General features: G+C 57.5%; 107 protein-coding genes, 2 tRNA genes and 3 pseudogenes (2 of these 112 cut by a window edge). 59 read left to right on the forward strand and 53 right to left on the reverse strand.

The genetic code is table 11. The features are described 5' to 3' along the window. A protein-coding gene (locus RSK20926_RS12215; RefSeq protein WP_037254950.1) for a multidrug effflux MFS transporter crosses the window boundary here: on the reverse strand, positions 1-538 show its 5' end (the start). Its footprint begins 665 nt before the window's first position; only the first 538 of its 1,203 coding nucleotides appear in the window; the start codon lies at positions 536-538; its stop codon lies beyond the left edge, outside the window. A 202-nt stretch (positions 539-740) separates the two neighbouring features. Between RSK20926_RS12215 and RSK20926_RS12220 the strand changes: the two genes are divergently transcribed. The 4 genes from RSK20926_RS12220 (at position 741) to RSK20926_RS12235 (ending at position 4,240) form a co-directional block, all read left to right on the forward strand. Further along, positions 741-1,049: a hypothetical protein gene (locus RSK20926_RS12220; RefSeq protein ID WP_008207107.1), complete on the forward strand. Its 309-nt coding sequence runs from the start codon at positions 741-743 to the stop codon at positions 1,047-1,049. Between the two features lie 62 nt (positions 1,050-1,111). Beyond that, complete coding sequence (locus RSK20926_RS12225; protein ID WP_008207108.1) at positions 1,112-2,968, forward strand: ABC-F family ATP-binding cassette domain-containing protein; 1,857 nt, start codon at positions 1,112-1,114, stop codon at positions 2,966-2,968. Beyond that, a complete protein-coding gene (locus tag RSK20926_RS12230) occupies positions 2,968-3,588 on the forward strand; it encodes a MarC family protein (protein ID WP_008207109.1) in 621 nt (206 codons plus the stop codon). The genes RSK20926_RS12225 and RSK20926_RS12230 overlap by 1 nt, the downstream gene beginning before the upstream one ends. A 67-nt stretch (positions 3,589-3,655) precedes the next feature. Next, positions 3,656-4,240 carry a retropepsin-like aspartic protease family protein gene (locus RSK20926_RS12235; RefSeq protein WP_037254953.1) on the forward strand — a complete coding sequence of 195 codons (585 nt, stop codon included), beginning with the start codon at positions 3,656-3,658 and terminating at the stop codon, positions 4,238-4,240. 124 nt (positions 4,241-4,364) lie between these two features. On the opposite strand, the gene RSK20926_RS12240 is transcribed toward RSK20926_RS12235, so the two are convergent. The 3 genes from RSK20926_RS12240 to RSK20926_RS12250 form a co-directional block, all read right to left on the reverse strand. Continuing rightward, positions 4,365-5,348 carry a PilZ domain-containing protein gene (locus tag RSK20926_RS12240; protein WP_008207113.1) on the reverse strand — a complete coding sequence of 328 codons (984 nt, stop codon included), beginning with the start codon at positions 5,346-5,348 and terminating at the stop codon, positions 4,365-4,367. Positions 5,349-6,028: 680 nt separating this feature from the next. Then, positions 6,029-6,487: a DNA polymerase III subunit chi gene (locus RSK20926_RS12245; RefSeq protein ID WP_008207115.1), complete on the reverse strand. Its 459-nt coding sequence runs from the start codon at positions 6,485-6,487 to the stop codon at positions 6,029-6,031. Between the two features lie 6 nt (positions 6,488-6,493). Then, positions 6,494-7,969, reverse strand: a complete 1,476-nt coding sequence (locus RSK20926_RS12250; RefSeq protein ID WP_008207117.1) for a leucyl aminopeptidase — start codon at positions 7,967-7,969, stop codon at positions 6,494-6,496. Between the two features lie 213 nt (positions 7,970-8,182). Here RSK20926_RS12250 and lptF point away from each other — a divergent pair, with 213 nt between their 5' ends. The 6 genes from lptF to rsmA all read left to right on the forward strand — a co-directional run bounded on the left by lptF (position 8,183) and on the right by rsmA (position 15,749). Beyond that, a complete protein-coding gene (gene lptF, locus RSK20926_RS12255; protein ID WP_008207119.1) occupies positions 8,183-9,313 on the forward strand; it encodes an LPS export ABC transporter permease LptF in 1,131 nt (376 codons plus the stop codon). Beyond that, complete coding sequence (lptG, locus tag RSK20926_RS12260) at positions 9,310-10,413, forward strand: LPS export ABC transporter permease LptG (RefSeq protein ID WP_008207120.1); 1,104 nt, start codon at positions 9,310-9,312, stop codon at positions 10,411-10,413. Before lptF ends, lptG begins: the two co-directional genes overlap by 4 nt. Before the next feature lies 1 nt (position 10,414). Further along, a complete protein-coding gene (locus RSK20926_RS12265; RefSeq protein WP_008207121.1) occupies positions 10,415-12,577 on the forward strand; it encodes an LPS-assembly protein LptD in 2,163 nt (720 codons plus the stop codon). Continuing rightward, complete coding sequence (locus RSK20926_RS12270) at positions 12,562-13,842, forward strand: peptidylprolyl isomerase (RefSeq protein ID WP_008207122.1); 1,281 nt, start codon at positions 12,562-12,564, stop codon at positions 13,840-13,842. Before RSK20926_RS12265 ends, RSK20926_RS12270 begins: the two co-directional genes overlap by 16 nt. After that, the gene (pdxA, locus tag RSK20926_RS12275) at positions 13,839-14,813 is read left to right on the forward strand and encodes a 4-hydroxythreonine-4-phosphate dehydrogenase PdxA (protein ID WP_008207123.1); all 975 of its coding nucleotides are present in this window, start codon (positions 13,839-13,841) and stop codon (positions 14,811-14,813) included. The genes RSK20926_RS12270 and pdxA overlap by 4 nt, the downstream gene beginning before the upstream one ends. 90 nt (positions 14,814-14,903) lie before the next feature. Next, a complete protein-coding gene (gene rsmA, locus RSK20926_RS12280) occupies positions 14,904-15,749 on the forward strand; it encodes a 16S rRNA (adenine(1518)-N(6)/adenine(1519)-N(6))-dimethyltransferase RsmA (protein WP_037254957.1) in 846 nt (281 codons plus the stop codon). Between the two features lie 63 nt (positions 15,750-15,812). Here rsmA and RSK20926_RS12285 read toward each other — a convergent pair whose 3' ends face one another. The 4 genes from RSK20926_RS12285 to prfA form a co-directional block, all read right to left on the reverse strand. Continuing rightward, positions 15,813-16,484: an MBL fold metallo-hydrolase gene (locus tag RSK20926_RS12285; RefSeq protein WP_232281891.1), complete on the reverse strand. Its 672-nt coding sequence runs from the start codon at positions 16,482-16,484 to the stop codon at positions 15,813-15,815. A 337-nt stretch (positions 16,485-16,821) separates the two neighbouring features. Beyond that, positions 16,822-17,586 carry a DUF4167 domain-containing protein gene (locus RSK20926_RS12290; RefSeq protein WP_037254959.1) on the reverse strand — a complete coding sequence of 255 codons (765 nt, stop codon included), beginning with the start codon at positions 17,584-17,586 and terminating at the stop codon, positions 16,822-16,824. 229 nt (positions 17,587-17,815) lie between these two features. Next, positions 17,816-18,679 (reverse strand): peptide chain release factor N(5)-glutamine methyltransferase, encoded by an 864-nt coding sequence (prmC, locus tag RSK20926_RS12295; protein WP_008207127.1) that lies wholly within the window; start codon positions 18,677-18,679, stop codon positions 17,816-17,818. Next, complete coding sequence (gene prfA, locus RSK20926_RS12300; RefSeq protein ID WP_008207128.1) at positions 18,676-19,731, reverse strand: peptide chain release factor 1; 1,056 nt, start codon at positions 19,729-19,731, stop codon at positions 18,676-18,678. The genes prmC and prfA overlap by 4 nt, the downstream gene beginning before the upstream one ends. A 72-nt stretch (positions 19,732-19,803) precedes the next feature. Here prfA and RSK20926_RS12305 point away from each other — a divergent pair, with 72 nt between their 5' ends. Continuing rightward, positions 19,804-20,091: a hypothetical protein gene (locus RSK20926_RS12305; RefSeq protein WP_008207129.1), complete on the forward strand. Its 288-nt coding sequence runs from the start codon at positions 19,804-19,806 to the stop codon at positions 20,089-20,091. A gap of 114 nt (positions 20,092-20,205) precedes the next feature. Here the strand turns inward: RSK20926_RS12305 and RSK20926_RS12310 are convergent, their stop codons facing one another. The 4 genes from RSK20926_RS12310 to RSK20926_RS12325 all read right to left on the reverse strand — a co-directional run bounded on the left by RSK20926_RS12310 (position 20,206) and on the right by RSK20926_RS12325 (position 24,703). Further along, positions 20,206-20,640, reverse strand: a complete 435-nt coding sequence (locus RSK20926_RS12310) for a DUF1499 domain-containing protein (protein WP_008207130.1) — start codon at positions 20,638-20,640, stop codon at positions 20,206-20,208. A 71-nt stretch (positions 20,641-20,711) separates the two neighbouring features. Continuing rightward, complete coding sequence (gene speB, locus RSK20926_RS12315) at positions 20,712-21,659, reverse strand: agmatinase (RefSeq protein ID WP_008207131.1); 948 nt, start codon at positions 21,657-21,659, stop codon at positions 20,712-20,714. 367 nt (positions 21,660-22,026) lie between these two features. Continuing rightward, positions 22,027-23,121 (reverse strand): zinc-dependent metalloprotease family protein, encoded by a 1,095-nt coding sequence (locus RSK20926_RS12320; RefSeq protein WP_037254962.1) that lies wholly within the window; start codon positions 23,119-23,121, stop codon positions 22,027-22,029. Between the two features lie 406 nt (positions 23,122-23,527). After that, the gene (locus tag RSK20926_RS12325; protein ID WP_037254964.1) at positions 23,528-24,703 is read right to left on the reverse strand and encodes a M20 aminoacylase family protein; all 1,176 of its coding nucleotides are present in this window, start codon (positions 24,701-24,703) and stop codon (positions 23,528-23,530) included. A gap of 64 nt (positions 24,704-24,767) precedes the next feature. Here RSK20926_RS12325 and mazG point away from each other — a divergent pair, with 64 nt between their 5' ends. The 4 genes from mazG (at position 24,768) to RSK20926_RS12345 (ending at position 27,657) form a co-directional block, all read left to right on the forward strand. Next, positions 24,768-25,625 (forward strand): nucleoside triphosphate pyrophosphohydrolase, encoded by an 858-nt coding sequence (gene mazG, locus RSK20926_RS12330; RefSeq protein WP_008207135.1) that lies wholly within the window; start codon positions 24,768-24,770, stop codon positions 25,623-25,625. Positions 25,626-25,739: 114 nt separating this feature from the next. After that, a complete protein-coding gene (locus RSK20926_RS12335; RefSeq protein WP_008207139.1) occupies positions 25,740-26,681 on the forward strand; it encodes a nucleoside hydrolase in 942 nt (313 codons plus the stop codon). Further along, a complete protein-coding gene (locus RSK20926_RS12340) occupies positions 26,678-27,211 on the forward strand; it encodes a GrpB family protein (protein WP_008207141.1) in 534 nt (177 codons plus the stop codon). The genes RSK20926_RS12335 and RSK20926_RS12340 overlap by 4 nt, the downstream gene beginning before the upstream one ends. Next, positions 27,208-27,657 carry a GNAT family N-acetyltransferase gene (locus RSK20926_RS12345; protein WP_008207142.1) on the forward strand — a complete coding sequence of 150 codons (450 nt, stop codon included), beginning with the start codon at positions 27,208-27,210 and terminating at the stop codon, positions 27,655-27,657. Before RSK20926_RS12340 ends, RSK20926_RS12345 begins: the two co-directional genes overlap by 4 nt. A gap of 13 nt (positions 27,658-27,670) precedes the next feature. Here RSK20926_RS12345 and RSK20926_RS12350 read toward each other — a convergent pair whose 3' ends face one another. From RSK20926_RS12350 to RSK20926_RS12375, 6 genes are all read right to left on the reverse strand, one after another. Then, the gene (locus RSK20926_RS12350) at positions 27,671-28,126 is read right to left on the reverse strand and encodes a GNAT family N-acetyltransferase (protein WP_008207143.1); all 456 of its coding nucleotides are present in this window, start codon (positions 28,124-28,126) and stop codon (positions 27,671-27,673) included. A gap of 90 nt (positions 28,127-28,216) precedes the next feature. After that, positions 28,217-28,669: an MEKHLA domain-containing protein gene (locus RSK20926_RS12355; protein ID WP_037255038.1), complete on the reverse strand. Its 453-nt coding sequence runs from the start codon at positions 28,667-28,669 to the stop codon at positions 28,217-28,219. Then, entirely contained in the window at positions 28,666-29,172 is a 507-nt protein-coding gene (locus RSK20926_RS12360; RefSeq protein ID WP_157133111.1) for a DUF2971 domain-containing protein, read from the reverse strand. The genes RSK20926_RS12355 and RSK20926_RS12360 overlap by 4 nt, the downstream gene beginning before the upstream one ends. A 245-nt stretch (positions 29,173-29,417) precedes the next feature. Continuing rightward, positions 29,418-30,692, reverse strand: a complete 1,275-nt coding sequence (gene eno / locus RSK20926_RS12365; RefSeq protein WP_008207146.1) for a phosphopyruvate hydratase — start codon at positions 30,690-30,692, stop codon at positions 29,418-29,420. Between the two features lie 180 nt (positions 30,693-30,872). Then, positions 30,873-31,796 (reverse strand): DMT family transporter, encoded by a 924-nt coding sequence (locus RSK20926_RS12370; RefSeq protein ID WP_008207147.1) that lies wholly within the window; start codon positions 31,794-31,796, stop codon positions 30,873-30,875. Between the two features lie 264 nt (positions 31,797-32,060). After that, on the reverse strand, positions 32,061-32,468 hold the full coding sequence (locus RSK20926_RS12375; RefSeq protein WP_037255040.1) for a Fur family transcriptional regulator: 408 nt from the start codon (positions 32,466-32,468) through the stop codon (positions 32,061-32,063). A gap of 362 nt (positions 32,469-32,830) precedes the next feature. On the opposite strand from RSK20926_RS12375, the gene RSK20926_RS12380 reads away from it, so the two are divergent. Further along, complete coding sequence (locus RSK20926_RS12380; protein ID WP_037255042.1) at positions 32,831-34,162, forward strand: DEAD/DEAH box helicase; 1,332 nt, start codon at positions 32,831-32,833, stop codon at positions 34,160-34,162. A gap of 191 nt (positions 34,163-34,353) precedes the next feature. Here RSK20926_RS12380 and RSK20926_RS12385 read toward each other — a convergent pair whose 3' ends face one another. Further along, complete coding sequence (locus RSK20926_RS12385; protein WP_037254968.1) at positions 34,354-34,824, reverse strand: DUF4279 domain-containing protein; 471 nt, start codon at positions 34,822-34,824, stop codon at positions 34,354-34,356. Positions 34,825-34,880: 56 nt separating this feature from the next. Beyond that, the gene (locus RSK20926_RS12390) at positions 34,881-36,299 is read right to left on the reverse strand and encodes a protein adenylyltransferase SelO (protein WP_008207153.1); all 1,419 of its coding nucleotides are present in this window, start codon (positions 36,297-36,299) and stop codon (positions 34,881-34,883) included. A 54-nt stretch (positions 36,300-36,353) separates the two neighbouring features. On the opposite strand from RSK20926_RS12390, the gene RSK20926_RS12395 reads away from it, so the two are divergent. Continuing rightward, positions 36,354-36,773, forward strand: coding sequence for a cupin domain-containing protein (locus RSK20926_RS12395; RefSeq protein ID WP_037255044.1), 420 nt, complete (start codon positions 36,354-36,356; stop codon positions 36,771-36,773). A 694-nt stretch (positions 36,774-37,467) separates the two neighbouring features. On the opposite strand, the gene RSK20926_RS12405 is transcribed toward RSK20926_RS12395, so the two are convergent. Both RSK20926_RS12405 and RSK20926_RS12410 read right to left on the reverse strand, forming a co-directional pair. Further along, a complete protein-coding gene (locus RSK20926_RS12405) occupies positions 37,468-37,935 on the reverse strand; it encodes an NUDIX hydrolase (protein ID WP_008207157.1) in 468 nt (155 codons plus the stop codon). Beyond that, positions 37,925-39,049 (reverse strand): anhydro-N-acetylmuramic acid kinase, encoded by a 1,125-nt coding sequence (locus RSK20926_RS12410; protein WP_008207159.1) that lies wholly within the window; start codon positions 39,047-39,049, stop codon positions 37,925-37,927. Before RSK20926_RS12410 ends, RSK20926_RS12405 begins: the two co-directional genes overlap by 11 nt. Positions 39,050-39,252: 203 nt before the next feature. Between RSK20926_RS12410 and tyrS the strand changes: the two genes are divergently transcribed. After that, positions 39,253-40,509 carry a tyrosine--tRNA ligase gene (gene tyrS, locus RSK20926_RS12415; protein WP_008207161.1) on the forward strand — a complete coding sequence of 419 codons (1,257 nt, stop codon included), beginning with the start codon at positions 39,253-39,255 and terminating at the stop codon, positions 40,507-40,509. A 185-nt stretch (positions 40,510-40,694) separates the two neighbouring features. On the opposite strand, the gene RSK20926_RS23025 is transcribed toward tyrS, so the two are convergent. Beyond that, positions 40,695-40,844, reverse strand: coding sequence for a hypothetical protein (locus RSK20926_RS23025; RefSeq protein ID WP_008207163.1), 150 nt, complete (start codon positions 40,842-40,844; stop codon positions 40,695-40,697). A gap of 45 nt (positions 40,845-40,889) precedes the next feature. Between RSK20926_RS23025 and RSK20926_RS12420 the strand changes: the two genes are divergently transcribed. Together RSK20926_RS12420 and RSK20926_RS12425 are read left to right on the forward strand one after the other, a co-directional pair. Beyond that, the gene (locus tag RSK20926_RS12420) at positions 40,890-41,819 is read left to right on the forward strand and encodes a GNAT family N-acetyltransferase (protein ID WP_008207164.1); all 930 of its coding nucleotides are present in this window, start codon (positions 40,890-40,892) and stop codon (positions 41,817-41,819) included. A gap of 95 nt (positions 41,820-41,914) precedes the next feature. After that, positions 41,915-42,670: an SDR family NAD(P)-dependent oxidoreductase gene (locus tag RSK20926_RS12425; RefSeq protein ID WP_008207166.1), complete on the forward strand. Its 756-nt coding sequence runs from the start codon at positions 41,915-41,917 to the stop codon at positions 42,668-42,670. A gap of 267 nt (positions 42,671-42,937) precedes the next feature. Here the strand turns inward: RSK20926_RS12425 and RSK20926_RS12430 are convergent, their stop codons facing one another. After that, on the reverse strand, positions 42,938-43,294 hold the full coding sequence (locus RSK20926_RS12430) for a winged helix-turn-helix transcriptional regulator (protein ID WP_037254971.1): 357 nt from the start codon (positions 43,292-43,294) through the stop codon (positions 42,938-42,940). 95 nt (positions 43,295-43,389) lie between these two features. Here RSK20926_RS12430 and RSK20926_RS12435 point away from each other — a divergent pair, with 95 nt between their 5' ends. Beyond that, positions 43,390-43,677, forward strand: a complete 288-nt coding sequence (locus RSK20926_RS12435; RefSeq protein ID WP_008207171.1) for a putative quinol monooxygenase — start codon at positions 43,390-43,392, stop codon at positions 43,675-43,677. A 220-nt stretch (positions 43,678-43,897) separates the two neighbouring features. On the opposite strand, the gene RSK20926_RS12440 is transcribed toward RSK20926_RS12435, so the two are convergent. The 3 genes from RSK20926_RS12440 to RSK20926_RS12450 all read right to left on the reverse strand — a co-directional run bounded on the left by RSK20926_RS12440 (position 43,898) and on the right by RSK20926_RS12450 (position 47,228). Beyond that, positions 43,898-45,715, reverse strand: coding sequence for an ABC-F family ATP-binding cassette domain-containing protein (locus RSK20926_RS12440; protein WP_008207173.1), 1,818 nt, complete (start codon positions 45,713-45,715; stop codon positions 43,898-43,900). An 82-nt stretch (positions 45,716-45,797) separates the two neighbouring features. Continuing rightward, positions 45,798-46,607 (reverse strand): GNAT family N-acetyltransferase, encoded by an 810-nt coding sequence (locus RSK20926_RS12445; protein WP_232281892.1) that lies wholly within the window; start codon positions 46,605-46,607, stop codon positions 45,798-45,800. 150 nt (positions 46,608-46,757) lie between these two features. Then, positions 46,758-47,228: an outer membrane protein assembly factor BamE gene (locus RSK20926_RS12450; RefSeq protein WP_037255047.1), complete on the reverse strand. Its 471-nt coding sequence runs from the start codon at positions 47,226-47,228 to the stop codon at positions 46,758-46,760. A gap of 100 nt (positions 47,229-47,328) precedes the next feature. Here RSK20926_RS12450 and RSK20926_RS12455 point away from each other — a divergent pair, with 100 nt between their 5' ends. From RSK20926_RS12455 to RSK20926_RS12490, 8 genes are all read left to right on the forward strand, one after another. Next, positions 47,329-47,871, forward strand: coding sequence for a YceD family protein (locus tag RSK20926_RS12455; protein ID WP_008207178.1), 543 nt, complete (start codon positions 47,329-47,331; stop codon positions 47,869-47,871). Between the two features lie 245 nt (positions 47,872-48,116). Next, the gene (gene rpmF, locus RSK20926_RS12460) at positions 48,117-48,323 is read left to right on the forward strand and encodes a 50S ribosomal protein L32 (RefSeq protein ID WP_008207179.1); all 207 of its coding nucleotides are present in this window, start codon (positions 48,117-48,119) and stop codon (positions 48,321-48,323) included. 40 nt (positions 48,324-48,363) lie between these two features. Beyond that, complete coding sequence (gene plsX, locus RSK20926_RS12465) at positions 48,364-49,470, forward strand: phosphate acyltransferase PlsX (RefSeq protein WP_008207181.1); 1,107 nt, start codon at positions 48,364-48,366, stop codon at positions 49,468-49,470. Positions 49,471-49,491: 21 nt separating this feature from the next. After that, positions 49,492-50,463: a beta-ketoacyl-ACP synthase III gene (locus tag RSK20926_RS12470; protein WP_037254973.1), complete on the forward strand. Its 972-nt coding sequence runs from the start codon at positions 49,492-49,494 to the stop codon at positions 50,461-50,463. A 92-nt stretch (positions 50,464-50,555) separates the two neighbouring features. Beyond that, positions 50,556-50,858: an integration host factor subunit alpha gene (gene ihfA, locus RSK20926_RS12475; RefSeq protein ID WP_008207184.1), complete on the forward strand. Its 303-nt coding sequence runs from the start codon at positions 50,556-50,558 to the stop codon at positions 50,856-50,858. Positions 50,859-50,935: 77 nt separating this feature from the next. After that, positions 50,936-53,623: a MerR family transcriptional regulator gene (locus tag RSK20926_RS23180; protein WP_008207185.1), complete on the forward strand. Its 2,688-nt coding sequence runs from the start codon at positions 50,936-50,938 to the stop codon at positions 53,621-53,623. 77 nt (positions 53,624-53,700) lie between these two features. Beyond that, positions 53,701-53,777 (forward strand) — tRNA-Pro (locus tag RSK20926_RS12485). Positions 53,778-53,981: 204 nt separating this feature from the next. Next, entirely contained in the window at positions 53,982-55,061 is a 1,080-nt protein-coding gene (locus RSK20926_RS12490; RefSeq protein ID WP_008207186.1) for a 2'-deoxycytidine 5'-triphosphate deaminase, read from the forward strand. A gap of 39 nt (positions 55,062-55,100) precedes the next feature. Here RSK20926_RS12490 and RSK20926_RS12495 read toward each other — a convergent pair whose 3' ends face one another. Further along, the gene (locus tag RSK20926_RS12495) at positions 55,101-55,583 is read right to left on the reverse strand and encodes an Lrp/AsnC family transcriptional regulator (protein ID WP_008207187.1); all 483 of its coding nucleotides are present in this window, start codon (positions 55,581-55,583) and stop codon (positions 55,101-55,103) included. A gap of 128 nt (positions 55,584-55,711) precedes the next feature. Between RSK20926_RS12495 and RSK20926_RS12500 the strand changes: the two genes are divergently transcribed. Continuing rightward, positions 55,712-56,962 (forward strand): MFS transporter, encoded by a 1,251-nt coding sequence (locus RSK20926_RS12500; RefSeq protein WP_008207189.1) that lies wholly within the window; start codon positions 55,712-55,714, stop codon positions 56,960-56,962. Here the strand turns inward: RSK20926_RS12500 and RSK20926_RS12505 are convergent. The 8 genes from RSK20926_RS12505 to RSK20926_RS12540 all read right to left on the reverse strand — a co-directional run bounded on the left by RSK20926_RS12505 (position 56,925) and on the right by RSK20926_RS12540 (position 64,201). Further along, positions 56,925-57,143: a hypothetical protein gene (locus tag RSK20926_RS12505; RefSeq protein ID WP_037254976.1), complete on the reverse strand. Its 219-nt coding sequence runs from the start codon at positions 57,141-57,143 to the stop codon at positions 56,925-56,927. The genes RSK20926_RS12500 and RSK20926_RS12505 overlap by 38 nt on opposite strands. Positions 57,144-57,294: 151 nt before the next feature. Then, positions 57,295-57,981, reverse strand: coding sequence for an SMC-Scp complex subunit ScpB (gene scpB, locus RSK20926_RS12510; RefSeq protein WP_008207192.1), 687 nt, complete (start codon positions 57,979-57,981; stop codon positions 57,295-57,297). Continuing rightward, a complete protein-coding gene (locus RSK20926_RS12515; protein WP_008207193.1) occupies positions 57,981-58,778 on the reverse strand; it encodes a segregation and condensation protein A in 798 nt (265 codons plus the stop codon). Before RSK20926_RS12515 ends, scpB begins: the two co-directional genes overlap by 1 nt. Beyond that, entirely contained in the window at positions 58,771-59,793 is a 1,023-nt protein-coding gene (gene nagZ / locus RSK20926_RS12520) for a beta-N-acetylhexosaminidase (RefSeq protein ID WP_008207194.1), read from the reverse strand. The genes RSK20926_RS12515 and nagZ overlap by 8 nt, the downstream gene beginning before the upstream one ends. A gap of 118 nt (positions 59,794-59,911) precedes the next feature. After that, a complete protein-coding gene (locus tag RSK20926_RS23185) occupies positions 59,912-61,573 on the reverse strand; it encodes an SPOR domain-containing protein (protein ID WP_008207195.1) in 1,662 nt (553 codons plus the stop codon). A 99-nt stretch (positions 61,574-61,672) separates the two neighbouring features. Continuing rightward, positions 61,673-63,418: an arginine--tRNA ligase gene (gene argS, locus RSK20926_RS12530; RefSeq protein WP_008207196.1), complete on the reverse strand. Its 1,746-nt coding sequence runs from the start codon at positions 63,416-63,418 to the stop codon at positions 61,673-61,675. A gap of 166 nt (positions 63,419-63,584) precedes the next feature. After that, entirely contained in the window at positions 63,585-63,896 is a 312-nt protein-coding gene (locus RSK20926_RS12535) for a YciI family protein (protein ID WP_232281893.1), read from the reverse strand. A gap of 5 nt (positions 63,897-63,901) precedes the next feature. Next, entirely contained in the window at positions 63,902-64,201 is a 300-nt protein-coding gene (locus RSK20926_RS12540) for a hypothetical protein (RefSeq protein WP_008207198.1), read from the reverse strand. 139 nt (positions 64,202-64,340) lie between these two features. Here RSK20926_RS12540 and RSK20926_RS22115 point away from each other — a divergent pair, with 139 nt between their 5' ends. Next, positions 64,341-64,991, forward strand: a complete 651-nt coding sequence (locus RSK20926_RS22115) for an ion channel (RefSeq protein ID WP_008207199.1) — start codon at positions 64,341-64,343, stop codon at positions 64,989-64,991. A gap of 326 nt (positions 64,992-65,317) precedes the next feature. On the opposite strand, the gene RSK20926_RS12550 is transcribed toward RSK20926_RS22115, so the two are convergent. After that, complete coding sequence (locus tag RSK20926_RS12550) at positions 65,318-66,478, reverse strand: deoxyguanosinetriphosphate triphosphohydrolase (RefSeq protein ID WP_037255055.1); 1,161 nt, start codon at positions 66,476-66,478, stop codon at positions 65,318-65,320. An 89-nt stretch (positions 66,479-66,567) separates the two neighbouring features. Here RSK20926_RS12550 and RSK20926_RS12555 point away from each other — a divergent pair, with 89 nt between their 5' ends. Next, on the forward strand, positions 66,568-66,891 hold the full coding sequence (locus tag RSK20926_RS12555) for a HesB/IscA family protein (protein ID WP_008207202.1): 324 nt from the start codon (positions 66,568-66,570) through the stop codon (positions 66,889-66,891). 80 nt (positions 66,892-66,971) lie between these two features. Here the strand turns inward: RSK20926_RS12555 and RSK20926_RS12560 are convergent, their stop codons facing one another. The 3 genes from RSK20926_RS12560 to RSK20926_RS12570 all read right to left on the reverse strand — a co-directional run bounded on the left by RSK20926_RS12560 (position 66,972) and on the right by RSK20926_RS12570 (position 69,635). Next, on the reverse strand, positions 66,972-68,036 hold the full coding sequence (locus RSK20926_RS12560; protein WP_008207204.1) for a DMT family transporter: 1,065 nt from the start codon (positions 68,034-68,036) through the stop codon (positions 66,972-66,974). Further along, positions 68,033-69,148, reverse strand: a complete 1,116-nt coding sequence (locus RSK20926_RS12565; protein ID WP_008207206.1) for a DUF6902 family protein — start codon at positions 69,146-69,148, stop codon at positions 68,033-68,035. Before RSK20926_RS12565 ends, RSK20926_RS12560 begins: the two co-directional genes overlap by 4 nt. 121 nt (positions 69,149-69,269) lie before the next feature. Next, positions 69,270-69,635, reverse strand: a complete 366-nt coding sequence (locus RSK20926_RS12570) for a DUF6749 family protein (RefSeq protein WP_037255059.1) — start codon at positions 69,633-69,635, stop codon at positions 69,270-69,272. A 368-nt stretch (positions 69,636-70,003) separates the two neighbouring features. Here RSK20926_RS12570 and xth point away from each other — a divergent pair, with 368 nt between their 5' ends. Further along, positions 70,004-70,810, forward strand: a complete 807-nt coding sequence (gene xth, locus RSK20926_RS12575; RefSeq protein WP_008207210.1) for an exodeoxyribonuclease III — start codon at positions 70,004-70,006, stop codon at positions 70,808-70,810. Positions 70,811-70,958: 148 nt separating this feature from the next. On the opposite strand, the gene RSK20926_RS12580 is transcribed toward xth, so the two are convergent. Both RSK20926_RS12580 and dksA read right to left on the reverse strand, forming a co-directional pair. Continuing rightward, positions 70,959-72,179, reverse strand: a complete 1,221-nt coding sequence (locus tag RSK20926_RS12580; RefSeq protein WP_008207214.1) for an FAD-dependent monooxygenase — start codon at positions 72,177-72,179, stop codon at positions 70,959-70,961. A 96-nt stretch (positions 72,180-72,275) separates the two neighbouring features. Beyond that, entirely contained in the window at positions 72,276-72,698 is a 423-nt protein-coding gene (gene dksA / locus RSK20926_RS12585; RefSeq protein ID WP_037255064.1) for an RNA polymerase-binding protein DksA, read from the reverse strand. Positions 72,699-73,164: 466 nt separating this feature from the next. Between dksA and RSK20926_RS12590 the strand changes: the two genes are divergently transcribed. The 4 genes from RSK20926_RS12590 (at position 73,165) to RSK20926_RS12605 (ending at position 77,084) form a co-directional block, all read left to right on the forward strand. Continuing rightward, entirely contained in the window at positions 73,165-74,004 is an 840-nt protein-coding gene (locus tag RSK20926_RS12590) for an AAA family ATPase (RefSeq protein ID WP_008207218.1), read from the forward strand. Positions 74,005-74,266: 262 nt separating this feature from the next. Then, the gene (locus RSK20926_RS12595; protein ID WP_008207220.1) at positions 74,267-75,649 is read left to right on the forward strand and encodes a DUF2927 domain-containing protein; all 1,383 of its coding nucleotides are present in this window, start codon (positions 74,267-74,269) and stop codon (positions 75,647-75,649) included. 41 nt (positions 75,650-75,690) lie between these two features. After that, positions 75,691-75,870: a hypothetical protein gene (locus RSK20926_RS12600; RefSeq protein WP_008207221.1), complete on the forward strand. Its 180-nt coding sequence runs from the start codon at positions 75,691-75,693 to the stop codon at positions 75,868-75,870. A gap of 29 nt (positions 75,871-75,899) precedes the next feature. Beyond that, positions 75,900-77,084, forward strand: coding sequence for a vWA domain-containing protein (locus RSK20926_RS12605; RefSeq protein WP_008207222.1), 1,185 nt, complete (start codon positions 75,900-75,902; stop codon positions 77,082-77,084). Between the two features lie 84 nt (positions 77,085-77,168). Here RSK20926_RS12605 and RSK20926_RS12610 read toward each other — a convergent pair whose 3' ends face one another. Both RSK20926_RS12610 and RSK20926_RS12615 read right to left on the reverse strand, forming a co-directional pair. Further along, positions 77,169-78,542 (reverse strand): MATE family efflux transporter, encoded by a 1,374-nt coding sequence (locus RSK20926_RS12610; RefSeq protein ID WP_037255066.1) that lies wholly within the window; start codon positions 78,540-78,542, stop codon positions 77,169-77,171. A gap of 173 nt (positions 78,543-78,715) precedes the next feature. Beyond that, on the reverse strand, positions 78,716-79,351 hold the full coding sequence (locus tag RSK20926_RS12615; RefSeq protein ID WP_008207224.1) for a TetR family transcriptional regulator: 636 nt from the start codon (positions 79,349-79,351) through the stop codon (positions 78,716-78,718). Positions 79,352-79,519: 168 nt separating this feature from the next. Here RSK20926_RS12615 and RSK20926_RS12620 point away from each other — a divergent pair, with 168 nt between their 5' ends. Beyond that, positions 79,520-80,893: an aminotransferase gene (locus RSK20926_RS12620; protein ID WP_008207225.1), complete on the forward strand. Its 1,374-nt coding sequence runs from the start codon at positions 79,520-79,522 to the stop codon at positions 80,891-80,893. A gap of 3 nt (positions 80,894-80,896) precedes the next feature. On the opposite strand, the gene RSK20926_RS12625 is transcribed toward RSK20926_RS12620, so the two are convergent. Beyond that, entirely contained in the window at positions 80,897-81,568 is a 672-nt protein-coding gene (locus tag RSK20926_RS12625) for a TetR family transcriptional regulator C-terminal domain-containing protein (protein WP_008207226.1), read from the reverse strand. Between the two features lie 252 nt (positions 81,569-81,820). On the opposite strand from RSK20926_RS12625, the gene RSK20926_RS12630 reads away from it, so the two are divergent. The 7 genes from RSK20926_RS12630 to RSK20926_RS12660 all read left to right on the forward strand — a co-directional run bounded on the left by RSK20926_RS12630 (position 81,821) and on the right by RSK20926_RS12660 (position 90,679). Next, positions 81,821-82,684, forward strand: a complete 864-nt coding sequence (locus RSK20926_RS12630) for an ABC transporter permease (RefSeq protein WP_008207228.1) — start codon at positions 81,821-81,823, stop codon at positions 82,682-82,684. After that, positions 82,681-83,487 (forward strand): ABC transporter permease, encoded by an 807-nt coding sequence (locus RSK20926_RS12635; RefSeq protein WP_008207229.1) that lies wholly within the window; start codon positions 82,681-82,683, stop codon positions 83,485-83,487. Before RSK20926_RS12630 ends, RSK20926_RS12635 begins: the two co-directional genes overlap by 4 nt. 24 nt (positions 83,488-83,511) lie before the next feature. After that, a complete protein-coding gene (locus tag RSK20926_RS12640; RefSeq protein ID WP_008207231.1) occupies positions 83,512-84,612 on the forward strand; it encodes an ABC transporter ATP-binding protein in 1,101 nt (366 codons plus the stop codon). A gap of 19 nt (positions 84,613-84,631) precedes the next feature. Beyond that, positions 84,632-85,690: an extracellular solute-binding protein gene (locus RSK20926_RS12645; RefSeq protein ID WP_008207233.1), complete on the forward strand. Its 1,059-nt coding sequence runs from the start codon at positions 84,632-84,634 to the stop codon at positions 85,688-85,690. A gap of 77 nt (positions 85,691-85,767) precedes the next feature. Next, on the forward strand, positions 85,768-87,843 hold the full coding sequence (locus RSK20926_RS12650; RefSeq protein WP_008207235.1) for an oxidoreductase: 2,076 nt from the start codon (positions 85,768-85,770) through the stop codon (positions 87,841-87,843). Beyond that, positions 87,843-89,042, forward strand: a complete 1,200-nt coding sequence (locus RSK20926_RS12655; RefSeq protein ID WP_037254980.1) for an aromatic ring-hydroxylating oxygenase subunit alpha — start codon at positions 87,843-87,845, stop codon at positions 89,040-89,042. The genes RSK20926_RS12650 and RSK20926_RS12655 overlap by 1 nt, the downstream gene beginning before the upstream one ends. Before the next feature lie 56 nt (positions 89,043-89,098). Continuing rightward, positions 89,099-90,679: a trimethylamine methyltransferase family protein gene (locus RSK20926_RS12660; RefSeq protein ID WP_008207239.1), complete on the forward strand. Its 1,581-nt coding sequence runs from the start codon at positions 89,099-89,101 to the stop codon at positions 90,677-90,679. Positions 90,680-90,844: 165 nt separating this feature from the next. Here RSK20926_RS12660 and RSK20926_RS22120 read toward each other — a convergent pair whose 3' ends face one another. Beyond that, positions 90,845-93,166 carry a putative bifunctional diguanylate cyclase/phosphodiesterase gene (locus tag RSK20926_RS22120; RefSeq protein ID WP_008207241.1) on the reverse strand — a complete coding sequence of 774 codons (2,322 nt, stop codon included), beginning with the start codon at positions 93,164-93,166 and terminating at the stop codon, positions 90,845-90,847. A 206-nt stretch (positions 93,167-93,372) separates the two neighbouring features. Between RSK20926_RS22120 and RSK20926_RS22515 the strand changes: the two are divergent. Continuing rightward, positions 93,373-93,925, forward strand: a pseudogene (locus RSK20926_RS22515) (transposase); the annotation flags it as partial. 46 nt (positions 93,926-93,971) lie between these two features. Next, positions 93,972-94,350 (forward strand): annotated as a pseudogene (locus RSK20926_RS22520) (hypothetical protein); the annotation flags it as partial. A 159-nt stretch (positions 94,351-94,509) separates the two neighbouring features. On the opposite strand, the gene RSK20926_RS12675 reads toward RSK20926_RS22520, so the two are convergent. From RSK20926_RS12675 to RSK20926_RS12685, 3 genes are read right to left on the reverse strand one after another with little or no spacing between them, the layout of a single operon-like run. After that, positions 94,510-94,938 (reverse strand): hypothetical protein, encoded by a 429-nt coding sequence (locus RSK20926_RS12675; protein ID WP_008207245.1) that lies wholly within the window; start codon positions 94,936-94,938, stop codon positions 94,510-94,512. A 57-nt stretch (positions 94,939-94,995) separates the two neighbouring features. Further along, the gene (locus RSK20926_RS12680; RefSeq protein ID WP_008207248.1) at positions 94,996-96,192 is read right to left on the reverse strand and encodes a hypothetical protein; all 1,197 of its coding nucleotides are present in this window, start codon (positions 96,190-96,192) and stop codon (positions 94,996-94,998) included. Then, positions 96,192-96,455 carry a spike base protein, RCAP_Rcc01079 family gene (locus tag RSK20926_RS12685; protein ID WP_008207250.1) on the reverse strand — a complete coding sequence of 88 codons (264 nt, stop codon included), beginning with the start codon at positions 96,453-96,455 and terminating at the stop codon, positions 96,192-96,194. The genes RSK20926_RS12680 and RSK20926_RS12685 overlap by 1 nt, the downstream gene beginning before the upstream one ends. A 1,908-nt stretch (positions 96,456-98,363) precedes the next feature. Between RSK20926_RS12685 and RSK20926_RS12700 the strand changes: the two genes are divergently transcribed. Both RSK20926_RS12700 and RSK20926_RS12710 read left to right on the forward strand, forming a co-directional pair. Further along, positions 98,364-99,740, forward strand: coding sequence for a methyl-accepting chemotaxis protein (locus tag RSK20926_RS12700; protein ID WP_008207254.1), 1,377 nt, complete (start codon positions 98,364-98,366; stop codon positions 99,738-99,740). A gap of 600 nt (positions 99,741-100,340) precedes the next feature. Continuing rightward, a complete protein-coding gene (locus tag RSK20926_RS12710; protein WP_008207257.1) occupies positions 100,341-100,577 on the forward strand; it encodes a hypothetical protein in 237 nt (78 codons plus the stop codon). Between the two features lie 31 nt (positions 100,578-100,608). Here RSK20926_RS12710 and RSK20926_RS12715 read toward each other — a convergent pair. Next, a protein-coding gene (locus tag RSK20926_RS12715; RefSeq protein ID WP_085979710.1) for an IS3-like element ISRosp5 family transposase occupies positions 100,609-101,735 on the reverse strand; the annotation gives its coding sequence in 2 pieces (ribosomal slippage) (positions 100,609-101,471 and positions 101,471-101,735; 1,128 coding nt in all). Positions 101,736-101,796: 61 nt separating this feature from the next. Here RSK20926_RS12715 and RSK20926_RS12725 point away from each other — a divergent pair. Then, a pseudogene (locus RSK20926_RS12725) lies at positions 101,797-102,066 on the forward strand (transposase); the annotation flags it as partial. A 50-nt stretch (positions 102,067-102,116) separates the two neighbouring features. Next, on the forward strand, positions 102,117-102,383 hold the full coding sequence (locus tag RSK20926_RS12730; RefSeq protein ID WP_269724402.1) for a tyrosine-type recombinase/integrase: 267 nt from the start codon (positions 102,117-102,119) through the stop codon (positions 102,381-102,383). A gap of 93 nt (positions 102,384-102,476) precedes the next feature. Here RSK20926_RS12730 and RSK20926_RS12735 read toward each other — a convergent pair. Further along, positions 102,477-102,561: transfer RNA gene (locus tag RSK20926_RS12735), tRNA-Leu, on the reverse strand. Between the two features lie 214 nt (positions 102,562-102,775). Between RSK20926_RS12735 and RSK20926_RS12740 the strand changes: the two genes are divergently transcribed. After that, entirely contained in the window at positions 102,776-103,315 is a 540-nt protein-coding gene (locus RSK20926_RS12740; RefSeq protein WP_157133114.1) for a Hint domain-containing protein, read from the forward strand. A gap of 6 nt (positions 103,316-103,321) precedes the next feature. On the opposite strand, the gene RSK20926_RS12745 is transcribed toward RSK20926_RS12740, so the two are convergent. Continuing rightward, positions 103,322-104,980 carry a bifunctional ADP-dependent NAD(P)H-hydrate dehydratase/NAD(P)H-hydrate epimerase gene (locus RSK20926_RS12745; protein WP_037254984.1) on the reverse strand — a complete coding sequence of 553 codons (1,659 nt, stop codon included), beginning with the start codon at positions 104,978-104,980 and terminating at the stop codon, positions 103,322-103,324. Positions 104,981-105,164: 184 nt separating this feature from the next. Here RSK20926_RS12745 and RSK20926_RS12750 point away from each other — a divergent pair, with 184 nt between their 5' ends. Continuing rightward, positions 105,165-105,503, forward strand: coding sequence for a P-II family nitrogen regulator (locus RSK20926_RS12750; protein WP_008207263.1), 339 nt, complete (start codon positions 105,165-105,167; stop codon positions 105,501-105,503). Between the two features lie 37 nt (positions 105,504-105,540). Continuing rightward, positions 105,541-106,947, forward strand: coding sequence for a type I glutamate--ammonia ligase (gene glnA, locus RSK20926_RS12755; protein ID WP_008207264.1), 1,407 nt, complete (start codon positions 105,541-105,543; stop codon positions 106,945-106,947). Positions 106,948-107,064: 117 nt separating this feature from the next. Here glnA and RSK20926_RS12760 read toward each other — a convergent pair whose 3' ends face one another. Beyond that, positions 107,065-107,955, reverse strand: a complete 891-nt coding sequence (locus RSK20926_RS12760; protein ID WP_008207265.1) for a LysR substrate-binding domain-containing protein — start codon at positions 107,953-107,955, stop codon at positions 107,065-107,067. Positions 107,956-108,050: 95 nt separating this feature from the next. Here RSK20926_RS12760 and RSK20926_RS12765 point away from each other — a divergent pair, with 95 nt between their 5' ends. The 5 genes from RSK20926_RS12765 to RSK20926_RS12785 all read left to right on the forward strand — a co-directional run. After that, positions 108,051-108,755 carry an SDR family oxidoreductase gene (locus RSK20926_RS12765; RefSeq protein WP_008207266.1) on the forward strand — a complete coding sequence of 235 codons (705 nt, stop codon included), beginning with the start codon at positions 108,051-108,053 and terminating at the stop codon, positions 108,753-108,755. Positions 108,756-109,006: 251 nt separating this feature from the next. Further along, a complete protein-coding gene (locus tag RSK20926_RS12770) occupies positions 109,007-109,363 on the forward strand; it encodes a RidA family protein (RefSeq protein ID WP_037254986.1) in 357 nt (118 codons plus the stop codon). 67 nt (positions 109,364-109,430) lie between these two features. Further along, positions 109,431-109,793, forward strand: a complete 363-nt coding sequence (locus RSK20926_RS12775) for a RidA family protein (protein WP_008207268.1) — start codon at positions 109,431-109,433, stop codon at positions 109,791-109,793. Between the two features lie 116 nt (positions 109,794-109,909). Further along, positions 109,910-111,172 (forward strand): Hsp70 family protein, encoded by a 1,263-nt coding sequence (locus tag RSK20926_RS12780; protein WP_008207269.1) that lies wholly within the window; start codon positions 109,910-109,912, stop codon positions 111,170-111,172. 106 nt (positions 111,173-111,278) lie between these two features. Then, a protein-coding gene (locus tag RSK20926_RS12785) for a lytic murein transglycosylase (RefSeq protein WP_008207270.1) crosses the window boundary here: on the forward strand, positions 111,279-111,545 show its 5' end (the start). It continues 534 nt past the right edge of the window; only the first 267 of its 801 coding nucleotides appear in the window; it begins with the start codon at positions 111,279-111,281; the stop codon falls past the right edge of the window.

Here is a 111,545-nt window from a genome sequence, read left to right on the forward strand (position 1 = left end):
CCCAGCAAAGGCCCAGCAGACCAAAACCCAAAAGTGCATAAAGCACAAAACCCGAACGCCAGCCAAAGGCCATATCCAGCGCCCCGCCCAGCATCGGCCCCAGCATCGGTGCCAAGGCCATAGCCATGGTGACATAGCCCAGTTTGCTCGCCGCCTCTTTGGTGGAATACATATCCCGGATCGCAGCGCGCGAAACTACCTGCCCCGCAACCACCATGCCCTGCAAGAGGCGGAACCCCAAAAACACCCAAAAGTCCTGCGCCAAAACGCATCCTACGGAGGCAACGCCGAAAAGCGCCAAAGAAGCCAACATTACAGGGCGGCGGCCAAACCGGTCCGACAGGGGCCCCATGATCAGCTGCAGCAAGGCTGATAATGCCAGATAACCACCCAGGGCCAAGTTCACCTGGGCATAGCTCACCTCAAAGTCTGCTGCGATGCGCGCCAATGAGGGCAGGAACATATTCAGCGACAGAACCGCAAGCGCCGTCACAAAGATCAGCGACAGCATATGTGGGGGCGTTTGCGCAGACTGCATCGGAAAAAACCTGAAACAAGAGGGTAGCCGGGAATTGCTAGCACCCCCCTTGATGCAATGCCAGTGGCGCAAAGGACCTCCGCTGCGTCTCACCCCAAAGCCAGCTCACTTGACGCGGGTCAATTCTGGGGGGCTTGCGGTATCTGACTATTTTTATCAGATAAGTGACATCACCTGTGAAACCAAAGATATGGACCAATAGATGTCATTCCCGAACACCCTTTTTGCCTGTGCCCTCGGGCTCGCAACCCTGTCCTCTGCTTCGCCCCTGCTGGCCAGCGAAACGGTACAGGGTACGCCACTGCCCCTTACCTATGAACAGTTTGAAGCAGCAGTTCCCCATATCGACCTGGAGACCTGCCCCGCAGCACTGCCCCAGACCGAGAGTTTCTGCCGTGCCTCCATTCATCACGAGGAAATTCATGTCTTTGCCTTTTCGCTCGAGGGTGAGAGCCCAATGATTGGCTTTGCCTCTTATTCTGCGGAAGGGCTAGAGCCGCTATTGAATTGAAAGCCGCTTTTCTGAGCGTAAGATGATTGACAAGGCCCGGGGACTGCGACAGTGCTCGGGCCATGCTACGTATTCAGGATATCACCTATTCGGTTGAAGGCCGCCCTCTGTTTGAAGAGGCAGGCGCCACCATCCCCACTGGCCACAAGGTTGGCCTGGTGGGACGCAACGGCACCGGCAAGACAACGCTCTTCCGCCTTATCCGGGGAGAATTGGCCCTGGAAACCGGTGAGATCAGCCTGCCCTCGCGTGCCAAGATCGGCGGCATCGCGCAGGAGGCCCCGGCTTCGGATGTCTCGCTGCTGGATACCGTGCTGGCCGCGGATACGGAACGCGCCGCCCTGATGGCAGAGGCCGATAGCACAACGGACCCTTCCCGCATCGCTGAGGTGCAGACCCGCCTGGCCGATATTGATGCATGGTCAGCTGAATCCCGCGCAGCCTCGATCCTGAAGGGGCTTGGCTTTGACGAAGAAGCACAGCAGCGTCCCTGCGCCGACTTTTCCGGCGGCTGGCGCATGCGCGTTGCTCTGGCAGCGGTGCTGTTTTCGGAACCAGATCTTCTGTTGCTTGACGAACCGACCAACTACCTGGACCTCGAAGGCGCGCTTTGGCTGGAGGCCTATCTGGTCAAGTATCCGCATACGGTGATCATCATCAGCCACGACCGCGAGCTGTTGAACCGCTCGGTCACCGGAATCCTGCATCTGGAAGATCGCCAGCTGACATACTATGGCGGCAACTATGATCAATTCGCCCGCCAACGTGCAGCCAACCGGGCCAATCAAGCGGCTCAGGCCAAGAAGCAGGATGCACGCCGCGCCCATCTGCAAGCCTTTGTGGATCGCTTCAAGGCCAAGGCCAGCAAGGCAAAGCAGGCTCAGAGCCGGGTGAAAATGCTGGAAAAGATGGAGACCATCCGCGCGCCCGAAGATGCGGCGCGCACGGTTTTCACCTTCCCCACCCCCGAAGAACTCTCCCCGCCGATCATTGCCACCGAAGGCAGCAAGGTCGGTTATGGCGACAAGGTCATTCTGAGCAAGCTGAACCTGCGCATCGATCAGGATGATCGTATAGCCCTCTTGGGAAAGAACGGCGAAGGCAAGTCAACGCTTTCCAAGATGCTCTCGGACCGGCTGGAGCCTATGGCGGGCAAGTTGAGCCGCTCTAGCAAGCTGCGCATCGGCTTCTTTGCCCAGCATCAGGTGGATGAGCTTTACATCGACGAAACACCACTGCAGCATCTGGTGCGCGAACGCCCCACCGAGGGGCAACCGCGCCTGCGCGCGCGTCTGGCCGGATTTGGCCTTGGCGCAGATCAGGCAGATACCGAAGTCAGGCGCCTCTCTGGTGGGCAAAAAGCCCGGCTGTCGCTCCTGCTCGCCACATTGGATGCGCCACATCTTTTGATCCTCGACGAGCCGACCAACCACCTGGACATCGAAAGCCGTGAGGCCCTGGTTGAAGCACTTACCGCCTATACTGGTGCGGTGATCCTGGTCAGCCACGACATGCACCTTCTATCTCTGGTGGCGGATCGCCTGTGGCTGGTCTCAAAAGGTACGGTTGAACCCTATGAGGGGGATCTGGCCTCTTATCGCGCTTTGCTGCTGGAAAAGGACAAACCGGCCCCAAAGCAAAAGGCCAAGGAAAAGCCCAAACCCAAGCGCCCCTCTCGCGATGCCATTCTGGCCCTGCGCAAGGAAGCCCGAAAATCCGAAGATCGCGTCAACAAATTGACTGCGATGAAGGATAAGCTGGATGTGAAGCTTGCGGATCCCGAACTCTATGAGGCAGAAAAGAAGGATGAGGCGCGGGTTTGGCAAAGCAAACACGCCGAGGTCATCGAAGCACTTGACCGGGCCGAGGCCCTCTGGATGCGCGCCCTTGAAAAACTGGAACAGGCAGAAGCGCTTTGATGGATACGGCTTTTCTGATCACCTCATTTGTCACGCTGTTTGTGATCATCGACCCGATCGGGCTGACGCCGATCTTTCTGGCCCTGACTCAAGGCGCCAGCGCGCGCGAGAGGCGCTCCATCGCCTTTCGCGCAGCCTTTACCGCGATGTTCCTGCTGGCGCTTTTTACGCTCTTTGGGGAAGCGGTTCTGGGATTTGCCGGAATCTCCATGGCCGCCTTCAGAGTTGCCGGCGGCATCCTTTTGTTCCTGACCGCCCTGGATATGCTGTTTGAACGGCGCACCAAGCGACGCGAAAACCAGGGCGAAGAGGCCATCGAAGCGGATGATCCGTCGATTTTTCCAATGTCGATCCCGCTGATCGCAGGCCCTGGTTCCATTGCAACCGTAATCCTGCTGGCCGGGCAAAAACCTGGGCTGGAAGGCTTTGCGCTGGTCATGTGTGTTGTTTTCGCCGTGCTGGTCATCATGCTCTTGATGTTTATGGCCTCTGGCGTTCTGGAACGGGCGCTTGGCAAAACCGGGATCAATGTTGTGACCCGGCTCTTGGGCATGTTGCTCGCGGCCCTCTCCGTTCAATTTGTCCTGGATGGCCTGCGCGATTTTGGCTTTGCGACCTAAGCCACTGGTCAAGGCCATGCGCCGTGCTTAGGTAGCAGTTAAGATAGCGACAAAGGATCTGCGGGAAATGCTAAGCTTGGACGACTACGGGCATTTGCTTTACCTCGTACTCTTGCTGCTTGCGGTAGGATCCTGGGTCTTCGTGGAAATGCGCCAATCCCTGGGAACGGTGCTGCGTCAGCTGGCGCTCTGGGGCTTTATCTTCCTTGCGGCCATTGCCGCCTTTGGCATGTGGGGGGATATCCGGCAAAGCCTGATCCCGCGGCAAGAGGTCCTCGCGGAAACCGGCCAGATCACTGTGCCCCGCTCTCCGGATGGGCATTACTATCTCACGCTTTTGGTCGATGAGGTTCCCATCCAGTTCCTGGTGGACACCGGCGCCAGTCAGGTGGTGCTAAACGATGAGGATGCCCGCCGGATTGGTATCAACCCCGATGAACTGGCCTTTCACGGGCGCGCCTATACTGCCAACGGCGAGGTCCGCACCGCATCGGTAAAAGTGGATGAGATCAGTATCGGTGGTTTTACAGACCGCAACCTCTGGGTTTGGGTCAACGAGGGAGAGCTGGACAAATCCCTCTTGGGAATGAGTTACTTGCAGCGTTGGTCCAGCATAGAGATCAGTTCGCAAGCCTTGATTTTGACCCGCTAATTCACCTGGGAGCAACCCGAGTGTCAGCGCCCTGAAGGCAAATCTCTGGGGCAAAGATCGGCTAGCCCCACGCAACACGCTTTTCTCTAGTCGGAACGCACCTTCGCTGTGGGAGGTTTGACCGTCAAACTGGCGAGGTCAGTTGTTTGAGACTATCCATAGGCATCAGGTTTTCAAACTCGACACCAAAGTAGTTGCCGTTCTTCCAGAGCACCGTACCTAGGATAGACCAGCCATCATAGGTAATCGTATGGGTAGGAAAGACCAGTTTCTTGTCTGGAAAGGTCACTTCAATTTCTTCACCCACATTGCAGACCACTTCCGACTTCACCTTGGCGCCAATCTGGCTGACATCCACAATCTGGGCATCAAAGGGATCTCTCTCTTCGTCGTCTTGATAGAGAACAATACAGTCTGCGTTGCAAAGATAGCGCTTCTTCTTGCGAGAATTAATCTTGCTGATCCGGTCATAGATAATAAAGGCAATGACCCCGAGGATCAGAACAGAGATCGCTCCAACACTTGCCACTTCGGTAGAAACCAGATGCTCGACGCCTGTATGATTGCTGCCTGCGGTGCCGCGCACTCGTTGGCTTTTTCCCAGGCACGGGGTTGCAACCAGTTCTTCTCGATAGGTGTTGAGCTTTTCACGCAGGCGCAGTTTGCGAGCGGTCTCAGCAGCCTTGAATTGCCCACCGAGTTTGCGAATTTTCAAAAGCGTCTGCTGCTTTGCATAGAAGCTGGCGGTTGGCGTACTTAGAATGTTCATGCCGTTTTCATTCAACTGCATCCGCAGCTGCACGATCGGCGTTTCCCGCAGGAATTTTTCCAGTTTCTTTTGTGCTCTTGGGTTGGCACCCGTTTCGACATTATCAAGGAACAACTCGCTGAGGTGCACCAATGTCGCGAGCTCATCAAAAACGGCGCAGTTCATTTCCCGTGCCGCAAGTGGGGTACTGCCAAGCACCAAGAACACGAAAGCCGCAAGGACACTTAATCCCCAGTGCCAAACCGTCGCAAGGAAAGGCAATCCCTCCTGCAGCGCATCGCAGCGATGGGTTTTACCCCTTACGTTTTTAGCTGAAGACCGTTCATTGCGTTCGCGCATGTCTTCAAATCCTGCCTAGGCGAAACCAGGTAAAAGCCCGGAGCGGAAAGCCAGGCCAACCAAGGTATCATTTAACAAAACAAGCACTCGCACCAAAAAATCCTTGTACACAGGAGCCAGCTCAGCCCCAAACAACAGTGCCGCCTTTAAGACGAACTTGGCCTATCCAGACGGGAGGGAAGCTATCCCTCGGGCTATTATTGATCAAACTGGATAAACAAAGCCTTACGGTCATGCTGTTTCGTGCATTGTCCTTACATCTATGATGAGAAGCGCAAGTAAAGGCTGCATCCTGCAATATATTTATAAAATCGAAAAACAAGCACCAAACAACTAACCAAACAGACTAAAACGAACGCCCACTTTTCATTTTTCAAAAATACCCTTACAATCAAACGGGGAACTGGCCACCGTTTCCATGACTACTCTCATACGAGAAGTTTAGATTTATCGCGACCTGGTTTGCCGAACCGGTCGACGAAATCAGCAACAAACGTAAGTTGATTCCCAAAAATTCAGAGCAACTGGAACAGCCTAGTCCACAAGCACCACCCAAGAAGCAGCCACCGATCGCGGCACGCTATAGGCAGCCCTTCGCGGCGGTGTCTTGCCCAACATCCTCTCCAAATGGACCTCTCCCTGTCAGTCGCTTGGCAACAGGCTTGGCAACAGGATTGATACTAGGCCTCTGCTTTTTTCTCCCAACGCCCGCTTTCTTCTGACCAATACTGCGCTTTGCACCCGGCCCCGGTAAGTGCTTTCCACTGCTCACGCGCGCGCTGTACGGCCTGCATGTCGTTGCCATCAAAGAGAATGCAGACCCTTTCCAGCGCCTGCACCTCTTCTGCCTCCACCCCGGCTCCATCCACGCTCATCAGGCATTTGGGATCATTTGCGGCTTGGGCAGTGGCAGTCAGCAGGATGGGTTGCAATGCATCATGGGGGCCGCCAGCCAGACCATGGGCAAGAAAGCTGTCATCGCTTCCCAACCATAGGGCATCATCCAGCCAGGTCATGCGGTCGGGATCTTGTCCGCGAACCGCAATTGCCCAGCCAGCGCCGCGCGCCTTCTCCAAAAGCACCATCAGGGTTTCCGGCATTGGCTTGCGCGTCAGATGATAGAAATAGGCAGCCCCCATATAGGCTTACTCCGTCTCGTATTTGATAGCGACCAAACGGTTCAACGCCATGACCCCCCAGCCGGTTGCGCCCTTGGGCGCATAGGAGGTCGCAGATTTCACCGAGGCCACACCGGCGATATCCAGGTGAATCCAAGGCATGTCATCCTTGACAAAACGCTGAAGGAACTGGGCTGCGGTGATAGAACCGGCGGGACGGCCGCCGACGTTTTTCATATCCGCAATGCGCGACTTCAGCTGATCATCATAGGCCTTGCCCAGTGGCATCCTCCAGGCGCCTTCATCTTCCAGGCGCGCCGCTTTGAGGAAGGCATTGCAGATCTCATCGTCATTGGAGAACACGCCCGCATTCTCATGACCCAGGCCAATGATGACCGCACCGGTCAAGGTCGCCAGATCGATCACCGCGCTCGGATTAAAGCGCTCCTGCGCGTACCAGATCACGTCACAAAGAACCAAACGCCCCTCAGCATCGGTATTGATGATCTCAACCGTGTCGCCCTTCATGGATTTCACCACGTCTCCTGGACGGGTGGCATTGCCAGAGGGCATGTTTTCAACCAGGCCGACCAAACCCACAACATTGGCTTTTGCCTTGCGCAGGGCCAGGGCTTTCATGGTTCCGGTGACGACACCGGCGCCGCCCATGTCCATTGTCATGTCTTCCATGCCGCCAGCAGGTTTGAGCGAGATACCACCGGTATCAAACACAACGCCCTTACCAACCAAGGCCAGCGGAGCCGCACCCTCTGCGCCGCCATTCCATTTCATGATCGCAACCTTGGAAGGGCTGTCGGATCCCTGGCCCACACTCAGCAGCGTGCGCATTCCCAGTTTCTCCAACTCTTCCTCTTCCAGCACCTCAACTTCCAGGCCGATCTCGCGCATGCCTTCAATACGGTTCGCGAATTCGCTGGTGGTCAGCACATTGGCGGGCTCATTGACCAGATCCCGCGTCATGTGAACCCCCTCAGCCACAGCCGCCAATGGCGCATAGGCCTCGGCTATTTCCTCAGGTGCCTTATGGGCAACGGTGACCGCAACTTCTGGTTTGGCCTCATCTAGGGATTTATGCGCTTCAAATGTATAGCTGCGCAGGGCAATCCCCTGTGCCAGCTCCGCCGCCTTATGCATGGAGCCAGCCATGATGGTCAGGGGCTTGCCTGCAGATGCGGCCGCCAGTTTTGCGCCGGCCTGACGCGCCTCAACAGGGGTGAGTTTACGCGACAAGACCAGAATATGCAGCGAATCGGCGGCCAAACCTGCGGGCCAGGCCATGGAAATGACCTGACCACTTTTGGCTTTCTTGAAGCTTTCGGAGTCAATCAAGCGCGCGATCGCGCCCTTGGTCAGGCGATTGGCGGTGCGCGCGGCCTGATCCATCACCCCTTCTGGTGTCACCAAAACGGCTACATGGTCCGACATCCCAGAGAGGTCCTTTGGATCATATTCGCTAAATTCGACTGCGGGCACACTGCTCATCTCAAATCAACTCCTGTTGCGTGCAATTCTTGTCTTTGACTTCAACAGGTAGCCTGCCCTCCCGGCAATAGCCAGCCCCGCAACAGGGGGAGAATTCGCAAAGCCCCGCTCATCAATGGCATGTGCTGCCCGAGGCCGCAGTTTGCAGTTTTCCCCGCCGCACAAATCCTCTAAGGTCCCGGAAACAATAACGACAGGATCTGGGGGGATTTGGTGTCGCGCTACGACAGATATGTCCTGTCGCAATATCTGCTGTTCTTCGGCTTCTTTGCGCTTATTCTTGTGGCTGTCTTCTGGGTCAACCGGGCAGTGGTGCTGTTTGACCGGCTAATCGGTGACGGGCAATCGGCACTGGTTTTCGTGGAGTTCACCGCTCTGACCCTGCCCAACCTGATCCGGATGGTGCTGCCGGTTGCCGTCTTTGCTTCATCAGTTTGGGTCACAAACCGCCTGCAGAGCGAGAGCGAGCTGACAGTCCTGCGCGCGACCGGGACTAGCCCCTGGCAGATGGCCCGCCCTGCTTTGGTGTTTGGCCTTGTCGCAGCTCTTATGATGTCCGCGCTTACCCACGTGCTGCTGCCAGCCTCGATCAGTCAGCTTGAAATTCGTGAGCGCGAAGTCTCACGCAATGTCACCGCGCGCCTGTTGACCGAGGGGAATTTCCTGCACCCCGCCAAGGGGATCACCTTTTACATTCGCAAGATCGAGAGTGACGGAACGCTAAAGGACGTTTTCCTCTCTGATCGCCGCGATCCCAATAGCAGTGTGACCTATACCGGATCAGAAGCCTTTTTGGTCCGTGATGGCGAAAAAACCCATCTCATCATGGTCAATGGTATGGCGCAACGCTTCACCAAAGATACACGGCGCCTCTCAACCACCAATTTCTCTGATTTCTCCTATGACATCAGTGCGCTGGCCCGCAAATCCGCTGACCGATCCAGGAATATTCGTGCAATCCCCAGCCTAGAGATTCTGACCGCCCGAGAACAGATCACCAATACCGATGGCTATAGTGCCGGGGCGCTGGCGGAGGAGCTGCACCTGCGCTTTGCCCGCGCATTGGTCTGCGTCACGGTTGCCCTAATTGGTTTCTCCGCTCTGATGCTTGGAACCTTTTCCAGATTTGGCGTCTGGCGGCAGGCGCTTCTGGCCTTTTTGCTGCTCATTCTGGTGGAGGGGCTACGCGGTGTAGTCTCTGAACCCGTCCTCAAAGACCCGACCCTCTGGCCGCTGATCTACCTGCCTGCGGTTACCGGCCTGATCATCGCCGCTGGCTTTTTGCAGCTTGCAGCTCGCCCCACCCGGATCAAGAAAATGCCTCAACCGGGAGCCGCAACATGAAGCTGGATCTCTATTATGCGCGGCGGTTTGCGCAGTGGTTCTTGGTGATTACCGGCGTTTTGATGACATTGGTGGTTCTGATCGACCTGAGCGAGCAAATCCGCCGGTTTGATGCTTTTGATCTGAGTGCGGGCCAAATCCTGGGACTTACACTGCTCAACGCGCCTGCGGCGATGAATGAATTCCTGCCCTTGATTATGATCCTGACAACGATTGTGCTTTTTGTTGGCCTCGCGCGCAGTAGTGAGCTGGTGGTCACCCGCGCAATTGGGCGCTCTGGCATTCGCGCACTTGCGGCACCCGTCCTCGTAGCGGCTTTGATTGGGGTTTTGGCGGTTAGCACCCTCAACCCGATCGTTGCGGCAACGACGAACCGTTACAAAAGCCTGTCAGACAGCTACCGCACCGGTGGCCCCTCGGTCCTTTCTCTCACCGGAGAAGGGCTCTGGTTGCGACAGGGCAGCCCCAGCGGTCAATCCGTTGTCCATGCTGCCGGATATGGTGGCGGGCGTGAGGAGATCATTCTTTATGACGTCACCATCCTGACCTATGGCAAGGATTCAGGCCCTCGCACCCGGACCCAAGCGCGGAGTGCTCGACTTGAAGGCTCGGACTGGGTTTTGCAGGATGCCAAGGTCTGGCCTCTGTCTGCCTGGACCAACCCAGAGATTTCTGCAGGCGAGCATCAAGAACTGCGGATCCCCACAACCCTGACCCAGGACCGGATCCGTGACCGGTTGGATGCCTCTGACGGGATTTCGATCTATGATCTGCCACAGACAATCCGCGAGCTGGCAGAGGCGGGCTTTGCCACCAAAAAGCATGAAGTCTGGTATCAGGTTGAACTTGCCCGCCCGTTCTTTTTGATTGCTATGGTTCTCGTCGGGGCAGCCTTCACCATGCGCCACACAAGGTTTGGTGGAACCGGCATGGCGGTGCTGACGGCAGTCCTTTTGGGGTTTGGCCTCTACTTTATCCGGAATTTTGCCCAGATCCTGGGGGAGAATGGCGAAATTCCAGTTGCACTTGCCGCTTGGGCGCCGCCTGTGGCATCAATTTTGCTGACCCTCGGTCTGCTCTTACACGCGGAGGACGGTTAATATGCGCCGTGCCCTTTTGCTTTCCGTGGTCCTGCCCTGGATAGTTTTCTCTGGCCCTGTTCCGGCCCAGACACAGCCACCAGCAAGCGAAACCACCAAGCCAGCAGCCCTGGTCGCTGATCAGGTCTTTATCACCTCAGACCGTCGCCTGATTGCCAAAGGCAATGTGGAGGCTTTTCAGGCAGATATTCGCCTGCGTGCAAAGAGCATAACCTTTGATCAAACCGATGGCGCCCTTCAAATCGAAGGACCGATCCGCATTGATCAGGGCGGCGAAATCACGATTTTGGCTGATGCCGCCGAGATGGATCGTAGCCTACGCGATGGGATCTTGATGGGCGCGCGCATGGTGTTCCAGCAGCAGTTGCAGCTTTCATCTTTGCAGATGAGCCGCACCGCCGGGCGCTATACACAGCTTTATAAGACCTCGGTTACCTCCTGCCATGTCTGCGAGGACGGTCGCCCCCCTCTCTGGCAAATTCGAGCCGAGCGCGTCATTCATGACCAATTGGAACAACAACTCTATTTCGAACATGCGCAGCTGCGCGTTCTGGATGTGCCTGTGTTCTATTTCCCGGCGGTTCGTCTGCCGGATCCGACCCTGGAACGGAGCAGCGGCTTTCTGGTTCCCTCGACGCGCACGACCTCCAACCTTGGGACTGGCGCAAAGATCCCTTATTTCTTCACGCTTGGCCCTCACAAGGACCTGACGCTTTCGCCCTATTTGTCGCCAAAGACCCGAACCTTGGATTGGCGCTATCGCCAGGCCTTTCACCGTGGCAATATCGAATTGAATGGTGCTTATACCCGTGATGATCTACAGCCAGGCGAAGGGCGAGGCTATATCTTCGCAGAGGGCAACTTCCATCTGCGAAGCGGCTACCGTTTTGAATTTGATCTTAAAACTGTTTCCGATGATGGCTATATTGCGGATTACGGCTTGCCTGACAAAGATCGATTGCGCTCAGAGATCTCTCTAACCAAAGCAGAACGAGCAAGCCTGATAAGAGCGCGCTTGATCAATTTCAAAACCCTGCGTGACAGCGAGGATCAGGAGCTTATCCCCTCCTCCATCATTGATATTTTCTACCAACGCCGTTTCTTCCCAAACCAGATTGGTGGCGAAGCGCGTACGACTTTCGAGCTCTTGGGACTTAATCGCAGTTCCGACATTCAAGGCAATCTTACCAATGCAAATGGGCGAGATCAGGCCCGGTTCACCGCCGATTTTGATTGGCGCAGAAACTGGATTTTTGCCGGCGGCACGGAGCTGAAATGGGAAATCGGTGCAGCTGCCGATGGGTTCATTACCTATGATGATGCCTTTTTCTCGGAATATGCCACACGCGTTACACCACGCAGCGCCTTGACTCTGCGGCGACCTATGACCCGAAGAGAGGCATCTGGCGCAACCCAGCATCTTGAGCCAATTCTTCAGCTTGGCTGGAGCAATTCCTCCGGCGACACAACCGCCAGCGAGGAAAGCGATTTTGTCGAGTTCGACCAGGGCAATTTGCTGTCGCTCTCTCGTTTCCCTGCCTCGGATGCACGTGAAGACGGGGTTGCCCTGGCCTATGGATTCAATTGGGCACGCTTTGCCCCCAGCGGCTGGCAAGCGGCGGCCAGCATCGGCCAAGTTATACGTCAGGACGCTGATACACGCTTTACCAAAAGCTCTGGCCTGAGCGACACAGCGTCTGACCTGCTGTTGGCGGGCCAGATCAAGTTCAACAACGAGCTGGCCCTCTCGGCTCGTGGGCTGCTCAATGATTCAATCAACTTTTCAAAAGCCGAAGTGAGAGGCGATTGGAAACGCGATGACCTTTCCTTGACCGGCAGCTATCTCTGGTTGGGCAGCGATCCCGCAGAAGGTCGCAGTAGCGAAACCTCTGAGGTCTGGGTTGATGGCTCTTATGAGATCTCCCCCAGTTGGAAAGCCAGCGCCAATCTGCGCTATGATATTTCCGATGCCCGCGCCACACGAGCAGGCCTGGGCCTCGCCTATAGCAATGAATGCGTTACGGTCGACCTTTCGGTCAACCGCCGCTATACCTCAACAACAAGTGTTGATCCCTCGACAGATTTTGGATTTACCATCTCTCTGAACGGGTTCTCCGTAAACAACGGCAGCAAACAGTACAGGCGATCATGCAGAAATTCCTGACCACAGTCTCCTCCGCGTCTCTGATCCGGCATGCAATGCACAAATTTTCCGTATCGGCTCGGCTCCTAGGCGCTGCCTTTGCTCTGACCTTCGGGCTTGGGTTTGCGCCATCACTTGAAGCCCAAAGCCTTTTTGCACCTGCAATTACTGTAGATAGTGCTGTCATTACCAATTATGAGCTCGACCAACGTGAGCGGTTCATGGCCCTGTTGCGGACCCCTGGGGATATCGCTGAAAAAGCGCGGGAAGAATTGATCGATGATCGGCTGAAGCTTGCCATACTTGACGAGTTTGGCATTGAAGTCGACGACGAAGAAATCAAACAGGGCATGACGGAGCTTGCCGGGCGGGCAAATCTCTCTCTGGAAGAGTTCCTGGGAGTGCTGAGGCAAAATGGCATCGCCCCCGAGACCGTGCGTGACTTGACCAGGGTTGGCATCAGTTGGCGCAACTTCCTGGGCGCTCGCTATTTGTCTCAGGCACGTCCGACTGAAGAAGAAATCGACCGTGCCATGGGCCAAGCGGGCTCTGGCGGGGTTCAGGTTCTGCTGTCAGAGTTGATCGTTCCGATCAATGAGCAAAATGCCAGCCAAGTTGAGCAGTTCATTCAACAAGTCGGCAAGCTGAAAAGCTATGACGCCTTCTCCTCTGCTGCGACTCAATACTCTGCTGCGGACAGCCGCAACAACGGCGGCCGCCTGCCTTGGATGAATCTCACGAAACTCCCTCCGCAGCTTCAAGCAGTTGTTTTGGAACTCGATCTTGGTGAAATCACCGAACCCGTGCCGTTGCAGGGGGCCGTTGCCCTGTTCCAGATGCGCGGGTTGCGGGAAATTGTTGGCGGTACCCAGCGCTATGCCGCCATCGAATATGCAGCCTATTACATCCCTGGTGGGCGCAGCCCAGAGGCCCTGGCCGAGGGGCAGAAGATCATCAACCAGGTTGATACCTGTGATGATTTTTACGGCATCGCCCAGGGTCAGGACCCTTCTGTGCTGGACCGCCAGAGCCTGGTACCTGGGGAGATTCCGCGCGATATCGGTATCGAACTGGCTAAACTGGACCCCAATGAGACCTCTCTGACCTTGACCCGAAATGAGGGCCAAACCCTGATGCTGCTCATGCTCTGTGGCCGCACAGCGGAGCTCGGTGAGGGTCAGTCCCGTGAGACAGTGGCAAATGCGTTGACCCAACAGCGGATCAACTCCTACTCGCAAAGCCTGCTCAATCAGCTGCGCGCCGATGCGCGGATTGTTGAAAAATGACAGGTCCCAAAGCGCCTATCGCGCTGAGCTGCGGCGAACCTGCTGGCATCGGGCCAGAGATCGCCGCTCTGGCCTGGATGGAACTGCGGCAGGATTGCCCCTTTGTCTGGATCGGTGATCCGCGCCACCTGCCCGCCGGTGTGCCCATCACAGAGATCTCAGACCCTTCCCAGGCCGCATCCGTTGTTGCCAAATCCATGCCGGTTCTCCCCCTCAGCTTTGCGGGCAATGCCGAAAAAGGCGTAGCCGACCCGCGCAATGCCGCCGGGGTCATCCGCGCGATAGAGACTGCGGTAGATCTGGTGCAAGACGGCAAAGCCTCAGCGGTCTGCACCGCACCGATCCACAAAAAGGCGCTGATCGATGGTGCGGGTTTTGCCTTTCCCGGCCATACGGAGTTTCTGGCCCATCTCGCAGGTGGGTCCCAGGTGGTGATGATGCTGGCCAGCCCACAGCTGCGCGTGGTGCCTGCGACAATCCATATCGCCCTCTCTGAGGTGCCCAAGAAGCTGACGCCGGATCTTCTGCGCAATGTCACTGCAATCACGGCTGAGGGATTGAAGACCCAATTCTCCATTCCCTCCCCGCGTATCGCCATTGCAGGCCTTAACCCTCATGCGGGCGAAGGTGGTGCCATGGGGCAGGAAGAGCTGGATTGGATCACAGATCTCATCAGAACACTGCGCGGCGAAGGGCTGGATGTTACCGGCCCGCATCCCGCTGATACCTTGTTTCACGCCGCGGCGCGCAAATCCTATGATGCCGCGATCTGCATGTATCACGATCAGGCGCTGATCCCGATCAAGACCTTGGATTTCGACCGTGGGGTCAATGTCACCCTAGGCCTGCCCTTTATCCGCACCTCTCCGGATCACGGCACTGCCTTTGACATCGCGGGCACCGGCAAGGCGAGCCCTTTCAGCCTGATCGAAGCGCTTTTGCTGGCCCGGAGCATGGCAGCAGGTTCTTGACCCTGTGCACCCCACTGCCTATTGCGGCCCTAACTTAACTCAACCCAGTGGCGCTTCCCGGTGGCGCTTCTGGCGCTGCGGAGCGTGACCATGAGCACCATCGACAACCTGCCCCCTCTGCGTGAGGTGATCGAAACCCATCAGCTTTCGGCCCGCAAATCGCTGGGGCAGAACTTTCTGCTGGATCTGAACCTGACCGCAAAGATTGCCCGTCAGGCCGGTGATCTGAGCGAATGCGACGTGCTGGAAATCGGCCCCGGCCCCGGCGGGCTTACGCGCGGCCTTCTGGCCGAAGGTGCGCGCCGGGTTCTTGCGGTCGAAAAAGACGCCCGCTGCATGCCTGCCCTCGCCGAGATCTCTACAGCCTATCCGGGGCAACTGGAGGTAATCAACGGCGATGCGCTGGAGGTAGACGCTCTGGCGCATCTGACCCCTCCGGTGCGCATTGCAGCCAACCTGCCTTATAATGTTGGCACAGAACTGCTGGTACGCTGGTTGACACCAAAGGAATGGCCGCCCTTCTGGCAGAGCCTCACCCTGATGTTCCAACGTGAAGTGGCCGAGCGCATCGTGGCGCAGCCGGGCTCAAAGGCCTACGGCCGCCTGGCATTGCTGGCCCAGTGGCGCGCCGATGCCCGTATTGTGCTTGCTCTGCCACCAGAGGCCTTTAGCCCACCACCAAAGGTCCATAGCGCGGTTGTGCATCTTACCGCCCTTGCGGAACCTCGATATCCTGCTGATGCGGCGACCCTGTCGCGGGTGATCGCTGCCGCCTTTAACCAGCGCCGCAAGATGCTGCGCGCCAGCCTGAAAAGTGTCGCGCCGAACATCGAAGACCATCTAATCGCCGCTGGCATCAAGCCCACCGAACGCGCAGAGCAAGTGAGCCTGGAAGAATTCTGCGCCCTGGCGCGCAGCCTGAAACCACTAGAGTAGACCACCAGAGTAGAACTGCGGGTAGGTCCACTGGATGTGAACCAATGGGCAGGTGATCCGTTCTCAGTCCAGATCTTCCCATTTAAAGGCATTCCCCGCAGCAGAGACCCGACCCAGAGAGGGAAGCGCAAAATGGTGACCCAGAACCAGGCATCCGCTTTCTGCGGCCTGCTCTAGCAAAGAAATTCGCGAGGTAACGGCGCTCTCTGCGTCATGGTCATACTTGAAATGCCATTCCGGGTGCTGACATTGTGCGGTGGTATGAAGAGCATCCCCTGTGATCAGCGCCGTCTTTCCGCCGCTTTCGATCCGAACAGAAACGTGCCCAGGTGTATGTCCAGGGGTCGGGATCAAGGTAATGCAATCTCCCAGCCGATGGCCCTCTAACACCAGTTCTGTTTGTCCCGCCTCGATGACCGGCAGGATGCTTTCCTTATAGGTATCGCTGTCACGTCCGCGCTGCAGCTCTTCGTCCGCCCTGGGCATGAGGTACTGGGCATTGGCAAATGTCGGCACCCAACGTCCATCTTGCAACCTGGTGTTCCAGCCTATGTGATCCGCGTGCAGATGGGTGCAAAGCACATAATCCACATCAGCCGTAGTCAGCCCCGCCGCTGCCAGGGCGGACAGGAACCGGGTGTCAGATCGACCATGCCACTCCGGATCATCTGGATGGGTCTTATGGTTTCCGACACAGCTATCCACCAGGATATTGTGAGAGGGGGATTTCAGCAAAAAACCCTGTATCGGCAGAATCAATTTGCCAGAGGTTGGGCATAGACTATTCGGCACCAACTCCTCTATCCGCGCCCCAACCTCGGGTCCTGCCGTTGGAAACAGCTCTTCCGGCCTGAGGAAAGGACCATGGATTTCGAGCAACCTCCAAACTTCAACATCTCCAATTTTGCAAAGCACTTTAGCAATTCCTCTTACTAAAAAGTTCACCGGCACCAGGCTCGGCAGACCTTTGGGCGAAGCTTCAGTCTCTTCTCAAATTGAGCACAACACTCGCTCCAAAGGCAAAAAAAACCCGCCAGTCGAAGACAGGCGGGTTTTTCTATTGTCACCGAGATTATTCCGCGGCCTCGGGCGCGTCGGGCGTATCCTCCGCCTTGGGTTTTGGTTTGGGCTTGGCCCTTGCGCGCGGCTTGGCCTTGGGCTTGGCCTCCTTTGCCGCTGCCTCACCTTCGGTCGAGGCCTCTGAAGCTGCCGGGGTATCCCCCTCTGTAGCCGGAGTTGCCTCTGCAGCCTCAACCGGCTTTGGAGGCGCCTTGCGTGCGCGAGGCTTGCGAGGAGCGGGTGCTTTTTTCGCAGGGTTCACTTCCTGCTTGCTCTCTGGTGTTTCCACCAGGCCGCTGCTGGTATCGCCATTTCCGGCATCACGCGGGTCAATGACATCCGGCTGGGGCGCCTCTGCAGGATCCTGAGCAGCAGCAGGAGCCGCCGCAGGCTGCGGTTGCTCAGCAGCGGCTGCCTGTTTGGCGGTAGCTTCCCGCTCCTGGCGCTCAAGCCGCTCTGCGCGTTCTCGGTCGCGCTCTGCCTGGCGTTCGCGGTTCTGACGCTCCTGCTCTTCACGGCGCGCATCGATCTCTCGCTGAGCTTCAGTCAACATGCGCAGATAATGCTCTGCGTGCTGCTGGAAGTTCTCAGTGGCAACTCGGTCATTGCTCAGCTGTGCATCGCGGGCAAGCTGGTTGTATTTATCAATGATCTGCTGCGGCGTGCCACGCACCTTACCCTCTGGGCCGGAGCTGTCGAAGACGCGGTTAACTACATTGGCCCCATTGGGGCGATTCCGGTTCGACTTGGAACGCGAACGTGATTTTGACGATCTCATATGCCTAACGTCAGCCTTAATTCCGTTTGTAGCGGGTCAATTCCTCTGCGCCATCGCGTCAGGTGACCAACTATTTTTTGGGCTTGGTGTCGCTGGGAGGTAGAAGAACCTCGCCCTGGTTGGAAGCGACAACTTGAGTAACCATTTTCCCCTGCTTCAAACAAGGGGGCCAGAGCCTTTTTTGAGTGTTTTTCTTTAGAAAACGCAAATTTTTTAAAGAAAAACGGGTTCAAAGCGGGTTTTGAGCCACGACAACCCGGTCCCGCCCGTCCAAATCCGGCAATACCCGGATTTCAAGCAGCCCGGCTTCCGCCAGCAGTGCTGTGACGTCACGCCCCTGACTTGGTCCGATTTCCAGAAGGAGGCGCCCACCCGGCAAGAGATGTTCGCGAACACTGGCAGCGATCTGCCGGTATGCCCCCAACCCATCCCCGCCATCCGTCAGTGCCATTTCAGGCTCGTGACTGCGCACCTCCGGGGAGAGATCCTGCATTTCAGGCAGCGCAATATAAGGCGGGTTGGACACCACCAGATCAAACTGCCCCGTAACATTCGAAAACCAGTCAGACTGCTGAATATCAATCCGTTCTTCGACCCGGTGCAAAACCGCATTGGCGCTGGCCTGCAGGCAGGCAGCCTCACTCAGGTCCACCCCAAACCCCGAGGCCTTGGGCTGCTCTGCGAGCAGGGTGACCAAGATACAGCCAGAGCCCAGCCCCAGATCCAAAACCCGTTCAAAGGGCTGCGCAAGTGCTGCTTCGATCAGGCATTCCGTCTCTGGACGCGGATCAAGGACATCTCCCGAAACCTTGAACCGGCGACCGTAAAACTCACGTTCGCCGATCAGATGTGAAACCGGCACCCGAATTGCGCGTAGCGAAATCAGCTGCTCGTAGCGCTCAGCCACCTCCGGCTCCAATTCCTCAGGCGCGATGAGGGTCACCCGGCTGGCTTCGATCCGGGCGGCATGGGCCAAGAGGATACGGGCGTCACGGGCAGGATCTTCAACGCCTGCGGCCCGCAACCGCGCCGCCGCAGCTGCCATCGCCTGGGCAGCTGTTCCGCCGCTATATCCTGCTCCCGGGGCGCTCATTGTGACATTTCGCTCAGCAGGCGGGCCTGATGATCGGCGGTGAGCGCATCGATGATTTCATCCAGATCGCCCTGCATGATCTGGTCCAGCTTATAAAGGGTCAGGTTGATACGGTGATCAGACATGCGCCCCTGCGGGAAATTATAGGTGCGGATCCGCTCCGAGCGATCACCGGAGCCAACCTGGCTGGCCCGATCCGCTGAGCGCTCGCTATCGATGCGCTGGCGTTCCAGATCATAAAGCCGGGTTTTCAGCACCTGCATGGCGATCTCACGGTTGCGGTGCTGCGATTTCTCCGAGCTGGTCACCACAAGCCCGGTGGGCAGGTGGGTGATCCGCACCGCGGAATCGGTGGTGTTCACATGCTGTCCTCCGGCTCCGGAGGACCGCATGGTATCGATCCGCAGATCATTGGCGTCGATATGAATATCCACATCCTCGGCCTCGGGCAGGACTGCGACAGTTGCGGCAGAGGTATGGATGCGCCCGCCACTTTCGGTGACCGGCACCCGCTGCACCCGATGCACGCCACTTTCGTATTTCATTCGGGCAAAGACATTCTCACCCTTGATATGAACCACGACCTCCTTGATGCCGCCCAGTTCGGTGGCCTGTTCTTCGATCACCTCAAACTTCCAGCCCCGCGCCTCGGCATAGCGCTGATACATGCGCAACAGGTCCCCGGCAAAAAGCGAGGCCTCATCGCCGCCGGTTCCCGGGCGGATCTCCAGCATTGCCGGGCGTGTATCCGCCGCGTCTTTGGGCAAAAGTGCCAGTTGCAGCGCATGTTCCGCATCCGGGAGAGCCGCCTTCAGCGTCGGAATTTCCTCCTCGGCCAATTCCTTCATATCGGGATCAGCCAACATGACCTCGGCCTCTTCGAGATCCGCCAAAAGCTGTCGATAGGCGCAGATTTGCTCGGCCACCGGCTTGATCTCGGAGTATTCGCGCGCCAGATCGGCGATTTCGGCGCCACTTGCCCCCTCGGCCATAGCGGCTTCAAGGTATTGGAAGCGTTGCAGGATCTGTTCCAGACGCTCTTCGGGGATCATGCGCAGGCCTCACACATTCGGAAGTTGTATCTGCCGCTTTGGCAGTTTCGGTTTCTGTGATATGCTAGAGCCATGCAACATGCCAGAGTTCTTATCGCTTTCGTCCTTTTCGGTCTTGCATCCCCGTCACTGGCTGATGTGACAGGTCCCGGCGGCAAAACTATTGATTGCTATTGCACCGACAAAGCGGGTGCTCGCGTCGAACTGGGTGAATTCCGCTGTCTACAGGTGGATGGGCGGCAGTTCATGGCGCAGTGCCAGATGTCGCTGAATGTGCCGATGTGGCGCGAGGTGCAGACAACCTGCCTCTCGGCACACTTGCCTGTCTCTGATCCGCCGGAACACCTTCCAGCCCTTTGACTTAGGTCGCGAGTTCCAGACCAGAGTAGCCGTTCCATGACTTTAGTTTTTGGGCGTCACGCCTGAATGCATCATAAGAAACTTCGCCAAACACAGAACAACGCCCTGTGAGGATTAGTTTTCAATCACAGAAGGGCGCTCTGGCATCTGTGCCAGCCATTCATCCATGCGGGATTTATTGCTGCCAAGGTCGGAGCGGCCAAAACGCAGACGGGCATAGACCTTCAGAAGGTCTCCATCCTGCTTTGCGGTGGTGTAATCGGGAAAGCCAATCACTTTGGTGCGGGTCACATAGGTGGCCATGCCATCTTCAACCGAGCCGGTCAGCAACTTGGTACGCGGGGCGCTGGTGGCGATCTGGTTGAAATGGTGCAGCCCTTCGGGGCCTGTGCGTATCACCCGGAACACGCCGCCACGAAAATCTTTATCTTCGTTAAGCTCAGGCTGCGCATTCCAGTCCAAGGGATCCACCGGCGCCAGCCGGATTGCCCCCAGAACAATTGCCACCGCAGCCAGCAAAATCCAGACCAGCATCATTACTTTCCCCATCGTCTCCCTGCCCCTCTCTTACGGCCTCTCCCCTGGCCGGCCCACCCTAGAGGATGGGTCCTGACAAGAGGTTAGCGTGTTTTGACGCCTGGGAGAACGCACATCATCTCATAGAGCAAATTCGCCGCAGTCAGCGCAGTATTGCCTGAGTTATCGTAAGGGGGGGAAACCTCCACCAGATCACAGCCAACGATATTGAGCCCTTTGAGCGCGCGGATCAGCTCCAGCGCCTGCGGTGTGGTTAGTCCGCCAATTTCTGGCGTGCCGGTGCCTGGCGCATAAGCCGGGTCCAGGCTGTCGATATCATAGGTTACATAGACAGGCCGGTTGCCGATGTCGCGGCGGATTTCGGCACCCATACCATGCAGGCTGCGGCCCCACAGTTCCTGTGCCGGGAAATGCTGAAAGCCCCAGCTCTGCGCCTCTTTGAAATCATCGGCGCCATAGCCTGTGCCGCGGATACCAATCTGATAGGTCTTGTCAGAGGTAATGAGCCCCTCCTCATGCGCGCGGCGGAAGACGGTGCCATGGGTCTCGCGCTCACCAAACATCTCGTCATTCACATCCGCATGGGCATCCACATGCACCAGGGCAACTGGCCCGTATTTGGCCGCAATTGCGCGCAGGATCGGCAGGGTGATCGAGTGATCTCCGCCCATGGCCATAGGGATGACACCTCCTGAGAGGATAGCGTGATAGCTGTCTTCGATAATGCGCAGGCTGTCCTTCAAAGAGAAAGTATTGATCGCCAGATCACCAATGTCGGCGGCATTGAGGTGATCAAAGGGTGCCGCCCCTGTCGCCATATTATAGGGCCGCAACATAGCGCTTTCGGCACGGATCTGCTTGGGGCCAAAACGAGTGCCAGAGCGCCAGGAAGCGCCGATATCCATCGGCACGCCAAGGAAAGCCACATCCAGCCCCTCAAGCGAGGTCGCCTGCGGCAGGCGCATAAAGGTATTGGGCCCGGAAAACCGCGCCAGATCGTTTCCGCTGATCGGTTGATTGAACTCAGCCATTCTCTGCTCAGCCACTCTTTCTTGTCTTCTGCCTCAATGACAGATGTTGTTGCGTCCCACTTGCCAAAAGGCAATAGCAGTTGCACGCCTGCTGTCAAAGAGGGAAGCCGCGCTAATCGTTGATCCGCCTCTGTCTTTTACCCTTTGGGCAGCCACCTTTAGCACAGACGGAGGATCTAGATTTACGGAAATAGGCACTAACACAACAGGGAAAGGCAGCTCGACTTCACGACCAGGCTTCGCGTGGTCTGACCTGTCCCCCGGTAGTCCCTCAGTCGAAACCGGGAACCACTGAATATTTTCACTGAGCTAAGAGAGTTCCCTTCAAAGGGAAAGCCGAGCGGCGATTTCGCCACTCGACTTTGGCTTAGCGGTAACCGGCAATGAAGGGTGCCATCTCTTCAAACATCCGAACATTATTTGCGGTGGCTGTACCTGCGGGGGAGCCATTCGGAAACTGCACATTTGGGTTTGAGTACATTCCCGACGACAGCGTATTGGCTGTGCCGCTGGCACCTGGGGTCGTAACAAAGGTGCGGTATCCCTTGTTGCTCGCATCAGCCCCCTCCACGGCATAGGCATAGGAGTAAGCCGCGTTCGGCCTGCAAGGCGCTGTAGGGCTAACATTAGCCTCCAGATGACTTCCGCCAAGAAGATGACCGATCTCATGTGCAAATGAATAGGTTGAGCCAGCAGGGACGGTTGCGGCAAAGGTGACTTCGGAGTTGGGTTGCCCGTCACAGGGGCCGCGGGCCAGGCCACCTCCGCCCAGCGATCTCGGGGCGAGTCCGATCACCAAATCAGCTTGATACTGGTTCCGCAGCGCCTGCAAAGAACTGTTGTTCTGAATATCGGATAGTCCAGCGCTAAAAGATGAAAACTCCGGCATGGTGTCAGAAGAATCTGCCAAAACCAATTCCAGACTTGTCGCGCCAGATAAGGTGAAGGCATCGTTTACGGTTTTTACAAGCTTGGCTTTCCACTCAGCGATCGTGACCTTGTAGGCCTGCTCGATATCGATGACCGCTTGTGGCGTCGGCAATAGCAAGACCTTGATTTGATGCGGCCCACTTTCGATGGTTATAGTCCGTGAAGCATTCACTTGTCTGTTGGTGACAACCCGGATTTGGTCTCCGGATTCCACCGAAATCTCGGAAGAGATCGAACTGGACCACTCATACCTGTACTTCCGCGGCTTATTGGTACCGGCCAAATGGTTCACTTCCATGTAGTTCACGATCAGTGTGGCTTTCTCCGTCCCGCTGGAACTGTACAAATACACACTGATACCCGGATCGGTATCGAGGTTTGACACGATGTCTCCGGAAACGGTTACCGATCTGTCCTGGCTATCATAGACCGCAGACTGGACGTTTATAGCGATTTGTGCGCTGACCTGCGCTCCTAGAAGGGCCGTCCAGACAAACATCAATGCAAAGAGTAGTCGCTTGGGGATTTTCATTTCTCTCACTCTCTAAAGGGGATTGTCGTTCCATCCACAGCACCTTGAATTACTCTCCCTAACGGCGAGTTACCAAGAGTCAGTTCAATTCATAAAATACATTTCGGACAAATTTGTGATGTCTCACGACCAGCTGGATCTAGCAGGATCTGCGAAAGACCTTCCAAGTTCTGACCTGCGATGGAAACGGGAATTGCCCCACTGATCATTGAGAAATGGCATGCACCTAGAGCCAGCGTGCGCCAAAAAGTCAACGCAGCGACAGAGCCTCGTTTCTCAAAGCACAGATTCTGACATCCGCTTTGGGCCCGCCACCTGCAGGCACTGCTCTTGGCAATCCAAGTGGCAGCTTTGCTTGGGCGACAGCGCCGTCATTCCAGCACTAGAATGACCGCCCTGATCTGCGTCAGGGCAATGGCTGAGCGCGTTCCACCAAACGTGCAAAGAACGACGCGCCAATGGGCGCGATCTCATCATTGAAGTCATATTTGGGATGATGCAGGCCAGCCCCTTGTCCCTGCCCCAAAAACAAGTAGGAGCCCGGGCGGGCATTCAGCATATAGGCAAAATCCTCTGCACCCATTTCGCGCCCGGCTTCGCCTTCCACCTTTTCTGACCCGGAGATCTCTCCAGCGACATCCACAGCAAAGCGGGTTTTTTCGGCGTCATTCACCGTTGCCGGATATCCGACCTCATAGTCCAACTCAGCTGTGACCCCATAGCTGGCAGCCTGGCCCGCGACGATTTCCTGCATCCGGCGCATCACCATGGCCTGCACCTTGGGGTTAAATGTCCGCACAGTCCCGTTGATATAGGCCGTATCAGGGATCACGTTATCAACTGTGCCTGTGTGGATCTGCGTCACCGAGATGACCAGATCCTCCAGCGAGTGGTGATTGCGGCTGACGATGGTCTGCATCGCCTGTGCAATGCCGCAGGCGGCCATCACCGGATCACGGGTCTCATGCGGCATGGCGCCATGGCCACCCTGCCCCTGGATGTGCACATGAAAAGTATCCACCGCCGCCATCAAAGGCCCCGGCGTTGTCAGAAAATGCCCTACCGGCAGGCCCGGCGCATTGTGCAGCGCATAGACCTCGCCAATGCCAAAGCGCTCCATGATGCCCTCTTCCACCATGATGCGGGCGCCACCGATGGCTTCTTCGGCGGGTTGAAAGATCAGCGCCACGCGGCCCCGGAAGTTCCGCGTCTCCGCCAGGTATTTCGCTGCTCCCAATAACATCGTGGTATGGCCGTCATGACCACAGGCATGCATATTGCCCGCGTGTTCAGAGGCATAGTCGACACCAGTTTCCTCCGGAATCGGCAAGGCATCCATATCGGCACGCAGGCCAATCGTGGGCCCCTCTCCTGCCGCATTACCCTGCCCGTTGATGATCGCAACCATGCCGCTGGTGGCGATCCCCTCATGCAGCTCATCGACGCCGATTTCGCGCAGCCGCTCCGCCACAAAGGCCGCTGTTTTGGGCAGATCCAGCGCCAGTTCCGGGATCTGATGCAATGCTTGGCGCCAGCCCTTCATCTCTTCGGCAAAATCTGCGATGCGGTTTACGACGGGCATGGGGCTGGACTCCTGTGCGGGACTCGGGATTGATGCATCTGACACTTTAAGCAGATGAGCCGCAATGCCTGAAACCACCGCAAAACCCGCAAGTGACCCAGCGTTGAACGAGGATCTGATTCATGACCGCAGAGCAGGCATCGAGCGCCTCCTCGCGATCATGTCCCGCCTGCGCGATCCGCAGAACGGCTGCCCCTGGGACATCGAGCAGGATTTCAGCACCATCGCGCCCTATACCATTGAGGAGGCCTATGAGGTCGCCGATGCCATCGAGCGCGAGGCCTGGCAGGAGCTGAAGGGCGAGCTGGGCGACCTTCTGTTCCAATCGGTCTTTCACGCGCAAATGGCTGCGGAAGCCGGGCATTTCACCTTTCAGGATGTGGTTCAGACCATGTCGGACAAGATGGTCTCGCGCCATCCACATGTTTTTGGCGATGAGAGCCGGGATAAATCCGCCGAACAGCAGACCCGTGACTGGGAAGCGATCAAGGCGGCGGAGCGCGCGGGCAAGGCCGAGACCGGAACACTGGGTGGGGTCGCGGTAGGTCTGCCGGCCCTGCTCCGGGCGTATAAATTGCAAAAACGCGCCGCCCGCGTCGGCTTTGACTGGCCGGACGCCAGCCATGTGATCGACAAGATCCAGGAAGAAAGCGCCGAGCTGGTCGAGGCCCGCGATCACCTCACCCCGGACAAGATTGAAGAGGAATTCGGTGATCTGATGTTTGTCATGGCCAATCTCGGCCGTCATCTGGGCGTCGAACCAGAAGCCGCCCTGCGCCGCGCCAATGCCAAGTTCATCCGCCGCTTCGAAGGGGTCGAGGCCCGGCTTGCCGCCCTCGGCAAACGGCCGGAAGACAGCGATCTGGCCGAAATGGACGCGCTCTGGGATGCGGTGAAGGAAACCGAAAGAGTAAAAACCTAGCCCCTTCTCTTCATCTTTCCATAAATATCCAAAATCAGCATTTGCAGCACGGGGCCAAACCTGGACTTTCTGCCGCGCCGCTGCGACTTTTTCCCTTTACGACAGGACAGATCCATGAGCCCGCGCAAGATCATTATCGATACCGATCCCGGACAGGACGATGCGGTTGCCATCCTCTTGGCTCTTGGCAGCCCGGAAGAACTCGACCTCCTCGGCATCACCTGCGTGGCGGGCAATGTGCCGCTGGAGCGCACCAGCATCAATGCCCGGATCACCTGCGAGGCGGCCGGCCGCAGCGATATCCCGGTCTTTGCCGGGCGCAGCGCGCCGCTGGCGCGCGCCCTGGTCACCGCCGAGCACGTGCATGGCAAAACCGGGCTGGACGGACCGGAACTGATCCCGCCGCAAATGCCCCTGCAGGATCAGAATGGCGTCGATTTCATCATCAACACCCTGCGCCGCGAGGCGCCGGGCAGTGTCACCCTCTGCCCGCTCGGCCCGCTTTCAAACATTGCCGATGCCCTGCAGCGCGCACCTGATATTGCAGAAAGGATACAAGAGATCGTCCTCATGGGCGGGGCCTATTTCGAGGTGGGCAACATCACCCCGGCGGCAGAGTTCAATATTTATGTGGATCCGGAAGCGGCTGACATCGTCCTGAAATCCGGCGTGAAAATCACCATGATGCCGCTGGATGTCACCCACAAAGCACTCGCCACTCGCCCCCGGATTGAGGCCATTCGCGCCCTGAACAGTAGGGTCGGAACCTTCACCGCCGAAATGCTGGATTTCTTCGAGCGTTTCGATGTGGAGAAATACGGCTCCGAAGGCGGGCCTTTGCATGACCCCTGCGTCATTGCCTATCTGATCCGCCCAGATCTCTTCTCTGGCCGCAAGGTCAATGTCGAGATCGAGACCAAGTCAGAGCTGACCCTGGGCATGACCGTGGCCGATTGGTGGGGGGTCACTGACCGCAGCCCCAACGCCATGTTCATGGGTGATCTCGATGCGGATGGTTTCTTTGCGCTGATCACCGAACGTCTGGCCCGGTTGTGAGCCTCATTGCCCCACCCGACCCCACCTGGCCTGCCCAGGCTCAGGTCGAAGCGGACCGCTGGCGCGGCGCGGATCTGGCAGGGTTGATCGCGGTGCACCACATCGGCTCCACCTCTGTGCCGGGCCTGCCCGCAATGCCGATCATTGATTTGCTGCCGGAGTTCGTGGATGAGGCTGCAATGGATGCCGCCCGGCCCCGGATCGAGGCCTTGGGCTATGAGTGGCTGGCTGAGTTCGGGTTGCCCGGGCGCCGCTATTGCCGCCGGGATGATACGGCAAGTGGCAAGCGTCTGGTCCAGGCCCATTGCTATGCTAAAGGCTCATCGGAAATCACCCGTCACCTGGCCTTTCGCGATGCCCTGCGTGCCAATGCGCCGTTGCGCGCCGCCTATTCCGCGGTCAAAGGCAAATGCGCCGCCCTGCATCCCGGTGACCATCAGGCCTATGGCGCCTGCAAATCGCCCTGGATCGAAAAGGCAGAGGCCCGCGCGGTAGCCGACTACTTGCAAAAGAAGGATCGCCCGTTATGAGTGCCGCCCTGCATCTGGCCCGTCAGGAACATCTGGAGAAACTCCTGCCTATGGTCGCCGCCTTCCATGCGGAGGAAGGGCTGGAGAGCAGCGAGGAGCACCGCCGCGCTGGCATTGAACCGCTGCTGGAGGGAATCCCCTATGGTGCAGTCTACATCATCGGCCCCACCCGCGCGCCCATTGGCTATGTGGTGGTGACCTTTGGCTGGTCGGTTGAATTCGGCGGCATGGACGCCTTCATCGATGAGCTTTACATCCGCCCGCCGGTGCGCGGCCGCGGCATCGCCAGCGAGGTGCTGATCGAATTGCCAAAAACTCTGGGCGAAGCAGGTATAAAAGCACTGCATCTGGAAGTGGACCGGGGCAATGAGACTGCCCAGCGGCTCTACCTTCGTTGCCGCTTCCAGCCGCGCGACAACTACATGCTGATGACCAAACTGCTCTGAGGGTAAGCCAGCGCTACAGAAGCAAACGCAGCCTCGGCCCGGTCTCCTGAAAGCCTTGGTGCTGGTAAAAAGCCAGCGTCCGCTGCCAGGCAGGCTGATCCGGTGCCCCGACCTCCAACCGCTGCCAGCCGCGCGTACGCCCCAGTGCAGCGCAGGCTTCGATCAGACGCGCGGCCACCCCTTGCGAGCGGTATTCCGGCAGCACATATAGTTCTGTGACCTCGCCAAAACGCCCGCCCGCATAGATCGCTGCACATTGATTGAGCATGACCAGGCCAATTGGAGCTCCGGCCTCCGATCCGTCAAGGGCTGCAAATCCCGTAACATCTTCACTGCGCAACAGCTCCGCTGCGGTCTTTGCCAAGGGCGCCGGATCAAAGACCTCGCCCCCGGTCAGCTCCTGCAAAAGCGCAGCAATCATTTCCCCAGCCAGAGCGGCATCTTCTTCAGCGATTTCACGGATCTGCATCTCACCCTCATAATTTGATCAAATTATGAGGGTAACTTATCTGCCACCCGGAAGAACGCAAGGGCCCAAGAGTTCATAGAAATTCAGGACTCAAAGAAAGCGGTAGTCCTGAAAGGCCGCCGCCTCCCCGTGCTTGACACCCTGCGCGTCTATAAGGGGCCAGATCACCGCATTGCGGATCTCGAACCGCCGTCCACTGGCGCTGATCCGGATGCCCGCATAATTCTCGACAAAGCCCTTTACGCGCATTTCGGCAAACATTGCATCCCGCTGGGCCCGATGTGCGGGCTCCGCTGTCAGCCTAGAGGGCAGCGCCGTCAGCTCCTCCCAGCACATCTCCCACAGCTCTTGCGCCGCCAGATTGCCATATGTCAGAACCGGATCCGCCGCCCCATCATGAGACAGGATCGGGAATGGCGCATGATAGAGCGCCTTGGCACCCCGGTCCGGCAGGAGCGCGCGACCGGTAATCCCCAAATGCGATGCCGCCAGCAATTCGGCATGGCCCGCCTGGTATCCGTTCCCTGGTGCTGGGCAATTCATCTGCGCCTTGGCCACAAATTCTTTTTCTTCTGTTTTACTACCGAAAAAGTGCGGAAGGCCCGTCTAGTCGGGATCACTTCAACATTCATTCCCTGAGTAACTTCTTCGATGTCTTCGATGGTCAATTTAGAGTTCTGCCCCAGGTATACTTCCCGCAAACACAAGTCCCCGCCAAAACCAAAAAAGAAGTTCCCATCGCAATCCGGCTCTTTTCCCTCCAAAGGAACCATTAATCGAACTTCTTGCTCATATGCCCATTCAATTGACTTTGTGCCGAAAAGTTCTTCCATCCTATTTTCACTTACATGCTGGAAGAAGTTTTCATTGGTGATCCCCGGATAAAACCTCTCTGAGGAATAGGTAACATTGAAGCTTTCTTCGGCGTTCACATCAAACGCGAAGCAAACACCTTTATGTTTGTCTGCATAATGAGACCACATGATCGGGCTCTTCCACGTTCTAGATAGGCAGACTAAGCCGTGCTCATCATTAATTTTTTTCATGAGCTTTCTAACCGTCTCCCTGGTGCTTCGGTCAGAAAAATCGACTGCTTCTAACTCAAAGACGTCGTTACATTGCGAGAATCTGCTCACTTTAATGCGCTGGTTCTTAAGGTTTTCAACAGCGTGCTCTGAAGAAGAGTAATAGTAGACGCGCCTAGTTTTCATTTCAAAAATCCCAAACAAAAAAACGCCCCGGACATTAATCCGGAGCGTAAAGCAATTCAAGTAAGCAGGTTTCGCAGTGCTTACTTCAGGATCGATCGGCCTGCGTATTCAGCCACTTCGCCCAGCACCTCTTCGATGCGGATCAGCTGGTTGTATTTTGCCAACCGGTCAGAGCGCGCCAGAGAGCCGGTTTTGATCTGGCCGCAGTTGGTGGCCACGGCGAGGTCAGCAATGGTGGCATCCTCGGTCTCGCCCGAACGGTGCGACATCACATTGGTGTAGCCCGCACGATGGGCGATATCGACCGCCTTCAGCGTCTCGGTCAGCGAGCCGATCTGGTTCACCTTTACCAGCATGGAGTTGGCCACGCCGCGGGAGATGCCGTCGCTCAGACGTGCTGGGTTGGTGACAAAGAGGTCATCACCCACCAGTTGCACCTTGTCGCCGATCTTGTCGGTCAACAGTTTCCAGCCGTCCCAGTCGTCCTCGGACATGCCGTCCTCGATGGAGATGATCGGGTAGTCATTGACCAGCGCCGCCAGGTAGTCGGCATTCTCTTCCGAAGACAGCGTCTTGCCCTCACCAGAGAAGACATAATTGCCGTCCTTGAAGTATTCGGTCGCAGCACAGTCCAGCGCTAGATAGATGTCCTCGCCCGGACGGTAGCCTGCCTTTTCAACCGATTTCAAAATGAAATCCAGTGCCTCACGAGAGGAGCCGATGTTGGGGGCAAAGCCGCCTTCGTCACCAATCCCGGTGGAAAGACCCGCAGCGGAGAGCTCTTTCTTCAGAGTGTGGAAGACTTCAGCCCCCATGCGCACGGCTTCGCGGATGTTCTCCGCTGCCACCGGCATGATCATGAATTCCTGAATGTCGATCGGATTGTCTGCGTGCTCGCCGCCGTTGATGATGTTCATCATCGGAACCGGCAGAACCCGCGCCGAGGTGCCGCCCACATAGCGGAACAGCGGCTGGGTGGTGAAATCGGCTGCGGCCTTGGCCACCGCCATCGACACACCCAGGATCGCGTTAGCACCCAGGCGACCTTTGTTTTCTGTGCCGTCCAGCTCAATCATGGCGCTGTCCACGGCGACCTGCTCAGTCGCATCAAAGCCGACCAGCTCTTCGGCGATCTCACCGTTCACTGCGGCCACCGCCTCCAGCACGCCCTTACCCAAGTAACGGCTCTTGTCGCCATCGCGGCGCTCCACCGCCTCATAGGCGCCGGTCGAGGCGCCGGAGGGAACCGCGGCGCGGCCCATGGTGCCGTCTTCGAGAACCACGTCTACCTCAACCGTCGGGTTTCCCCGGCTGTCCAGGATTTCGCGGGCGTGGATATCGATAATCGTGCTCATCTCAGGAGACCTCTGACTGTGGCAATTACTTGCCCGCGTCTTAGCAGCCGGTGCAGAAAAGTAAACCGCCCTCGTTACCGCTAACACACCTTATTTCACTTGGTTAGGGCTAACATTTTCCTGTTTGCGCAACCGGTAACGGGAACGGGAGCCCGGCGACAGGGGCGCCTGACTGTGACTTCACGCCGCAGGGCTGGCACAGGCGCGTTGGCGGGCTTCCTCCCGGGCTTCTCTTTGGGCCTGTTTCACCATGCGGCGCTCGCGCATGAAGGTATAGAGACCGGAGCCAATGATCAGCCCTGCCCCGCATAGGGTCAGCGCATCGGGTCGCTCGCCAAAGACGATAACCCCCACCAGGATCGAAAACAAAAGCCTGCTGTAGCGAAAAGGCGTGATGGCAGAGGCATCACCGATCCGCGTTGCGACGACGATTGCATAATAGCCGAGTACCCCAAACAGGATGCCACCCAGCATCATGCCGCCCTGGCGCAGATCTATTCCTCGCGCCTGTTCCCCAGTGATCAACAGCAAGGCCAACCCGGCCAAGATCAGTGAGGCAAAGGCCTGAAAACTCACCACAGTGGAGGAGATGTTGCTGTCCACCAGCCGGGTCAAAAGATCCCGCGCGGCAATTGCCAGCACCGCCAGAAGCACCAGGATGACCGAAGGATCAAACCCGTCCAGCCCTGGACGCACAATCATCATAACCCCGGCAAAGCCAACGCAGATCGCACTCCAGCGGCGCCAGCCGACCTGTTCGCCCAGGAATAGCGCTGCCCCCATGGTGATCACCAGCGGCAGTGCCTGAAACACCGCAGCAACAGTGGAAATGTCCACCAGCGACAGGGCCGTGGCAAAGGCCATGGCCCCCAGGGCCTCCGCCGCCGACCGCAAAAGCACAACCCCGCGCCAAGCCTTGGGGGCAAAAAGGTTCTCGCCCTTGATCAGCGCCATGACGGCAAAAACGGATCCGCTGCCGACGCCCAGCATGATCAGGATCTGCCCTACAGGAATTTCACCGGAGAGGCGCTTGATAAACATATCTTCCAGCGTGAAAGCCGCCATGGAAGCAATGATGAAGAGGATCCCATTGAGGTTGTTCATGCGCGCGTCTCCTAAAGAATGCCGCCATCGGATCCACCGGGACTACCCGGTAAAATCGGATCCAATCCGGGGCAACCCGACCTTGATGGGGGCAAAAGCGATGTCGCTCAAGCATGTTTGCGACAGCTTGCAAGAGAGTTTGTGAGGACATTCATCACAGATATTGATGAATTCATCCACCCCGCACCCTTACAGGATCTAAGCACGGAAGCTTTTTGCCCAAACGAATGAGCTGCCGCCAATTGGACCCAGGACAGCCAGCGTTTAGTCGGTCTTCTTTGGAACCCCGTAGAGCTCCAGCCGATGGCCCTTCAACTGATACCCCAGCTTGGCTGCAATCTTCTCTTGCAGGGCCTCAATCTCTGGATCGCAGAATTCGATCACCTTACCGGTGCTGAGATCAATCAAATGGTCATGGTGATCGCGGTCCGCATCTTCGTAACGCGCGCGCCCATCACCAAATTCCAGCCGGTCCAGAATACCCGCCTCTTCAAAAAGTTTGACGGTGCGGTAGACTGTCGCCAGCGAAATCCCAGCATCCAGGGCACTGGCGCGGGCGTAGAGCTCTTCCACATCCGGATGATCCGCGCTTTCCTGCAGCACCTTGGCAATGACACGGCGTTGTCCGGTCATGCGCAGTCCTTTTGCTTCACATCGGGCGATAATCGTCATTGGCGTCCAGCTTTCATCCGCTTGCTTGGGGACCTTGTTTACTGAAAGTCGCGGGCTACGAAAACAGGAATTCGTCATTATCTCACCATTGACTTTATCCACAGAAGCCTTCATTGCCGCGACAGGCATCCCTCCCTGCCGCGTGAGCAGAGACATCCGGACGCGCCACCGCGCGACCCCTCCCGATGTTTAGTGAAGTGCCGATGTTCCCAAAATCACGCGTGGGGCTACTCGCAATTCCCGGCGGTGCGGCATTCGGCCTGCGCTGCCCGAGGGTTTTGCCCCATTTGCGCCGCTCGACGGGATATTTCCCAGCGGCACCCTGGCCTGCGGATGTCCTGCGGGCCGCGAAAGGACGAGACGTGACTGAATTTTCTTCTATGGGCCTGCCCAAACATATCCTGACCCGATTGGCCAATATGGGTCTTAAAGACCCAACGCCGATCCAGGCCCGCGCCATCCCCCACGCGCTGAACGGCGAAGACGTTCTGGGCCTGGCCCAGACCGGCACCGGCAAAACCGCCGCCTTTGGGGTGCCGCTGATCTCGCGGATGTTGGACTATGGGCGCAAGCCCGCCGGCAAGACCGTACGCGGGCTAGTACTGGCCCCAACGCGTGAGCTGGCCAATCAGATCGCTGAAACCCTGAAGGCCCTGACCGAAGGCACCCCGATGAAGGTCGGCCTGGTGGTGGGCGGCGTTTCCATCAACCCGCAGATCTCTCGCATTGCCCGCGGCACCGATATTCTGGTGGCAACTCCGGGCCGTCTTCTCGACATCCTGGACCGCGACGCGCTGGACCTGGGCTCTTGTGATTTTCTAGTTCTGGATGAGGCCGACCAGATGCTGGACCTCGGCTTTATCCACGCCCTGCGCAAGATCTCGGCCCTGCTGCCCGAAGAGCGTCAGACCATGCTGTTTTCGGCCACCATGCCCAAGCAGATGAATGAGATTGCCAATTCCTACCTGAAACGCCCTGTGCGGATCGAAGTAACACCTCCGGGCAAGCCTGCCGCCAAGGTCACACAATCGGTGCATTTCATCGCCAAGGCAGAGAAGCTCTCGCTGCTGAAAGAGCTGCTGGCCAATCACAAGGATGAGCGCACGCTTGTTTTCGGTCGTACCAAATACGGTATGGAAAAGCTGATGCGGGTGCTGGAGAAGGCCGGTTTTGCTGCCGCCGCGATCCACGGCAACAAGAGCCAAGGCCAGCGCGAGCGCGCCCTTGCCGCTTTCAAATCCGGTGAAATCAAAGTGCTGGTGGCCACCGATGTGGCGGCGCGGGGCCTTGATATTCCTGATGTGAAATTCGTCTATAACTACGAATTGCCTAATGTGCCTGACGCTTATGTGCACCGGATCGGTCGCACCGCGCGGGCAGGCAAAGATGGTGAAGCCGTTGCCTTCTGCGCGCCGGACGAGATGGAAGAGCTGAAGGCGATCCAGAAGGTGATGAAGATCACCATCCCCACCGCCTCCGGTCGCCCCTGGGAGGCGATGCCGGACCCGGCCGCCCCCCGTGGCGGACGCCCCGGCGGACATGGCGGCAATGGCGCAGGCAAGCCAGGCGGTAAACCCGGCGGCCAGCGCCGTCGCCGTGGTGGCAAGGGCCGTGGCAAACCACAGGGTGCCGCCACCCCCAACCCAGGCCGCAGCAGCAGCAAACCCGCAGGTGCCAAACGGCAAGCCCGCTAGGTACAGGCTGGGCTAAACCCGTATAGGAGCCCCCCTCGAATCAATGGGGGCTCTTTTTCATCATGAGAGAAGCTTTCGCTTTCCAGAGCATCAGCAAACAAAGGCCACTTAAAGGTCTCCTCCACTCTCTTTAAGGTCTCCTCCACTCTCTTTGCTCGAAACTCGGTTAGTAAGATGAGCACATCACTCAGCTATTTCTCTGTGTTGCGTAGAACTTCGAGTTGCTCACGAAGTTCTACCATTTCTTCATGGTGGTCCCCGAAGGAATATGTGTCGAACCAGAACTCAATTCCGAGTGCCGTAGCTCTCCTTTGGAGGTCGAAGTCCAACTCCCAGCTGAAGCTTTGATAGTAGTAACCAACGCAGACAAATTGCGTCCTGAACTTCTCTTTAACACGAAGAAGTCCCTCACGCTGGGGTTCGAGCCGCTTCAGAAGTTCGGACAGGTGATCGGAGAGGGTATCTTGATCGGTGAGACCACTGCCCAGTTTCCACTGTGAACCCCGGCGCAAAAAGCTGCGCCCGTTTCTTTCAAACGGGTCACCCAGCTTCCAAACATCATTGGGTTCCAAATTTAGCAAATTGGAAACAAAAACCGGGTCCTCAGTGCCTACAGCCCGAAAATAGGCATATTCTCGATCTGTTTCAGGTGGTGAGCTCATTCAAACATCCAAATTGGCCTCAACAAATGCTTGGCTTTTCCAATGGCTAACTCGCCTCAGGTGCCGCAAAACGTCGCTTCCACAGCCTCCCCCGGTGCAGGGGGACGCTGTAGATCAAGGTCCTGCGCCTCTTGCTCAAAGGGTTTGGAAAGGACCCTGTTCAGACGGTGGAACGGGTTAAAATCGCCCTCAAGTGCTGCGGCAATCACCTCTTCGATCCGGTGGTTACGGGGAATGAAAAGCGGATTGCTGGCGCGCATGACAATCTGCGAGCCACTTTCGCTTTCCAGTCGTTTTTGCCATTTGACATTCCAGGCATCAAAGGCACGCGGATCCGTAAACTGATTGCGGGCCTTGCCGCTGGGCAGGGCCGCAAAGGTATTGGTAAAATCGGCTTGGTTCTCCGCCATCTGCTGCAAGAGGTCGCTGACCAGATCCATATCCTCGCTTTCCACCGTCACCAGGCCGATCTTGCGCCGGAACAACCGCAGCCATTCCGCTTCGATCAGCGACGGCATTGCATGGACAATCGCGGTCACCTCTTCCAGTACTTCATTGGGATCTTCCAATTGCTGGATCAGCGCAGTGGCAAATTGCGCAAGGTTCCAAACCGCAATGCTTGGCTGGTTTCCAAAGGCGTAGCGCCCCATGTGATCAATCGAGGAAAAGACCTTATCCGGGTCGTAATTGTCCAGAAAAGCACAGGGACCATAGTCGATGGTCTCACCTGAAATGGCGCAATTGTCCGTATTCATCACCCCATGGATGAACCCAACAGACATCCAGGCCGCAATGAGGGCCGCCTGTTTGTCGCGCACCGCGCGCAGCAATCCGGTAACCCCATCAGCACCGGGAAAATGGCGTTCAATGGCGTAGCTGGTCAGGGTCTTCAGCGCAGAGCGATCACCGCGGGCAGCAAAGAACTGGAAGGTCCCCACCCGCAGGTGACTGGCAGCGACACGGGTCAGCACCGCACCGGGCAGACCGCCCTCGCGGCGCACAGTTTCGCCGGTACTAACCGCGGCCAATGCTCTGGTTGTGGGGATGCCAAAGGCATACATCGCTTCGGAGACTATGTATTCACGCAGAACCGGCCCCAGCCAAGCGCGACCGTCTCCCTGCCGGGAAAAAACAGTGCGTCCGCTGCCCTTTAACTGAATATCTCGGCGCATCCCATCCTTGGCCAGCACCTCGCCAAGCAGGATCGCACGGCCATCTCCCAGCTGTGGATTAAATGTGCCGAACTGATGTCCTGCATAGGCCTGGGCCAGCGGTTCAGCACCCTCGGGTACAGTGTTTCCGGCAAAAACCTCTGCCAGTTCTCGCGCGTCCCCAGGCGTGATCCCCAGCATCTCTGCCAGCATAGCGTTAAAAACAATCAGCTCAGGCGCGCGGACGGGCTCCGGGGCCTGCCGCTGATAGAAGCCTGGTCCGAGTCGCACAAAGCTGTTGTCAAAGGGGATCTGCAGTGCCATGGCTCAAAGATATTCAGCAGGACAAAGAAAGCCAGCCAGAAGATGAGCAAAAAGATGACTGCAGATGAAATAATAACAAAACTGCAACTAGAACGTCATCCCGAAGGGGGATGGTACCGCCAGACTTGGGTTGCCGAGAACGCGGGCCGCCCCAGCGGAACCTGCATCTACTTTCTACTCACCGCCGGAGAGCGCAGTCACTGGCACCGGGTCGATGCCACCGAGATCTGGCTCTATCATGCGGGGGCAGACCTGGTGTTGTCCCTGGCGGAAGATGAGGCTGGTCCGGCGCAGGACCACCTCCTCAGCCCGGACCTGACCAAGGGGATGCCGCAGATCATCGTGCCAGAACAGCACTGGCAAGCTGCGCGTAGCATGGGGGACTGGACTTTGGTCAGCTGCACCGTCTCGCCCGGGTTCCGGTTCGAAGGCTTTGAACTGGCCGCACCCGGATTTGATATTCCACGCGGATAAGTCGAATAAGATGGTCACAGGGAGATCAACATTTGCCAAATCTCGCCTGGCCGGATCATCCATGGTCAGATTCGCAAGATTCACCTGGCCAGTCTTTGCGTTGCTAGGCATCCTCTTATGGCAGGATCAGCAACCTCTGCCGGAATCTTTCCATCACGCCAAAGTTCTGAGGGTAGAGCGAGCTAACTCTATCAAGGGGGGAACCCTTTGGTTGGTTAAAGCCCAACTGGAAGCGCCGTCAGAAGTGACAACCGTCAAGCTGTCTAGGCTACGAATGAGCCCAACAGGTCGCCCCCTCCTGCAGGCAGGAGAACCCGTTTGCTTGGCTTCCGCCACTCCTCTCCTGCGTACTCGTATGTATTGGGAAACCGTACCCTACAAATGTGATCCAAATTAAAGAGAACACCCAAAATCCAGGGCCCAAACGGCCCTGTCCTACGTTCCTCCCCACCTCAAGCATAGCTCCAGCGCCTTACAGTTCTGCCTCCCCTTGAGACAAATCTGCTGCCAGAAAAACCACCGCGTTAGAAGAGGGGTTTCGCTTTGGGCCTTGCCCAAAGCGACCCGCGCCGCGCGCGCCCTTTGGGCGCGCGCGGCGCAAGGCCCAAGGGCAGAGCGTGAATTTCCAATTCATGCAAAGCGCGCGGGAGCTCCCCTCCATCCCGACTTCAATTCGGGAGAAGGGAACTAATCATCACAGGCCTTTTAGTGCCTCTCGCAACCCATCTGGAAATACTGCAACGCCGTCGCGCTCCAAAGCATCAAGATCAAACCATCTGGCGCGGCAGAGCTGTCCGTTGTCCTCATGGAAGAGAATTTCATCCAGGTTTTCGAATGCCCCGTCAGGAAACTCAACCGCGGCCGCAAAGATAATCTCATGGCCCGTCGCACCCTCATGCAGATAAAGGTTCTCCAGTACCAAGGGCGCACCAGAAACCATGACCTCAACCTGCAACTCCTCCAGAAATTCCCGTTTCAAAGCTTGCTGCCAAGTCTCGCCAAATTCGATGGTTCCACCAAGGGGACGCACCCCCTTGAGGTGACCCGCATCATCATAGACCTCCGCCGCCAATAACCTGCCCTCGCGCCAATGCAGCCCCAGTGCCTTTACCTTGATTCTAGGCTGCGGCCGCCATGGCGTGGCCAAGGGATCACTGGGCATTTGGCAGGCTCACAATTCCACCGCCGACACAGGCGCTGACCCCAGTCGTACCCGGGCAAGAGGTTGGCATCCCTCGGGCCACACGCACGGCGAGATAGGCAAAGGCCTGCGCCTCCAGCATATCCCCATCCAGCCCCACCTCCTCGACCGGCATGACCGGGCAATCCAAAGAGACCTTCAGCATTTCCATCAACACCGGGTTCCGGCGCCCGCCGCCTGTCACCAGAACCCGAGCAGGCGCTTCCGGGCAATGCTGCATGCCCTGCGCCACAGCGGCCGCACACATCGCGGTTAAAGTTGCAGCTGCATCACTGTCCGATAGCTCCCTAACCAGATTGATCATTTCTGAAAAATCATTCCGGTCCAGCGACTTCGGCGGCATTCTGGAAAAGTATGGCTCTGCCAGGAACAGCTCCAATGCCCCGGTTTCGACCGTGCCGGACATCGCGACAGCACCACCCTCATCCATGGGTTTGCCCTGACGCGCTGTCATCAGATCATTCACCGGCGCATTGGCGGGCCCTGTGTCAAAGGCAAGGAGAGCGCCCGGTTCCTCTGGCCTCTCAAAACGGGGATCCACATAGGTGACATTCCCCACCCCACCCAGGTTCAAAAAGCAAAGAGGTGCACCCGCAGAGATGTATTTGGCGCAGGCAAAATGGAAGAAAGGCGCCAAGGGTGCGCCCTCACCTCCCATTGCCACATCATCGCTGCGAAAATCCCAAACCACTGGTATCTGCAGCTCTTCGGCCAATCTGGCCCCATCCCCCACTTGCAGCGTGCCATTCTGACGCGGTGCGTGGGCCAGGGTCTGGCCATGCACCCCCGCCAGATCGATCCCATCACAGAGGGCCGCATTCTGCCGAAGCGCACGCAGATGTACATCTTCAACAACCTGCGTCGCTGCCAAGACCTCCTCCCCATGCCAATGGCCTAGCCCCGCACGCAAGATTTCACGCTCAGCGCTCTCATATGGGTGGTAGGCAGCGGGTCCAAATCCATGGATGTTCTCCCCATCGGTTTCGATCACCGCCAGGTCCACCCCATCCAATGAGGTCCCGCTCATGGCGCCCAGGGCGCGCAGCTTTCCTGTTCTTGCAATTGCCTTGCTCATCTCAGACCTGCCTCAGTTTGCGGGATCGGTGCCACTACCGCGCCATGCCGCCGCCTCCGCTCTCCCCTTCCTGATCGCACAGGGGTCAGAGCCATTTGTGCTTTGCCATTATTCTACCGATACATTTTTGCGGGGAAAACAGGTTCCATGTATGGAAATTGCGAATTATACGGGTCAGCGCAAATCAATCACCGAGGCAGAACATGACCTACCACCCCAAATCGGATTTCGTCGCCGTCATGATGGAACGCGGGTTCCTTGCGGACTGCACCGATTATCAAGGCCTGGATGAGGCCCTGATGCAGGGGGTGAAGCCCGCCTATATCGGATTTGATGCCACCGCGAAATCGCTGCATGTGGGCTCGCTCATTCAGATCATGATGCTGCGCTGGTTCCAGAAGACCGGCCATCAGCCGATCACCCTCATGGGCGGCGGCACCACCAAGGTGGGCGATCCTTCTTTCCGTGCTGATGAACGTCCGCTCTTGGATGAGGCCGCGATCAACGCCAATATTGCGGGCATCAAGAAGGTCTTTGCCGCCTATATCGATTACGACACAGACGCGCCCAACAAGGCCCTGATGCTGAACAATGCGGAATGGCTGGACGATCTCAATTACCTCGAATTCCTGCGCGACATCGGCCGCCATTTCTCGGTGAACCGGATGCTCAGCTTCGAGAGCGTCAAATCACGCCTCGACCGCGAACAGTCCTTGAGCTTCCTTGAGTTCAACTACATGATCCTGCAGGCCTATGACTTCCTGGAGCTGAACCGCCGCTACGGCTGCATCCTGCAGATGGGCGGCTCGGATCAGTGGGGCAATATTGTCAATGGTATCGATCTCACCCGCCGGGTGCTGGACAATTCGATCTTTGGCCTAACCTCGCCGCTCTTGACCACCTCGGATGGCAAGAAGATGGGCAAGAGCCAGGACGGTGCGGTCTGGCTCAACCCCGATATGCGCTCACCTTATGAGTTCTGGCAGTTCTGGCGCAACACTACCGATGCCGATGTGGGTCGTTTCCTCAAGCTCTATACCGAGCTGCCCATTGACGAATGTGAGCGCCTGGGCGCCCTGGCCGGATCCGAAATCAACGACGCCAAAATTGTGCTGGCCAATGAGGTAACCAAGCTCTGCCACGGTGCCGAGGCCGCATTGGCTGCTGAGGCCACCTCGCGCGAAGTTTTTGAAAAAGGCGGCGTGGGCGATGACCTGCCAACCCTGTCGCTCTCTCCTGCGGATCTGGGTGACGGCATTTCCATCGTACAGCTCATTGTGAAATCCGGTCTGGCCAAATCCGGCAAGGAGGCCAAACGCTTGATCTCTGAAAACGGCGCCAAGATTGATGACCAACCGCTGACGGATGCAGGGCTGATGCTCGATGCAGGCGCGCTTTCCTCACCGATCAAGCTCAGCGCAGGCAAAAAGCGTCACGCTCTGGTGCAGCTCACCGACTAAGGCTTAGCGAATATCAAACCCGCGAAAAGGAGCCCAAGTGGCTCCTTTTTTTGTCGGACGGTCAGCTCCTATGGCAGATCCCATAGCACCAAGAAGCCAATCCAGAGATCGCCACCTGGAGCAAGAAGGCTCTCCGCAGGGTTTCTGCCTTCCAAAAAAAGAAACTCGGCATGTGAGGTAAAGCCTCACAAAAACAGCCAGTCCACCAGTGTCAGCAAGATAAAGATGGGCACCGAAAGGGCACAGGCCAGCAGGGCCGCAGCACTCAATGTCATACGCGGGTTGGGCGCGCTTTGCCCCAGAACCTTTACCGGTGATTTTCCGTCTGATTTCATGGGTCCATTAACCATGATTTAGGTTTCCGAAGGGTAAATAAACCCATGTTCGATTTCCTGCCTGCTGATGTCATGCCCCGCCCGATCCAACGCGACACCACCCCACCCAGCCTGCCACAATCGCCCGAATTCCGGCGCGCGCTTTTGGCTACCGGCCAAAGCCCTCTGGTCCTTGAAAATCTGGGCGACACTCTGGTTACACGCCGCCGCTTTGCGCTTGGGGTCTCCTGCGCCATGGTGAACCGCGCCCGTATCAAAAAGCCCCTGCGCTTGATTGAAAGCCTGCAGGAACAGGGCCTTGGGCGCACTCCGGTAATCCTCTCGCCAGAAGAGCCCGCAGCGGAGCTGGCGCAATATGGTGCGGTGCCCCTGCTCAGCCCCGCCCATGTGGCGAAATGGGATCTCAGCAGCGATCGGGACAGCTTGCGCGCAGGCCTGCACCAAAAATGGCGCAACCGGTTGAAGCACGCCGAAGCTCATACCCTTCGCATCAGCCGCCAGAACATGCCGATTGATCCCTCTCACTGGTTGCTGCAGGCAGATCAGAAACAACAGGCCGCGCGCGGTTACAGCAGCTGGCCGCAGACCCTCACGCTCGCCTATGCCAGTGAAAACCCAGGCCAGGCCAAGCTCTTTCAGGCTTTTGAGGGCAAGGAGGTCATCGCCGCTCTCTTGATCCTGCGCCATGGTGCGGCCGCGAGTTACCATATCTCCCACAGTACAGCGCGTGGCAAAGCACTCTCGGCCCATAATCTACTGCTGTGGCAGGCGGCCTGCTGGCTGCAGGACAAAGGTTGTCAGCACCTGGATCTGGGGCTGATCAATACCGAACACGCAGCGGGCCTCGCCCGTTTCAAACTGGGCACCGGGGCAGCGCTCTCCGCTCTGGGCGGAACCTGGCTGCACTGGCCCCCTGTTACGCCGCTTTTTGCTCCCTTGGCTCGGCTGGATCTGCGCAAAATGCACCCTGCCTAGCGACAGAGCCGCAGGATAGTGCAACGCTGCGCTGGACAGGCCCCCTCTTGTGAGGTTATTGAACAGATGTTCATTTACCCGGAGGAGCCCCGCCCATGAAACTCGCATCGACCCGCGCCATCATTACCGGTGGCGCCTCTGGCCTTGGTGAAGCAACCGCCCGCCATTTCGCCGCTTCCGGCGCCAAAGTGACGCTGCTGGACCGCGACACGGAGCGCGGTGCCCGCGTAGCCGACGAGATCGGCGGGTTCTTTGCCGAAACCGATGTCACCGACGAAGCCTCGGCCGAAGCAGCGATTGCCAAGGCCTCAGAAAATATGGGCGGCATCTCTGCCTGCGTGAACTGTGCAGGCATCGCCATTGGCATGAAAACCGTCAGCAAAGAAGGCGCGCATCCTCTGGGTGCATTCCAGAAGACCATCGACATCAACCTCGTCGGCACCTTCAATGTTGCCCGTCTGGCCGCAGTAGAAATCGCCAAGAACACACCCGAAGAAGATGGCGCACGCGGAGTGATCATCAACACAGCCTCCATCGCTGCCTTTGACGGCCAGAAGGGCCAGGCCGCCTATGCCGCCTCAAAGGGCGGCGTCGCCGGCATGTGCCTGCCCATGGCCCGAGACCTCGCCTCCTCTGGCATCCGTGTGATGACCATTGCACCAGGGATCTTTATGACCCCGATGCTGGCAGGCCTGCCGGAAGAGGTCCAGGCCAGCCTTGCCGCCGATGTGCCAAACCCCGCCCGCCTGGGTGATCCGGCCGAATATGGCCGCCTGGCCGGTTTCATTGTCGAAATGGGCTATCTGAATGGTGAGGTCATCCGCATCGATGGCGCCCTGCGCATGCGCTGACCGCTTCGCGCTTCCTGTCCAGGGTTTGCGGGTCAAGGGCGGCAAAGCCGCCACGCGCAGCGTGGTTTATCCTTGAGGCGCAATTCATGGAAAACACACTCGAATTGGCGTCTTTGAGGGGCAGATCTGCCCCTCAAGCGCTTCTCAGCAAGGCCTTCGCGCTGCGCCAGCAGCGCCTGGCCCAAGGCAGCACAAAGCGGGATTGGCGCAGCCAATGCAGCTGCGGGCGCGGGAGCCCCCGCCTGCCACTGCATGCTTCCGCCAGTTCTACAGCTTGTAGCGGCCGCCCCACTGCCCCAGGGCTTCGATCACCGGACAAAGCTCCAGCCCCTTTTCTGTCAGGCTGTATTCCACCCGAGGCGGCACCTCTGCATAGACCTTTCGGTGCACGATCCCATCGGCCTCCAACTCCCGCAGCTGCTTGGTGAGGCTGCGCTGGGTTACAGTCCCCAATTGACGCAGCAGCGCGTTGAAACGCATCTTTCCCGGCAGAAGGTGATAGATCACCATTCCCTTCCACTTGCCAGAGATCTGCTCCAATGCGGCCTCCACCGGGCAACCATCGCTGCAATCATAGCGCTGAAACCTGTCCTGGCGTCCGTCTTCTGTACCATTAGTATCCATTTGTGCCCTATCTGCAGAAATTGTGCGTACTTGCGCGAAACCAATGCGGGCTTCATATCCGCAGCTCCAGAGCAAAACAACTTGGGAAGCTTGCAATGCCCCTCACTATCCTTGCACAAATCACCGCCAAACCCGGCCACGAAGACCTGCTGCGCAGCGAACTGGAAAAGCTGGTTCCGGTAACCCGCGCCGAAGCAGGCTGCATCCGCTATGACCTGCATCGCGACAATGAAAACCCAGGCTTTTTCGCTTTCTATGAAACCTGGGAGAATCGTGAACTCTGGCAGGACCATATGAATGCGCCACATCTGGCCGCTTATATGGAAGCTACAGAAGGCGCAGTGGCTGAGTTCAGTTTGAACGAGATGACACAGACACTCTAATTCCATTGCCCGGCCGCAAACGGATTTGAGATACGGCGACCCATCAAGACTGTGCATCTCGTGAGGGTACAGCAAGCCCAAGAGGAGCGCACTTAGCCGCACTTCTTGGGTTTACACTTCGCTTACCAATCTAAATGAAGTGTGAAATCTAAAACTCTAATTTTACACAATGTTTCGCGCGCGAAACATCCAGTGCAGGCACCTCTTTCCGGATCCGCCTTCAGGATCCGGATTTCTCTTCCAGCTCCAGCCACTCCTCCTCTGCAGACATCAGTTTTTCCTGACGCTCCACAAGGGCTTCCGTGGCTTTCTTGAACTTGACTGGTTCACGCGTGAATAGCTCCGGATCCGCCATCAGCTCCTGCAGCTTCGCAATTTCCTGCTCCAGGCGCTCGATCTCGGCGGGCAAGGCCTCGAGCCTGTGCTTTTCCTTGAAACTCAATCCCGCTTTGGGCTGGGCCTGCGGTTTGGCTTTTGGCTTTTCCGCTTTGGGCTTTTCCGCCTTGCTGGCTTTTTCCGCCCCCGGCAACCCGCCCCGCTGGGTGATGTAGTCACTCCAACCGCCCGCATAGGTAACGGCTTTGCCGTCCCCCTCCATGGCGATTGTCGCGGTGGCCACACGGTCCAGAAAATCCCGGTCGTGGCTGACCAGCAGCACAGTGCCGTCATAGCTGTCCAGAAGTTCCTGCAAGAGATCCAGGGTCTCCACATCCAGGTCATTGGTTGGTTCGTCCAGCACCAGAAGGTTGCTTTGCCGCGCCATCAGACGCGCCAGCAAAAGCCGCGCCTTCTCCCCGCCCGAAAGCGAGCGTACCGGTGCCCGCGCCTGGCGTTCATCAAACAGAAACTCTTTGAGGTAACCCACGACATGCTTTGGATTTCCGCGCACCATGACCTGATCTGCCTTGCCGGAAATCCCCAAAAGAGGATCCGAGGTCAGATTCTCCCAGAGGCTGGCATCGCCGTCCAATTGATCACGGGTCTGATCAAAAAAGGCGGTCTCAAGATTGGTCCCCAACGCCACCGCGCCCGCATCCGGCTGCTCCATGCCAAGGAGCATTTTCAACAGCGTCGTTTTACCCGCACCATTTGGGCCGACAAAGGCGATCCTGTCGCCCCGCTGCACCTTGAGAGAGAAATTCTGCACGATCGCCTTATCGCCGAAGCTCTTGCTGAGCCCCTCCGCTTCAATCACTTTGCGACCGGATTTTGGCCCAGCTTCCAGCGCAAGTTCTGCTGCGCCCTGGCGCTTGATCTGACCCGCGCGCTCCGCCTTCAGATCCTGCAGAGCCCGCACCCGGCCCATGTTGCGCTTGCGCCGGGCAGAGATACCTTCGACGGCCCAGCGACTTTCGCTTTTGATCAGGCGGTTCAGCTTGTGCCGTTGCTGATCTTCTTCTTCCCAGAGCTTGTCGCGCCAGGCCTCAAAATGCTCAAAACCCTTTTCCTGGCGACGCACCTGACCGCGATCCACCCAGAGCGTTGCCCGCGTCAGTGCCCGCAAGAAGGCCCGGTCATGGCTGATCAATACAAAAGCCGTGCGGGTGGATTTCAACTCTTCTTCGAGCCAGGTGATCGCCTCGATATCCAGATGGTTGGTCGGCTCGTCCAACAGCATCAGATCGGGCGCTTCTGCCATCAGTTTGGCGAGAGCAGCCCGGCGACGCTCTCCACCCGATGCGGTCTCCACCGGGCGCGACGGATCAAACTTCAGCCCTTCGCCGGCGCGCTCCACCTTGTATAATTCCCCTGGTTCCAGCCCTGAGGCGGCAAAATCTCCGAGGGTGGCAAAGCCTTCCATCTTGGGATCCTGCTCCATATAGCCGACACTGCGACCGGGGGGCACGACGATGGAGCCTTTGTCAGCTTCAACTATCCCAGCCATGACCTTCATAAGGGTGGATTTTCCCGATCCGTTGCGGCCAACAAGTGCGACGCGGTCTCCGGGTTGAACCACAAGATCGAGCTCGGAAAACACCGGGTCACCGCCGAAAGTCAGCGAAATACCGGTCATCTGCAAAAGAGGAATACGTGCCATGAAAGCCAGCTAAACTGCAGAAGGCCCGAGGTCAACGCCGTGCACAAAATCAGCAAAGATTGGGGTAGTGGTCCGATCCGCCCTAGCGCAGCAAGGCCCGAAAACCTGCTTTGCGCTTTTCCGGGATCGCCTCGATGTCCAGGGCGGTAAACACATGCATTGTTCCAAGATCACGGTCCTGCACCAGGTGATCGCTCACACAGCCCCCCAGGGTCAGGTAATTGCGCAAAAGCGGTGGCATCTGCCGCAGTGCCTGCGACAGGTCCAGATCTCTTGCCTGATCCCTGTCAGAGAGCAGATCAATGAATGTGATATACTCAGCTGCTTTCGCGCCGGGTTGCCAATCCGAAGGTGCCAGATACCGCGCCTGCAACAGTGCAAAGGCATGCAGGTAAAGGGATGGATCATTGCCCTGAAAGGAGGAACAGCCAATCAGCATTTTGATTTCCAGCCGCTCCACCATGACAGTCAGCCCGGCCCAGGCCAAACGGGCGACATCGGCGCCAGAGACATCTGGATCGATGCAAAAACGACCGAGCTCACCAATCGAGCTGCCTGGTTTCAACCGCTGTAAAGCTGGCCCCAAACCATAGGATTGCGCGGTATAGCAACGCGCCATCTCCTGCTGGCTTGTTAAATGTCGCAGGCGAAAGACACCCAAAATGCGCCCGTCCACCTCACGCTCAACCAGGATATGGAAGCAAAAGCGGTCAAAGAGATCCTGATCCGCCTTTTCTCTTCCAAAACAACGCGCTCTCAACTCAGATGCATGTAATAGATCGGTTTCAGAACCTGCGAGGCGCACCCTGAAACCAGCCTTTACCAGAAGAACCTCACCTGACGGCAGACCCCGCGGAGAAGGCATCTTTTCCTGCAATGTGCCCTCTGCCATCAGAATCCGTTTCCCAATTGCACCGCACCTGCGCAGCTCGCGCGCCCACAAGCAACCAGCCAAGGCATCCCTAGACCAAGAAGCCGAAAATCAGCTAAATCCCTAGACCGAAATTCAGCCCTCTTCTCTCCCAAAGGTCTGGCCCAGAGATCACTCCGATATCAAATTGCCCGGGTTGAAGTTGCCAAGACTGCCAAGCAACTGACGCAAGAAGGTCTTATCCTGGACGCTGGAACTGGTCACGCGACGCTCCAGCGGGATAACCTTGCCATCCTCCAGGCTGTAGCGCTCCACCCCAGAGACAACATCACGAGCGTCAAAATTGATCGCAACAAGTTCACGTGAAACCGGTTTGATTGCGGAAACCCCGCGATGACGCATAGTGGTTGCCACATAGTAGTAGCCGCTTTCACTCAGCACGCCAGAGGCAGAGGGGACGCCTAGTGTTTCGGCCACGGAGTCCTTGGTATCGATCCCGACAACAACCTCTGCCAGTTCTTCTTCGGTTGGCACATAGCCATGCCGCTGATACCGCGCGCTGCAAGAGGCCAAGGCCGCCGCGGTCACAACCCATATCGCCAGTTTCGCTGCCGATTTAAACTGCCCTGTTTCTGCGCCCATTATGTCCCCCGCGACACCAAATTCCATCAGCGGCTTGAACCCGCTTAGCATCCCGATTACCTAATGCAGCCTCTCGGTTCAAGAAACGAAAGTTCCCGTGATGTCTGACAGTACCGCTTTGCGGGTCGCCGATCTGCCGCAAAACAGGCCGACCAAGTTCGATCTTCGCCCTGATGCCCCTGCCCTGGAGGCCTTGGCAACAGAGCTGGGCGTGAATGGGATGCGTAAACTACGCTTTACCGGTGAGATCACCGCCAAAGGGCGCAAGGATTGGCAGCTTTCCGCTAATCTGGGTGTCACGCTGCTGCAGGACTGCGTTGTGACCCTGGAGCCCATGACCACACGAATCGACGAAAAGGTGGAGCGCCTATTCCTCTCCGATTATGCGGAACCAGACGATCCGGAGCGCGAGATGGAAGAGGATGAGCGGGTCGAACCTTTAAGCGAAGTGATCGATCCCGGAGAGGTTTTGGTCGAAGCCCTGGCTCTGCTGATCCCCGCCTATCCGCGCAAGGACGGGGCTGAACTGGGAGAGGCCGTCTATGCTGAACCTGGTGTTCAGGCCATGCGGGACGAAGACACCAAGCCCTTTGCCGGACTGGCCGCGCTGAAGAATCAGCTAGAGGACAAAGACCCAAATTGAGCGGGATTGCGAAAGCGGCCTGATGATTTTTTGATAGAGCCGCTTTTCTCACTGGCATATACGGGGCCGCTCTCGTAAAAACCGCTTGCGCAGTCGAAGATTCTCGCTATTTTCGCGCGCTCATCGGAATTTTTGGTTGGACATCGGAGAGGCTGCGGCCTAAACGCCGCCTACCGATCTAACGAACGAATGTGAAACGCGCCGCGGGCATGGCCCCAAGGCCCCAAGTAAACGAAGGTTGAGACATGGCCGTCCAACAGAACAAAGTATCCAAGTCGCGCCGCAACAACCGCCGCGCGCACGATGCACTGGTTGCTGCAAACCCGAACGAGTGCTCCAGCTGCGGTGAACTGCGTCGCCCCCACCACGTCTGCCCTTCCTGTGGCCACTATGACGATAAAGAGATCGTTGCAGTGAACGACGAAGTGGAAATCGACGAAGACGCGGCATAAGCTCGCGACGATCACATTTCTTGCGGAGCGGATTTTTTGCATGACGGGTAAACCCGATCAATCAGCCAACAAATCCGGCCGCATTGTGATTTCGGTTGACGCCATGGGCGGAGATGCCGGTCCTGCGGAAGTAGTGGCCGGCCTCGCTATGTCTGCGGACAAGAACCCCAATATCGGGTTCCTGCTGCATGGCCCCGAAGCGCAGCTGAAGCCTCTGGTTGCTAAAAAGCGCATACTGCAGGGCCGCGTCGAAATTCGCGACGCCCAAAAGGTTGTCACCATGGAGGACAAGCCCTCTCAGGTGATGCGCAATGGCAAGGGCACTTCGATGTGGTCCACAATCGAAGCGGTCAAGCAGGGCGAAGCAGCCGGGGCGGTTTCCTGTGGCAACACAGGCGCGCTGATGGCGCTTTCCATGCTGCGCCTGCGCAAAATGCCCGGCGTGAACCGCCCGGCGATTGCCATTCTGTGGCCCTCGCGCAATCCGCAGGGCTTCAACGTGATGCTGGATGTGGGCGCGGATGTGCGCGCGGATGCCCAGGATCTGTTGCAATACGCCCTGATGGGCACCTCCTATCTGCGCAATTCCATGGATATTGCCCGGCCCCGTGTCGGGCTTTTGAATGTCGGAACCGAAGAGCATAAAGGCCATGCGGAGCTGAAAGAAGCCCATGCCCTGATTGCGGAAAACGCAGAAAAGGCCAATTTCGACTTTGTTGGTTTTGTCGAAGGCAGCGACATCCCTGGCGATGCGGTAGATGTAATCGTCACCGATGGTTTCACCGGCAATGTCGCGATCAAAACCGGCGAAGGCACCGCCAGCCTGATCCGCATCGCCCTGCGTGAAGCCTTTGAATATTCGTTCCTTTCCAAGATTGCCGCCCTGCTTGCAATGACCTCCCTTCGCCGGTTGTCCAAACGGATGGATCCGCGCCGCGTCAATGGCGGCGTCTTCCTGGGCTTGAACGGAACCGTGGTGAAATCCCATGGTGGTGCGGATGCGACCGGCGTCTCCGCTGCGATCAAACTGGCCTTCCGTCTGGCAGAGCATGGTTTTGCTGAAAAGCTGGCGGCGCGGGTTGCATCTGTGGTGGAGCTTACCCAAGATAAACCTGTTCCACAGGATGCTGAGCATCCCTCCCAATAAGACCAAAAAGGCAGGCCCAGAATGACGCGACGTGCAGTAGTGATTGGCACAGGACATTACCTCCCGGAACGGGTGGTTGAGAACGCGGAATTCGAGAAGACCCTGGATACCACGGATGAGTGGATTCGCAGCCGCTCCGGTATTGAGCGTCGCCATTTCGCAGCCGAAGGCGAAACCACATCCGATATGGCCGCCGCTGCCGCCAAGGCAGCCCTGGCCGAAGCCGGGATGGAGGCTGAGAGCGTCGATGCCATCGTTCTGGCCACTTCTACTGCGGATCTGACCTTTCCTTCGGCCGCAACCATGGTTCAGTCAAAACTGGGCATGACCCGTGGTTTTGCCTTTGATGTGCAGGCCGTTTGTGCAGGTTTTGCCTATGCGCTGGCCAATGCCAATGCGCTGATCCTCTCTGGACAGGCTGATCGGGTGCTGGTGATCGGGGCGGAAACCTTTAGCCGGATCATGGATTGGACCGATCGCTCTACCTGTGTGCTCTTTGGCGATGGCGCCGGCGCCCTGCTCTTGGAAGCACAGGAAAGCGCTGGCACAAGCGATGATCGCGGCATCCTGGCCACCGATCTGAACTCCGATGGGCGCTACAAGGATCTGCTTTATGTGGATGGCGGCGTCTCGACCCAGAACACCGGCCATTTGCGCATGCAGGGCAACCAGGTCTTCCGCCATGCGGTTGAAAAACTGGCCAAAACGGCCAATACCGCGCTGGAGCGGGCGAATCTGACCACCGCTGATGTGGATTGGATCGTGCCGCATCAGGCCAATATCCGCATCATCCAGGGCACCGCCAAGAAGATGGGCCTGTCGATGGATAATGTTGTTGTCACCGTTCAGGACCATGGCAATACCTCCGCCGCCTCGATTCCCTTGGCGCTTTCGGTTGGCAAATCACGTGGCCAAATCAAAGAAGGTGACCTGATCGTCACCGAAGCGATTGGCGGCGGCTTGGCCTGGGGTGCGGTGGTGTTGCGCTGGTAAGCCGCTTACCGTGAAAGATACGCCTTGCAATTCATTGATATTGACAGGGAAAATCCCCTGCCCCTATGCTTTGGCAAACAACGGGGATTAGCATGGGCGAAAAAACTCTTACACGCATGGATCTGAGCGAAGCCGTCTTCCGTGAGGTCGGCCTCTCCAGAAATGAAAGCGCACAACTGGTGGAGAGCATGCTGCAGCATATGTCAGATGCTCTTGTCCGGGGCGAACAGGTCAAGATTTCTTCTTTTGGGACCTTCAGCGTGCGCGATAAATCCGCTCGCGTTGGGCGCAACCCCAAAACCGGTGAAGAGGTTCCAATTCAACCCCGCCGGGTTTTGACGTTCCGCCCCTCTCACCTGATGAAAGACCGGGTGGCAGACGGAAACCGCAAGTAACGCTGCTTGCCCCAGCCGCCTGTCGGCCAAAGATAACAAGGCTCTTTGCAAAGAGCGCGATCAACGGAACAGTGTAGATGTCAAAATCACCCGACGCCTTCCGCACCATTAGTGAAGTCGCGGAGTGGCTTGGCGTGCAAGCCCATGTTCTGCGGTTTTGGGAAAGCAAGTTCACTCAGATCAAGCCGGTGAAACGTGCCGGGGGGCGTAGGTATTACCGCCCCGCTGATATGCTTCTCTTGGGTGGCATACGCAAACTGCTGTATCAAGACGGACTGTCGATCAAGGAAGTACAGGCCATTCTGCGCGATCTCGGAATCGGCCATGTAAGTGAAATGTCCCATGATCTGGATGCGGCCGGCCCACCGGATGGCGACGGTGCAACCGGTTCCGCAGATACCGCCGGATCAGGTAATGGGACCACTGGGGGAACCACCGAGGGGGAGGCCTCTGGCTCTGACAGTGCTACCGCCCAAGAATCCCTCGATGCGGCCCCTGTCCCGCTCCCCAGTGATGCGCCTGAGGTGCAAGAAGCCGCGGAAGGCCCTGGTGAGGTGTCGGATACCGCACCGATGGAGGCCAGTTCTGCTGCTGAACCCGCCCCGCTTGCACCAGCAACACCTTCAACGCCTGAGACAGCGCTTGAGGCAACACCAGAGAGCGTGTCAGACACCGTCGAATCGCAAGAGCTGCCACAGGAATCCCCGGTGGCGCAGACCCCAATCGCCCCCCTTGATGCACCTCAAGAGGAGCCCCTTGCGCCAGAAAGCCAGCCAGCTGAAGCGGCCCCCGCCGTAACAATAGATGCGGCAACAATAGATGCGGCGACGCCAGATGCGGGCGCGCCTGTGACGGATGCGCCTCTGGATCAGCCCGCTGACCGGGGTGAGGAAGCCGCTGATGAAGCGCTCGCACAGCCTGCAAATGAGGTCGCCCCCGCAGCGCCACCTGCGCCTGTTGTTGATGCGCCCGCCGAAATGAGTGCACCCAAAGCCGAGGTCGAGGGCGAGTCCCAAGCAGTGGCTGAAACAGGCCCCGAGGAATCTCTCCCTGTAGCAACAGTTGCAGCAGTTGAGGAAATTGCTCCCGAAGCAGATGATTTGGCCCAGCCAATTGCGGAAGAACCGGCTGCACCTGCTGCGCCTCTTGCAGATGCGCCCCAAGAGACACCTCAAATCACGGAACCTGACGAGGTTACTCTCGACACTGCAACCCCCGCTGCCCCATCGGAAAGCGAAACTTTGGCTCCTGCATCTAAGCCAGCCCCACAGCCAGAAGTAAGCGAACCAATTGAAACGGCAGCCGCAGCCGCGCCCCAGAGTCAGGATCTTGCGCCAGCTGAGCCAGAAGCTGTTGAGCAGGAACCTCAGGCTGAATTTGCACCTGCACCAGAGGTCGCTGGACCTGCTGAGCCAGAGCAAATGCGAATGGATCTGGACTCGCCTCAACCTCAACCGCAGGCCCAAGCCAATCCTCCTGTCGCAACAGCCTCCTCAGCAGTCGAGGGTGCAGCAAACGCGCCCTCCGATGCAGAGGCAAATGCTGAACCAACTGCAGAAACAGGCGCAGCTGCGCCAGCCGACCTAGATTCAGGCGGAACGACACCGCCCCCGCCCGCAGAGAGCGAGGTCGCTGCCGCTACACCGGATTTGCCGTTGGACCCACCGGTCAAACCCGAACCGCATCACCTCAAACCGAATATCACCGCAACCGCGCCACCTAGGGAAACACCCCAGGATGTGTTGGAAGCGGGGCGAAGAGCCCTGGAGCAACAAGAGGTGGCGGCTGAAGCGCCAGAAGCTCCTTCAGCCGAAGTTGAGGAGAGCGAAAACGCTGTTTCGCTGATAGAACAAGCGCCTGGTTCTATCAGCGAAACCACAACAGAGACACTGAGCACCGAAACGCCACCCCTGGATGCGCCCTTCGCAGAGGCCCCTCAGTCTGTGGATTCTCGCCTGGAACAGCCCGCTCCGCCCCCTTCTGCGCCAACATCAACCGTGGCAGAGACAGCAGCGGATCCAGCCCCGGCCCCTATAACACCAGAGGAGAGCCCCTGGTCCGGGGATTCAACGCCAGCAAGTGACCTCCCGCAGGATGTTTCCTCCACCAGTGTGCCCCCGCAGGCTGACCCGGTTCCGCAGACCCTGCAGGATGAGGTCCTACAGGAGAGCCCAGCCCCAACTGAAGAGGCCACAGCCCAGTTTGATGCACAGCCTGATGCACCACTCTCCGAAACAAGCACTGCAGAAGCAGACACCACGGAAGCGCATGTTGAGCAGGCTGCTGATGAAGACCTCAGCGCGATAGCTGATGTGCTTCAGGAATCCGCTGCTGAGATCCAGCCGGAGGCAGAGCCCGAGGCCCTCTCCGAAGTGCCCCCACTCTCGGCTGAGCCAGAACCTTCAGTAGAACAACTTGCTGAAAGCGAAGAGCTTTCTGAGAGTGACCCTGAAGACGCCGGTTCCATCAGCACCCAACCTCTGGAAGAGGTCACGCCACCACTGGATCAGGTAGAGGCTGTAGATACCGTCCCAGCCCCAGAGACTGCCGAAGATACTCCCCTTGCTGCCGAGCCCGCTCTCGCAGCAGCAGAGCCTGCGCGTCCCGCTATCATAGAGATCGAGGATGAGGATCTTGCTGCGCAGGCCGCTCTTCCCGCCGGTCTCCTTGCATTGCTGGCGCGGACCAAATCGATCCCAGCATCAGCCCAGAGCGAAGTTGCCGAATGTGTCGCCACCCTAAGAGGGCTGACCGGGCGCAGCTAAAAATTCATCCGGCACGGAAAAAAAAGTGGAATTACCCTCTTGCTCCTGCCGGGAAAACCGCTAGAACCCCTCTTCAACGGGCTATGGCGCAGCCTGGTAGCGCGTCCGTCTGGGGGACGGAAGGTCGCAGGTTCGAGTCCTGCTAGCCCGACCAAAAAACCGGTTGAGTGTTCCACACTCAGCCGGTTTTTTTGTTTTATTTCAGCATCCTGCCCCCATCAGAACCTGAACCTTCTAGTCAGATCTCCCCTGCTATCTTCCTAGTTTTTGCCAAAACCGTAAAAGGCTGCTATCGGTCTGCCACAACGTCCTCTCGGGCCCCTTTCCGGGTCCTTTCTGGCACCTAGGAGACTCGATCATGACCGGTGTTTTGCCCAGCCAAGCCATTGAAAAAATGCTTGATCGCGCCGAGATCACGGTGAGCACGCCCCTTACGGAGGGGCAGATCCAACCCGCCAGTCTGGATCTGCGGCTAGGCTCCGTCGCCTATCGTGTCCGCGCCTCTTTCCTGGCGGGGCAAGGCAGCAGTGTCGCGGATCGGATCAAAGAGTTCGAAATGCACCGCATCGACCTCAGCGATGGGGCCGTGCTGGAAAAGGGCTGCGTCTATGTCGTGCCCCTGATGGAGGGGCTGAACCTGCCGCAGGAGGTCTCTGCGGTGGCCAATGCCAAAAGCTCAACCGGGCGGCTGGACCTTTTGACCCGTACCATCACCGATGGTGGCGAAGAGTTCGACCGCATCAAGGCGGGCTATCAGGGCCCTCTCTATGCTGAAATCTGCCCCCGCTCCTTTTCGGTTCTGGTGCGACCGGGCATGCGCCTCAATCAGATCCGCTTCCGCTCTGGTCAGGCGGTGCTCAGCGATGCTGAGCTCACGGCGCTGCATGCCGAAATGCCACTGGTCAATGGCCCTGCCGTCATCGAAGACGGTTTGGGATTCTCGGTCGATCTGCAGCTTCCCGGCGGGGATCTGGTTGGCTATCGCGCCAAACCTCATACCGGGGTGATCGACCTCGACCGGATCGGGGAATATGACCCGCAGGATTATTGGGAAGAGGTGCGCAGTACCTCTGGGCGAATCATCCTGGATCCCGGCGCCTTTTACATTCTGGTCAGCCGCGAGGCGGTCCATATCCCCCCTGCCTATGCCGCAGAAATGGCCCCATATCTGGCCATGGTCGGCGAATTCCGGGTCCATTACGCGGGATTCTTTGATCCCGGCTTTGGACATGATGCAGCGGGCGGCAGTGGCTCCCGTGGTGTTCTGGAAGTCCGCTGCCACGAAGCACCCTTTGTGCTGGAGCACGGCCAGGTGGTCGGGCGCTTGGTCTATGAGCGGATGGCAGAGCACCCGGAACAATTGTACGGTTCAGGGATTGCCTCGAACTACCAGGGCCAGGGATTGAAGCTGTCCAAGCATTTCAAATCGCCAGCATAGGTTTCGACCTGCAAAAAACCGCGCAGAAGAATCCATATTCTAGGCTGGCTTTACAAAACCCGGCTGTTCTAGTGGCTCTGACACACCGGCCTGAACCGAACGTTCCAGATGGGTCGACAGGGTCATATAGGTGCGGGTGCCGCGCACGCCTTTGACGTCATAGATCTGCGACAACAGCCCCTCCAGCGCATGGGGGGAGGCAACCCGGACCTTTAGGATCAGACAAGTGTCGCCGGTGGCGGTATGAATTTCCTCTACCTCCGGCCAGTTCTCCAGCGCCATCAGCTCTGCGGTTTTGCCCCAGCCGGCCGTGTCCACATGAATAAAGGCCAGAAGCGGTTTGCCCACCGCAGGACCGCTCAGCTGTGCTACGGTCGATTTGATCACGCCAGAGGCGCGCATGCGTTTGACCCGTTCATGCACCGCTGGCGCCGAAAGTCCTACCGCAGCACTGATCACAGCATAGGACTGAGTCGCATCGCGGCTCAGCTCACCTAATATCTTTCGGTCCAACTGGTCCATATGCGGCCCCTTCCCACGGTTATCCTGAATGGTATCTGTTTCTCATAAGCCGGGCCAGATGCCCGGTTCACAGAAAATTATTCAGCCTATATGTCATTACTCTGAAAACAGTTCGAGATCTATCCACTATGTCTGCAGCTTCCCCAGGTCCTCTTCCGACCCAACCTCTATGGCAATCCATCCTGATCCTGATGAGTGCCATCGGCATTATTGGCGCCAATTCCCTACTGCTCTCGCCCTTGGTGACAGCGGTTGGGCAGGATCTGGCAGCGGATCCGGGCGCGGTGATGCAGGCAGCCAGTGCCTATGGGCTGGGCGTTGCACTGGCAGCACTGACGCTGGCGCCCAAGGGAGATCGCATTGGTGCTGGTCGTCTGCTGCGACTGGCCCTGGCAGCGCTGACGCTGGGACTGGCGGCAAGCGGTTTGGCACCGGGTCTCTGGGGGCTGATCCTGGCGCAGGGGTTCTGTGGGCTTGCGGGCGGCGCTGCCCTACCCTCCATCTATTCGCTGGCGGCACGGATTGCACCCAAGGGGCGTGAGGCACGCACCGTAGGTCTGGTCCTGACCGGATGGACGCTCTCGATGGTGCTGGGGGTTACTGTCAGCGCCTGGGTCGCTGAGCTGGCCGGATGGCGGCAGGTCTATCTGGCACTTGCGTTGCTGGCCGCTCTGCTCTGGCTCTGTTCCAGAAGCCTCGCTAGGCTGAGCAGTGGTGCCAGCAGCCAGGTGGAAGCAGCTGCCAGCTCCCCTCTGACGGCGCTGCGGGTTCCGGGGATGCGCACGGGGCTCTTGGCCACTGCGCTACTGATGCTCAGCTTTTACATCACCTATTTCTACACCGGGGCCCATATCACCCTGGATCTGGGTCTCAGCACCGGGCAGGCCGGTTTGCTACCGCTGTTTTATGGGATCGGCTTTGGCCTGGCAGTTTTCTTTGATCCCCTGCTGGATCGGATCGGGCTGGCGCGTGCGACCCCACCAATCTTTGTATTGATCACATGCAGTTATCTGGGCCTCGCCCTGACCTCTGGGCATTTTCTGGTATTGCTGGGCGTAACGCTCATCTGGGGGATCTTCCAGCATCTTGGCCTCAACCTGCTGGTGGCGCGCCTGACCGCATTGGATCCAGACCAGCGCGGCGCGATCATGGGGCTTTATAGCACCATGACCTATCTCTGCGTCTTTGCAGCCCCCTATGCGGGTGATCTGCTCTTTGGAGTTTGGGGATTGGTTGGCTGTCTCATTGCCTCTGCCTGCTTAACCGCGCTGGAAGCATTTGAGGCCGCAATCTCATTGCGACCAAGGCAGAAAACACCTGAGCCGACAGCATCTAAAAGCACTAAGTCTGATTGCGCCTCGCCCGGCGCGCCTGCCTGATTTCACGCACCCTCTCGCGTTCGGCCCTGGCCTCCGCCTCGGCGGGGGTTTCCGGCTGCATGTGCTGCTTACGGGCCTTGCGCCCCCCTGGAAAACTGCTGATGCCCCGGTCGATACCTGCATTGATCGCACGCCCAACCAGGCGGCGCAGGATCATCCTGAAGATCATGTCCATACTCATTTCCGAGGGTCCCCTTGCTGCATCACCTTAGGCCTCAGGACTGCATAACAAGCAAAAGCGGCAATTCCTTGGCAGAGGCTACGAGCCGGCTGCGAAGAGCCAAGGGCAAACCAGGCGTAGTCAGCTCACGTAAGGCACGCAGCCCGCGCCTCTATTCTTCAAAGAGCTCTGGCTGTTCGCCGATTTCGTGCTCACCATCTTCGCCATGGCCAATCGGCAATGCACCGGGTGGGGGCCGGTTTTCCAAGAGCCCTGCGGCGCGCAGCTCTTTTAAGCCGGGCAGGTCGCGGGCACTTTCGAGACCAAAGTGATCCAGGAAACTGGGAGTGACAACAAAGGTCACCGGACGGCCCGGTGTCATCCGCCGCCGTCCCAGACGGATCCATTCCATCTCCAGGAGCTGATCAATGGTGCCGCGTGAAACCGAAACACCGCGGATCTCTTCGATCTCAGCCCGTGTGACCGGCTGGTGATAGGCGATGATCGCCAGGGTCTCGATCGCGGCGCGGCTGAGCTTGCGGGTCTCGACGATCTCTTTCTGCATCAGGAAGCCGAGATCCGGCGCCGTTCGGACAGCCCAGGCATCGCCCACACGCACCACACGAACGCCGCGCCCCTCATAGCGCTTGCGCAGATGTTCCACCGCCTCGCCGGGATTGCAACCATGGGGCATACGGCCCGCAAGGTCGCGCAGGGTAACCGGCTCGGAACTGGCAAAGAGCACGGCTTCGACCATACGCTCCTGCTCGACCATAGGCGGCGCCTCAAACAGGCTATCACGCTCCAGTGGGCCGCCCTCTGGCTGCTCCGCCGTTTGATCCAAACCGTGATCGTCCATTAGTTTTCCTCGTCCAGGCTGCGCAGCTGAATCGCTGAGAAGCTCTCACTTTGGCGAATTTCCAACTTACCTTCCTTTACCAGCTGCAAAGAGGCCGCAAAGGTTGCCGCCGTGGCTGAGCGCCGCCGCACCGGGTCCGTGTGCCAGCCATCCGGCAGATAGCTCAGCATGTCGGTCCAGCTGCCGGTAAAGCCGATAAGGCTCCGCATGCGCTCCAATGCCTCTTCCATGGTATAGACGCTATCGCGGTCCATAACAAAGGGGCGGAAATCATCCTTGGTGCGAATGCGGGCATAGCCCTGCATCAGATCCAGCAGACTGGCGGAATAGGTCACGGAGCGGATGCGCTCCACATCTTCGCCCTTACCACGCGCGAAAAAGTCTCGCCCGCGCTGGTCGCGTCCCATAAGGCGCGCCGCCGCGTCTCTCATCGCCTGCAGGCGCTCCAGCTGAAAGGCCAGATGCGCCGCCAGTTCTTCGCCCGAGGGGCCCTCTTCCTCTGGGTCCGGCGGCAAAAGCAGGCGTGACTTCAGAAAGGCCAGCCAGGCGGCCATCACCAGATAGTCCGCTGCCAGCTCGATCCTGAGTTCCTTGGCCCGGTCCACAAAGGTCAGATATTGCCGCGCCAGCTCCAGCACCGAGATCCGGCGCAGGTCCACCTTTTGAGTGCGCGACAGCGTCAGCAAAAGATCGAGCGGCCCCTCATAGCCCTCGACATCGACAATCAGTGCCTCTGCGGCCAGCCGTTCCTCGACCGATTGCGTGGCGACGTCATCAAAGAGGTTCTGCTCAGACATAGATCCTACCGCCCATCAGGGCGCTAAGTTCCGCTTCTGCCGCCTTGGTGTCAAGCGGCAGTGGATCCTGACGACGGGCAAGTGCAGCCTCTGCCCGGCGCTGTCCCGCCTCATCCATCAGTCCCGCCGCCTCTGCGACTGCCCGGCGCTCTGACAGAGGACCATTGCAATAGAGTGCCAAATCGCAGCCTGCCTGACGCGCAGCCGCGGCATTCTGGGCGGGCGTGCCGGTAAGCGCTTTCATCGAGATGTCATCGGTCATGATCAGCCCGTCAAAACCGATGCCCTGGCGGATCATCTGCATGACCTTTGGTGACAGTGTGGCCGGGGTGCTGTCCAGCGCCTCATAGACAAGATGCGCTGTCATCCCCAAGGGCAAATCATTGAGAGATTGGAACACTGCAAAATCACTTTGTTGCAATTCGCCAAGCGGGGCTGCGACCTGGGGCAGGTCCTTGTGGCTGTCAGCAATGGCGCGACCATGTCCAGGCATGTGCTTTAGCACTGGCAGAACCCCACCATCCAGATGGCCTTGGGCCACTGCGCGAGACAGTGTCACCACCAAATCGGGCTGATCCGCATAGCAGCGGTTTTTCAGGAATGGGTGGGTGTCAGGTGTCACAAGATCCGCGCAGGGCGCGCAATTGCTATCAATACCCAAGGCCCGCAGCTCTTGCGCGATCAGCCGGTAGCGCAGGTACATCGCCCGCTCTGCCCTATCGCCTGCTTGCATGACATGATCCAGAGGCGGCAACCATTCACGCGCTAGCGGTGCGCGCAGCCTTTGCACCCGACCGCCTTCCTGATCGATGGTGATCAGACAGTCACGCCCGACGGCTTCGCGGAAATCACCGCAGAGTGCGCGCACCTGATCTGCGCTCTCGATATTGCGAGCAAAGAGGATAAAGCCAAAAGGGTCTGCCTCCCGGAAGAGGGACTTTTCTTCGGCGCAGAGCCGCAGGCCATCCGCATCAAGAATGCATGCCCCATGGGATTTGCGACCAACAGCTGTCATGCGACCTCCTGCACCCACTGATTTCATTTAAACCGCAAAACGCCCACCCGGTGTGCGGGGTGGGCGTTACCCGGTAAACCGGATCAATCCTGATGCCGATCCAATGCTTAGGCTCAGATTAGCGGGTAGTCACCGGAATGCAATCCGCATTGCGGGCCACCAGAGCAGAGCAGAACCGACGCGCATCAGACAGGCCTTCAAATCCAACCGCACGCAGGCGGTAGAACGTACGGCCACCGCTTTCGGCGCGCTGCACTACCCGTTTTTTGCCATCCAGATAGTCCCCAAAACGCGAAGCAATCCGGTCCCATTCAGCGCGCGCAACTGCGGCACTTTCATAGGCGCCAAGCTGCGCCAGACGGGTGCCCGCAGGCAAGCTCGCGGGGTCCAGCTCTTCGGTGGCAGGACCCGACAGTTTGGCCGGTGTGGCCTGCGCCGGAGAGAACCTGGCAGGACGCAAGTTGGGACGCAGAGAGAGCTTGACCCCCGGCGCTTTGAGCAGGGCCAGCGCGGCTGGGGTGCTGCTCTCAATGGCCGCGACGGCTGTTGGCTGAAGGGGTTCAGGCTGCACAATCGCCGGAGACGAAGGTGTCGTCACCTGACCCAGACCCACCGGCGCCGAGGCCGAAACCGGCTCCAGATCACTGATGGGTTCGACCCCATCGGTCAACTCTGCCACCAATGCGTCGATGTCGCCATTTCGAAACGCCTCTGCGGCGTCCTCGGTTGACTGATTGCCTGCGGCCGGATCAGTCGACGTCAGAGCAATGACCGGCGCAGGATCCGCTGCGGGTGCCTGCAGGACAGAAGCAGGTTGGTCATCCTCGGTAAGCTCAATGGGCTGTGGTGCCAGGGTCAGGCGATCTGCCGGTGCTTCAGCGGCACCAGTCGCGGCGACACTATTCACCGCCAGCCCCTGATGGTCCGCCTGACTGCCGCCTGGGTTTTCGGGCTGCACCCGCATAGGACCCTCAACCGAGCGCACAACAGGAAGTCCGCTGACATCGCGCATCACCAGCTGATAGCCCCAGACACCCAAGCCAATAACCAGCGCAAACGAAGCGACCGCGCCGAGAACGCTGGCGGCTTTTGTAAAACCGCGTCCCGAAGCGACCGGGGGCTGATACTGTTCGTTTTCATTGGCTGCGTCGTCATAGCCATAATCGTCCACTTCAGCCCCGTCATACCCAAAGGAGGCGCCTGCCCCACGGTATACGGCCTGATCAGCGCGCAGGTCCTGCCCGGCGGTCGCTGCGTTTTCCAGCCCCGAAACCCCATAGTCCTGGCTGACATATTCGCCATATTCGCCGGAGCTCGGGTTCTGCGCATAGGCAGAGGCTAGCTCTGGCTCTGCCTTTGCAAAGATACGCGGGCCCTGCCCTGCAGCGGCCTGCGATGCCGCATCCACGGGGGCCGCAGCCTGCGGAGCAGAGGCCTGGGCGCGCGCGCCCTGCACCTGCGTGACCTCTAGACGTGGGCCTGTCGCGGAAGCTGTCGCGGCCTGCGACGCTGCATTGGCCGCGGGCAGATCCTGCGGCTCTGACACATAGTTGGAATAGAGATCAGGCCCTTCATGTGGGAACTGAGACCGATGCCCGGCCTGTGGTTGCGCCCTTGTGGCATGGACTGCCGGAGCATGGGTCACCTGTTGGTGACCATGATCAGGGGCCTGAAGATGGGGTTGAGCCTGTGTGGCTGAAGTCTCTGGTGCGGCACCCTCACTCTGGGAACCGCTATGGGAAAAGGCTGGGCCAGAGCCCGCCTGCGCAAAATACGCCATGATCCGCCTCACTGCCCGCAGGGACCGGCAGGGCGATACCTGCGGGGCCACACTCGGGTCTCTTGAACTGCCTCAATCCGGCACTTCGGGCGGTATTTGCTACCGCATCTCCTGCGCCGGTTTCACCCCAAGAATACCAAGACCTGCGGAAATAACAATGGAAACGCTGCGCGCGAGCGCCAAATTGGCATGTGTTGCCGATTGGCTGCTCTCGTTAACAAATCGTAAACCTTCGTTACTTTTTCCGAGGTGGTACAATCCGTGCAGTTCGGACGCCAAATCATAGAGATAAAAGGCGATCCGATGCGGTTCATTGGTACGGGCGGCAATCTCGACCTGACGCGGCCATTCGCCCAATTTCTTAACAACCGAGAGCTGGGCAGGATCCGAGATCAGCGTCAGATCAGCGGATTTCAGCGTATCATCATCGCCCGCGATCCCCTCCGCTGCGGCACGCCGCAGTGTCGAGCAGATCCGCGCATTGGCATATTGCACGTAGAAAACCGGGTTGTCCTTGGATTGCTCCAGCGCCTTGTCGAGATCAAAGTCAAAGCCCTGATCGTTCTTGCGCGTCAGCAGCATGAAACGGGTCACATCCGGGCCCACTGCATCCACAACATCGCGCAGCATGACAAAGGTCCCTGCCCGCTTGGACATCTTGAATTCCTGGCCGTCCTTGAACAGTTTCACCAGTTGGCAGAGCTTGATGTCCAGGGGCACCTTGCCATCGGATAGCGCCGAAACCGCCGCTTTCATCCGTTTGACATAGCCACCGTGGTCAGCGCCGAAAATATCGATCAGCTCATCAAAGCCGCGGCTCACCTTGTCGTAGTGATAGGCGATATCGGGGGCAAAATAGGTCCAGGCGCCATCGGATTTCTTCACCGCGCGGTCCACATCATCGCCGTGGTCGGTGGATTTGAACAGGGTCTGCTCGCGCGGTTCCCAATCATCGGGCTTTTTGCCTTTTGGCGGTTCCAGAACACCCTGATAGATCAGGCCTTTTTCTTCCAGCTCCTTCAGCGCAGCCTCGATCCGGCCGGTGCCATAGAGGGATTTTTCCGAATAGAAAACATCCATCTCAATGCCAAGCCGGGCGAGATCCGCGCGGATCAGATCCATCATCGCATCGGTAGAGAACTCACGCACATCGGCCAGCCAGACATCCTCTGGCTGGTCCAGATAGGCATCGCCAACCTTGTCTTTCAGCGCTTCACCTACGGGGACCAGATAGTCCCCCGGATAGGTGCCATCTGCAAAGGCAATCTCCTGGCCGTGGGCTTCGAGATAGCGCAGGTAGACAGAGCGCGCCAGCACATCGACCTGCCCTCCCCCATCGTTGATGTAGTATTCACGGGTGACGTCATAGCCCGCATAGGCCAAAAGCGAGGCCAGCGCATCGCCAAAGACGGCGCCACGGGTATGGCCCACATGCAAGGGTCCGGTTGGGTTAGCCGAGACATATTCCACATTGACCCGCTTACCCGCCCCCTGGTCAGAGCGGCCAAAATCGGTTCCGGCCTTCAGCACCGCATCCACGACACCCTGCCAGACAACCGGCGCCAGCCGCAGGTTGAGGAAGCCCGGACCGGCCACTTCTGCCGAGGTGACGCGCGCGTCCGCTGCCAGCTTCCCCGCCAGCGCCTCTGCGATGTCGCGCGGCTTCATCTTGGCCGGTTTCGCCAGCACCATGGCCGCATTGGTCGCCATATCCCCATGGGCGGCATCGCGTGGCGGCTCAACCGCGACATTGGCAAAATCCAGCCCCTCGGGCAGCGCGCCCTCGGCGCTCATTGCGGTGAGGCTGTCGATCACAAGCGAACGGATATCGGTAAAGAGGTTCATAACTGGCGTCCCATTGGTTCAGGAGGGGATTACCACGCCCAGCCAAAGGGTCAAGCAGCTATGGCCCTCTGCGCTGGTAGGGCGCGACCGCTCACCCCGCAATATGGCCTCAAATCGGGCCTTCCATAGGCGGCGCGTGTCAGCTGAGGCTCAAAGCGGGTGCGCGCTAAAGGATTGCGTTCTGATCTTCCAGGATCTTGCCCCAAGTGTAGATCTCATAACTGCGCCAGGCGGGCTCATAAAAGGGGTCGTTTTGCACCAGCGCCTCGACCTCTTCCCGTGTTGCAGCCTCAACAACCCAGAGCGCGCCACAAAAGGCCCCATCTGGTCCGGGTTTCAATCCACCACCGATAAGCAGTTCCGGATGGGCCTTGGCATAGGCCACATGGGCGTCGCGTCTTGCCCTGTCGTCCCGAATGCGCTGCATCTCTGGTGTATCCTGAAAGATCACCGCCCAGCGCTGGGGTCTTTCCCCCACAGAGGTCACATCTCTAACTTCTGCGAGGCGGAGGATTTGCTCCAGCAGGTGATTTTATAGCGGCGAAGCGAGGCCACATAGTAGGGGTCGCGCAGGATCAGACGCTCCACCTCATCACGGGCCTCTGCTTCGACGTTCCAGATGGCCCCAGGGAAATCCTGCATGGGACGCATCGCCAGCGAGCCACCAATCTGCAACTGCGGATTGGCCCGCACAAAGGCGATATGTGCATCCCGGCGTCGCTTATCGCCGCGGATCTTGCTCATCTCTGGGGCATCTTGAAAGGTGACGGTCCAACTTGCCATTGCACAACTGACTCTCTTACGGTTTCCCCTTAAAAAAGCAGTTGCATGCCATACTCATAGGGCCAGTTCCAACAGGAGATGTATCCAAGAGGAGCATTTTCCCATTGCAGCATCGCTTTGAAAAAGTGAGTTTGCGGGAATGTTGGAAAGCCAGATCCTGCCTCTCTCACTCCTCGTGCTGATATGCCTTTCCATTGGCCTGTGGCTAAGCCCTGATTTCGTAGCCAGGATCGAGCGGCGGTTTCAGGCCCTGGCGGATCGCGTGATCCCTGTAGATGGCAGCGGTATTCGCAGCCTGACCAGCTGGGTTGCCCTGCTGGCGATTGCTGTTGCTTTGGGTCTACTGGTGAGTGGTACTGCTGAGCCTGCCCGACTGACCTCCCCCGCAGCGCTGGCCTACGCCTATATCTGGGTCCTTATGCTGAGCGGGTTCAGCCTGATCCATTTCTCGGTCACCGTACTCAGCGTGCTTTATCTGGCCAGCCGGCGCCGGGAGTTCCATCTGAAGCTTGAGCGGCTGTGGCGTGACACTTTTCTGTCGATGCTCTTGAACATCGCCAGTTTTGCCCTGCTGTTTCAATTGTTCGGCGTTGTGGACCCGACGGGTGAGATTACCACGCACTGGCGGGATTTGATCTATTTCTCCTCGGTGACCTTCTCGACCCTGGGATATGGTGACTTCCAGCCAGCCCCGCCCGCGCGCCTTTGGGCCGGGTTTGAGGCGATTATCGGCAATCTTCACCTGGGGATCTTTGTTGGCTCTATGCTGCTGACGGCAAAGGCGAAATAGCAGTGGGTTTATCCGCAGGCATATAGCTAGGCCTGCCAACGGCGGAGACCTATGGCGCAAAGCACTGCCGTGTTGTCCGACTAGAGTGATCGAACCGTTAGGCCTGTGAAGGGTTAAAGGAAAAGCCCCACCAGCAGGAGCGCAGGCATGGCGATCAGCATGCAGATGCTGACTTTGAGGTAGAATTTCTCTACCGATTTAAATCTTGCTTCTGTCATCTACGCCTCCTTTCCCTGTTAGGAATATAGGGGATTGATTGCCGAAATGCAAATGCACAGCACCCGGTCCAGCCCTCTCTCTCCCCTACGCCTGCACTTCGTAAGTGGTTAGGGCGCCTGCCCAAAAATCCGCTCATATTGTTGCAGGGCAAAGCGATCGGTCATCCCGGCGATATAGTCAGACACAAGCCGCGCCAGGGCAACCTGATCCCCACCGTCGCCTGCCAGCACCTTGGCGGCATCCGCTTGCCAATGTTCCGGCATCTCGTCCGGGTTTTCCAGAAAATAGGGAAAAAGCGCTTCGACCACCGCTGCCATACGCTTTCGAACCTCCATTACCGATGGAGCGCGATACATCCGGCGGAAGAGGAAGGCCCGAATTTCCTTTAGGTCCGTCCAGATCGGAGCAGAGAAGGCAACAACCGCATGATCCAGGCCACGCACCTCATCAACCGTTTGAACACCACTGCAGGTCAGGTTCTGACGGGCGGTGCCAATCACATCCTCCACCATGACCCCAAAGACCCGGCGCAGGGCCTCATGTCGCCGACGCAAGGAATCCAGCCCCGGATATTTCTGATCCACCTCACGGTAGGCCGCAGAAATGATCGGAAGCGTCATGATCTCCTCATCGGTGAAGAGACCCGCCCGCAGCCCATCGTGGAGATCATGGTTGTTATAGGCGATATCATCGGCCAATGCGGCCACCTGTGCTTCGGCACTGGCATAAGTATCCAGTTCAAGATCCATCGCCGCATTGCATTCGGCCAGGGCCCAGGGCAGCTCTCCCACTACGGGACCATTGTGTTTGGCAATAGCCTCCAGCGTCTCCCAGCTGAGGTTCAGCCCATCAAATTCAGCATAGTGACGTTCCAGCGCAGTAACGATGCGGATTGCCTGGGCATTGTGATCAAAGCCCCCATAGGGCGCCATGGCCGCATGCAGCGCGTCCTCGCCGGTATGACCAAAGGGGGTGTGCCCCAGATCATGGGCCAGCGCCACCGCCTCTGTCAGCTCCTGGTTCAGGCCCAAGGCGCCCGCGATGGTGCGCGCCACCTGCCCCACTTCGATCGAATGGGTCAGCCGGGTGCGGTAGCTGTCACCTTCGTGCTCCACAAAGACCTGGGTCTTATGTTTCAGACGGCGAAAGGCGCTGGCATGAATGATCCGGTCCCGGTCGCGTTGATAGGGGGAGCGAAAGCTGCTTTCCTCTTCAGGGATGAGCCGCCCCCGGCTTTGGTCCGGTTGGGTGGCAAAAGGCGCATATATCACCAATCTTTATCTCCCTAAATCTTGTCCCTTGCGCCGCAGCTTTCTATATAATGAGCTGCGCTGCAATACAGCATTGGAGAGACCGCATGCATCTGCCGCCAAAAGTGACCGAAAGAGCCTTTGCCCGCCTGAACGAAATCGGCGCGGCAACCCAGGGTCAAGCGCTGCGTATCGCGGTGGAAGGCGGCGGCTGTTCCGGCTTTCAGTATGAGATCGCCCTGGACGCGCCCAAAGAGGATGACCTGGTGCTGGAAGGTCAGGGAGAAAAGGTCGTTGTCGACAGCATCTCGCTGCCCTTCCTGGAAAACGCCGTCATCGATTTCACCGAAGAGCTGATCGGCGCGCGTTTCACCATTGAAAATCCCAATGCCTCATCCAGCTGCGGCTGCGGCACCTCTTTCTCCATGTAGCGCGCGCCTTGCGGCGCCAGCTTTCCAAACCCCTTGCTCCTTCACAGGCAAGCAATGCTCTTGATTGGGTTTTGCTCGGGTTATCTTACTGCCTGCATCTCTGCGCGCAGCTGCTGCCATAGCAAAAACAGCCCAGAGGTAATCACGATAAATCCCCCCAAAGATGTTCCGATTGTGGTCTGCTCCCCAAAGACCAAGGCGCCAATCACCAGCATCCAGACAAATTGCAGATTCATCAGGGCCGTCACCACATGGGCCTGCAGCAGACGCAGAGCCACCACAGCCAACCAACGCGCCGCAAAGAGCAGCACTGCATAGGCAAGAACCCAACCAAAATCTGCCAGAGGCATATCCTGCCAGACAAAGGGCAACACCGGCAGCATCACCAGACAGAGCAACAGATTAGGGTATAGCACCTGCGGTAGATTGGTGCTGTCGTGACGGCTGATATGGCGCGCCAAAATCATCGAGCAGGTCCCACAAAAGGCCCCCAGCAGTGCAATTGGATGCCCCCAGGTCAGCACTGCACTGCCACCATTTGAAAACAGGAAAAAGACCCCGGCGAACCCCGCCAACAGGGCCGCCCAGGCGCCGGGGGCAACCCTCTCTTTCAATATCCAGCCAGACAGAACCCCGGCCATCAGGGGCATGAGCCCGATAAAGAGAAACACCTGCGCGAAAGGCAACAACCGAAAAGCGTAGAAAAAGCAAACCGCAGCAAGCAGCGCCGCAATTGACCGCAGCAACATCGCCATCGGGGCATTTGTGCGCCAGACCTGCGTATGGGGGACCGGAGCGCCGCCATTGGGCACCGCAGCAGATGCTGCCCGCCCGCTAGTTTGGGAAGAAATACTCCGCCCCGCGAGAAACTGGGACAGCTTTGAGAGCAGAAGACAAAGCCCAGCAACAATTGCACCGGAAAACACATAGAGTTGAGCGGGCGCATAGCCCTGGGCCAGAAGCTTTGTTATCCCATCCGCTGCAGAGATCGTACCAGTGTAAAGCAGTACCAAGAGCCCGCCTAAAATGGCGCCGCTCTTTAGGCGAATTTGGCCCGGCTGCCCCATTCTGAGCCTGGGTCGCTGCTGCGTGGCAACCACCGGAGCTGCCCGCCTAGCCTGCTCTGGGCCAAAGGCCTTGGTCATGCGGCACCTCCCAGGGTTTCTGGGATCATGCCACTGCGGGCAAAATGCTCAAAAAACTCTCCAAAATGATTGGTGCTGCCTTCCGCCAGCAAAAGAAGCCCGGCCTGTGCCTCACTAAGACCAGCGAGGATGCTCGCGCGCTGCCCACCCCAGTCCGCCCCCCTACCCACGCCTCCAGTAGAGGAACAGAAGATCAACTGCGAAAGCGCCTGCAATACACCCGGAACAACGGGTTGATGAAAGCTCACCCCGCCCCCCGAGGCCAGAGGTGCGGAGAAGGCCCCCCCATGGCGGGTGGCCCGCAGCCATTCCTGAACAAAATAGACGTGATAATCATCCTGGCCGGAAAACCCGTCCTTCTGAACCTCAAACTGCTCCAAATGACACTGCAGCCAATGTTCCCATTGTCGTGGCACAGCGGCCCCCGCGTAGCGCAAAGCAACACAGACCTCTGCCAGAAGGTCCGCATCCTGGTCGAGCAAGGCCAGTAGTCCAACGTAGATCAAGCTTTGGTGCGCATTGGCGCTGAGGTCCGGCGCGGACCGCCCATATTGAGAGAGGTAGAATACTATATGGGTGAGCTCATAACCCGCCTTTTTGTTCGGCAGGCAAAACTGTGAGCTGGCCTCCATGAAGCGGTGCAATCGCTCCTGCAGGCCGGGAAAATCACATTTGACCCCGCGTCGCACCAGCAGGCGCTGCGCCTCAGCCCGTTGCAGATCAGAAAGCTCCTGCTGTGGCAGGCCTTCGACCTGAACCCAGCGTGCCAGATCCGCAGCAATACCGTCTCTGCGAGATAGGGCAAAGCCGCCGCTGGCCGCCAGATCTTCTAGGTCCATGCAGATCGACAGGAAGAACCTGTAATAGGGACGAAAGAAAAACAGCGCGCGCCGGGCTTCCTGGTAGAAATCGCGCAAAGGCAAAAGAGCCTCCGCCGCCAAAGTAGGCCCTGTCCCCGTGGCCTCCAGAATATTCAGCAGCTCCGCGTTTTCTTTCAACCAGAGAACGCTTTGCTGGGGGTGGCGGGCCTGCGCGATTGAGTGGATCAATGCAGTCTGTGCCGCCTGCCCACGTCTGAGCCGCAACTCCGGAAACCTGAGGATTTCAACCATCTCAACTTCCTTTCGTGCAATGCCTTTTCAGCGCTCAATCCCCGAACTGTGTGCAAGAAATGCACCTGCTTCTCTTCCGTGGCTGGCCCTCCTGGTTTTCAGGAAGGCCAAGGCAGGCTCCTCAGCTGCCCGAAGAGAACAGGTGCACCGCCTCCCCGGCCTCACGATCCACCAAGCTAACCGGGGCAGACCCAGAGGAAAACAATTCAACCAGCCCCCCCTGGTCGCGGCTGATCTGGCCGCTGGGCGCTGAACCGGAAGAGAACATCTCTACCCCATTACCTGCCCAGGCTGCGGCGCGGGTGCTGAGCGAGCCAGAACTGAAGAGCTGCGCCCCGCAACCCCGCTCCATGGGTCCGTGTTCCGCAGAAATCGACCCGGAGGAAAACAATGAAACCCCGTCGCCTGTCAGCAGACATCCGCCTCTCTGCGCATTTGGATTTGAAGACGTGGCGACCTGAGCGGGAAATTTGTACAAAGCAGTCATAAGGATCTCCATTTTTGAACCAAGACCACTTGAGGCTGACATGCATTTCCAAGGCAGGTGAAGCCGCGTCACTCAATCAAAGATTGCTCCTTTCCATTTACCCACTTCAATTACTCAATTGAGGTTACTGTTTATTTTTCAATAATTTATTACGCCCACAAGCCAGGGTTCAGACTATCCACAAGGCGGTATTTGCAAGGTCAATTCAAATTACCATAGATTGAATCCGCGATTTTTGCAAATCCACCGCCGAACCTGCCGCGAGTTCAGCCTGAACGATTCGACAATTCCCAGCGGATGCTTGCCCCCATAGCCGCTTTGCGCGATAGCTGTTGCCAGCCACAAATTCGGTCCCGCAGGAGAACCTCATGAAAATCGCCAGCTTCAATATCAACGGCATCAAAGCGCGAGCCGCTGCTCTGCCTCAATGGTTGGATGAGGCGCAGCCGGATGTGGTTCTGCTGCAGGAAATCAAATCGGTAGATGAAGCTTTCCCGCGCGAACTCTTTGAGGAGCGCGGTTACAATGTCGAAACCCATGGGCAGAAAAGCTTCAACGGCGTTGCCATCCTGTCAAAACTGCCCCTGGAGGATATTCGGCGCGGCCTGCCCGGGGATGACAGCGATGAGCAGGCCCGTTGGATCGAAGCCACAGTAGTGGGCAAACAGGCACTGCGTATCTGCGGCCTCTACCTGCCAAATGGCAACCCGGTTGAGCTGGAGGTGGACGGAAGCCCTGTGGCGGGTGGCAAATACGCCTATAAGCTTGCCTGGATGGAGCGGTTGCATAAGCGCGCGCAGGACCTCCTGGCGGAAGAGACCCCTGCCCTGATGGCGGGCGATTACAACATCATCCCCCAGGCCGAAGACGCCAAGCGCCCGGAAGCCTGGCGCGAGGATGCCTTGCACCGCCCGGAAAGCCGCGCGGCCTATCAGCAGATTGTGAACCTCGGCTTCACCGAAGCCTTCCGCGCCCGTCACCAAGGCCCTGGGCATTATTCCTTCTGGGACTATCAGGCGGGTGCCTGGAACCGAGATGATGGCATTCGCATTGATCATTTCCTGCTATCACCACAGGCCGCTGACCTACTGCGCGATTGCCAGATCGACAAAGAGATCCGCGGTCGGGAAAAGCCCTCGGACCATGTCCCAATCTGGGTGGATCTGGACCTGTAGCTCCAACTCCCCAGAACCAATCATACCCAGCGGAGGCGCGTACTCCGCTGAAGGGGCCGGTTTGCAAGGGCAGTATTCAGATCCTAAAACAGGCATGCAAAACTGACTTTGCCGCAGCGCTGCCTAATCCAGTAATTTCAAAGCATAGCTAGGCTTGCTCTGTTTCCTTGGCCTTCTCGGTTGCCTTCCCAGAAGCCCCTTGCTCTGTCACATTGTGGCGATAGATCCAATCGAACTGCTGCACCATCCGCGCCGGAGCCAGGCGACCGGCGGTCCTGAGGATCTGATGCGCGGGCCAGTTCAGTGGTGGGCGCAGGTGGTATTTCCAGGCATTGCTGGTCGCCGCATCAACAACCTTTTCCGCCCGATCCTTTCGGCAGGCCTGATAGCAGGCCAGGGCCGCTGGAATATCACTGGGCGAGGCCTTAATGCACTGCCCCAGAACCCAGGCATCCTCTAGCGCCAGGTTGGCGCCTTGGGCCATGAAGGGCAGCGTTGGATGCGCCGCATCCCCCAGGAGCACCAAAGCGCCGCGATGCCAGTTGGTGGCCACCGGGTGGCGGAACAGGCCCCACAGCATGACTTCATCGATCTGGTTCATCAGCTGCCCAGCCACCCCGCCGAAACTGGCAAAAGCTGTTTTTACATTCTCGGGCGCGTCCTGAATATGCCAGCCCTCATCCGCCCAGGCCTTGCGCTCTTGCACCGCCACCAGGTTCACCTTGCTGCCATCGCGCAGGGGATAGGCAACCAAATGGCGTCCTGGGCCCATGAAGACCTGCGCTTCATTTGGCAATTCAGAGGTATTCGGCACGATTGCCCGCCAGGCCACCTGCCCGGTAAACCTCGGCTGTCCTGCCTCATTCAGAGCCTTGCGCGCTTTGGAATGAAGCCCATCGGCTCCAATGATCAAATCGCCACCGCATTGAGCGCCATTTGCCAGTTGCAGAACCGGTTTTGGGTTATGCTCAACCCGCAGCACCTTTTGCAAGAGCCGGATCTGAACACCTTCCTCACGGGCGGCATCGGCCAGGATTTGGATCAGGTCTGCGCGATGCACAAAATAGAAGTTTAGATCCGAGGCATATTGCTCCAGATCCAGGCGCAGCACCTCTTGGCCTTGGCGATGGGAGCGCAGGACAACTGCCCGCGCGCGCGGCGACCGCCAGATCAGATCATCCTGAAGGCCGAGTTTGCGTAGAACGGCCATACCATTGGGCGAAATCTGCAAACCGGCACCAACCTCAGAGATCGCCTCGGCCTGTTCCAGAACAGTAACCTCTGCCCCCATGCGACGCAGGATGAGCGCAGCCGTCAGACCACCAATTCCGGCACCGGCAATCGTAATATTGAGATGATCCAATGCCATTGGGGCGATTTCCCTGTCTTCGTATAGCATCCATATACAAAAAACGCCGGGGCGACAGGCCCCGGCGCTGATGTTTTTTGGTCAGAATTACGAAAATCAGTCGTCGCGATGGACTTTTTCGCGCCGTTCGTGCCGCTCCTGAGCCTCAAGGCTCATAGTGGCAATCGGACGGGCATCCAGACGCTTCAAGGAAATAGGTTCTCCAGTCACTTCACAGTAACCGTATTCGCCTTCGTCAATTCTGCGAACTGCAGCATCGATTTTGGCAACCAATTTGCGCTGACGGTCTCTTGTGCGCAGCTCCAAAGCCCTATCGGTCTCTTCGCTGGCACGATCCGCAACGTCGGGAATGTTGCGGGTGTTGTCTTGCAGGCCTTCAATCGTATCGCGGCTATCTGCGAGCAATTCCTGCTTCCAATTCAGAAGTTTACGTCGGAAATACTCAAGCTGCCGATCATTCATGAAAGGCTCATCTTCGGCCGGACGGTAGTCTTCCGGCAGAAACATCTCTTGTTTCATTTCGGCTCCTTCGGTCTCGCCCATAATGTAAGTCTCAATTTCTATTGCGCCATACATTCTGGCTCCCCATGCCGCTGCATTTATCCCCTGCAAGTCAGAATGTCACTACTGAATAGTAAACAGCCTTGGTTAATAGCCCCCTAAGAGGTTCTGGCACCCCGCAAGTGTCAACAAAACCAGCGCTTTATCACATAGCGCACAGAAACCACCCAAGGTTGCGCGGCTTCCTCTTTTGGCTACTCCGTGACACCAAAACAGGGAGGCCTGCTAACACATGCAAGCAAGCGCCAACCGGTGGATGATCGCAGGGAGGAATCAGTTTTGCACCAACCCTCCGCGTACTTTCACCTATGTCGCAAGCGCGCGGAAAGCCATTGGCAGGCCGCAGGATCCGCGACGCAACGGCCCCGCTTGCAAAGCAGGGCCGCTGCGACTACCCCTGCCTGAACGCAAGCAGGAGCAGATCATGCGCTTTGAAAGCACCGAAACCTATGTTGCCACCGACGACCTCAAGATTGCTGTGAACGCGGCGGTGACGCTTGAGCGGCCACTTCTGGTCAAGGGGGAGCCCGGCACCGGCAAGACGGAACTTGCCCGCCAGGTTGCAGAGGCACTGGGGCTCAGGATGATCGAATGGAACGTGAAATCCACCACCCGCGCCCAGCAAGGTCTTTATGAATACGATGCGGTCAGCCGGTTGCGCGACAGCCAATTGGGCGAAGAGCGCGTGCATGACGTTAAGAACTACATCAAGAAGGGAAAGCTCTGGGAAGCCTTTGAGGCGGGTGAAAAGGTTGTTCTGCTGATTGACGAGATCGACAAGGCGGATATCGAATTCCCAAACGACCTCCTGCAGGAACTCGATAAGATGGAGTTCCACGTCTACGAGACCGGTGAAACGATCAAGGCCAAGCACCGCCCGATCATGATCATCACCTCGAACAATGAAAAAGAGCTGCCAGACGCCTTTTTGCGGCGCTGCTTCTTCCACTACATCCGCTTCCCCGATGCGGAAACGATGAAGAAAATTGTCGAGGTGCATCACCCCGGGATCAAGGAAGACCTGCTGACCACTGCGCTCACCCAATTTTATGAGATCCGCGACACCCAGGGGCTCAAAAAGAAACCCTCCACCTCCGAGGTTCTGGATTGGCTGAAGCTCTTGCTGGCTGAAGATCTGAGCCCAGAGGATCTGGCGCGTGATGGCGCCAATGCGCTGCCGAAACTGCATGGTGCTCTGCTGAAGAACGAGCAGGATGTCCACCTCTTTGAGCGCCTGGCCTTTATGGCGCGTGGGCGCCGCTGAGCCGGTTCACATTTGCGTTTAGGCGCCCCTATGCCGTTGATGGTATTGGGGTGCCTTTGCTACACCTCTGTTGAACCGGCTTCCATTGTTAGGCGGGCGCTTCAAATTCATGCCTCGTTATCCTATCACTTGTTATAGATGCATTTCGCCGCGCCCCTTTTGGGCCTTTTCCTAAGCCACTCTAGGAGTTTTCATGGCATTGCGGATCCGCACCGGCATTGACCACCCTGGCCCTGATCATGCGGGGTTTTAGCCGATGAGAATGCCCTGGCGCGCCCTGCAACGACCTGCCTTTTCCATCGCGATCGCCGCGTTTTTTCTGGCGGCTTGCTCACCAGTGGCTGACCGCGCTACCCCTGCCAGTCGCAACAATGCCTCGGTGCTGAACCTGCCGCCGGTCAAGTCCTTTGCCAGATCCAATCCGCAGGCGCCGCAGCGCGCGAACAAGGACATGATCCGCGATTTTCTGGATCTGCATTTTCGCCTGGAAGGCGGAACCGAGCTGCCGATTTTCACCCGGTTCGAAGAGCCGATCACCCTGCGCTTAACCGGCACGCCATCACCGGGCTTGCAGGCGGATCTGAACCGGCTTTTGTCGCGACTGCAGCGCGAGGCCGGGGTTCCAATCCGCCAAACCAGAGGCAGCTCTGCTCATATCACCCTGCAATCCGTGTCCGGTGAGGCCATCCGCCGTGTCCTGCCCAAGGCGGCCTGCTTTGTGGTGCCTAATGTCAACTCACTTGCGGATCTCAAGCGCAAACGGCGCAGTCCCCTGACCGATTGGGCGCAGCTGCGCCAACGCAAACAACTGGCGATCTTCATCCCCAATGATGTGAGCCCTCAGGAAGCGCGCGATTGCCTGCATGAGGAACTGGCGCAGGCCATTGGCCCCTTGAACGACCTGTACCGCCTGCCGGATTCCGTGTTCAACGATGACAACACCCATACGGTCCTCACCGGGTTTGACATGTTGGTCCTACGTGCGACCTATGCCCCGGAGCTGAAAACCGGGATGAGCCGCTCTGAGGTCGCCGCGCGCTTGCCCGCGATCTTTGCGCGTCTGAACCCCGCTGGGGAAAATCGTCCCTCCCGCCCTCTGCCAGAAACGCATCCCACCTGGAGTACTGCGATAGAAGCCGCTTTGGGACCCAGCACTCTTCTGACTTCTCGTAAGAAAGCGGCGAATGCGGCGGTGCGCATTGCCCGGAACCTGGGCTGGCAGGACCACCGTCGCGCCCAGAGCCACTATGTACTGGGTCGCCTTATCCAACCCAGCAAGCCTGCTCTCGCCCATCGACACTTCAAGGCGGCGATGGCCACCCTGCGCAAGATGCCCGGCACAGAGTTGCAGCAGGCCGTGATTGGGGCCCGGCTTGCGGCCTTTGATATCGCCAGAGGGGATGGCTCTGGGGCCCTGGCACGCATTGCGCCAACCATTGCAGCGGCCTCTCGCTATGAAAACGCCGCCTTGTTGGCCAATGCGCTGTTGATCAAAGCCGAAGCGCTGGAACTGCAGGGCAATCTCCGGGAAGCCAATGCGCTGAGGCTGGACAGCCTGGGTTGGGCACGCTACGGCTTTGGCCCGGATTGGACCAGTCAATTGGTTGCAGATGCAACATCTGACCCGGGTTCGCGTACGAATTGACCGCGCCCATGAAGATCGGCGCGTAGAGGAACAGAACAGAGATGATTATCAACGAAGTTGTCGTAGGCGCCGTCCTGTTGGGCGCCATACTGGGTGCGCTGAAAGCAAAGAAACGTGGCGGCAATCTTGCGGATAGACTGCAATATGGCGCTGTCCTGGCGATCTTCTTTGGTATTCTGGCGGTATTCGCCAATGTCATGATCTACCGCGTCGTCCTGTGACCCCGCTGCGCTAACCGCAAGAGAAACCAATGTTCCAGCCCTTTTTCGAAAACCTGCGCAAGGCCGGTATTCCGGTTTCCCTGCGGGAGTATCTCACCTTTCTGGAAGGCATGAAAAAGGGCATCGCCACCTATGACATAGAGGCGTTTTACTTTCTCGCCCGCGCGGCCATGGTCAAGGATGAGCGCAATATCGACAAGTTTGACCGCGCCTTTGCCGCCAGTTTCGAAGGGCTGGAGGCGATTTCACCCGAGGCCGTCATGGATGCGGTCGACATCCCCGAAGAGTGGATCCGCAAGATGGCGGAGAAACACCTGAGCGAGGAAGAGCGCAAGGAAATCGAAGCGCTTGGTGGTTTTGACAAGCTGATGGAAACCCTTAAAGAGCGCCTGAAAGAGCAGCAGGGACGCCATCAGGGCGGCAATAAGTGGATCGGCACTGCGGGCACCTCTCCGTTTGGGGCCTATGGCTATAACCCCGAAGGGGTGCGCATCGGCCAGAAGGAAAGCCGCCATCAACGCGCGGTTAAGGTCTGGGACAAGCGGGAGTTCAAGAACCTCGACGGCGATGTGGAACTGGGCACCCGCAACATCAAGGTGGCGCTGAAACGTCTGCGCCGCTGGGTCCGCGAAGGCGCCCACGAAGAGCTGGATCTCGACAATACCATCCGCGCCACCGCCGAGCACGGCTACCTCGATGTGAAAACCCGCCCCGAACGGCACAATGCGGTCAAGGTTCTGCTGTTCCTGGATGTGGGCGGCTCGATGGACCCCCATATCAAGGTGGTGGAAGAGCTGTTCTCTGCGGCGCGCAGCGAATTCAAGCATCTGGAATATTACTACTTCCACAATTGCCTCTATGAGGGCGTGTGGCGCGACAATCGGCGGCGCTGGGATGCCCAGACCTCAACCGATGAGGTGCTGCGCACCTATGGGCCTGATTACAAATGCATCTTTGTTGGCGATGCCTCCATGTCGCCCTATGAAATCGCCTACCCTGGCGGCGCCAATGAGCATTGGAACAAAGAGGCGGGTCAGGTCTGGCTGGAACGGGCCCGGGCGCAGTGGTCTTCAAATCTCTGGATCAACCCGGTGCCCGAAAAATACTGGGACTACACCCATTCCATCGGCATGATCCGCGAGATCTTCGATGATCGCATGGTGCCAATGACCCTCTCCGGACTGGAAGAGGGCATGAAGGAACTCACCCGCTAAGGCGCCTCCCCCGTAATGGCTTCCTCCATGTAGGGTTGGGCCATCTGGGACCAGGGAATGCGGTTAAGTACAGTGGTGGGCAGCTCAGTTGCCCGCACGCTTGATGGAATGGCGCCAAAACCGCAGCATCAGGAACACCCCGGCAAAGCAGAGGCCCAGAACCAGGCCACTCCAGATGCCAACGCCCCCCAGGTCAAAGACAAAGCCCAGAACGTAGGAAACCGGGATACCGATCGCCCAATAGCTCAGCGCGGCGATGACCATTGGCCAGTTGGTGTCCTGTACCCCGCGCAAAAGCCCCAGGGCCACCACCTGCATTCCATCGGCCAATTGAAACAGCGCTGCCATCACCAGAAGCGCGGTCCCAACAAGGATAATCTCTTGCTTGTTCGGTTCGTCCGCGTCCAGGAACAGTGAAATCAACTGCTCTGGCAGCAGCAGAAAGGCTGCGATCCCAATGGCCGACATCGCCAGCGACAGGCAGATCACCACGCGCGCACCGGTGGCCATATGGGGCCGATCTCCGCGACCATAGGCATTGCCCGCCCGAATGGTGGCCGCATTGCTGAGCCCCAGATGCACCATGAAGGTCAACCCGCCCAGGGTCATGGCAACCCCGTGGGCTGCCAGCGGAATTGTTCCCAGCCAGCCCATCATCATAGAAGATGCCGCAAAAAGACTGACCTCGCTCAGGTTGGTTAAGCCAATGGGCATACCCAGTCTGAAGACCCGGAAGAACATCTCCCAGTCCGGGCGGTGGAAGTTTTTCAGGATCTCATGCTCTGGCAGAACCCAAAGCGCATAACCCGCGACCGCAATCAGTGAAATCCCCTGCGTCACAATCGAAGCGATCGCCGCACCGGCAATTCCCATTTCAGGTGCGCCCCAATTGCCAAAGATCAGGGCGTAGTTCACGACGCCATTTACCAGAGCCGCAAGAATGGTGATCCAAAGCACGATCTGCGTGCGCTCCAGCGCAGCCAGATAGGATTTCAGCACCATGACCAAAAGTGCCGGGAACAATCCCCAGCCCGCCAACCGCAAATAAGCAGAGGCATGTTCGGCCACTTCCGGCTTTTGTCCCAGCAGCAGAAGGATTGGGTGCGAATAGAGTAGCAAGGGCATTGCGACCATTGCAAAGAGCAAGGATAGCCAAAGCCCCATTCGGGTGGTGCGCCGGATCTGGCGCCCCTCGCCAGAGCCTGCTGCCGCCGCAACCAGGGGCATGACAGCAATGGCAAAACCCGCCCCCAAGAGGAAAAGCACAAAGAAATAGGATCCCGCCAGGGTCACCGCCGCCAGGGCCTCTGCACCGTACCAACCCAGCATGATGGAATCAGTCATGCCAATGGCAAACTGCGCCACATGGCCGCCAACCAGTGGCAGACCCAGCGAAAGAACAGCGCCGACGTGCCCCCGTGTGGACATCGCTTTGGCATTTGGGGTGGTGTGGCTCATCTCAGACATGAGGGTACACATATCAATTCCCCACTTCCGGGCAAGCACCAGAAGAAGGATTTGGCAGTCAGAGGTGATCTTGTGCTGCAACATCTATGTGCGGAAATGCGCAATCTGCCCATTTGGAGCAGATGACCTATCCATTCCGCAGCAGTAAACGAGAAGAGAGTTGCCTATCCTAGCAAGGTCTCGGCATGGTCCGGAAACAGGGTTGCGGCGGCCCGCAGGGCGCGTTCTGTGGCCTCTTCCCCGGCTCCGGGTTTCCAGAAAAGATGCAGTTTCTGCCAGTAACCATCGGTCATGCGGTCGATCCAATCGCTGGCAAATTCCACATGCTCCTCTTGCCCCGGTGCAAGGCTTTGGCAAATTCTTTGCAACTCCTCCAGGCGCTTTGTCTCATAGGCTTCCGAAATCTCTGCATATTGCTGCACAAATTTCTGCTCTCCCAGAAAGGCATACCAGACGGTCAGCGTGTCCGGGTTGCAGATCCCCGGATCAAAATCCGCGCGGATCACCTCCCGCAATTGTGACGCCGGATCCTCTCCTGCGGCCTTGAGCGCTGCATACCAATGAGTTTCATACCGGCGATAGAGGTCGCGCATGGCCTCGGTCAGGATGCCCGTCTTTGATTTGAAGTAGAAAACCGCAACCCCCTGGGACAGCTCGGCCTCATTAGCGACCGTCGCCAAGGTGGTTCGTGCAAGCCCGTGGAGAACGATGGAACGAAAGGCCGCATCCAGGATTTGCCGCCTGCGCATATCGGCGTTTTCCTTGCGCTCTTTGCGCGGTTTTGCTGGCTTTGCAGTCATCTCTGGTTCTCTTTGTCTCGGCTAACCCCTTGTTTCACAAAAGAGAGGATCTGTCATTTGCATTATTTTTGAGTGAGCGCTCAAATAAACTTTACTCGAGAAAACTCCATTCCTATGCTTCCAGCATCCTCCGGCGACTCTCCCGGCCCTAGCATCAGGACGTGAACAATGACCAAGTTGACCCCCTCCCCTCTTGCCAATTCCCCAGGGGCCGCAGAGCTGAGCCAATGGGATCGCATGCATCAGCTCCACCCCTGGATGGCGATGGAAGACTGGCGCAGCTACGACAACATGTTGATGGAGCAGGCAGAGGGGATCTATCTGCAGGATGCGAATGGCAAACGCTACATCGATGGCCCAGGCGGTATGTGGTGCAGCCAGATCGGCTATGGGCGCCAGGAAATGGCCAATGCGATTGCCGAGCAGGTCCTGAAACTGCCCTATGCCTCTCCCTTCACCAATGCGACAGAGCCCTCTGCCCTCTTGGCGCGCAAACTGGCCGAACTGGCCCCGGGTGATTTGAACAATGTCTTCTTCACTACCGGTGGCTCCACCGCTGTGGATACCGCTTTGCGCACCATGCAGTACCTGAACAACCGCCGGGGTTTGCCGCAAAAGAAAATGATCCTCGCGCGCGAAAAGGGCTATCACGGCTCCACCTATCTGGCCCATTCGGTTACCGGCAAGGAACGCGACAAGAGCCAGTTCGATTTTGAAACCCGGCTGGTGCATTTCCTGCCGGATGTGAATCCCTATCACCGCCCCTCAGAGATGGGGCTGGAAGCCTGGTGCGATGCCAAGGTCGCCGATATGGAGATGGCGATTGCAAAGATCGGTGCCGAGAACATCGGCGCCTTCATTGCTGAGCCGATCCTCTCTTCCGGCGGGGTGATCGTGCCGCCGCCGGGCTATCAACAGCGCACGCTGGAACTCTGCCGCAAACACGACATCCTCTATATCTCCGATGAGGTGGTGACAGGGTTTGGCCGCCTCGGTCATTGGTTCGCCTCTGAGGAGGTCTTTGACATCGAACCGGACATGATCACCTGCGCAAAGGGGCTGACCTCTGGCTATCTGCCGCTGGGCGCCTGCATCATTTCTGACCGTGTCCTGCAGCAGATGAGCCATCTGGGAGAGGCCTCCACCTATACCAATGGCTATACCTATTCCGGGCATCCGGTCTCTTGCATGGCGGCACTCAAGAATATCGAGATCATGGAGCGTGAGGATCTCTTGGCGCATGTCCGCGCCGTCACCCCGCAGTTTCAGGCCCGGCTGCAAGCGCTGCGGAAATACCGTATCGTGGGCGATACCCGCGGGATGGGCCTCTTGGGCTGTATCGAGGGCAAGGCCGAAGATCTGGAGGCAGAACGGCAGCTTGGAGCCAAGATTGATGCCGCCTGCGAGGCCATGGGTCTCATCGTGCGCCCGCTGATCAATATGGCGGTCTTCTCTCCGCCCCTGATCATATCCTCTGGGCAAATCGATGAGATGTTCGACATTCTCGAAAAGGCCATCCAACAGGTGGAAGCGGAACTATGAGGACTATGTGGGCGCGGCTGCGCGCGCCCGCCCCTCTTTGGCCTCGATTGCACCTGTCAGGGCAAAATGCGCGGGAAACATGGCGGCTAAAAAGCGAAAGACGATCCGCATCGCCTCTTCGCGGTCAAAGCGGTCCGGATGTAGCAGATAGTCCGTCCACATCCCTTCTAGCATTGCCAGGGTACCATGGGTTGCGTCGCGGGCCACTGCGGCCCCGTCGGCGCAGCCCGCCTCCTTTACCACGCGCAAAAAGGCATTGTGGATCATGTTGCGCAGCCGCCCATCACGGGTATCGGAATATTCGGCAATCACGGTTCGATTGCGCGCCTCCCCCCGGAAGGCATACCAGATGCTGACATTGCGACGGTTCAAGACCCGCTCACTCAGGTCGCCGCGCACGATCATTTCAATCCGCGCCTGCGGAGTATCACCTGCGGTCTGCAGCAATGCCTCGATCCCGTCGTAATACTCCTCCGAGGAATGGCGCGCGGCGGCGTGGACCAGATTATCCTTACCGCCAAAATGCAAGTGTATCATGCCCCGCGACAGCCCAGCGCGTTGAATGATCTCGCTGACGGAGGTTTCCGAAATCCCCTTTTCGGCAACGGATTCCAGCACGGCTTCGATCAGCGCAAGGCGGTTATGTTCGCGATTTTGTTCCCTTTTGCCGGGCATCCGGCCTCCGATCTAGAAGTCTCTCTCCAGGTTAACCAGCGCTGTTACGCGCTTTGGCCCAGCGCATCAAGCGGGCCTGGTCCATCAGTTTAGTCATAGAATGGGAATTTCTCCAAGCAAAATGGACGCTTGTACATTTTTTGAAGAATCCAGTTGACAGAAGCCCCCAGGAGCCTCCAGATTTCGATGGACGATTGTCCATTTTTTATCAGGACGCCTCGCCCGCAAACCCTATGCAAGCAATGGAACCACATGGCTGGACTACTCAAATCAGAGGCAGGTAAAGGCCTAGCGCTGAGTGCACCAGCCTCCCTCTATGTGGGGCTGTTGGTCGCGGGGCCACTGGGCATTCTGGTTGCCTATAGTTTCTGGACTCAGACCTATGTCGAAATCGACAAAACCCTGACCTGGGCAAATTATCTGGAGGCCGCCACCGACCCTCTGGTGCGCCACCTGGTACTGCGTTCGATCTTCATCGCTGGGGCAGTGACCGCTGCAACCGTGGCGCTGGCCTATCCCATTGCCTATTTCATCGCCTTTCGCACCAACAAGAAGACCCTGTGGCTTTTGCTGATCACCATTCCCTTTTGGTCCAGCTATCTCCTGCGGGTGTTCAGCTGGAAACTGATCCTGGGGTTCAACGGGGTGATGAATTCAGCGCTGCTGTCGCTGGGCGTGATTGATGAGCCCCTGACCTTTCTCCTCTACAATGAATTTGCGGTGGTCCTGACCCTGGCCCATGCCTGGGCACCCTTTGCCATCCTGCCGATCTATGTCTCGCTACAGAAGATCGACCGCTCGCTGCTGGAGGCCGCCACCGATCTGGGCTGTTCCAAACTGGAGCGGTTCATCCGCGTCACCCTGCCCCTGACGGTCCCCGGTATCATCGCGGCAAGCCTGATCATCTTTATCCCCACCGTGGGCGATTATGTGACCCCATCATTGGTGGGCGGATCGCAGGGCAAGATGATCGCCAACCTCATTCAGGTGCAGTTTGGCCCCGCCAATAACTGGCCATTGGGGGCAACGCTTTCGCTGGTCGCCATGGCTGCTGTCGGCGTGGTTGCCATCCTCTTTGTCCTCCTGGCAACCGCATTGGGAAGGAGGATCCGTTGAGTACACCCCTACGCAGGCCTTTCAGATTTCCATGGCTGTTCACCTATGCCATCGGTTACCTGATCTTCCTTTATCTGCCCGTCTTGCTGCTGCCGCTGTTTTCCTTCAACGATGGAACTATCGTCGCCTTTCCCATGAAAGGCTTTACCCTGAAATGGTACGCCCAGCTTGGTGCGCAGGACACGCTCTTGCAGGCTATGGGCAACTCGCTGATTGTCGGAGCCGTGACGGCGGTGGTGGCTACGGCTCTGGGGCTCTTCGCGGCGCGCGCCTATGTGCGCTACAGCTTCAAGGGGCGTGAACTGTCCGAAGGGCTGGTGATGCTGCCGCTGGTCATTCCCGGCATCATCGTGGCCTCCTCCATGCTGGTCCTGTTCATATCACTGGGACTGCGGCCCTCTCTGACCACGGTCATCCTGGGGCATGTCTTCCTTGCCCTGCCCTTTGCGGTCTCAATCATGAAATCCGCCTTTGACGATTTTGACCAATCTCTGGAAGAGGCTGCCTTTGACCTGGGTGAAAGTGTCATCGGCACCTTTCGCCGGGTAACCCTGCCCATCGTGGCGCCGGGCATCGTGGCCAGCCTTTTGGTCACCTTTACCGTCTCCTTTGATGAGTTTGTGCTGGCCTTCTTCCTCTCGGGCAACCAGCCGACCCTGCCGGTCTATATCTGGAGCCAGATCCGCTTCCCGGCAAAGCTGCCAAACACGCTGGCACTTGGCTCTCTGCTGCTTCTGGCCTCGGTCGTCTTGCTGCTGACCGCCGAATACTTCCGCCGCCGCTCCACCAAATCCGCCAAATGATCCCCCTGTATAAGAGGACCACAGATGACTGATCAGAACATCATCGAAATCTCCGGGGTGGAAAAGCGCTTTGGCACCTTTGTTGCCGTGCGCGACTTGAACCTGGAGCTGAAAGAAGGCGAGTTCTTTTCCCTTCTTGGCCCCTCGGGCTGCGGCAAGACCACAGCGCTGCGCATGATTGCCGGGTTTCAGGATCATGACGCGGGCAGCATCCGCATTGCAGGCCAAGACATGGCCAATATCCCGGCCAACAAACGCCCCGCCAATATGGTATTTCAATCCTATGCGATCTTTCCGCATCTGAACGTGGGCGACAATGTCGCCTTTGGTCTGCGTAAGCTGGGTCTTGGTAAGGTGGAGATGCAGAACCGCGTTGCCGAAGCATTGGAGATGGTCGAACTTGGCGGTTTGCAAAGCCGCAAGGCGGATGAGCTTTCGGGCGGTCAACGCCAGCGCGTTGCCCTTGCCCGTGCGCTGGTTATGCGCCCCAAGGTGCTCTTGCTGGATGAGCCCCTGTCGGCGCTTGACAAGAACCTGCGTGAGGCGATGCAGCTGGAAATGCGCCGCCTGCAGCAGAAACTTGGCATCACCTTTGTGATGGTCACCCATGACCAATATGAAGCCATGACCATGTCCGACCGTATTGGTGTGATGTTTCAGGGCAAGCTGGAGCAAGTTGACCGTCCAGAGGTGCTCTATGCGCGTCCCTGCAATCGCCGGGTGGCCTCTTTCATTGGCGGCATGAATTTTCTGGAGGCGCGGGTCAGGGCAGATAATGGTGCTTCGGTGGAGGTAGATCTGCAGGGCTTTGGCCCGCTCACCATCGATGTGAACCCCAATGCCATCAGCCGCAGCCCGGATCTGTTGGCGGGCATCCGCCCGGAGCAATTGGAGATCAGCGCCACCCGCCCCGAAGACTATGACGCTTCTTTGCAGGGCATCGTCAGCGACATCGCTTTTTATGGCGAAAGCGTTCACTACTATGTGCGCGCCGAAGGGGTCGAAGACCCCATCGCGGTCGCTGTCCCCAATTACTTTCATACGGTTGATTACAAACGCGGTGACCAGGTCTGGCTGGGCGTTCAAAACGCCTCGGTCATTGATCTGGGGGCCCGCGAAGGATGAGGATAAAGGGAGGAAGACAATGAAGCATTTTGTAACTGCACTGGCGGCTGCCACCGCTCTGGGCGCCACAACCACGATGGCCACGGCGGATGCCGCCAGCCTGTCGGTCTTTGACTGGTCCGGCTATGAAGATCAGGGATTTTATGGGGACTATGTCGCCAAATATGGCGGCGCGCCCAGCTATACCTATTTCGGCAGCGTCGAAGAGGCCTTTACCAAGCTGCAATCGGGCTTTGCTGCGGATCTGGCCCATCCCTGCACCGATGGTCTGCGCAAATGGGTTGCAGCGGGTCTGCTGAAACCCATCGACACCTCGAAAATCAGCAATTGGGACAAGCTCCTGCCGCAGATCAAGGATGTGGATGGCGTCACCATCGACGGCAAGACCTATATGGTTCCCTTTGAATGGGGCAATACCGGCCTGATCTATCGTACCGATCAGATCAGCGAAGAGCAGGTCTCTTTGCAATTGCTGTCTGATCCCGCCTACCAGGGCAAGGTCGCCATACCCGATGCGGCCTCCTCTGCCTATGCGATGGCCGCCCTCGCCACCGGCGCCTCCAGCTATACGGATATGAGCGAGGAGGAGTTTCAGAAAGCCTCGGACTTTTTGCGCACCATCCACCCCAATATCCGCTTTTACTGGTCTGACGCGGGCCAGTTGGACCAGGCCCTTGCCTCGGGCGAGGTCACCATGGGCTGGGGCTGGAACCAGTCGGAGCTGAACCTGATCTGGAACGAGACCCCGGCCAAGATGATGCGTGACACCGACAAGGGCATTGCCACCTGGGTCTGCGGCTACGTGCATCTGGAAGCCTCAACCCAAAGCGACGAGCAGGTCTATGACATGCTGAACGCGCTGAGTGCTGAAGCCAGTGGCAAGTATATCATCGAAAGCTGGGGCTATGCCCACTCGAATGCCGCTGCTTTTGAGTCAGCAGATCAAGGCCTCATCGAGACCTATGGTTTTGCGGATGTGGACAGTTTCTTTGAAGACAGCCTGTTCTTTGACGCGGTGAACCCAAAACTTGAAGGCCGGATGCTGAAGGAATTTGAGCGCATCAAAGCTGGTTTCTGACTTCTAGGGGCGGCGGAGGTCCTGCTTCGCCGCCTTTCCCTCTCTCACACGACTATTGCTACAAAGGATGTGCCAGCATGTCAGGCGCAAATGGGTATTCCATTCTGTTCGAGCCGGTAAAGATCGGCCCTGTTACCGCCCGCAATCGCTTTTTCCAGGTGCCCCATTGCACCGGGTTGGGCCATGTGCGCCCACAAGCTGAGGCGGCCGTGCGCGCAATGAAGGCCGAAGGGGGCTGGTCCGTTGTCTCAACCCAAGAGACAGAGATCCACCCCACCTCGGATCTGGGCCCCTATGCGGAACACCGGCTCTGGGATCGGCACGACATCCCTGCCCTGCAGCTGATGACCGAACAGGTTCATGCCAAAGGGTCGCTGGCGGCGATCCAATTGGCCCATAATGGCCATCACGCCATGAACCATCTCACCCGCGCACCCGCCCTGGGGGTGAGTGATCGACCCATTGACGTGGTTTTCCCCAAACAGGCGCGCGCCATGGACAAACAGGACATACGCGACCTGCGCCGCTGGCATCGCGAGGCTGCCTTGCGCGCAAAGGAGGCCGGGTTTGACATTGTCTATGTCTATGCCGGCCACCAGATGACCCTGGCGCATCACTTCCTCTTGCCGCAGTACAATACCCGCAGCGACGAGTATGGCGGCAGCCTTGAGAACCGCGTTCGTCTGACTCGCGAATTGCTGGAAGACACCCGCGAGGTGCTGGATGGTCACTGCGCCGTTGCCTTCCGCTTTGCGGTTGATCAGATGATGGGCGCAGATGGTATGCAGGCCAGCGAAGAAGGCCGCGCCGTAGTTGAAATGCTGGCGGACCTGCCGGACCTCTGGGATGTCAACGTTGCTGACTGGAGCAACGACAGCCAGACCACCCGTTTCCAACCTCAGGACGGCTACCAGGTCCCCTATACGGATTTCGTGAAACAGGTCACCAATAAGCCCGTCGTCGGCGTAGGCCGTTTCACTTCCCCCGACCTCATGACTTCGCTTGTAGCCAAAGGGGTGCTGGATCTTATCGGAGCCGCCCGCCCCTCCATTGCCGACCCCTTTCTGCCAAAGAAGATCGAGGAAGGCCGCATTGAGGAAATCCGCGAGTGTATCGGCTGCAATATCTGTGTCTCGGCTGACAACCTGGGCGTCTCCATCCGCTGCACCCAGAACCCCACCATGGGGGAGGAATGGCGCCGCAAATGGCACCCCGAGGTGATCGCCCCCAAGCAGCAGGAAGAAGCGGCAATGGTGGTCGGATCCGGTCCTGCGGGGCTGGAATGCGCCATGCAACTGGCCAAACGCGGCTACCAGGTGACCCTGGCAGAAGCTGCGGAGGAATTCGGCGGTAGAGTGCTGAAAGAAAGCGGTCTCAAAGGTCTGGGTGCATGGAAGCGGGTTGCGGACAACCGTCTGTGGGATCTGCAACAGCGCGCCAATGTGCAGATGTTCACGGGCAGCAAGCTGGGCGCGGAAGAGGTCGTGGAACTGGGGATTGCCAATGTCTTTCTCGCCACCGGCAGCAGCTGGCATCGCGACGGGCGCGGACGCAGCTCCCCCCGCCCGCTCGAGATCCGGGACATACCCGTCTTTACCCCCGATGACGTGATGGAGGGCACCCTACCACCGGAAACCGGCCCGGTGCTGCTATATGATGATGATCAGGGCTACATCGGCGGCGTGCTGGCCAGCCATCTTGCTGCTATGGGCCGCAAGGTGGTGCTGGTAACACCAGGTGCCATCGCCTCAGCCTTTACTGAGTTGACCTTGGAACAACACCGAGTGCAGGCTGAGCTGCTGGAAGCGGGCGTGGAGATTATCCCGCTGCACAATCTGCAGACTGCGGATGACACAGGCGCCACGCTCTCTTGCGTCTATACCAACCGCACACGCCACCTGGACTGCGCCAGCCTGCTGATGGTCACCTCCCGCCAGCGTGAGACCGCGCTCTTTGATGCGCTGAGGGCCCACCACGCCGAGCACTTCACCACCCTGGAGCTGATCGGTGATGCCGCCGCGCCTGGCCTCATTGCGGATGCGGTCTTTGCCGGTCATCTGGCAGCGCGCAATTTCGAACGCGACCCTGAGGCGGCGGATGCAGACTGGTTCCGTCGCGAGTTGATTTCACTCGAAGATATGGGAGGCGCATGATGCCCAAAGATGATCTGCAGATGATGCGCGATTTGATGGAGAGCCACCGCGAAGGCTTTGCGCTGGAGCGGCATTTCTACACCTCCGAAGCGGTCTATGACCACGACATCAAATCCTTCTGGAATCGAAATTGGATCTGGGTAGGCCATGTGAGTGAAGTCGCTGAGCCCGGCGATTACTTCCTCTTTGACTACGGCCCGGAGTCGGTGATCATCGTACGTGATCAGGCGGGAGACCTGCGCGCGCATATGAATATCTGCCGCCACCGTGGCTCTCGTGTCTGTTTGGAAAAACAGGGCAGCGCGCGGGTCTTCTCTTGCCCCTATCACGCCTGGACCTTTGGTCTGGACGGGCGGTTGCGCGGTGGCCGCGCTATGGGTGCGGATTTTGATCCTTCCGAATACGGTCTCTTCCCGGTTCATATTACGGTCTTTCAGGGCCTCATTTTCATCTGCACCGATGAAAATCCGCCGCCCCTGACTCAAAGTCTGGAACGTCTGGCGCCCCTCGCGGCCCCCATGGAGTTGGAGAACCTGAAACTGGCGCATGAGGCCTCTTACCCGGTGCCTGCCAACTGGAAGCTGGCGCTGGAGAATTACCTGGAGTGCTATCACTGCGCCCCATCACATCAGGAATATTCCCGCAGCCATTCGCTGAAAGACCCCGCAGATGTAGAGAAATACGGCGCAGATCTGCGCCAACGCTCTGCTCAGATTGGTCTTTCAACTGAGGAGCTGGACCTCACCGGACCAAAGGCAGAGGCACCGGGCTCGGACGTCTATTGGCGCCGTTACCCGCTCTTTCCCGGCTACCAGACAGGCAGCAAGGATGGCGAGGCCCTGGCACCGCCACTGGGCCAGCTGACGGGCCATGATGGCGGCGCCACCGATCTGGCCATCGGCACGCTGAATTACTTCTTGATCTATGCAGATCACCTGGTCGGCTACCGCTTTGTGCCGCGTGGACTACAGGAGACAGATATTCAGATTGCCTGGTATGTGCGCGGTGACGCAGAAGAAGGCCGTGACTATGACCACGAGGCGCTTACTTGGCTTTGGCATGTGACTTCCCACGATGATGAGCGCATCATCCGCCACAATCAGGAGGGGGTGAACTCACACCACTTCCAGCCTGGCCCTCTCTCGGAGATGGAATGGAGCCTGCCCGGTTTTTACCGCAGCTATTTCAACATGCTCTGAAGCGCCCGGATCACAAACTCTATTTTAACTGCCCAGCCCTACCGGAGATCGCCCTAATGGTTGATGTCAGCAAATCAAATAGCCGCCGCCGCAGCGGTGGCCGCTCTGCCCGCGCTGCGGCTCGTACACAAGCGACACCCTCCCCGGCAATCTGGCCAGGTGTTTCGGGTGGTGCCTATCGCCCCCTATCCGATAGCGACATGCAAAAGATCCATCATGCGGCGCTGACGATTCTGGAGCGCACCGGCATAGGCGATCCAACCGAAGAGCTACTTGATCTTGTCTTACCCAAGGGGGCGGTCCTCAGCGAGGCGGGACGCCTGTGCTTCCCGCGCGCCCTGATGGAGGATCTGCTGGCAGGTGCCGCCAGTGAATTCTACGTCCATGCCCGTGGTAGCCGCGCCGGCAAGGACGATATGCATTGCACCAAGGAGAAGGTTTTTTACGCCAACTCCGGTACGGCGGTGACAACATTTGATGCGGCGACGCGCAGCTATCGCCCCTCAACCATGCGGGATGTCTATGACTTTACCCGACTGGTGGATCGGCTCGACAATATCCACATGACAGGTGACACAGTGCTGGGCACGGATGTGCCACAGGATTTTGAACATGACATGACCATGCTCTACGCGATCCTGTCGGGCAGCGAAAAACCGTCCTGCCTGACCTTCCGGGACCGCTCTCACATCCCTGCCGCCATCGAGATGTTCGATATGGCTTCCGGTGGCGAGGGGAAATTCCTGCAAAAGCCTTCGGTGATCTTTGGTGGCTGTCCCATCGTCTCGCCCCTGCGGCTGGGGCGTGAAAACCTGGAGATCATGATCGATACAGCCAAACTGGGGCTTACCTGTGATCTGGCGGTTCCGCCGCAGGCCGGGGCAACGTCTCCTGCTCCGCTTGCCGGCACACTCGCACAGGCGGTGGCCGAAACGCTCTCTTGCGTGGCCATCGTCAATCTGATCAACCCCGGCACCCCGGTGGTTTTTGCCGCCTGGCCCTTTATCACCGACCTGCGCACCGGGTCGTTTACGGGCGGGTCCGGGGAACAGGCGCTGATCTCAGCCGCCGCCATTCAGATGGGCAATTTTTACAACCTACCCACCTCTGTGGGCTGTGGAATGACCGATGCCAAGATCCCCGATGCGCAATACGGCGTTGAAAAAGCGATGACCTTCACGCTCGCCGCCCATGCTGGCGCAAACCGGCTCTGCGAATTTGGCGGCATGGTCGGCTCACTCATGGGATGTTCTTTTGAATCCATGGTGATCGACAATGAGATCGCGGGAATGCTCTCTCGCACCCTGCGCGGGATCGAGGTCAGCGATGAGACCCTGTCTGTGGATGTGATCCACGACTGCGCAATCGATCCTGGCCATTTCCTCGGCAATGATCAGACACTCAAATACATGGAAACAGAGTATATCTATCCCAATCTGATGGATCGTGAACTGACGGACACTTGGGAAAAAAGCGGCAAGCAAACTATGTTTGATCGTGCGCGCGTAGTTTCGGACAAAATCCTGGATGAGCATTTCCCGAACTACTTTGGCAGCAAGCTCGATGCAGAGCTGCGCCGTAAGTTCCCGATCCAACTCCCGGAAACGGCGCTGCGCCGGACGAGTTCCAAAAACTAAGCGATGACAGGATCGCGGCCCCCATGGGGAGAAGAAACAGCGCTGAGAGAGGGCACCCAGCCTCTCCCCGCTCTATGGGCTTGGTTAGGGACTGGGGATTGCCCTTGCAACTTAGCGCCACTGATCTTCGCACGCATTGGTCCCTTCTTGTTGACTGATGCCAACCTATCCCAAACGCATATTTCTCTGCAAAGCATCGGGGCCGTTCATCCAAATGATCAGATCGTCAAACCCCAGCGGTTTTGAAAAAAGATAGCCCTGCTGTCCGGTACACCCGAGGTTTTCGAGAAAGGCGCTAGCTGTCTGATCCTCGATCCCTTCCGCTAGAACATCGATCTCGAGCTTTGTAGCGATATGTTGAATGGCTCGAATGATTTCCGCATGGGTTTCAGAGGTCGTGACATTGTCCGTCAGGACTTTTGAAATCTTGAGCTGCTTGGGACGCACTTCATAAATGCTCTGAAAAGAGGAGTAGCCCGCCCCGAAATCACCAATTTCCACGCCGACGCCCAGCTCATCCAGTTGGTCCAGGAAATAGGCCAGTTGGTCGCGGCACAAGGCGCTGCAGAAATCTTCGACAACTTCGATGGACAGGTTGCAGGGATAGGGGCGCAATTCCCCGAGCCTGTTCAAGAAGCCGTTTTCCTTCAAGGTCTGAATGCTGAGGTTCACAGAGATCTTGGGCACCGTGAACCCACGTTGCACCCAGCTTCTTGCATCCGAAACCGCACGCTCCAGAATTAGCGTATCGATCTTGGGAACGACGCCCAGCCGCTCTGCAATCGGCAGAAAGGTCGCTGGAGACAGGGTTCCTCTTTCAGGGTGGATCCAACGCGCAAAGACCTCCAGACCAATGACTTCATTGGTCGCGACATCGATTTGCGGTTGGTAGACCGGGACAATCGACCCATCGCGGATGGCGGAGGACAGATCATCCGAAAGCGCTTTGGTATTGGTGACATCTTCGCGTAGCGCATCCGAGAAAAAGGCGTATCTCCCTCGCCCCAGCTCTTTGGCACGATAAAGGGCGATATCTGCGTCCGTAAGCAGCTTTTCGCAATCTAAATGCTCCACATCTATCTTGGCTTTGGCAACACCAATGCTGGCGCCAAACTGGCACAGCTCTTCCTGGAACAGGATCGGCTTTGACAGCTCAGCGATTATTGCATCAGCAAGCCTTTCAGCATCCTCGGACAAGGCGTCGCCGGTGCGAATGATGAGATATTCATCCCCGCCTACCCGTGCCACCAGGTCACTTTGCACGGTAAGATCGGTCAGGACACGGGCAACATGTTGCAAGACATGATCCCCTGCCGCATGGCCTAGTGTGTCATTGATCTCTTTGAAAAGGTCCAAATCAATATGCATGGCGGTGATGGCCGATGATGCATTTTTCGGATCACCCAGTCGCCGCTCCAACTCTCTTTGCAAGGCCCTGCGGTTGGCCAGGCCAGTCAAAGGATCGTGGTCGGCCCGATATTCAGCATCGCGGTTGAGCTGCTCCAGCTCTTCATTCTGGCGGTCGAGTTCTAGCAGAGCATTGCGCAGATCGTCAGCCTGCTCCAAAATTGATCGCCTCAAGAAGCCCACGATGGTCAGAGTGACAACAACCGCAACCAGGAAAACGGTCACGACCAACCAATAGGACCTGCGCCATTCGTTGGCTGTGGCCTCCAGTGTCTGGCTCAGGGCTGAAAAAACACCCTGCCAGTACCTATCAATATTGCGGTCAAACTCCGCCTTGATCTCCAACAGCTGAGCAGCTTCGATCTTGCTGCCTTCTCGGAACTTCTCGATGGATTTTACCGTCTTTACGGCCGCAGACTGGAACCTGTTGCTGCTCCGACGAAACGCACCACCGGCTTCCTCGACCGCTTGTTCAATGGCGCCCAATCCCGCGCCGATGGGGTATTTGGACGCCCTAGAGGTCGCATCGGCAGCGGCCTTGAATTGGCCTGCATTCACAATAAACGCGAGCTGATCGTTGAAATTGACTTCTGGTTTCTGGCTCAGCCTGTGGGTCAGACTTTCGAGGACCGCAAGCCGGTAGGCAACCTCTGGAAGCCTATCAAACAAAACCGAAGCATACTCCGCTTCAAATCCATCCGGCGGCACGGTCAAACCCATTTCGCGCGCAATGATTTGGATGACCTTATTTAATGCCGCAAGGCGTGCTTCGCGTGAGGCGGTGCTTTTGTTGAATTTTCCTAATTGTGTATAAATGGATTTTATCGAGTTTTGTGAGAGTGCCTCAGGCGCTTGACCCTCTCCCCAGAGAGTCAGGGGCGGCTGGGCCTGATCGTTTTCAAAAATCAGCGCGGCATTTGCGCGCCAGACCTTTTCAACCAGCCTCAAGCCCACTTCCGAGGCCCTCATCTGACTCAGACGCTGATTGATAACGTTCAATCCAATGAGGCTAAGCCCAAGAACCGGCAGGATGAGCACAAAAAGCAGAACGCGAAGCTTTTCGCCGATCGAATTTTTCATCCGGTTCTACTCCTTCTACTTGCTCGCACCCGCGCTGAATATCACCTAGGGGAAAAAGATCGGTTAAATGTGGTGCATGTTTCAGGCCAATCGAAACAGGCTCAATGGCACCTAGCTGATCCACCCCCACTGAAGTTGTCCGCCCTTATAGTTAGGAAACGGAGGATCGGATATGGGGATCAAGCGACATTGAAGGGCGTTGCAACATCGGTCCGAGGAAGACCCGGAACCTGGAAGAGATTGTCACGAAGTTGCTGCAGGTTGAGGTACTATGCGGCCAAGGGATGCTGCGTGTTGATGCAATCCTCCAGGTGTAGATAACTGTGCAGAGGTTTTACCGCTGGCGTAGGCAATATGGCGGTATGGGAACCAACCAACTAAAAGCACTCAAACGGCTCCAGAAAGAGAATGACCGCTTGCGCCGGGCCGTGTCCGATCTGACGCAGGACAAGCTAATCCTATTGGAGGCCGCTCGAGGAGTGATGGTGACCAAGGAATTGATCCTGCGGATCAATTCAGGCCCTAACGGGCGGAACCCTGAGCCCCTTGCGCCGTCGGGCCTGCGTTGAGCATGTGCAAAGTCAGTTCCACATCTCAGAGCGGCGGGCCTGCCAAGTGATACGTCAGAAATGTTCAACACAGCGCAAGGCTCCAAAGGGCCGTACCGATGAAGATCGGCCGGTTGCCGACATGACTGATTTGGCTCGACAATATGGCCGCTACGGCTATCTCTGGATTGCAGCTTTGCCGAGAGATGCGCCCCCCCCCCTCAGCAGCATGCTGCGCATGCGCCTGCCGGGCTGTGGATGGGGCCTATGACACGCGCAGATGCTACAATGTAATTGCCGCTCTCGGAGCCGCCGCGCAAGAACGCGCAGCTTTGGAAGCCAACGATAGCGGGCGCGATCGCGCGAAACAAAGCTATGAGCGCCTGCAAATATCTTGGACAAGCACTCTGGCGAAAATTGACCGGTTATCACTGCCGAAGCCGCGTCGAGATATGAGGAGGGTCAGAAAACGATCCGGGGGACCGTTTTCCTGACGATTGGAGGAACCGCGTCAAACGCCTGGGCCAAGGCCTCATGGCGAGGGACTTCGACCGACTGGTCGCTGAGCACAGAGCCCGTAGGATAAGTCCGTCCGGGGAAAGGGGCAGTCCGCTCAAAACCCGATTTGTGCAATAGAGCCATAGAAAGACGCCGACAGATGCAGTGCGACTGCGGCGTCATCTTCTTGAATGTCCTCATGGCGAGCTCTTCAGCAAAGCTCCGTCGAGGATGGCTTCGCACCAAACCGCGAAGCGCTAATGCCAGCAAATAATGTAATTCTTTTATCTGCAACCCCTACCGCAAAACCGCACTCGCGGCGTCCCAATGTGGCCGATAGCCTGGCACACCTTCTGAGCCCCAATTGACGGTCGCAAAACGCCCAGGACCGCCAGCGCAGGAATAGAGCGGGCTATCACCGGCCAGCTTGTCGCCCGGCCCGTTGATCTCGCTTCCTGCCCCGGTCCAGATCGGGGTGAGATCCGTGCCCGGCCCAAAATACTGGTCACTGACATAGATATGATGGGTGTCGAAGGCATCGGGCACGATCAGTTGGGCGGGATCGTTCGCCTTGGCTCCAAACAGTTCAAACGCCCCACCAACTGTCGCACCGTTAAAATCAGCGGTGCGATCTGTGTAGACATCCCCCAGGACTGTGTAGCAGGTCGCGCCATCCCAAGTGACCATCCAGTGCTGCAGCTCGCCAACATTGCCGCCAAATATCACATTGCTGGAAAACGGCCCCTTGAACCACAGATCACCGCCGGGCCGGATCTGGATGGACTAGTTTCCAATGTAAAGGAACCGGCTGTCGGCGCTAGTATTTGGCCTGCCGACGATTGAGATTGTGCCCTTGTCTGACAGGCTGGTGAAGTAGTGGCGCAGAGAGGGCTGCGCCTCCCCAAACCGGGTCGCGCCGGTGGCCTCCCCCAGGGAGAGGCGGTTGAAGCCAGAGCCATGCTGGTTGCGAACTTCGATAAAGAAATCTGCCCATTTGCCGCTGGGGGCAGCACCAGGACCCCGACGCACCGTCGTGCCATCCAGGGTAATCGCCTCTGCGTTGCCCTGGTCATTGTTGACAAAGGTTTCCTCTACCGTGCCGAGCACTTCCAGACTGCCGATCACCGCGCCCTCGGGCACCGACCAATCCACAGCCATGTTTTGCGGGGGCATATGGGGTGCCGCATCATTCCCGGCGAGGGCGGCAAGATAGGCGGCTAGCTCACGGGAAATCGCCTTGGAGAACAGCGAACCGGGGTGGATCGGGTCAAACTGATGCCAGGACTCATTTCCGGGTTTTGAGCCGAAGGCGTTGACCCGCAGGCCCTCTATCCATTTTTCTGGGAGGTCCGAGCTGTGAGGGGCCAGAAAATGTGCTTCCCTCAGCATGGCATCTGGCCAACTAAAGACGGGGTAGCCGAGTTTGCGCGCCGAGGCGACAAAACCGTCAGAAGAGGCGCTTCCCCCCACATTGTAGTGGGTCACAACGGTCCTGTCCTTGCTGTATCCTGCGGCCTCAAGCGCGATCAGGTTGTCCAGCAACACCTGCTGGCGGGCAACTGAAGGCGCACCGTCATTGGTTCCCCAGCTCACCACATCCACAGCGCTCGGAGACCCTGCTTCCATGCGCGCGCGGATCTGGGAGGAGGTCTGCCCCGGTTCGCCCTCATTGGATAAGCCCCCCACCAGCTTTTGCACCTCAGTAGGCCAATCGCCATCGGCGATAACATCCGCATCTCCTGGTGGCGCATAGTTGAGCTCGGCCAAACCAGAGTACGGAATGCCATTGGCAAGCATCGTGTTGGAGTGGTGGTTTCTGGTGATACTGTCGCCCCAGGCTGCGCCTGAGGTCAGCGAGCCATACTTGGTCGGCTGCAAGTCCCACAGATTGTTGATCTGAGGCAGCGGCACTGACCCGCCGCCCTGCGCAATCAGACCTGCCAAATGGGCCGAAGTTACCCCAAGACCAAGGCCCAGCATCAGTACCACCCCACCACAGTTGCCGTGGTGCCGGTGGCCTCAACCCCCTGCGCCGAGAATGGCAGGGGTTCCCCGGCAGTCACCGGATAGACAACGACATTGTTTGAAGCATCCCGCAGGGCAAGATCACCCCCGACGGTCACCCGCAGAACGCGGGGTTTAACTGGCAGGTCAACGCCACCCTGTGGAACAATGGGAAAGTGACTGTTTGCAGGGCTTTCAAGCCCGCGATGGAAGTTGGAGAAAGGATCGATCTGGGGCATGGGGCACTCCGGGCTAGTAAACAGAAAATAGCTTTGAGGCGCGTTTAGACGCCTCAGCTTGTCAGGCAGAGAAAGGGCTTAGGCTTCATGCTGGGGGCGATTTGCTGCAATTTCCCTAGGGCTAAGTGCGCCAGTACCGCATCTCTGGGGGCAAGCCGCGCCATAGCCTTGGGCGCAGAATCCCGCGCATAGGCAATCGCCTCTTCAATCAGAACAGGCGGGTTCGCCTGCAGCTAAGTTGGAGACAGGGAAGAACCCGGACGGAACAATTCGCAACCGAATGGATCAGTTGGGCAGGCAAGTGCATCTTGCGGGCTGGCAGACGTCGGCCGCGACGGACGGAACGCGAGGCGGGACGGGGGTCACAGTGGGAATGACCGGGCAGAGTCTGACGCAGCAATCTCTGTTGAGTGGCTGGTCGACCGCAACAGCCAACCCCAAGGGTCAGCCGGAAACGCAACGCGGATTTGCAGCTTTGGGCGGAGCGGAGAAATTGTCTGGAAAGACAACACCCACGGCGACGGATGCAATCAAGGGCGGAAAGGATGGGGCTTTCAGAAACGGCTACACTGAGCGGTTGGCCAACATACCGGGCGGAGGATGCGGAGCGCGGTGGAGTCGGGACAAGTTCAACACCCTGACTGCTGTTTTGGTAAATCTGTCGGCATGGGACACAACGGAGAGCCCGGCCCGCTTGAAGGTTTCTGGTCAGAAAATGACTGGCTGTTCTGCAGGGATGGAAAGTGGCGGCCAGCAGAACCCGGAACAGTCCCGCTGGCTCATGGGATCTCTAACCGACTGCCCTCATTGCGTTGGCACCGGTGATAACATCTGGACGCAACTACCCCGATTAGGGAAACACCATATCGCCCAGCGCACCTGGAGGCCCCAAGACCTCAGTTCACAATCCAGCAGAAGCCAAATTCGTGACCGGCGTTCAAGCTATTCGGTCACCGCGCCGGCCCTTTGGGCGGGATACCTTCTACAAGATGGTGCGCGAAGGTCGGATCGTTAAGCATCACCCCTATCCTGGCTCACGCCCGGTGTATTCCGTCATTCAAATCGATGGCTTGTACGTAAATTCCAATGACGATGAAGGTGGGGGCCAAATCTCCCAAACTTGAAAAATGTCGAGTTTTTCAATGAGTAGTTGGTGCGGGTGGACGGACTTGAACCCCCACGCCTCGCGGCGCCAGAACCTAAATCTAGCGAATTCCCTTTATAATCAACGCTTGGCTTCGGTCTTTTTTACAAAACGTAGGGTGACCATAGCCGGAAACTGTAAAATCCCCTTTTTCGCTGCCTAGAACTGCCTCCCGAAGGCTGTGCCAGTGGCAATGTTCGGCAAATTTCCCCTATTTGTCATTTGCTTACCCCTGTTTGGATCTGTTTCAAAACAGTTTTTTTGTTACGCGTAACAGTTTCGCACAGGAGTAAGGGGAAACTCGGCCAACCTGCTTCAAACCAGACCGCTCATTGCTTTCTGTGAAAGGGATCCAATCATGACCAATACCCCCAAATTAGCCTACACCCAATCCCAGATCTACTTGGCACAGAAAACACCCGTCAAAGCGCGGATACTGGTGACGTAACCAAGAAACTATGTCGAATGAGCACTCAGAATGGCAAACCTTCGTAGCGTTGCTGCACTCGAAGGACAGCGGGAAATACAACTGTCGGAGACAGCAAGATTACTTCAGAAACCTTGCTAGTGATTCGCTTTTCGGCAAAATGGCCCGCAACAGCCATATCACCCTCAGGTTGCTATATGGCTTAAAGTTGACACTTTACGGCCAAAAATCGCCAAAAGAATCTACTTAAGGGAGAAATTTTCCCATTTTCTATTTGTCAATACAAAAACTGCCAAAGTTAGCCACCTTTAACAGTTCAACTTCCAAGAGGTAGAGAATGTTGTTTTCTTCAGAACGTCGCGCGCTAGCCAAGGAGCTTGCCGAAAAGCAGGCATTCATGGATGTCATCGATCGCACACAAGCAGTGATCGAGTTCGAGCCTGATGGAACGATTCTGAAAGCAAATGAGAACTTTCTTTCTGCACTGGGGTATGAGCTTAAGGAGATTGTCGGTCAGCATCACTCAATGTTTGTCGATAAGGAATATGGAAAAACAGCCGCCTATAGGGGTTTCTGGAGTGACTTGGCCTCAGGTAAGTTCTTTACAGACCAGTTTCCCAGACTAACAAAAAATGGCTCTGAAATCTGGATTCAGGCAACCTATGCACCGGTGTTTGATACTGAAGGAAATGTCGAAAAGGTCATCAAACTCGCGACAGACGTCACTCAGCGTCGCAAGGACACTGAGGATATCGCCCGCAGTTTGACAAGTATGGCAAATGGCGACCTTGCTCAACGAGTTCAAGTCTCTGATATTGATGATCTTTGTGTGCTTGGCCAATCCCTAAACAAGGCTATGGAAAAACTCTCCGTCGCCATGGAAGCTGTAAAGGCGGTGTCAGATACCGTCTCGACAACTGCACAAGAGATCAACAGCTCAACATCTGAGTTGTCCAACCGTACAGAAACTCAAGCGGCGACGCTGGAGCAAACAGCAGCTGCGATTGAAGAACTTACCTCAACAGTGCGCTCCGCTGCAGAGGGCGCGAAACAAGTAGAAGAAATTGTTGCAAACGCCAGAGCTGCGGCCCAAGGAAGCAATCAAGTTGTGCAAGACGCAATCCTAGCCATGGATCACATTCAAGAATCCTCAGACAAAATTTCCCACATCATTTCTGTCATCGATGACATCTCCTTTCAAACCAACCTACTTGCACTAAACGCCGGGGTAGAAGCGGCTAGAGCGGGTGAAGCCGGTCGCGGTTTTGCAGTCGTTGCCTCCGAGGTTAGAGCCCTCGCCCAGCGTTCGACTGAGGCCGCTGGAGAGATCAAGGGGCTGATCTCGGAGAGCTCTAGTCATGTTTCCAAGGGTGTAGATTTGGTAGGGCAAGCTGGCGTAGAGCTCAGTTCAATAATTGAGAATGTTGGAACTATTTCTGGACACGTAACCGAAATTGCTCGAGGTGCGCATGAGCAATCAGTTACGTTGGAAGAGATTAATACTGGTGTGAGCCAATTGGATGCCGTGACACAGCAAAATGCGGCAATGGTGGAAGAGACTACCGCATCGAGCCAAATCCTGGCCAATGATGCGACAGACTTGGCGCAACAAGTTGATAAGTTCAATACTCAGCCAAATAATGTCGTTTCGTTGCCAACTTTAGGTTTTGAAGACGACCTTAACCAAAGCGAAGATGCTGCGTTTAGGGCTTGATACACTTGGTTTTGACTACTTGGATATGTCAACAGTTGCACAAGCTATTGTTGAAACTTAACTGCGCAACTCTCCTAAATCCGCATCCGTAGCAGAAACAGCCTAGATGCTGAGATGTGCTTTGGCGGGAATGGCTTGTTTTACAAGGAGTGCTATCTTCGTAAAAGCCGTCCTTGGAGTTGGCCGCGAATTTCGTGGTACTGGCCACAAATCCCTTGAGATGGTGAAGAAGTATCGACAGCAAGCGCGTCAAAAGCAACTTTCAAAGATGGCTCAACTGCGCCGGAACAGTACAAAAACGGAAAAGGAACAATGATCAGAGTGTAAAACAAAGTGTAAAACTCTGAAAACCCCTTCACGCCCAGCACTGCAAACAGCCATATTTATGATGTAAAATCAAAGTGGTGCACCGGGGAGGAACAACCTAGAACCTTCTGAGTGCGATCAGATCCTGACAGAATTGGAAGAATGGACAAGCATTCTGCAAGCTGAGCCGGAAGTTATCCACAGATTGGCAGCGTTTGCTGAAGCCGCGGAAGATGCTTCGGGTAAGATTGAGGACGATCCAGGGCTGACATCTTCGTTTGAGGAGCTTGCGCCATGACTCGTCTTGCATCATCAAAGGATTCCAACGTCACGCCCGTTTTCACAAAAGCCTCCTTGGAAAGAACACGGACCACCTTGTCGCCACTGACCCTTCGCTTGACGAAGGACGAACGGGCACGGTTGGAAGAGCTCGCTAAGGGTATTACGCTCAGTGCATATGTACGGGCCTGCGTCTTTGCTGAGGATGCGAAGCTGCGCAAGACTCGGCCTGCAGATCAGGTCGCGGAATGATCAGCCCCATCGAAGTGGTCCAGTGTGAGTGTTAGTGCATGATCGGCCTGGTTTCCACCGGAACGATGGCTTCCGGAGCCGGTGGGCGATAGCCCAGAGCACTATGCGGCCGTTTTGTGTTGTAGTGATTTCTCCATTGTTCAATCAGGATCTGGGCTTCACGCAGGCTGTAAAATACCTCTCCATTCAGCAGCTTGTCTCTGAAGCGCGCGTTGAAGCTTTCACAGTATCCGTTCTCCCAAGGTGATCCTGGTTCAATGTAGGCCGTTTGGGCACCGACCGCTGCGATCCAATCTCGAACGGCCTGAGCAATGAACTCTGGGCCATTATCTGATCTGATGAAAGCAGGAACGCCACGCAGGATGAAAAGATCTGTCAGCGCGTCAATAACTTCTGCCGAGTTCAAGCGCCTCTTCACCCGGATCGCCAGGCATTCCCGGCTGTGTTCATCCAGAATGTTCAGTGTCCGGAACGCTTTCCCGTCATCCGTTCGATGGTGCACGAAGTCATAGGACCAGACATGGTCACGATATTCGGGCCGGAGTCGAACACACGACCCGTCGTTCAGCCAGAGCCGTCCTTTCTTCGGTTGTTTCATTGGAACTTTCAGCCCCTCACGCCGCCATAGGCGCTCAACACGTTTGTCGTTGATTTGCCAGCCGGCGTCTCTCAGAAGAGCCGCTATCCGACGGTAACCGTATCGACCATATTGGCGTGTCAGTTCGATCATGTCAGACACCAACCGGTCTTCGTCAGCACGTCCAACAGGCACCCGCCTCTGTGTGGAACGGTGCTGTCCCAGAACACGGCAGGCGCGACGCTCTGAGACGTGGAACTGGCGTCGCACATGATCAATGCAGTTACGGCGGCGCGAGGGGCTCAGAAGTTTCCCCGTGCAGCTTCCGACAGAATGAGCTTGTCCAATGTCAGATCAGAAACTGCCCAACGCAGCCGGTCATTCTCCTTCTGAAGTCGCTTTAGTTCCTTCAGTTGGTCGGTTCCCATACCGCCATATTGCTTGCGCCAGCGATAGAAGGTTTGTTCTGTAATCTGCACCTGTCGAATGGCGTCTACGCGCGGCATCCCTTGGCCGCAAAGCACCTCAACCTGCCGTAACTTCGTGACAATCTCTTCGGGCTTGTGTCGCTTGATTCCCATATCTGATCCTCCGTTTCCTAACTATACGGGCGGATCACTTCAGTGGGGGAGGATCACATCAGCCGATTGGCTGTTGGGAGACCGCGGTTATGACGCGGACTGGTTCCGCGAAGCCCTTGTAGATAAGGGGATCAAGCCCTGCATTCCAGGGCGGAAGTCACGCGACAAAACCATCCGATATGACAAGCGGCGCTACAAACGACGCAACCGGATCGAGATCATGTTCGGACGCCTGAAGGACTGGCGTCGTGTCGCCACCCGCTATGACAGATGCCCAAAGGTGTTCCTATCAGCCATAGCACTTGCAGCCACGGTCTTGTTCTGGCTGTAAATCAATGAGTCTGGAACCTAGAGAATCTGCCACGAAAAGGGCGCTTCATTATCGCTCAGTCTCTTCACAAGGGGGTGGCCAAACGCACTATCCAACAACGTGTGATGGCGGTGCGTGAAGAGATAGGAGCCCAGGCGTTTGTTATCCATGGCTGGCGATACACGGCTGCGGTTCACCTTGCGGAAGCTGGCGCGAGTGACAGCGAGATCCAAGCAGTTACCGGACACAAGACGCTGGAGATGGTCAAAAAGTACCGCAACCAAGCCAATCAAAAACAGCTTTCACAGTCCGCCCAGGCACGTAGGACTAGAACGTGAACAGAACGAGAAAACGGGAAACAAAACGGGAAACCGGGCAAAACCAAGCTTCGGCACCTCGAAACTAGCATCTTTTTTTGTTTAAAATCATAGTGGTGCGGGTGGAGGGACTTGAACCCCCACGCCTCGCGGCGCCAGAACCTAAATCTGGTGCGTCTACCAATTTCGCCACACCCGCATCCATGGCAAATCACCTAACCGATGTTCGCCTGGAGCGCTGGATAGCAAAGCTTCCCCGGAGATGCGAGACCTAATTTGCAAAAATATTCGCCCCTTCCTCCTCCAGCTTTACTGCCTTGAAAGTGCTGTTTTTTCACCAAATTTCCGCACGTGCGCCTGAATTGGGGCAAATTTTGCCGTTATTCAAACCTGAACCAGAAGGTGAACCTGCAATGAAATTTCTGTCAAAGACTTCCATGCATGAGGATCGGGGCCATCCGGTTCTGCACAAAACGTCCTTTCAAACGCGCGCAATCCCTAGCCTCCATGGAGGGATCCCGGCAGGCACCCCTTGCATGACTCGGCATGGCTATCGCGTTGTGGAGAAAATTGCGCCTGGGGAAGAGTTTATCACCAGAAGCACTGGTTTCTCTAGCTGTCGGAAAATCCTGCGCAAAACTGTCACGACCAAAGCAATCTGGTTTGCGGCGGGCTCTTTGGGGGATGGGCATCCGGATTATGATGTCATTTTGCCGGGATCCCAAACGGTCCTGATACGCGATTGGCGGGCAACAGCGCTTTTTGGCCAGGCTTCCGCCCTGTTGCGGGCTGAGCAGTTGGTCGACGAAGAGTTTGTGCAGGATCTTGGGCAACAAGAGTTGGATCTGTTTTGGTTCGAGTTTGATACCCCCCAGATCGTCTATGCAGGCGGATTGGAAATCAGCAGCTATGCCAATCAAGAAGGAGCTGTTGCAGTACCGGCATCGCTCTGAGTGCACCTAACTCATCAATCTGCGGAAAACCGCAGGGAGCTGCTCTGGCAGATCCTCGGCAATCAGGCCCGGGCCGAACTCCAGCGCGCATTCCACATGCAAATAGGCAGCGGTTTCGGCAGCCTGCATCGCGGTGAAACCCCGCGCCAGCAAACCAGTAATGAAACCTGCCAGCACATCGCCTGAGCCTGCAGTGGCCAACCAGGGGGCAGAACGTTCGTAGTGGGCCGAGTTTACCGAACAGCGCCCGTCAGGGGCGGCGATCACCGTATCAGGGCCTTTGAACAGCACGACGCAGCCTGCACGTTTGGCGGCCTCACGTGTAGCGTCGACCTTGGAATAGGCAGGTCCCGTGGTGGCCAGGACGTTCAGTTTCTCCGCCAGATCCGGGAAGAGCTTGGCAAATTCGCCCCCATGCGGTGTCAGCACGCAGTTTTCGTGTAGAACCTCAAACAGAGCTTCAGGGTTAAGTTCAAACCGGGTCAGCGCATCCGCATCCAGAACCGTGGCGCGTTTCTCTTTCAGCACCGACAGCACCAGCGCCTGGGTATCTGCCCCACGCCCCAGCCCTGGCCCCAGGCAGACCGCATTGAACCGCTTGTCTTCCAGCAGTTCACTGACCCCATGGGCCCCGTCGATCTGCTGCAGCATGATCGCTGTCAGATGCGAGGCATTCTCCGCCATGGCAGAGCGCGGAGAGCCAACGGTGACAAGCCCCGCCCCAATCCGCAACGCCCCCCGCGCCGCCAACCGCGCGGCTCCGGTCTTGCCTGCTCCGCCGGAAAGGACGAGGGCGTGGCCGTGGGAATACTTATTGTCGTTCCAGTTCTTAGCCGCGAAACGTGGGCGCACCAAGCGCACGATATCCTTTGCGTCCGGCAAAGCCGGACAGCCCCCGTCCCCCCCCCCAGGCGGGGGCTTCACCCCCACCCGCGGCCGCGGGCTGCCCTTTGGAATACCGATATCCTTGGTGACGATTTTTCCACATGCCTCTGCACCGCTTCCAAGATAATGGCCCAGCTTCATTCTATGGAAAGTCACAGTCAAACCAGAAGGAATAACGCAGCCTTCGGTACAACCATCTTCGGTCCGCAACCCTGAAGGCATGTCTATTGCCAAGAAACGAGAAGCATAAGTGGTAGTCGATTCATCAAGTATGAACCCGTAAGCCCCTAACGCTTCAAAGGGCAATTTCCCTCTGAAGCCTGTACCAAAGACTGCGTCAACAAATACCGCGCCTCTAAAAGGCCAAAAGTCATTTTCATCCATGTCGGCTAGTTTTCGAACGCAATCAGTTTCACACCACCGCTCATAATTCACCTTCGCATCCGGCGGCAGCTTGTCCGGGTCTCCGTAAAGGAACACCTCCACCTCCCAGCCGTGCTCTTTCAGCAGCCGCGCCACTACAAAACCGTCGCCGCCGTTATTGCCCGGCCCGCACAGTACCACCCCCCGCCTCAGATCCTCTTCTTCTGGCTGCAAATATCCTGGGGTGCGCGAGGGGCTGGCCTCTCGCTCTTTCGTCAACTCCGGCCATTCCTCAAAGATGGCCTCAACCACCCCCTGCCCGGCCCGCTCCATCAGCTCCAGCCCCGTCACTTCGCCTGAGTCGATGGCCGCCTGTTCGATGGCGCGCATTTGGGCTGCGGTCAGCAGTTCTGTCATGGATTTCCCTCCCACTCTCAGGCGCCTCGATTCACTGCTGCTCATTTTTTAGGCAGCCCGCCCATTTCTTAATCGCTGCAGCCCAAATTCTCGACCTTAGCCGCCCTGAGACAGCACAGCGCATTGTCCCCATGATTTAGAAATGATCTGAGGGACGGCGACAAGGTTGCAAGGAGCCCAAGCGATGAAAAAGATCGAAGCCATCATCAAGCCCTTCAAACTGGATGAGGTGAAGGAAGCGCTTCAGGACGTTGGTGTCCAGGGGCTCTCTGTCATCGAAGTAAAGGGCTTTGGCCGCCAGAAAGGCCATACCGAACTCTACCGCGGCGCCGAATATGTTGTTGATTTCCTGCCCAAGGTGAAAATCGAGGTTGTTCTGGAAGACGACCAGACCGATGCCGCTGTTGAGGCCATCATCGACGCTGCAAAGACCGACAAGATCGGCGATGGCAAGATCTTTGTCTCGCCCGTTGAACAAGCCATCCGCATCCGTACCGGTGAGACCGGCCCGGACGCACTCTAATCTCTACCGAACACTGCCAATCAAAAGGACCAAGGGAATGAGCGTAGAAGCAGTTCTCAAGACACTCAAAGAAGAAGAAGTGGCCTATGTCGACATCCGCTTCACCGACGTGCGCGGCAAGCTGCAGCACGTGACCGTGGATGTGGATCTGGTTGACGAAGACTTCCTGGAAGAAGGCTTCATGTTCGACGGCTCCTCCATCGCGGGCTGGAAGTCGATCGAAAACTCCGACATGAAGCTGATCGCAGATACCACCTCTGCCTATATCGATCCCTTCTACGCGGAAAAAACTCTCTGCATCCATTGCTCCATCGTTGAGCCCGACACCGGTGAAGCCTATGAGCGTGACCCACGCGGCACGGCCCAGAAGGCCGAAGCTTACCTCAAGTCCTCAGGCATCGGTGATGTGGCCTATATGGGTCCGGAAGCTGAATTCTTCCTCTTTGATGATGTGCGTTACTCCAACACCATCAACAAAGTGTCCTATGAGGTCGACGCAACCGACGCTTCCTGGAACACCGACACCGAATATGAAATGGGCAACATGGGTCACCGCCCTGGCCTCAAAGGCGGCTATTTCCCGGTAAACCCCACCGACGAATCCCAGGATCTGCGCTCTGAGATGCTTTCGACCATGAAGCGTCTGGGCATGAAAGTGGACAAGCACCACCACGAGGTTGCTTCCTGCCAGCACGAGCTGGGCCTGATCTTTGACAGCCTGACCAAACAGGCCGACGAGCTGCAGAAATACAAATATGTGATCCACAACGTGGCGCACGCCTATGGCAAATCCGCGACTTTCATGCCCAAGCCGATCTATGGCGACAACGGCACCGGCATGCATGTGAACATGTCGATCTGGAAAGACGGCAAGCCGCTCTTTGCGGGTGACAAATATGCAGATCTGTCGGATGAAGCCCTGTGGTTCATCGGCGGCATTCTGAAGCACTCCAAGACCCTGAACGCCTTCACCAACCCTGCGACCAACAGCTACAAGCGCCTGATCCCAGGTTTCGAAGCCCCCGTTCTGCGCGCCTATTCCGCGCGTAACCGCTCTGGCTGCGTTCGTATCCCATGGACCGAGAGCCCCAAAGCCAAGCGCGTTGAGGCCCGCTTCCCCGATCCGGCAGCAAACCCCTACCTGTGCTTTGCAGCTCTCCTGATGGCTGGCCTTGACGGCATCAAGAACAAGATCGATCCCGGCGAAGCCATGGATAAGAACCTCTATGATCTGCCTGCCGAAGAACTGGCTGATATCCCAACCGTTGCGGGCTCTCTGCGCGAAGCGCTGGAAGCACTGGAAGCCGATCACGACTTCCTCTTGCAGGGTGACGTCTTCACCAAAGATCAGATCGATGGCTACATCGCTCTGAAAATGGAAGAGGTCCAGCTCTTTGAGCACACCCCTCACCCTGTTGAATTCGGCATGTACTATAGCTGCTGATCCAGTAGCGGATGCTATAAATTTCAAAGGGCGCCCTAACCGGCGCCCTTTTTCATTTGGTTCTCATGAATGTGGCCTCTTTGATGCCCTCTGGCAACCTGCACCTCTGACCGCGTTTCACAAGGTGGTGGCTTGTGCTGTCAGCCAAGCTATCACCGCCGCGACCTGTGCCTGAGCTGTGGGGCGACGCAATGATAGAAGATAGAAATCCTGCCCGACCGCTGAATGATACGCCCCGACCTCGACCAGTTTCCCCGCTTCGATATCCCGAGCGGCGAGAAACCGGTTTACCAGCGCCACACCTTGACCAGAAATGGCAGCATCAACCGCCAAAGCAGTTTGGCTCAGGCGAAGATGGCGCTGGCTTTTCTCTTCCTGAGCAATTTCTGCCAGAAAGCTGGGCCAAAGATCATGTGCATCATGGATCTTTGGCAAACCCGCGAGATCAATTAGATCCGCATCGGGATCCTCGATAGCAGCGTGGGTTGAAGCAATCAGATCGGGCGCGGCAACGGCAATGATCTCTTGCTTGAACAATAGTTGCGCATTCAGCGTCGCCCCAAATGGGGGCGCCCCTTGCCGGATCGCAAGATCAATGCCATCACTATGAAAACTAGATATTTTTTCCGTTGCAAGAATGCGAAGATCGATTTCTGGATGCTCTTCGGCAAATCCAGGGAGGTTTGGGATCAGCCATTTCGATGCAAAGCTTGGCGTTACACTGATCAGCACCTTGCCTGGCTCTGGCTTTAGCTGGGCAGTCGCCGCGCGCAGCTCCTCAAAAGCGCCAGAAATTCTATTGTGATAGAGACGACCTGCAGCGGTTAGGGCCAATCCCTTTGGCAATCTGTCAAACAGCAAGACCCCCAGGTGAGATTCAAGTTGGCGCACCTGCTGTGCGACAGCTCCCTGCGTCACGCCCATCTCATCCGCAGCCGCCCGAAAGCTCAACCGACGGCCAGAAACATCAAAGGCACGTAGCCCGTTCAATGGGGGAAGATCTGTCATAGCCAGCAGTTTTCCTATTGTCAGAGACCAACATAACTCCTTCGCGCCTTCATCATAAGCCCAATAATATGGGGCAAAATGTATAGGAGAATATCATGTCAGTAGAAAAAGTAGCGCTAATAACGGCGGGCGGAAGCGGTCTGGGCGCACAGGCCGCCCGTCAGTTGGCTGCAGATGGCTTTAAGGTTGGGGTTCTCTCCTCCTCCGGCAAAGGCGAGGCCCTGGGAAACAAGCTGGGCGGTTTTGGCGTAACGGGCTCAAATCTGGATAGCGACGCTTTGCAGGAGCTGGTCACAGGCGCCAAGGAACGCTGGGGGCGCGTCGATGTTTTGGTAAACTCAGCAGGCCATGGCCCCAAGGGGCCTGTTCTGGATATCAGCGATGACGATTGGCATCTGGGGATGGAATTCTATCTGATGAATGCAATCCGACCAACACGCCTGGTCACCCCTTTGATGCAAAGCCAGGGCGGTGGCACCATAATCAATATCTCGACCTTCGCTGCCTTTGAGCCGGACCCCCTGTTTCCGACTTCTGGTGTCTTTCGCGCAGCACTTGCTGCTTTCACAAAGCTCTTTGCCGATAAATATGCCGCCGAGAACATTCGGATGAACAATGTCTTGCCCGGGTTTATCGACAGTCTGCCAGAGACCGAAGATCGCAAAGCGCGCATCCCAATGGAGCGCTACGGCAAAGCCGAAGAGGTCGCTTCGCTGATTGCCTATCTTGCGTCAGATAGTGCTGGGTACATGACCGGACAAAACCTGCGTGTTGATGGCGGCCTTACCCACTCCGTTTGATGCCAGCGGCACCCTCTTGCAAACGAAAGCCCCACTTTGGATCAGTGGGGCTTTCACGTCATAAAGGCCATAGAAGGGCTCCTCGTCTGAAAGAGAATCGCCGTTTCGAAAACCTGCTTTCGTTAGCCTCGAAGCACCAGATGATTTCGGATCAAGCCGAAGGCTGAACAAGGGGCGGCCAAGGGCCACCATTGGATTGGCAGAACAATTCCCATCGTGGTTAGGATCCTGAGGGCAGCAGAATTGATGGGATGAGTATGAAACGGCAATATAGTTTTCCCGAGGGCCATTGGGATTGGATAGTGGAACTCACCCACCATCATGCAGTGCGCGCAGGAAATCTGGTCTTCACCGGCGAGCAGGTGGATCTGGATCCACAAGGAAACGTCCGCAACATTGGTGATCTGGCAAGCCAATGCCGCAACTCTATGCGCTATATGGAGCGGCTCTTTGATGATCTGGGGGTGGATTTCGCCGACTTGGTGCGCCTGATCGCCTACTATGTGGGAACAGCAGAGGATGAGGCGCGGTTGATGAGCCAACTGGCCGAGACTATCGGCCCAGAGGTTCGTCCAGTCATCAGCATGATCAATATGCCTGAACTCTGATATCCGGGGATGTTGACCGAGATCGAAGGCGTGGCAATGCGTGCGCCGGACGGGGCGCGGATCTTGCGTGAATGTCACCCTGCCCTATTCGCAGGGGATCAAGTCAGGCAAGGTGTTTCATGTCGGCAGGCAGGTTGCATTGAATGCAAAGGCTCAGGTTAAACACAAAGGCAATATGATCACCCAAACCCGAACTGCCATGGATAATATCGCCAACTTGCTAGCAGGTTTTGATGCCACGCCGGATGACGCGGTTAAGGTGACCACTTTCTATCAAGGGAACGCCTCTGCCGAAGCCCTTCATGAGAACCTCTGTGTACGGTCAAATTCCTACACCGCACCTAGCCCCGCAACCACAGGAATTCCAGTTCCATCGCTCTTCTGTGATGACCTTTTGATCGAGATTGAGGTCATAGCCCAGCTCGATTGAGGTTGCGCAGCGTAAGGTTATCCTCCCACCTGGATCTAGCAGGGTCAAAAGGCCTTGTCGGCAAGCATCGGGTTCTTTACCTAGGCCCGTTCCACTGCCCATGAGGAGCCATTTCCATGACAAAACCTGCCTCACTGCCGACAACACTTGGGATCGACTTTGGCACTTCCAACTCCGCTGCCGGCCTGGCGGTTGCCGGTCGTCCCTGGCTAGTGGAAATAGAACCCGGCGAAACGACCCTGCCAACGGCTGTCTTCTTTGAAGAGGCCTCTTCAAACATGCGCATCGGGCGCAGCGCGACCCGGGCATTGATCTCCGGGGAAGAAGGCCGCTTCATGCGCGCGCTCAAAAGCCTGCTTGGCACGCCGCTGTTGCGAGAAGAACGTCGCATCTACAAGCAAAAGACCGATTTCATTCAGATAATCGCGTCCTTTTTGAACCTCATCAAAACCCGCGCCGAAGCGGCAACCGGGCAGACCTTTAGCCATGCGCTCTCTGGTCGGCCCGTTCACTTCCACAGCTCGGACCCGCAGCGAGATGCACAGGCCGAAGTGGACCTGCGTGAATGCTACCTTGCCGCAGGGTTTGAGGATGTCAGCTTCCTTTACGAACCAGAAGCAGCCGTGCGTTCCGCCCGTCCCAAGCCAGGGCTTGGTTTGATTGTCGACATCGGTGGCGGCACCTCGGACTTCACGCTGTTTGAGCAGAATACCGAAAGTGAGACCCGCATCATCTGTTCGCATGGCTTGCGACTGGGGGGGACCGACTTTGACAGGCAGATCAGCGTCGACCATGTGATGCCACTGCTTGGGCGCGGCTCAGCCATCCGAAATACCTTTGGCAAGGACACCCTTCCTGCGCCAAACAGAATTTTCAACGATCTGGCAACCTGGCAGATGATCCCTTTCCTCTACACCGCTGAAACCCGTCGTGCAGCGCAGGAACTGGAACGGCAGGCTGTTGAAAGTGAGAAACTTGCCCGTCTCACTACGGTTCTGGAGGAAGAGCTGGGCCATGATCTGGCCTTTGCGGTTGAACGTGGAAAGATCAGCGCCAATGATCTGGAAAACCGGGAGCCGACGATTGATCTGCGCATTCTGGAGCGTGGTCTCTCTGCCCCATTGGCCGCCCTACAGCTGCAAGACAGCCTGGCAGAGATGGCAAGGCGTATCGCTGAAAACGCTCAGGAAACGCTGCAGCTTTCGGACACTGCTCCCGCGCAGGTCGATCGCCTTGTGCTCGTCGGCGGATCTTCACTCCTCGGGGCAATCCAGGGAGAGCTGCGAGCATTGTTTCCTGAGGCCGAATTCGAAATGCGCAATGCGATGACCGCTGTTGCAGATGGGCTGGCGCTATCTGCGGCTGAGGCCTTCCGCTAGGAAGCTCAGACAGGAGAGATGGGAAAGGTTCAAGGCTTTTCCCGCTGTCATTTGCGGGAGATACTGCTAGCCTGAAAGCGCTAACTTAGCTTGGACCATTTCAGATATGCGAATTCTTCAGATTTCCGCCATCGCTCTTGTGGCGAGTTTTTTCTCATCCGCGAGCTTTGCAGCCAGTTGCGGCAACACGGCAGCCGGTTTTGAAGCTTGGAAAGCCAGCTTTGCCAAAACCGCGAAACGCGCTGGCGTTAAACGACCGGGGCTACAAGCCCTGAGCAACGCACGCTATGCCAGTCGAACGATTGCGGCCGACCGAAATCAAAAGAGCTTTCGCTACTCTCTCGAAAAATTCATGCAAGTACGTGGCAGTGAG

It is taken from the genome of Roseobacter sp. SK209-2-6 (genome assembly GCF_000169455.1).
Classification (GTDB): Bacteria; Pseudomonadota; Alphaproteobacteria; order Rhodobacterales; family Rhodobacteraceae; genus Pseudophaeobacter.

What these genes read in the sequence shown, in the direction of transcription:
- RSK20926_RS12220 (WP_008207107.1), top strand. Translation starts at nt 741, where the DNA reads ATGTCATTCCCGAACACCCTTTTTGCCTGTGCCCTCGGGCTCGCAACC.
- RSK20926_RS12225 (WP_008207108.1), top strand. Translation starts at nt 1,112, where the DNA reads ATGCTACGTATTCAGGATATCACCTATTCGGTTGAAGGCCGCCCTCTG.
- RSK20926_RS12230 (WP_008207109.1), top strand. Translation starts at nt 2,968, where the DNA reads ATGGATACGGCTTTTCTGATCACCTCATTTGTCACGCTGTTTGTGATC.
- RSK20926_RS12235 (WP_037254953.1), top strand. Translation starts at nt 3,656, where the DNA reads ATGCTAAGCTTGGACGACTACGGGCATTTGCTTTACCTCGTACTCTTG.
- RSK20926_RS12240 (WP_008207113.1), bottom strand. Translation starts at nt 5,348, where the DNA reads ATGCGCGAACGCAATGAACGGTCTTCAGCTAAAAACGTAAGGGGTAAA.
- RSK20926_RS12245 (WP_008207115.1), bottom strand. Translation starts at nt 6,487, where the DNA reads ATGGGGGCTGCCTATTTCTATCATCTGACGCGCAAGCCAATGCCGGAA.
- RSK20926_RS12250 (WP_008207117.1), bottom strand. Translation starts at nt 7,969, where the DNA reads ATGAGCAGTGTGCCCGCAGTCGAATTTAGCGAATATGATCCAAAGGAC.
- lptG (WP_008207120.1), top strand. Translation starts at nt 9,310, where the DNA reads ATGAAGCTGGATCTCTATTATGCGCGGCGGTTTGCGCAGTGGTTCTTG.
- RSK20926_RS12265 (WP_008207121.1), top strand. Translation starts at nt 10,415, where the DNA reads ATGCGCCGTGCCCTTTTGCTTTCCGTGGTCCTGCCCTGGATAGTTTTC.
- RSK20926_RS12270 (WP_008207122.1), top strand. Translation starts at nt 12,562, where the DNA reads ATGCAGAAATTCCTGACCACAGTCTCCTCCGCGTCTCTGATCCGGCAT.
- pdxA (WP_008207123.1), top strand. Translation starts at nt 13,839, where the DNA reads ATGACAGGTCCCAAAGCGCCTATCGCGCTGAGCTGCGGCGAACCTGCT.
- rsmA (WP_037254957.1), top strand. Translation starts at nt 14,904, where the DNA reads ATGAGCACCATCGACAACCTGCCCCCTCTGCGTGAGGTGATCGAAACC.
- RSK20926_RS12290 (WP_037254959.1), bottom strand. Translation starts at nt 17,586, where the DNA reads ATGAGATCGTCAAAATCACGTTCGCGTTCCAAGTCGAACCGGAATCGC.
- prmC (WP_008207127.1), bottom strand. Translation starts at nt 18,679, where the DNA reads ATGAGCGCCCCGGGAGCAGGATATAGCGGCGGAACAGCTGCCCAGGCG.
- prfA (WP_008207128.1), bottom strand. Translation starts at nt 19,731, where the DNA reads ATGATCCCCGAAGAGCGTCTGGAACAGATCCTGCAACGCTTCCAATAC.
- RSK20926_RS12305 (WP_008207129.1), top strand. Translation starts at nt 19,804, where the DNA reads ATGCAACATGCCAGAGTTCTTATCGCTTTCGTCCTTTTCGGTCTTGCA.
- RSK20926_RS12310 (WP_008207130.1), bottom strand. Translation starts at nt 20,640, where the DNA reads ATGGGGAAAGTAATGATGCTGGTCTGGATTTTGCTGGCTGCGGTGGCA.
- speB (WP_008207131.1), bottom strand. Translation starts at nt 21,659, where the DNA reads ATGGCTGAGTTCAATCAACCGATCAGCGGAAACGATCTGGCGCGGTTT.
- RSK20926_RS12320 (WP_037254962.1), bottom strand. Translation starts at nt 23,121, where the DNA reads ATGAAAATCCCCAAGCGACTACTCTTTGCATTGATGTTTGTCTGGACG.
- RSK20926_RS12325 (WP_037254964.1), bottom strand. Translation starts at nt 24,703, where the DNA reads ATGCCCGTCGTAAACCGCATCGCAGATTTTGCCGAAGAGATGAAGGGC.
- mazG (WP_008207135.1), top strand. Translation starts at nt 24,768, where the DNA reads ATGCCTGAAACCACCGCAAAACCCGCAAGTGACCCAGCGTTGAACGAG.
- RSK20926_RS12335 (WP_008207139.1), top strand. Translation starts at nt 25,740, where the DNA reads ATGAGCCCGCGCAAGATCATTATCGATACCGATCCCGGACAGGACGAT.
- RSK20926_RS12345 (WP_008207142.1), top strand. Translation starts at nt 27,208, where the DNA reads ATGAGTGCCGCCCTGCATCTGGCCCGTCAGGAACATCTGGAGAAACTC.
- RSK20926_RS12350 (WP_008207143.1), bottom strand. Translation starts at nt 28,126, where the DNA reads ATGCAGATCCGTGAAATCGCTGAAGAAGATGCCGCTCTGGCTGGGGAA.
- RSK20926_RS12355 (WP_037255038.1), bottom strand. Translation starts at nt 28,669, where the DNA reads ATGAATTGCCCAGCACCAGGGAACGGATACCAGGCGGGCCATGCCGAA.
- RSK20926_RS12360 (WP_157133111.1), bottom strand. Translation starts at nt 29,172, where the DNA reads ATGAAAAAAATTAATGATGAGCACGGCTTAGTCTGCCTATCTAGAACG.
- eno (WP_008207146.1), bottom strand. Translation starts at nt 30,692, where the DNA reads ATGAGCACGATTATCGATATCCACGCCCGCGAAATCCTGGACAGCCGG.
- RSK20926_RS12370 (WP_008207147.1), bottom strand. Translation starts at nt 31,796, where the DNA reads ATGAACAACCTCAATGGGATCCTCTTCATCATTGCTTCCATGGCGGCT.
- RSK20926_RS12375 (WP_037255040.1), bottom strand. Translation starts at nt 32,468, where the DNA reads ATGACGATTATCGCCCGATGTGAAGCAAAAGGACTGCGCATGACCGGA.
- RSK20926_RS12385 (WP_037254968.1), bottom strand. Translation starts at nt 34,824, where the DNA reads ATGAGCTCACCACCTGAAACAGATCGAGAATATGCCTATTTTCGGGCT.
- RSK20926_RS12390 (WP_008207153.1), bottom strand. Translation starts at nt 36,299, where the DNA reads ATGGCACTGCAGATCCCCTTTGACAACAGCTTTGTGCGACTCGGACCA.
- RSK20926_RS12395 (WP_037255044.1), top strand. Translation starts at nt 36,354, where the DNA reads ATGACTGCAGATGAAATAATAACAAAACTGCAACTAGAACGTCATCCC.
- RSK20926_RS12405 (WP_008207157.1), bottom strand. Translation starts at nt 37,935, where the DNA reads ATGCCCAGTGATCCCTTGGCCACGCCATGGCGGCCGCAGCCTAGAATC.
- RSK20926_RS12410 (WP_008207159.1), bottom strand. Translation starts at nt 39,049, where the DNA reads ATGAGCAAGGCAATTGCAAGAACAGGAAAGCTGCGCGCCCTGGGCGCC.
- tyrS (WP_008207161.1), top strand. Translation starts at nt 39,253, where the DNA reads ATGACCTACCACCCCAAATCGGATTTCGTCGCCGTCATGATGGAACGC.
- RSK20926_RS23025 (WP_008207163.1), bottom strand. Translation starts at nt 40,844, where the DNA reads ATGAAATCAGACGGAAAATCACCGGTAAAGGTTCTGGGGCAAAGCGCG.
- RSK20926_RS12420 (WP_008207164.1), top strand. Translation starts at nt 40,890, where the DNA reads ATGTTCGATTTCCTGCCTGCTGATGTCATGCCCCGCCCGATCCAACGC.
- RSK20926_RS12425 (WP_008207166.1), top strand. Translation starts at nt 41,915, where the DNA reads ATGAAACTCGCATCGACCCGCGCCATCATTACCGGTGGCGCCTCTGGC.
- RSK20926_RS12430 (WP_037254971.1), bottom strand. Translation starts at nt 43,294, where the DNA reads ATGGATACTAATGGTACAGAAGACGGACGCCAGGACAGGTTTCAGCGC.
- RSK20926_RS12435 (WP_008207171.1), top strand. Translation starts at nt 43,390, where the DNA reads ATGCCCCTCACTATCCTTGCACAAATCACCGCCAAACCCGGCCACGAA.
- RSK20926_RS12440 (WP_008207173.1), bottom strand. Translation starts at nt 45,715, where the DNA reads ATGGCACGTATTCCTCTTTTGCAGATGACCGGTATTTCGCTGACTTTC.
- RSK20926_RS12445 (WP_232281892.1), bottom strand. Translation starts at nt 46,607, where the DNA reads ATGGCAGAGGGCACATTGCAGGAAAAGATGCCTTCTCCGCGGGGTCTG.
- RSK20926_RS12450 (WP_037255047.1), bottom strand. Translation starts at nt 47,228, where the DNA reads ATGGGCGCAGAAACAGGGCAGTTTAAATCGGCAGCGAAACTGGCGATA.
- RSK20926_RS12455 (WP_008207178.1), top strand. Translation starts at nt 47,329, where the DNA reads ATGTCTGACAGTACCGCTTTGCGGGTCGCCGATCTGCCGCAAAACAGG.
- rpmF (WP_008207179.1), top strand. Translation starts at nt 48,117, where the DNA reads ATGGCCGTCCAACAGAACAAAGTATCCAAGTCGCGCCGCAACAACCGC.
- plsX (WP_008207181.1), top strand. Translation starts at nt 48,364, where the DNA reads ATGACGGGTAAACCCGATCAATCAGCCAACAAATCCGGCCGCATTGTG.
- RSK20926_RS12470 (WP_037254973.1), top strand. Translation starts at nt 49,492, where the DNA reads ATGACGCGACGTGCAGTAGTGATTGGCACAGGACATTACCTCCCGGAA.
- ihfA (WP_008207184.1), top strand. Translation starts at nt 50,556, where the DNA reads ATGGGCGAAAAAACTCTTACACGCATGGATCTGAGCGAAGCCGTCTTC.
- RSK20926_RS23180 (WP_008207185.1), top strand. Translation starts at nt 50,936, where the DNA reads ATGTCAAAATCACCCGACGCCTTCCGCACCATTAGTGAAGTCGCGGAG.
- RSK20926_RS12490 (WP_008207186.1), top strand. Translation starts at nt 53,982, where the DNA reads ATGACCGGTGTTTTGCCCAGCCAAGCCATTGAAAAAATGCTTGATCGC.
- RSK20926_RS12495 (WP_008207187.1), bottom strand. Translation starts at nt 55,583, where the DNA reads ATGGACCAGTTGGACCGAAAGATATTAGGTGAGCTGAGCCGCGATGCG.
- RSK20926_RS12500 (WP_008207189.1), top strand. Translation starts at nt 55,712, where the DNA reads ATGTCTGCAGCTTCCCCAGGTCCTCTTCCGACCCAACCTCTATGGCAA.
- RSK20926_RS12505 (WP_037254976.1), bottom strand. Translation starts at nt 57,143, where the DNA reads ATGAGTATGGACATGATCTTCAGGATGATCCTGCGCCGCCTGGTTGGG.
- scpB (WP_008207192.1), bottom strand. Translation starts at nt 57,981, where the DNA reads ATGGACGATCACGGTTTGGATCAAACGGCGGAGCAGCCAGAGGGCGGC.
- RSK20926_RS12515 (WP_008207193.1), bottom strand. Translation starts at nt 58,778, where the DNA reads ATGTCTGAGCAGAACCTCTTTGATGACGTCGCCACGCAATCGGTCGAG.
- nagZ (WP_008207194.1), bottom strand. Translation starts at nt 59,793, where the DNA reads ATGACAGCTGTTGGTCGCAAATCCCATGGGGCATGCATTCTTGATGCG.
- RSK20926_RS23185 (WP_008207195.1), bottom strand. Translation starts at nt 61,573, where the DNA reads ATGGCGTATTTTGCGCAGGCGGGCTCTGGCCCAGCCTTTTCCCATAGC.
- argS (WP_008207196.1), bottom strand. Translation starts at nt 63,418, where the DNA reads ATGAACCTCTTTACCGATATCCGTTCGCTTGTGATCGACAGCCTCACC.
- RSK20926_RS12540 (WP_008207198.1), bottom strand. Translation starts at nt 64,201, where the DNA reads ATGGCAAGTTGGACCGTCACCTTTCAAGATGCCCCAGAGATGAGCAAG.
- RSK20926_RS22115 (WP_008207199.1), top strand. Translation starts at nt 64,341, where the DNA reads ATGTTGGAAAGCCAGATCCTGCCTCTCTCACTCCTCGTGCTGATATGC.
- RSK20926_RS12555 (WP_008207202.1), top strand. Translation starts at nt 66,568, where the DNA reads ATGCATCTGCCGCCAAAAGTGACCGAAAGAGCCTTTGCCCGCCTGAAC.
- RSK20926_RS12560 (WP_008207204.1), bottom strand. Translation starts at nt 68,036, where the DNA reads ATGACCAAGGCCTTTGGCCCAGAGCAGGCTAGGCGGGCAGCTCCGGTG.
- RSK20926_RS12565 (WP_008207206.1), bottom strand. Translation starts at nt 69,148, where the DNA reads ATGGTTGAAATCCTCAGGTTTCCGGAGTTGCGGCTCAGACGTGGGCAG.
- RSK20926_RS12570 (WP_037255059.1), bottom strand. Translation starts at nt 69,635, where the DNA reads ATGACTGCTTTGTACAAATTTCCCGCTCAGGTCGCCACGTCTTCAAAT.
- xth (WP_008207210.1), top strand. Translation starts at nt 70,004, where the DNA reads ATGAAAATCGCCAGCTTCAATATCAACGGCATCAAAGCGCGAGCCGCT.
- RSK20926_RS12580 (WP_008207214.1), bottom strand. Translation starts at nt 72,179, where the DNA reads ATGGCATTGGATCATCTCAATATTACGATTGCCGGTGCCGGAATTGGT.
- dksA (WP_037255064.1), bottom strand. Translation starts at nt 72,698, where the DNA reads ATGAAACAAGAGATGTTTCTGCCGGAAGACTACCGTCCGGCCGAAGAT.
- RSK20926_RS12590 (WP_008207218.1), top strand. Translation starts at nt 73,165, where the DNA reads ATGCGCTTTGAAAGCACCGAAACCTATGTTGCCACCGACGACCTCAAG.
- RSK20926_RS12595 (WP_008207220.1), top strand. Translation starts at nt 74,267, where the DNA reads ATGCCCTGGCGCGCCCTGCAACGACCTGCCTTTTCCATCGCGATCGCC.
- RSK20926_RS12600 (WP_008207221.1), top strand. Translation starts at nt 75,691, where the DNA reads ATGATTATCAACGAAGTTGTCGTAGGCGCCGTCCTGTTGGGCGCCATA.
- RSK20926_RS12605 (WP_008207222.1), top strand. Translation starts at nt 75,900, where the DNA reads ATGTTCCAGCCCTTTTTCGAAAACCTGCGCAAGGCCGGTATTCCGGTT.
- RSK20926_RS12610 (WP_037255066.1), bottom strand. Translation starts at nt 78,542, where the DNA reads ATGAGCCACACCACCCCAAATGCCAAAGCGATGTCCACACGGGGGCAC.
- RSK20926_RS12615 (WP_008207224.1), bottom strand. Translation starts at nt 79,351, where the DNA reads ATGACTGCAAAGCCAGCAAAACCGCGCAAAGAGCGCAAGGAAAACGCC.
- RSK20926_RS12620 (WP_008207225.1), top strand. Translation starts at nt 79,520, where the DNA reads ATGACCAAGTTGACCCCCTCCCCTCTTGCCAATTCCCCAGGGGCCGCA.
- RSK20926_RS12625 (WP_008207226.1), bottom strand. Translation starts at nt 81,568, where the DNA reads ATGCCCGGCAAAAGGGAACAAAATCGCGAACATAACCGCCTTGCGCTG.
- RSK20926_RS12630 (WP_008207228.1), top strand. Translation starts at nt 81,821, where the DNA reads ATGGCTGGACTACTCAAATCAGAGGCAGGTAAAGGCCTAGCGCTGAGT.
- RSK20926_RS12640 (WP_008207231.1), top strand. Translation starts at nt 83,512, where the DNA reads ATGACTGATCAGAACATCATCGAAATCTCCGGGGTGGAAAAGCGCTTT.
- RSK20926_RS12645 (WP_008207233.1), top strand. Translation starts at nt 84,632, where the DNA reads ATGAAGCATTTTGTAACTGCACTGGCGGCTGCCACCGCTCTGGGCGCC.
- RSK20926_RS12650 (WP_008207235.1), top strand. Translation starts at nt 85,768, where the DNA reads ATGTCAGGCGCAAATGGGTATTCCATTCTGTTCGAGCCGGTAAAGATC.
- RSK20926_RS12655 (WP_037254980.1), top strand. Translation starts at nt 87,843, where the DNA reads ATGCCCAAAGATGATCTGCAGATGATGCGCGATTTGATGGAGAGCCAC.
- RSK20926_RS12660 (WP_008207239.1), top strand. Translation starts at nt 89,099, where the DNA reads ATGGTTGATGTCAGCAAATCAAATAGCCGCCGCCGCAGCGGTGGCCGC.
- RSK20926_RS22120 (WP_008207241.1), bottom strand. Translation starts at nt 93,166, where the DNA reads ATGAAAAATTCGATCGGCGAAAAGCTTCGCGTTCTGCTTTTTGTGCTC.
- RSK20926_RS12680 (WP_008207248.1), bottom strand. Translation starts at nt 96,192, where the DNA reads ATGCTGGGCCTTGGTCTTGGGGTAACTTCGGCCCATTTGGCAGGTCTG.
- RSK20926_RS12685 (WP_008207250.1), bottom strand. Translation starts at nt 96,455, where the DNA reads ATGCCCCAGATCGATCCTTTCTCCAACTTCCATCGCGGGCTTGAAAGC.
- RSK20926_RS12700 (WP_008207254.1), top strand. Translation starts at nt 98,364, where the DNA reads ATGTTGTTTTCTTCAGAACGTCGCGCGCTAGCCAAGGAGCTTGCCGAA.
- RSK20926_RS12710 (WP_008207257.1), top strand. Translation starts at nt 100,341, where the DNA reads ATGACTCGTCTTGCATCATCAAAGGATTCCAACGTCACGCCCGTTTTC.
- RSK20926_RS12740 (WP_157133114.1), top strand. Translation starts at nt 102,776, where the DNA reads ATGAAATTTCTGTCAAAGACTTCCATGCATGAGGATCGGGGCCATCCG.
- RSK20926_RS12745 (WP_037254984.1), bottom strand. Translation starts at nt 104,980, where the DNA reads ATGACAGAACTGCTGACCGCAGCCCAAATGCGCGCCATCGAACAGGCG.
- RSK20926_RS12750 (WP_008207263.1), top strand. Translation starts at nt 105,165, where the DNA reads ATGAAAAAGATCGAAGCCATCATCAAGCCCTTCAAACTGGATGAGGTG.
- glnA (WP_008207264.1), top strand. Translation starts at nt 105,541, where the DNA reads ATGAGCGTAGAAGCAGTTCTCAAGACACTCAAAGAAGAAGAAGTGGCC.
- RSK20926_RS12760 (WP_008207265.1), bottom strand. Translation starts at nt 107,955, where the DNA reads ATGACAGATCTTCCCCCATTGAACGGGCTACGTGCCTTTGATGTTTCT.
- RSK20926_RS12765 (WP_008207266.1), top strand. Translation starts at nt 108,051, where the DNA reads ATGTCAGTAGAAAAAGTAGCGCTAATAACGGCGGGCGGAAGCGGTCTG.
- RSK20926_RS12770 (WP_037254986.1), top strand. Translation starts at nt 109,007, where the DNA reads ATGAGTATGAAACGGCAATATAGTTTTCCCGAGGGCCATTGGGATTGG.
- RSK20926_RS12780 (WP_008207269.1), top strand. Translation starts at nt 109,910, where the DNA reads ATGACAAAACCTGCCTCACTGCCGACAACACTTGGGATCGACTTTGGC.